Source organism: Bradyrhizobium manausense (genome assembly GCF_018129685.1).
Classification (GTDB): domain Bacteria; phylum Pseudomonadota; class Alphaproteobacteria; order Rhizobiales; family Xanthobacteraceae; genus Bradyrhizobium; species Bradyrhizobium manausense_D.
Genome location: NZ_JAFCLG010000001.1, coordinates 224,989 through 336,245, shown reverse-complemented (window position 1 = coordinate 336,245; position 111,257 = coordinate 224,989). Strand labels below are relative to the sequence as shown.

At 64.1% G+C, this 111,257-nt stretch carries 109 protein-coding genes and 4 pseudogenes (2 of these 113 only partly in view); 43 read left to right on the top strand and 70 right to left on the bottom strand.

Annotated features, from left to right (window positions below; genetic code table 11):
• Positions 1–834: the 5' portion of a cysteine synthase A gene (gene cysK / locus JQ621_RS01660; protein ID WP_212232680.1), read on the bottom strand. 132 nt of this gene lie to the left of the window's left edge; 834 of the gene's 966 nt are visible here — the first part of the coding sequence; it begins with the start codon at positions 832–834; its stop codon lies off the left edge, out of view.
• 115 nt (positions 835–949) lie between these two features.
• Between cysK and JQ621_RS01655 the strand changes: the two genes are divergently transcribed.
• From JQ621_RS01655 to JQ621_RS01640, 4 genes are all read left to right on the top strand, one after another.
• The gene (locus tag JQ621_RS01655; protein ID WP_212232679.1) at positions 950–1,126 is read left to right on the top strand and encodes a hypothetical protein; all 177 of its coding nucleotides are present in this window, start codon (positions 950–952) and stop codon (positions 1,124–1,126) included.
• A 52-nt stretch (positions 1,127–1,178) separates the two neighbouring features.
• Positions 1,179–1,592 carry a DUF305 domain-containing protein gene (locus JQ621_RS01650; RefSeq protein ID WP_212232678.1) on the top strand — a complete coding sequence of 138 codons (414 nt, stop codon included), beginning with the start codon at positions 1,179–1,181 and terminating at the stop codon, positions 1,590–1,592.
• A 13-nt stretch (positions 1,593–1,605) separates the two neighbouring features.
• Positions 1,606–3,114, top strand: coding sequence for a YncE family protein (locus tag JQ621_RS01645; protein WP_212232677.1), 1,509 nt, complete (start codon positions 1,606–1,608; stop codon positions 3,112–3,114).
• 206 nt (positions 3,115–3,320) lie between these two features.
• Entirely contained in the window at positions 3,321–3,539 is a 219-nt protein-coding gene (locus JQ621_RS01640; RefSeq protein ID WP_212232676.1) for a hypothetical protein, read from the top strand.
• Between the two features lie 66 nt (positions 3,540–3,605).
• Here the strand turns inward: JQ621_RS01640 and tgt are convergent, their stop codons facing one another.
• Entirely contained in the window at positions 3,606–4,748 is a 1,143-nt protein-coding gene (gene tgt, locus JQ621_RS01635) for a tRNA guanosine(34) transglycosylase Tgt (RefSeq protein WP_212232675.1), read from the bottom strand.
• A 222-nt stretch (positions 4,749–4,970) separates the two neighbouring features.
• Here tgt and JQ621_RS01630 point away from each other — a divergent pair, with 222 nt between their 5' ends.
• The 4 genes from JQ621_RS01630 (at position 4,971) to JQ621_RS01615 (ending at position 9,132) form a co-directional block, all read left to right on the top strand.
• On the top strand, positions 4,971–6,113 hold the full coding sequence (locus JQ621_RS01630; RefSeq protein ID WP_212233764.1) for a patatin-like phospholipase family protein: 1,143 nt from the start codon (positions 4,971–4,973) through the stop codon (positions 6,111–6,113).
• Positions 6,114–6,270: 157 nt separating this feature from the next.
• Positions 6,271–7,017, top strand: a complete 747-nt coding sequence (locus tag JQ621_RS01625; RefSeq protein ID WP_212232674.1) for a TetR/AcrR family transcriptional regulator — start codon at positions 6,271–6,273, stop codon at positions 7,015–7,017.
• A 254-nt stretch (positions 7,018–7,271) separates the two neighbouring features.
• Complete coding sequence (locus JQ621_RS01620) at positions 7,272–7,877, top strand: PepSY domain-containing protein (protein ID WP_212232673.1); 606 nt, start codon at positions 7,272–7,274, stop codon at positions 7,875–7,877.
• 217 nt (positions 7,878–8,094) lie between these two features.
• Positions 8,095–9,132 carry an aspartate-semialdehyde dehydrogenase gene (locus JQ621_RS01615; RefSeq protein ID WP_212232672.1) on the top strand — a complete coding sequence of 346 codons (1,038 nt, stop codon included), beginning with the start codon at positions 8,095–8,097 and terminating at the stop codon, positions 9,130–9,132.
• A gap of 73 nt (positions 9,133–9,205) precedes the next feature.
• Here the strand turns inward: JQ621_RS01615 and JQ621_RS01610 are convergent, their stop codons facing one another.
• From JQ621_RS01610 to coaD, 6 genes are all read right to left on the bottom strand, one after another.
• A complete protein-coding gene (locus JQ621_RS01610; protein ID WP_212232671.1) occupies positions 9,206–9,442 on the bottom strand; it encodes a hypothetical protein in 237 nt (78 codons plus the stop codon).
• Positions 9,443–9,553: 111 nt separating this feature from the next.
• Positions 9,554–10,624 (bottom strand): tRNA preQ1(34) S-adenosylmethionine ribosyltransferase-isomerase QueA, encoded by a 1,071-nt coding sequence (gene queA, locus JQ621_RS01605; RefSeq protein WP_212232670.1) that lies wholly within the window; start codon positions 10,622–10,624, stop codon positions 9,554–9,556.
• Between the two features lie 116 nt (positions 10,625–10,740).
• Positions 10,741–11,205 carry a peptidylprolyl isomerase gene (locus JQ621_RS01600; protein WP_212232669.1) on the bottom strand — a complete coding sequence of 155 codons (465 nt, stop codon included), beginning with the start codon at positions 11,203–11,205 and terminating at the stop codon, positions 10,741–10,743.
• The gene (locus tag JQ621_RS01595) at positions 11,202–11,627 is read right to left on the bottom strand and encodes a hypothetical protein (RefSeq protein ID WP_212232668.1); all 426 of its coding nucleotides are present in this window, start codon (positions 11,625–11,627) and stop codon (positions 11,202–11,204) included. Before JQ621_RS01595 ends, JQ621_RS01600 begins: the two co-directional genes overlap by 4 nt.
• Before the next feature lie 7 nt (positions 11,628–11,634).
• Positions 11,635–12,210 carry a peptidylprolyl isomerase gene (locus JQ621_RS01590; protein WP_212232667.1) on the bottom strand — a complete coding sequence of 192 codons (576 nt, stop codon included), beginning with the start codon at positions 12,208–12,210 and terminating at the stop codon, positions 11,635–11,637.
• 37 nt (positions 12,211–12,247) lie between these two features.
• On the bottom strand, positions 12,248–12,745 hold the full coding sequence (gene coaD / locus JQ621_RS01585) for a pantetheine-phosphate adenylyltransferase (RefSeq protein ID WP_212232666.1): 498 nt from the start codon (positions 12,743–12,745) through the stop codon (positions 12,248–12,250).
• Here coaD and JQ621_RS01580 point away from each other — a divergent pair.
• The 3 genes from JQ621_RS01580 (at position 12,744) to JQ621_RS01570 (ending at position 15,315) form a co-directional block, all read left to right on the top strand.
• Complete coding sequence (locus JQ621_RS01580; protein WP_212232665.1) at positions 12,744–12,980, top strand: hypothetical protein; 237 nt, start codon at positions 12,744–12,746, stop codon at positions 12,978–12,980. The genes coaD and JQ621_RS01580 overlap by 2 nt on opposite strands.
• Positions 12,981–13,004: 24 nt before the next feature.
• Positions 13,005–13,262, top strand: coding sequence for a hypothetical protein (locus JQ621_RS01575; RefSeq protein ID WP_212232664.1), 258 nt, complete (start codon positions 13,005–13,007; stop codon positions 13,260–13,262).
• 199 nt (positions 13,263–13,461) lie between these two features.
• Positions 13,462–15,315: a potassium transporter Kup gene (locus tag JQ621_RS01570; RefSeq protein ID WP_212233763.1), complete on the top strand. Its 1,854-nt coding sequence runs from the start codon at positions 13,462–13,464 to the stop codon at positions 15,313–15,315.
• Between the two features lie 104 nt (positions 15,316–15,419).
• Here JQ621_RS01570 and gyrA read toward each other — a convergent pair whose 3' ends face one another.
• Positions 15,420–18,164, bottom strand: a complete 2,745-nt coding sequence (gyrA, locus tag JQ621_RS01565; protein WP_212232663.1) for a DNA gyrase subunit A — start codon at positions 18,162–18,164, stop codon at positions 15,420–15,422.
• A 168-nt stretch (positions 18,165–18,332) separates the two neighbouring features.
• Entirely contained in the window at positions 18,333–18,731 is a 399-nt protein-coding gene (locus tag JQ621_RS01560) for a DUF2306 domain-containing protein (RefSeq protein ID WP_212232662.1), read from the bottom strand.
• Between the two features lie 258 nt (positions 18,732–18,989).
• Between JQ621_RS01560 and JQ621_RS01555 the strand changes: the two genes are divergently transcribed.
• Positions 18,990–19,340: a low molecular weight protein tyrosine phosphatase family protein gene (locus JQ621_RS01555; RefSeq protein WP_212232661.1), complete on the top strand. Its 351-nt coding sequence runs from the start codon at positions 18,990–18,992 to the stop codon at positions 19,338–19,340.
• Positions 19,341–19,351: 11 nt separating this feature from the next.
• Here the strand turns inward: JQ621_RS01555 and JQ621_RS01550 are convergent, their stop codons facing one another.
• Complete coding sequence (locus JQ621_RS01550; protein ID WP_092234768.1) at positions 19,352–19,849, bottom strand: single-stranded DNA-binding protein; 498 nt, start codon at positions 19,847–19,849, stop codon at positions 19,352–19,354.
• Between the two features lie 386 nt (positions 19,850–20,235).
• On the opposite strand from JQ621_RS01550, the gene JQ621_RS01545 reads away from it, so the two are divergent.
• The 6 genes and pseudogenes from JQ621_RS01545 to JQ621_RS01520 all read left to right on the top strand — a co-directional run bounded on the left by JQ621_RS01545 (position 20,236) and on the right by JQ621_RS01520 (position 28,412).
• Positions 20,236–20,991 carry an outer membrane protein gene (locus JQ621_RS01545; protein WP_212232660.1) on the top strand — a complete coding sequence of 252 codons (756 nt, stop codon included), beginning with the start codon at positions 20,236–20,238 and terminating at the stop codon, positions 20,989–20,991.
• A 263-nt stretch (positions 20,992–21,254) separates the two neighbouring features.
• Complete coding sequence (gene uvrA, locus JQ621_RS01540; RefSeq protein ID WP_212232659.1) at positions 21,255–24,230, top strand: excinuclease ABC subunit UvrA; 2,976 nt, start codon at positions 21,255–21,257, stop codon at positions 24,228–24,230.
• Between the two features lie 82 nt (positions 24,231–24,312).
• Positions 24,313–24,588 (top strand): annotated as a pseudogene (locus JQ621_RS01535) (DinB family protein); the annotation flags it as partial.
• Between the two features lie 138 nt (positions 24,589–24,726).
• Positions 24,727–25,326 carry a YcxB family protein gene (locus tag JQ621_RS01530; protein ID WP_212232658.1) on the top strand — a complete coding sequence of 200 codons (600 nt, stop codon included), beginning with the start codon at positions 24,727–24,729 and terminating at the stop codon, positions 25,324–25,326.
• An 11-nt stretch (positions 25,327–25,337) separates the two neighbouring features.
• Positions 25,338–25,988: an HAD-IA family hydrolase gene (locus JQ621_RS01525; protein ID WP_212232657.1), complete on the top strand. Its 651-nt coding sequence runs from the start codon at positions 25,338–25,340 to the stop codon at positions 25,986–25,988.
• A 354-nt stretch (positions 25,989–26,342) separates the two neighbouring features.
• A complete protein-coding gene (locus JQ621_RS01520) occupies positions 26,343–28,412 on the top strand; it encodes a DUF1217 domain-containing protein (protein ID WP_212232656.1) in 2,070 nt (689 codons plus the stop codon).
• 33 nt (positions 28,413–28,445) lie between these two features.
• Here the strand turns inward: JQ621_RS01520 and JQ621_RS01515 are convergent, their stop codons facing one another.
• Entirely contained in the window at positions 28,446–29,306 is an 861-nt protein-coding gene (locus JQ621_RS01515; RefSeq protein WP_212232655.1) for a PCC domain-containing protein, read from the bottom strand.
• Positions 29,307–29,315: 9 nt separating this feature from the next.
• Entirely contained in the window at positions 29,316–30,923 is a 1,608-nt protein-coding gene (locus JQ621_RS01510; protein ID WP_212232654.1) for an acyl-CoA synthetase, read from the bottom strand.
• Between the two features lie 171 nt (positions 30,924–31,094).
• Between JQ621_RS01510 and JQ621_RS01505 the strand changes: the two genes are divergently transcribed.
• The 3 genes from JQ621_RS01505 (at position 31,095) to JQ621_RS01495 (ending at position 32,298) form a co-directional block, all read left to right on the top strand.
• Complete coding sequence (locus tag JQ621_RS01505; protein ID WP_212232653.1) at positions 31,095–31,400, top strand: hypothetical protein; 306 nt, start codon at positions 31,095–31,097, stop codon at positions 31,398–31,400.
• A gap of 95 nt (positions 31,401–31,495) precedes the next feature.
• Entirely contained in the window at positions 31,496–32,011 is a 516-nt protein-coding gene (locus tag JQ621_RS01500) for a DUF3828 domain-containing protein (protein WP_212232652.1), read from the top strand.
• Between the two features lie 11 nt (positions 32,012–32,022).
• On the top strand, positions 32,023–32,298 hold the full coding sequence (locus JQ621_RS01495; RefSeq protein ID WP_212232651.1) for a GNAT family N-acetyltransferase: 276 nt from the start codon (positions 32,023–32,025) through the stop codon (positions 32,296–32,298).
• 14 nt (positions 32,299–32,312) lie between these two features.
• On the opposite strand, the gene JQ621_RS01490 is transcribed toward JQ621_RS01495, so the two are convergent.
• Entirely contained in the window at positions 32,313–33,248 is a 936-nt protein-coding gene (locus JQ621_RS01490) for a tetratricopeptide repeat protein (RefSeq protein ID WP_212232650.1), read from the bottom strand.
• Positions 33,249–33,354: 106 nt separating this feature from the next.
• On the opposite strand from JQ621_RS01490, the gene JQ621_RS01485 reads away from it, so the two are divergent.
• Positions 33,355–33,630: a GNAT family N-acetyltransferase gene (locus JQ621_RS01485; RefSeq protein ID WP_212232649.1), complete on the top strand. Its 276-nt coding sequence runs from the start codon at positions 33,355–33,357 to the stop codon at positions 33,628–33,630.
• A 67-nt stretch (positions 33,631–33,697) separates the two neighbouring features.
• Here JQ621_RS01485 and JQ621_RS01480 read toward each other — a convergent pair whose 3' ends face one another.
• Positions 33,698–34,108 carry a DUF3597 domain-containing protein gene (locus JQ621_RS01480; RefSeq protein ID WP_212232648.1) on the bottom strand — a complete coding sequence of 137 codons (411 nt, stop codon included), beginning with the start codon at positions 34,106–34,108 and terminating at the stop codon, positions 33,698–33,700.
• 333 nt (positions 34,109–34,441) lie between these two features.
• On the opposite strand from JQ621_RS01480, the gene JQ621_RS01475 reads away from it, so the two are divergent.
• Positions 34,442–35,344 (top strand): DUF2189 domain-containing protein, encoded by a 903-nt coding sequence (locus tag JQ621_RS01475; protein WP_212232647.1) that lies wholly within the window; start codon positions 34,442–34,444, stop codon positions 35,342–35,344.
• A 144-nt stretch (positions 35,345–35,488) separates the two neighbouring features.
• On the top strand, positions 35,489–36,313 hold the full coding sequence (locus tag JQ621_RS01470; protein WP_212232646.1) for a lytic murein transglycosylase: 825 nt from the start codon (positions 35,489–35,491) through the stop codon (positions 36,311–36,313).
• A gap of 196 nt (positions 36,314–36,509) precedes the next feature.
• On the opposite strand, the gene JQ621_RS01465 is transcribed toward JQ621_RS01470, so the two are convergent.
• On the bottom strand, positions 36,510–36,683 hold the full coding sequence (locus JQ621_RS01465; protein WP_212233839.1) for a hypothetical protein: 174 nt from the start codon (positions 36,681–36,683) through the stop codon (positions 36,510–36,512).
• A gap of 446 nt (positions 36,684–37,129) precedes the next feature.
• Here JQ621_RS01465 and JQ621_RS01460 point away from each other — a divergent pair, with 446 nt between their 5' ends.
• The 5 genes from JQ621_RS01460 (at position 37,130) to JQ621_RS01440 (ending at position 41,862) form a co-directional block, all read left to right on the top strand.
• Positions 37,130–37,282, top strand: coding sequence for a DUF1127 domain-containing protein (locus tag JQ621_RS01460; protein ID WP_007590701.1), 153 nt, complete (start codon positions 37,130–37,132; stop codon positions 37,280–37,282).
• 126 nt (positions 37,283–37,408) lie between these two features.
• Positions 37,409–38,836 carry a methylenetetrahydrofolate--tRNA-(uracil(54)-C(5))-methyltransferase (FADH(2)-oxidizing) TrmFO gene (gene trmFO / locus JQ621_RS01455; protein ID WP_212232645.1) on the top strand — a complete coding sequence of 476 codons (1,428 nt, stop codon included), beginning with the start codon at positions 37,409–37,411 and terminating at the stop codon, positions 38,834–38,836.
• A 7-nt stretch (positions 38,837–38,843) separates the two neighbouring features.
• Positions 38,844–39,938, top strand: coding sequence for an AMP-binding enzyme (locus JQ621_RS01450; RefSeq protein ID WP_212232644.1), 1,095 nt, complete (start codon positions 38,844–38,846; stop codon positions 39,936–39,938).
• A gap of 94 nt (positions 39,939–40,032) precedes the next feature.
• Positions 40,033–40,596 (top strand): CAP domain-containing protein, encoded by a 564-nt coding sequence (locus JQ621_RS01445; RefSeq protein WP_249124583.1) that lies wholly within the window; start codon positions 40,033–40,035, stop codon positions 40,594–40,596.
• Between the two features lie 87 nt (positions 40,597–40,683).
• Positions 40,684–41,862 (top strand): aminotransferase class V-fold PLP-dependent enzyme, encoded by a 1,179-nt coding sequence (locus tag JQ621_RS01440; protein ID WP_212232642.1) that lies wholly within the window; start codon positions 40,684–40,686, stop codon positions 41,860–41,862.
• Between the two features lie 13 nt (positions 41,863–41,875).
• On the opposite strand, the gene JQ621_RS01435 is transcribed toward JQ621_RS01440, so the two are convergent.
• The 6 genes from JQ621_RS01435 to yajC are packed head-to-tail and all read right to left on the bottom strand — an operon-like array spanning position 41,876 to position 47,526.
• On the bottom strand, positions 41,876–43,120 hold the full coding sequence (locus JQ621_RS01435; protein WP_212232641.1) for a threonine ammonia-lyase: 1,245 nt from the start codon (positions 43,118–43,120) through the stop codon (positions 41,876–41,878).
• A gap of 45 nt (positions 43,121–43,165) precedes the next feature.
• On the bottom strand, positions 43,166–44,029 hold the full coding sequence (locus JQ621_RS01430) for a phytoene/squalene synthase family protein (protein WP_212232640.1): 864 nt from the start codon (positions 44,027–44,029) through the stop codon (positions 43,166–43,168).
• The gene (locus tag JQ621_RS01425) at positions 44,026–44,409 is read right to left on the bottom strand and encodes an Mth938-like domain-containing protein (RefSeq protein ID WP_148753782.1); all 384 of its coding nucleotides are present in this window, start codon (positions 44,407–44,409) and stop codon (positions 44,026–44,028) included. The genes JQ621_RS01430 and JQ621_RS01425 overlap by 4 nt, the downstream gene beginning before the upstream one ends.
• Positions 44,410–44,469: 60 nt before the next feature.
• On the bottom strand, positions 44,470–45,495 hold the full coding sequence (gene secF / locus JQ621_RS01420) for a protein translocase subunit SecF (RefSeq protein ID WP_212232639.1): 1,026 nt from the start codon (positions 45,493–45,495) through the stop codon (positions 44,470–44,472).
• Positions 45,496–45,511: 16 nt separating this feature from the next.
• A complete protein-coding gene (secD, locus tag JQ621_RS01415; RefSeq protein ID WP_212232638.1) occupies positions 45,512–47,110 on the bottom strand; it encodes a protein translocase subunit SecD in 1,599 nt (532 codons plus the stop codon).
• Positions 47,111–47,157: 47 nt separating this feature from the next.
• A complete protein-coding gene (gene yajC / locus JQ621_RS01410) occupies positions 47,158–47,526 on the bottom strand; it encodes a preprotein translocase subunit YajC (RefSeq protein ID WP_212232637.1) in 369 nt (122 codons plus the stop codon).
• A 179-nt stretch (positions 47,527–47,705) separates the two neighbouring features.
• Here yajC and JQ621_RS01405 point away from each other — a divergent pair, with 179 nt between their 5' ends.
• Positions 47,706–48,710, top strand: coding sequence for an ATP-binding protein (locus JQ621_RS01405; RefSeq protein ID WP_212232636.1), 1,005 nt, complete (start codon positions 47,706–47,708; stop codon positions 48,708–48,710).
• A gap of 178 nt (positions 48,711–48,888) precedes the next feature.
• On the opposite strand, the gene JQ621_RS01400 is transcribed toward JQ621_RS01405, so the two are convergent.
• Positions 48,889–50,289 carry a LysM peptidoglycan-binding domain-containing M23 family metallopeptidase gene (locus JQ621_RS01400; protein WP_212232635.1) on the bottom strand — a complete coding sequence of 467 codons (1,401 nt, stop codon included), beginning with the start codon at positions 50,287–50,289 and terminating at the stop codon, positions 48,889–48,891.
• Between the two features lie 109 nt (positions 50,290–50,398).
• The gene (locus tag JQ621_RS01395; RefSeq protein ID WP_212232634.1) at positions 50,399–51,049 is read right to left on the bottom strand and encodes a protein-L-isoaspartate(D-aspartate) O-methyltransferase; all 651 of its coding nucleotides are present in this window, start codon (positions 51,047–51,049) and stop codon (positions 50,399–50,401) included.
• A 238-nt stretch (positions 51,050–51,287) separates the two neighbouring features.
• On the opposite strand from JQ621_RS01395, the gene JQ621_RS01390 reads away from it, so the two are divergent.
• Positions 51,288–51,659: a response regulator gene (locus JQ621_RS01390; protein WP_212232633.1), complete on the top strand. Its 372-nt coding sequence runs from the start codon at positions 51,288–51,290 to the stop codon at positions 51,657–51,659.
• Between the two features lie 20 nt (positions 51,660–51,679).
• Here the strand turns inward: JQ621_RS01390 and surE are convergent, their stop codons facing one another.
• Positions 51,680–52,447, bottom strand: coding sequence for a 5'/3'-nucleotidase SurE (gene surE / locus JQ621_RS01385; protein ID WP_212232632.1), 768 nt, complete (start codon positions 52,445–52,447; stop codon positions 51,680–51,682).
• 183 nt (positions 52,448–52,630) lie between these two features.
• Here surE and JQ621_RS01380 point away from each other — a divergent pair, with 183 nt between their 5' ends.
• Positions 52,631–53,386 (top strand): hypothetical protein, encoded by a 756-nt coding sequence (locus tag JQ621_RS01380; RefSeq protein ID WP_212232631.1) that lies wholly within the window; start codon positions 52,631–52,633, stop codon positions 53,384–53,386.
• Positions 53,387–53,401: 15 nt separating this feature from the next.
• Here JQ621_RS01380 and JQ621_RS01375 read toward each other — a convergent pair whose 3' ends face one another.
• The 11 genes and pseudogenes from JQ621_RS01375 to JQ621_RS01325 all read right to left on the bottom strand — a co-directional run bounded on the left by JQ621_RS01375 (position 53,402) and on the right by JQ621_RS01325 (position 63,961).
• Positions 53,402–53,767: a hypothetical protein gene (locus JQ621_RS01375; protein ID WP_212232630.1), complete on the bottom strand. Its 366-nt coding sequence runs from the start codon at positions 53,765–53,767 to the stop codon at positions 53,402–53,404.
• A 108-nt stretch (positions 53,768–53,875) separates the two neighbouring features.
• The gene (gene serS, locus JQ621_RS01370) at positions 53,876–55,207 is read right to left on the bottom strand and encodes a serine--tRNA ligase (RefSeq protein WP_212232629.1); all 1,332 of its coding nucleotides are present in this window, start codon (positions 55,205–55,207) and stop codon (positions 53,876–53,878) included.
• 137 nt (positions 55,208–55,344) lie between these two features.
• Positions 55,345–56,157 (bottom strand): twin-arginine translocase subunit TatC, encoded by an 813-nt coding sequence (gene tatC / locus JQ621_RS01365; protein ID WP_212232628.1) that lies wholly within the window; start codon positions 56,155–56,157, stop codon positions 55,345–55,347.
• Positions 56,154–56,672, bottom strand: coding sequence for a Sec-independent protein translocase protein TatB (gene tatB / locus JQ621_RS01360; protein ID WP_212232627.1), 519 nt, complete (start codon positions 56,670–56,672; stop codon positions 56,154–56,156). Before tatB ends, tatC begins: the two co-directional genes overlap by 4 nt.
• Before the next feature lie 89 nt (positions 56,673–56,761).
• A complete protein-coding gene (locus tag JQ621_RS01355) occupies positions 56,762–56,995 on the bottom strand; it encodes a twin-arginine translocase TatA/TatE family subunit (RefSeq protein WP_027529733.1) in 234 nt (77 codons plus the stop codon).
• A gap of 166 nt (positions 56,996–57,161) precedes the next feature.
• The gene (scpB, locus tag JQ621_RS01350; protein ID WP_212232626.1) at positions 57,162–57,905 is read right to left on the bottom strand and encodes an SMC-Scp complex subunit ScpB; all 744 of its coding nucleotides are present in this window, start codon (positions 57,903–57,905) and stop codon (positions 57,162–57,164) included.
• A gap of 21 nt (positions 57,906–57,926) precedes the next feature.
• Positions 57,927–58,766, bottom strand: coding sequence for a segregation and condensation protein A (locus JQ621_RS01345; protein ID WP_212232625.1), 840 nt, complete (start codon positions 58,764–58,766; stop codon positions 57,927–57,929).
• 71 nt (positions 58,767–58,837) lie between these two features.
• Positions 58,838–59,011, bottom strand: a pseudogene (locus JQ621_RS01340) (beta-hexosaminidase); the annotation flags it as partial.
• Positions 59,012–59,258: 247 nt separating this feature from the next.
• Positions 59,259–60,812 (bottom strand): SPOR domain-containing protein, encoded by a 1,554-nt coding sequence (locus JQ621_RS01335; protein WP_212232624.1) that lies wholly within the window; start codon positions 60,810–60,812, stop codon positions 59,259–59,261.
• A gap of 140 nt (positions 60,813–60,952) precedes the next feature.
• On the bottom strand, positions 60,953–62,743 hold the full coding sequence (gene argS, locus JQ621_RS01330; protein WP_212232623.1) for an arginine--tRNA ligase: 1,791 nt from the start codon (positions 62,741–62,743) through the stop codon (positions 60,953–60,955).
• Between the two features lie 9 nt (positions 62,744–62,752).
• Positions 62,753–63,961: a deoxyguanosinetriphosphate triphosphohydrolase gene (locus JQ621_RS01325; RefSeq protein ID WP_212232622.1), complete on the bottom strand. Its 1,209-nt coding sequence runs from the start codon at positions 63,959–63,961 to the stop codon at positions 62,753–62,755.
• A 123-nt stretch (positions 63,962–64,084) separates the two neighbouring features.
• On the opposite strand from JQ621_RS01325, the gene erpA reads away from it, so the two are divergent.
• The gene (gene erpA / locus JQ621_RS01320) at positions 64,085–64,414 is read left to right on the top strand and encodes an iron-sulfur cluster insertion protein ErpA (protein WP_027529739.1); all 330 of its coding nucleotides are present in this window, start codon (positions 64,085–64,087) and stop codon (positions 64,412–64,414) included.
• A 250-nt stretch (positions 64,415–64,664) separates the two neighbouring features.
• On the opposite strand, the gene JQ621_RS01315 is transcribed toward erpA, so the two are convergent.
• Positions 64,665–64,985, bottom strand: a complete 321-nt coding sequence (locus tag JQ621_RS01315; RefSeq protein WP_212232621.1) for a hypothetical protein — start codon at positions 64,983–64,985, stop codon at positions 64,665–64,667.
• 226 nt (positions 64,986–65,211) lie between these two features.
• Between JQ621_RS01315 and JQ621_RS01310 the strand changes: the two genes are divergently transcribed.
• Complete coding sequence (locus JQ621_RS01310) at positions 65,212–66,114, top strand: hypothetical protein (protein WP_212232620.1); 903 nt, start codon at positions 65,212–65,214, stop codon at positions 66,112–66,114.
• 16 nt (positions 66,115–66,130) lie between these two features.
• Here the strand turns inward: JQ621_RS01310 and JQ621_RS35845 are convergent, their stop codons facing one another.
• Both JQ621_RS35845 and JQ621_RS01305 read right to left on the bottom strand, forming a co-directional pair.
• Entirely contained in the window at positions 66,131–66,256 is a 126-nt protein-coding gene (locus JQ621_RS35845) for a hypothetical protein (RefSeq protein WP_312015383.1), read from the bottom strand.
• A gap of 759 nt (positions 66,257–67,015) precedes the next feature.
• Positions 67,016–67,255 carry a hypothetical protein gene (locus JQ621_RS01305; RefSeq protein WP_212232619.1) on the bottom strand — a complete coding sequence of 80 codons (240 nt, stop codon included), beginning with the start codon at positions 67,253–67,255 and terminating at the stop codon, positions 67,016–67,018.
• 630 nt (positions 67,256–67,885) lie between these two features.
• Here JQ621_RS01305 and JQ621_RS01300 point away from each other — a divergent pair.
• Positions 67,886–70,135 (top strand): AraC family transcriptional regulator, encoded by a 2,250-nt coding sequence (locus JQ621_RS01300; RefSeq protein WP_212232618.1) that lies wholly within the window; start codon positions 67,886–67,888, stop codon positions 70,133–70,135.
• Here the strand turns inward: JQ621_RS01300 and JQ621_RS01295 are convergent.
• Positions 70,121–70,483 (bottom strand): annotated as a pseudogene (locus JQ621_RS01295) (response regulator); the annotation flags it as partial. The gene JQ621_RS01300 and the pseudogene JQ621_RS01295 overlap by 15 nt on opposite strands.
• 111 nt (positions 70,484–70,594) lie before the next feature.
• Between JQ621_RS01295 and JQ621_RS01290 the strand changes: the two are divergent.
• Positions 70,595–71,368: an outer membrane protein gene (locus JQ621_RS01290; protein WP_212232617.1), complete on the top strand. Its 774-nt coding sequence runs from the start codon at positions 70,595–70,597 to the stop codon at positions 71,366–71,368.
• A 28-nt stretch (positions 71,369–71,396) separates the two neighbouring features.
• Here the strand turns inward: JQ621_RS01290 and JQ621_RS01285 are convergent, their stop codons facing one another.
• A complete protein-coding gene (locus tag JQ621_RS01285) occupies positions 71,397–73,727 on the bottom strand; it encodes an ATP-binding protein (RefSeq protein WP_212232616.1) in 2,331 nt (776 codons plus the stop codon).
• Positions 73,728–73,864: 137 nt separating this feature from the next.
• Here JQ621_RS01285 and xth point away from each other — a divergent pair, with 137 nt between their 5' ends.
• Complete coding sequence (gene xth / locus JQ621_RS01280) at positions 73,865–74,662, top strand: exodeoxyribonuclease III (RefSeq protein ID WP_212232615.1); 798 nt, start codon at positions 73,865–73,867, stop codon at positions 74,660–74,662.
• A gap of 152 nt (positions 74,663–74,814) precedes the next feature.
• Here the strand turns inward: xth and JQ621_RS01275 are convergent, their stop codons facing one another.
• Together JQ621_RS01275 and ilvD are read right to left on the bottom strand one after the other, a co-directional pair.
• Entirely contained in the window at positions 74,815–75,639 is an 825-nt protein-coding gene (locus JQ621_RS01275) for a tetratricopeptide repeat protein (RefSeq protein ID WP_212232614.1), read from the bottom strand.
• Positions 75,626–77,350, bottom strand: a complete 1,725-nt coding sequence (gene ilvD, locus JQ621_RS01270; protein ID WP_212233762.1) for a dihydroxy-acid dehydratase — start codon at positions 77,348–77,350, stop codon at positions 75,626–75,628. Before ilvD ends, JQ621_RS01275 begins: the two co-directional genes overlap by 14 nt.
• A 476-nt stretch (positions 77,351–77,826) precedes the next feature.
• Here ilvD and JQ621_RS01265 point away from each other — a divergent pair, with 476 nt between their 5' ends.
• From JQ621_RS01265 to JQ621_RS01255, 3 genes are all read left to right on the top strand, one after another.
• Positions 77,827–78,105, top strand: coding sequence for a metal/formaldehyde-sensitive transcriptional repressor (locus JQ621_RS01265; protein ID WP_063706516.1), 279 nt, complete (start codon positions 77,827–77,829; stop codon positions 78,103–78,105).
• 5 nt (positions 78,106–78,110) lie between these two features.
• A complete protein-coding gene (locus JQ621_RS01260; protein WP_212232613.1) occupies positions 78,111–79,175 on the top strand; it encodes a nickel/cobalt efflux transporter in 1,065 nt (354 codons plus the stop codon).
• A gap of 120 nt (positions 79,176–79,295) precedes the next feature.
• The gene (locus JQ621_RS01255; RefSeq protein WP_212232612.1) at positions 79,296–80,354 is read left to right on the top strand and encodes a Cj0069 family protein; all 1,059 of its coding nucleotides are present in this window, start codon (positions 79,296–79,298) and stop codon (positions 80,352–80,354) included.
• Here JQ621_RS01255 and JQ621_RS01250 read toward each other — a convergent pair.
• The 8 genes from JQ621_RS01250 to JQ621_RS01215 form a co-directional block, all read right to left on the bottom strand.
• Positions 80,351–81,145, bottom strand: coding sequence for a CbtA family protein (locus tag JQ621_RS01250; protein WP_212232611.1), 795 nt, complete (start codon positions 81,143–81,145; stop codon positions 80,351–80,353). The genes JQ621_RS01255 and JQ621_RS01250 overlap by 4 nt on opposite strands.
• 10 nt (positions 81,146–81,155) lie before the next feature.
• Positions 81,156–81,350, bottom strand: a complete 195-nt coding sequence (locus JQ621_RS01245; RefSeq protein ID WP_212232610.1) for a CbtB domain-containing protein — start codon at positions 81,348–81,350, stop codon at positions 81,156–81,158.
• A 3-nt stretch (positions 81,351–81,353) separates the two neighbouring features.
• Positions 81,354–81,644 (bottom strand): hypothetical protein, encoded by a 291-nt coding sequence (locus JQ621_RS01240; RefSeq protein ID WP_212232609.1) that lies wholly within the window; start codon positions 81,642–81,644, stop codon positions 81,354–81,356.
• Between the two features lie 67 nt (positions 81,645–81,711).
• Positions 81,712–82,272, bottom strand: a complete 561-nt coding sequence (locus JQ621_RS01235) for a cytochrome b (protein ID WP_212232608.1) — start codon at positions 82,270–82,272, stop codon at positions 81,712–81,714.
• Positions 82,272–83,108, bottom strand: a complete 837-nt coding sequence (locus JQ621_RS01230) for a fumarylacetoacetate hydrolase family protein (RefSeq protein ID WP_212232607.1) — start codon at positions 83,106–83,108, stop codon at positions 82,272–82,274. Before JQ621_RS01230 ends, JQ621_RS01235 begins: the two co-directional genes overlap by 1 nt.
• A gap of 28 nt (positions 83,109–83,136) precedes the next feature.
• Entirely contained in the window at positions 83,137–84,465 is a 1,329-nt protein-coding gene (locus JQ621_RS01225) for an MFS transporter (protein ID WP_212232606.1), read from the bottom strand.
• A gap of 31 nt (positions 84,466–84,496) precedes the next feature.
• Positions 84,497–86,071, bottom strand: coding sequence for a bifunctional 3-(3-hydroxy-phenyl)propionate/3-hydroxycinnamic acid hydroxylase MhpA (gene mhpA / locus JQ621_RS01220; RefSeq protein WP_249124580.1), 1,575 nt, complete (start codon positions 86,069–86,071; stop codon positions 84,497–84,499).
• Positions 86,072–86,109: 38 nt separating this feature from the next.
• A complete protein-coding gene (locus JQ621_RS01215) occupies positions 86,110–87,006 on the bottom strand; it encodes a VOC family protein (RefSeq protein ID WP_212232604.1) in 897 nt (298 codons plus the stop codon).
• A gap of 198 nt (positions 87,007–87,204) precedes the next feature.
• On the opposite strand from JQ621_RS01215, the gene JQ621_RS01210 reads away from it, so the two are divergent.
• Positions 87,205–87,924 carry a GntR family transcriptional regulator gene (locus tag JQ621_RS01210; protein ID WP_312015382.1) on the top strand — a complete coding sequence of 240 codons (720 nt, stop codon included), beginning with the start codon at positions 87,205–87,207 and terminating at the stop codon, positions 87,922–87,924.
• A gap of 24 nt (positions 87,925–87,948) precedes the next feature.
• Here the strand turns inward: JQ621_RS01210 and JQ621_RS01205 are convergent, their stop codons facing one another.
• The 3 genes from JQ621_RS01205 to JQ621_RS01195 all read right to left on the bottom strand — a co-directional run bounded on the left by JQ621_RS01205 (position 87,949) and on the right by JQ621_RS01195 (position 90,399).
• Positions 87,949–88,161, bottom strand: a complete 213-nt coding sequence (locus tag JQ621_RS01205; protein ID WP_212232602.1) for a hypothetical protein — start codon at positions 88,159–88,161, stop codon at positions 87,949–87,951.
• 218 nt (positions 88,162–88,379) lie between these two features.
• Positions 88,380–88,556, bottom strand: coding sequence for a hypothetical protein (locus tag JQ621_RS01200; protein WP_212232601.1), 177 nt, complete (start codon positions 88,554–88,556; stop codon positions 88,380–88,382).
• A gap of 106 nt (positions 88,557–88,662) precedes the next feature.
• A complete protein-coding gene (locus tag JQ621_RS01195; protein WP_212232600.1) occupies positions 88,663–90,399 on the bottom strand; it encodes an adenylate/guanylate cyclase domain-containing protein in 1,737 nt (578 codons plus the stop codon).
• Between the two features lie 331 nt (positions 90,400–90,730).
• Here JQ621_RS01195 and JQ621_RS01190 point away from each other — a divergent pair, with 331 nt between their 5' ends.
• On the top strand, positions 90,731–92,935 hold the full coding sequence (locus JQ621_RS01190; RefSeq protein ID WP_212232599.1) for a lytic transglycosylase domain-containing protein: 2,205 nt from the start codon (positions 90,731–90,733) through the stop codon (positions 92,933–92,935).
• Between the two features lie 13 nt (positions 92,936–92,948).
• On the opposite strand, the gene JQ621_RS01185 is transcribed toward JQ621_RS01190, so the two are convergent.
• The 13 genes from JQ621_RS01185 to eno form a co-directional block, all read right to left on the bottom strand.
• Positions 92,949–93,920, bottom strand: a complete 972-nt coding sequence (locus JQ621_RS01185) for a tripartite tricarboxylate transporter substrate binding protein BugD (protein WP_212232598.1) — start codon at positions 93,918–93,920, stop codon at positions 92,949–92,951.
• Positions 93,921–94,007: 87 nt separating this feature from the next.
• Positions 94,008–95,249: a threonine synthase gene (locus JQ621_RS01180; RefSeq protein ID WP_212232597.1), complete on the bottom strand. Its 1,242-nt coding sequence runs from the start codon at positions 95,247–95,249 to the stop codon at positions 94,008–94,010.
• A 335-nt stretch (positions 95,250–95,584) separates the two neighbouring features.
• Positions 95,585–97,006 (bottom strand): dihydrolipoyl dehydrogenase, encoded by a 1,422-nt coding sequence (gene lpdA / locus JQ621_RS01175; protein WP_212232596.1) that lies wholly within the window; start codon positions 97,004–97,006, stop codon positions 95,585–95,587.
• A gap of 128 nt (positions 97,007–97,134) precedes the next feature.
• Entirely contained in the window at positions 97,135–98,484 is a 1,350-nt protein-coding gene (locus JQ621_RS01170) for a pyruvate dehydrogenase complex dihydrolipoamide acetyltransferase (RefSeq protein WP_212232595.1), read from the bottom strand.
• A gap of 62 nt (positions 98,485–98,546) precedes the next feature.
• Positions 98,547–98,999: a nucleoside deaminase gene (locus JQ621_RS01165; RefSeq protein WP_212232594.1), complete on the bottom strand. Its 453-nt coding sequence runs from the start codon at positions 98,997–98,999 to the stop codon at positions 98,547–98,549.
• A gap of 2 nt (positions 99,000–99,001) precedes the next feature.
• Positions 99,002–99,304 carry a DUF5076 domain-containing protein gene (locus tag JQ621_RS01160; protein WP_018320291.1) on the bottom strand — a complete coding sequence of 101 codons (303 nt, stop codon included), beginning with the start codon at positions 99,302–99,304 and terminating at the stop codon, positions 99,002–99,004.
• A gap of 3 nt (positions 99,305–99,307) precedes the next feature.
• The gene (locus JQ621_RS01155) at positions 99,308–100,690 is read right to left on the bottom strand and encodes a pyruvate dehydrogenase complex E1 component subunit beta (RefSeq protein WP_212232593.1); all 1,383 of its coding nucleotides are present in this window, start codon (positions 100,688–100,690) and stop codon (positions 99,308–99,310) included.
• Positions 100,691–100,719: 29 nt separating this feature from the next.
• Complete coding sequence (gene pdhA, locus JQ621_RS01150) at positions 100,720–101,742, bottom strand: pyruvate dehydrogenase (acetyl-transferring) E1 component subunit alpha (protein ID WP_212232592.1); 1,023 nt, start codon at positions 101,740–101,742, stop codon at positions 100,720–100,722.
• Positions 101,743–101,996: 254 nt separating this feature from the next.
• Positions 101,997–103,379, bottom strand: a complete 1,383-nt coding sequence (locus tag JQ621_RS01145; protein ID WP_249124578.1) for a glycerophosphodiester phosphodiesterase family protein — start codon at positions 103,377–103,379, stop codon at positions 101,997–101,999.
• Between the two features lie 195 nt (positions 103,380–103,574).
• Positions 103,575–103,892 (bottom strand): FtsB family cell division protein, encoded by a 318-nt coding sequence (locus tag JQ621_RS01140; protein ID WP_212232591.1) that lies wholly within the window; start codon positions 103,890–103,892, stop codon positions 103,575–103,577.
• Between the two features lie 196 nt (positions 103,893–104,088).
• Positions 104,089–104,640 (bottom strand): NADPH-dependent FMN reductase, encoded by a 552-nt coding sequence (locus JQ621_RS01135; RefSeq protein ID WP_212232590.1) that lies wholly within the window; start codon positions 104,638–104,640, stop codon positions 104,089–104,091.
• Between the two features lie 174 nt (positions 104,641–104,814).
• Positions 104,815–105,948, bottom strand: coding sequence for a zinc-binding dehydrogenase (locus tag JQ621_RS01130; protein WP_212232589.1), 1,134 nt, complete (start codon positions 105,946–105,948; stop codon positions 104,815–104,817).
• A gap of 51 nt (positions 105,949–105,999) precedes the next feature.
• On the bottom strand, positions 106,000–107,283 hold the full coding sequence (gene eno, locus JQ621_RS01125) for a phosphopyruvate hydratase (RefSeq protein WP_212232588.1): 1,284 nt from the start codon (positions 107,281–107,283) through the stop codon (positions 106,000–106,002).
• Between the two features lie 112 nt (positions 107,284–107,395).
• Here eno and queF point away from each other — a divergent pair, with 112 nt between their 5' ends.
• Positions 107,396–107,872, top strand: coding sequence for a preQ(1) synthase (queF, locus tag JQ621_RS01120; protein ID WP_212232587.1), 477 nt, complete (start codon positions 107,396–107,398; stop codon positions 107,870–107,872).
• Between the two features lie 334 nt (positions 107,873–108,206).
• Here queF and JQ621_RS35840 read toward each other — a convergent pair whose 3' ends face one another.
• From JQ621_RS35840 to kdsA, 3 genes and pseudogenes are all read right to left on the bottom strand, one after another.
• Positions 108,207–110,261, bottom strand: a complete 2,055-nt coding sequence (locus JQ621_RS35840) for a methyl-accepting chemotaxis protein (protein ID WP_312015391.1) — start codon at positions 110,259–110,261, stop codon at positions 108,207–108,209.
• A pseudogene (locus JQ621_RS01110) lies at positions 110,234–110,769 on the bottom strand (MFS transporter); the annotation flags it as partial. The gene JQ621_RS35840 and the pseudogene JQ621_RS01110, both read right to left, overlap by 28 nt.
• Positions 110,769–111,257 carry the 3' portion of a 3-deoxy-8-phosphooctulonate synthase gene (gene kdsA / locus JQ621_RS01105; RefSeq protein ID WP_212232585.1) on the bottom strand. The gene runs 363 nt beyond the window's last position, so 489 of the gene's 852 nt are visible here — the last part of the coding sequence; its start codon lies beyond the right edge, outside the window; its stop codon occupies positions 110,769–110,771. The pseudogene JQ621_RS01110 and the gene kdsA, both read right to left, overlap by 1 nt.

Here is a 111,257-nt window from a genome sequence, read left to right as displayed (position 1 = left end):
GATGCCGCCGGAAATACCCTCATGCCGCGCCAGCGCCCGCGACGTCTCGATCGCGGTGGTCGAGTTGATCTTCACGATCTCGTCGATCACGGAGCGGTCGAGAATATCGGGCACGAAGCCCGCGCCGATGCCCTGGATCTTGTGCGGCGTATGGGTCCCCCCCGACAGCACCGGGCTCTCCTCGGGCTCGACCGCAACCACCCGCAAGGACGCCTTGCGCGGCTTCAGGACCTGACCGACACCCGTGATCGTGCCGCCGGTGCCGACGCCGGCGACGAAGAAGTCGATGTTGCCGGCCGTATCGTTCCAGATTTCCTCCGCCGTGGTGCGACGATGCACTTCGGGATTGGCGAGGTTCTTGAATTGCTGCGGCATCACCGAGTTCGGCGTCGTCTTCAGCAGTTCTTCGGCCGTTGCGATCGCGCCCTTCATGCCTTGCGCGGCCGGCGTCAGCACCAGCTCGGCGCCGAGAAAGGCGAGCATCTTGCGCCGTTCGATCGACATCGATTCCGGCATCACCAGCTTCAGCCGATAGCCGCGCGAGGCGGCAACGAAGGCGAGCGCGATGCCGGTATTGCCTGATGTCGGCTCGATCAGCACCGTGTCCGGCTTGACGATGCCAGCCTTTTCCATGGCGACGATCATCGCCGCGCCGATACGGTCCTTCACACTCGCGGCGGGATTGAAATATTCAAGCTTTGCCAAGATCGTCGCGCTGACGCCGTGCATGCCCGGCAGTCGGCGCAGGCGTACGATCGGCGTGTCGCCGAACGCGTCGACGATCGAGTCATAGATCCGGCCGCGGCCGGGTTGGTGCTTGGACGATGCGTCCATGATCAACTCCCTGTTACGACGATTCCTGGCGTTTCCCGCGTGCTGATGGATCGCACGACTGTCAATATCCGCGCAATCACAATAGCGACGCCTGCGACCGACTTCCAACATTTGAATGGATTTCGCATTCGCACGGATACTCAACGGCTTGCAGACATTTTCAGGTGTATCCCGGCGACCTCGAAGGCAGTATGCGCGGCGCAAGGGCGAAACAATCGACTTCATCGCGACCGATATCGACCGGATGGCCAACGGCCGCATCGCCGAATTCCGGCATTCGAAGACAATCTGACGCTGCTCTACCAACCTGGCCGGTTGCAAAGTGAACCTCTGAGGAGCCTCTCATGTTGAAAACCGTGATGGTCGCCCTGCCCCTCGCCGCCGCCGTATTCGTCGGCGGCGCGAAGTACGGTAGCCAACCCATGCATATGGCGTCGCAGATGATGATGTCCGAGCTATGCGGCGACGAAGCGCCGTTCATGGCTGAGAACCGAAGCGCGATGCACCGGATGATGAGCGACATGGATATCGCGCCATCGGGGGATGTCGATCGTGATTTCTCGGCGATGATGATCCCGCATCATCGCGGTGCGATCGCGATGGCGCAGGCCGAAGTGCGTTACGGCCGCAACGAAACCCTGCGCCGCATCGCACAGGAAATCATCGTCGACCAGCAGCAGGAGATCGCGGTCATGCGCCTCGCGCTCGATCAACCGCCGCCGCCCCCGACCACCACGGCCGCCCTGCTCCGCAAATAAGAGGAGATTTGTAATGAAGCGAATTCTCGCGCTAACAGCCGCGCTTTGCTTGTCAGGTCTTTCGACGATGCCGGCCGAGAGCGGACAGGCGCCAGGTTCCTCGACCGTAGCCGACATTCCCGTCAGCCACCACGACCGGGTGTACGCGGCCGAGCAATTCTCCAATACGGTCTCGGTCACCGATCCCGCCGACAACAAGCTGCTTGGCGTCATCAGACTGGGCGCGACCTCGCCGGCAAACTTCAGCCCGCTCTACCGGGGACAGCTGCTCGTGCATGGCATGGGTTTTTCGCCCGACCATCGCACGCTGGCCGTGGTGTCGGTCGGATCCAACTCGGTGACGTTCATCGACACCGCGACCAACATGGTCAAGCACACGACCTATGTCGGCCGCTCGCCGCATGAAGCCTTCTTCACGCCTGACGGCAAGGAGGTCTGGGTGACCGTGCGCGGCGAGAATTACGTCGCGGTTCTCGATCCCGCCAGCTATGAGGAGAAGACGCGGATCGTGGTGGCGAACGGACCGGGGATGCAAATCTTCTCACCCGACGGCAAATACGGCTATGTCTGCTCGTCGTTCAATCCGGAGATCGCCGTCATCTCCGTGGCCGATCACGCCATCGTCGGCAAGGTCTCTCAGGCGAGCCCGTTCTGCCCTGATCTGGCGGCTACGCCTGACGGGGCGCAGGTATGGTTCACGTTGAAGGATACCGGCAAGGCGCAGGTGTTCGATGCCCGCCCTCCCTTCAACCTGATCAAGACGCTTGAGACCGGCCCGATCACCAATCACGTCAACATCGTCCGCAACGCCAATGGACAATTCGCCTACATCACCGTCGGTGGCCTGAACGAGATCCAAGTGTACCGCACCGACGATTTCTCCAAGGTTGCGACGATCCCGGTCGGCAAGCTGCCGCATGGCATCTGGCCGTCGGGCGACGGTTCGCGGGTCTATGTCGGATTGGAGAATGACGACCAGCTGACCGCTATCGACACGCTCACGAACCGTGTCATCGCGAACATCCCGATCGGCCAGGCGCCCCAGGCCGTCGCCTACGTCCCGGACGCAGTACCGACGGTACGCGAGTCCGGAAACGCCGCCATGAGCGTCATGGACGAGACAACGAGTCCGGAAGCGACGAATTTGCAGCAGCTCGGCATTGCCGGCCAGGTCGCGCATGTCGCCATGGCTCCGGTCGGTCCGGTTTCGGAAAGAACGAAGGCCCTGACCAGCGTCAGCCTGTTCGACCAGGGCCTGTTACAGGTCCTGCAGGCCGCAGCGACGGGGCTCGAGCCGAAACACAATTACGTGCTGGCGCTTGCCATGCATCCCGACGGCAGCGGGACGCTCGAGCCTCTGGCCGCCTTCATGACCAATCCCGCCGGATCGGCGATCGTGAATGCGGTGGGTCCGATCCGACAAATTGTGCAGAGCGACACGCCGGACTCTCGCCGCTATCTCGTCATCGCGCCCGGCTCGATGACCGAAATTGGGAAACCAGTGCAGCTGCAGGCACCCTGAGCAGCTTCGCGCGACACCGGATCAACACAACGTCATCCGCTCTATCGCAACGCACACTGTTGTTTGCGTTGCGATAGAGCCCCAACCAACGCAGAGGGGGTACCGGAGCAGAGACGATTACGAAAAATCAACACATTCGTGTTGCAGCCTCGTCAACTGATTCTGCTTATGTTAGATTGGGGTTCCAAAGCAGGGAGGTCACCACGATGTCAGCATTTGCTGAAGTGTTGCCGACCATCGCGCACCACCGCGATCCGCGTTGCAGCGAGTTGCCCACCTGTCCCGTCTGCGCCGACTCCATGGTCGCTGCCGAAGCGTCTGCGTATGTGTCAGACCACGTGATCAGCTATCTCTGGACCTGCGACAATTGCGGCTACGGCTTCGTCACCAAGCACGCGGTCAAGCAGCGGATCGTGTGCAACTAGCGATGCTCCAAAGCGCGATGAGATCGGGTTGAATCGTCAACGCGCTTTACTTTCCCCGATCATGCTCTAGCACGGGGCGATGTCGCCCTTCGCCCAGTCCTCGCGCGTACGCCGATAGAACTCGTCGAATGTTCCGCGTGCGATCGCGTCCCTGATGCCCTGCATCAGGAACTGGTAGTAGGCGATATTGATCTCAGACAGCAGCATCGCCCCTAGCGTCTCGCCCGCCTTGACGAGATGGTGAAGGTAAGCGCGCGCGTAGTTGCGCGCCGACGGCCATGTGCTCTCCTCATCGAGGGGACGTGGATCGTCGGCGTGGCGGGCGTTGCGCAAATTGACCTGGCCGAAACGTGTGAAGGCAACACCGTGCCGGCCATTGCGCGTCGGCATCACGCAATCGAACATGTCGACGCCGCGCTTGACCGCTTCGAGAATGTCGTCGGGCGTGCCAACGCCCATCAGATAGCGCGGCCGATCGGCCGGCAGCGCCGGCGCGGTCTCGTCGATCATCGCCAGCATGACCGCCTGCGGCTCGCCAACGGCGAGGCCGCCGATCGCATAGCCGTGGAAGCCGATCTCGACCAAGCCTTGCGCGCTCGCATGACGCAGCTGCGGGATGTCGCCACCCTGCACGATGCCGAACAGCATGTAGCCGTCGGGCGCGCTCTCGAAGGCACGCTTGCTGCGCTCGGCCCAGCGCAGCGACAGGCGCATCGCGCGGTCGATGTCATCGCGCTCGGCCGGCAGACGCACGCATTCGTCCATCTGCATCGCGATGTCGGAGCCGAGCAGGCGCTGCACCTCGATCGAGCGCTCCGGCGACAGCTCGATCTTGGCGCCGTCGATATGCGAGCGGAAAGTCACGGCGTGCTCGCTGATCTTGCGCAGGTCCGACAGCGACATCACCTGGAACCCGCCGGAATCCGTCAGCATCGGCCCGTTCCAGCCGGTGAACCGCTGCAATCCGCCGAGGGCGTTGATGCGCTCCGCGCCGGGACGCAACATCAGGTGATAAGTGTTGCCGAGCACGATGTCGGCGCCGGCATCGCGCACCTCGCGCCAGTGCATGCCCTTCATGGCGCCTGCCGTTCCGACCGGCATGAAGGCCGGCGTCCGCACCACGCCGTGCGGCGTGGTCAGGCGGCCGGCGCGAGCGGCACCGTCAGTGGCGAGCAGTTCGAATTGATTGGGCAGGGCGGTATCAGTCATGGCGGTGCTTATTGCGTGTCGGGCCAGCCCGATCAACCCGCTCGATGCCCCAGATCGGGACAGCGTTGACGTTGACGTGATGCGCCGGCCGCTTGATAAACAAAACGATACAGTATAGTTTTTCCGTCGGGGGCTGGACGAGACGCCGCGGCTGATCGCCGGCGGCCGTAATGCGTGATCGCCAGCCACCGACCAATGCCCCTCCCGACATGTCCGACCGAGATGTCCACCGTGTTCGACGGCTGGACGAGGCGCCTGATCCGGGCGCTGGTCCTCGCCTGCAGCCTGGCGCTCGCCGCCTGCACCTCGATCCCCCGCACCCCCTATACGGCGGCCGATGCGAGCAGCTCGCGCGTGCTCGATATCGACGGCCTGCGGCGCTATGCCGACGAGCCCGTCACGAAGTTCAGCTTCGAGCAGGACAAGGCGACTGGCAGCAGAACCTATCTGGCGCTCTCCGGCGGCGGGGCCGACGGCGCCTTTGGCGTCGGCGTGCTGAACGGCTGGAGCGCGGCGCGCAACCGCCCGACCTTCTCCGTCGTATCAGGCGTGAGCACCGGCGGCCTGATCGCACCCTTTGCGTTCCTCGGATCGCAATATGACGACACGCTTCGCGAGCTCTACACCAGCGGCCTTGCGGAGAGCCTGCTGAGCGATCCCAGCATCATGCGCGTGCTGTTCAGCTCCGGCCTGTTCGGCAATACCCGGCTGCGTGAGCTGGTGGCGCGCTATGTCGGGCCCGAGATCCTGGCGCAAGTCGCGCGCGAGAACGCAAAGGGCCGACGGCTGCTGATCGTGACCACGGATCTCGACACCCAGCGCACCGCGATCTGGGACATGGGCAAGATCGCCGCGGTCGGCACGCCCGAAGCGCTCAAGCTGTTTCGCGACGTGATGGCGGCCTCAGCCAGCATTCCCCTCGTATTTCCGCCGATCCTGATCGAGGCCGAGGGCCAGGGACGCAGGTTTCAGGAGATGCATGTCGACGGCGGGGTGACGGCGCCGGTGCTGACGCTGCCCGAAGCCCTGCTGCTGCAGGGACGCCTGCCCGGCAATGCGAAGATGGACATCTACATCCTGGTCAACAAGAAGATCGAACGCAACTTCGAGCTCGTCGCCAACAGCACGATCGATGTCGCCTCACGCAGCCTGTCCGCGATCACGCAATCGCAGACGCGATCGATCATCTTCTCGACCTATGATTTCGCCCAGCGCAACCATCTCGGCTTCCATCTCTCCTACATCGAGCGTGATTATCCGGCCCCGCCGTCCGAAGGGTTCGACACCGGCTATATGCGGGCGCTTTATCAGTACGGTTACGAGAAGGCGGCGGGCGGTCAGGCCTGGACCTCGCGGATGCCGTGAAATCCGCATTGCGGAACGGCTTTGGTCGGGGACCGTTGACGATACGGCCAAGCCGGCCAGATTCGCGATGACGCCCCGGTTGCTGCACGTTATACAGCAATGAACGCCGGCACGATCGCGCAAGAATCATTGGCGAATCATTGGCAGATCATCGGGCATGGGATTGGCCGCGACCAAGACAAGAACGCCAGCACCACGCCGCGAGACCTCGAAGTCGCGCGGCGGCCGGCCGACCAAGAGCGCTGCGATCGAACGCGATCAGCGCCTGATCGAGGTCGCGACCCGCCTGTTCCTCGACCGTGGTTTTGACGCGACCTCGCTCGATGCGGTGGCGGAAGCGGCCCGCGTCAGCAAGCCCACGGTCTATTCGCGCTACGGCGACAAGCGCGGGCTTTTTGCCGCCGTGCTTCGCCGCGAGATCGCGCGCTGGCTTGCGCCGCTGTCGGCTGCGGCAGAAACGCAGCTCAGCAGCGCCGCCGATATCTCGGTCGAAGCGCGACTGATCGAGATCGGTCGCGAGATGCTCAATTTTACCTGCGGACCCGACGCCGTAGCCTTCAGCCGCATGATGACGTCGCAGGCCATCAACTTCCCTGACGTCGCCAAGCTCGGCAAGGAAGAAGGCTGGCTGAAGGCCGTCGCGACCACGGCCCGCTTCTTCGACCATCTCGTCGCGCAAGGCGCGCTCGACGTCGACGACACCACGATCGCGGCGGAAGTGTTCCTCGATGTCGTCGTCGGCCACACGCACCGCATGGCGACGTTCGGCACGCCGATGGAGTTCAAGGCCGCCGAGAAGCGGATGCGCGCGGCGATCAAGCTGTTCCTGGCCGGCGCGATCGGTCCGGCGGACCGCACCCGCAGTGCGCCGAAAGCCGCCCAGCGGCGGCGCCCCTCCCGCTGACATTTCCGTGAGACCGGCGATTTGTCCGCTGCGGACGATGCCCGCTTCGTTGACCAAAATAAAACGATACGGTATGGTTTTGTTTATAGGGCGGTGCGGGCCACTTTTATTCACCAGCCCCAAAAGAGGTCCGGACCGCTTGATCGCCGCGACGGGTACAGCCCGCCACGACGCTCCGCGGCCGGCCGACGCCCAAGGTCGGCCGCGAATTCTTTACGAACATCCGGCACACTCGCTGGCCGAGGGTTTGCACCATGAGCGCGACAAGACCAGGCGTGTACGGGTTGTTGGTGATCGCCCTGTCGGGGGTGCTCATCGCAGCGCCCGCGCGCGCGACCGTCTCGGCGGGTTCGACGCCCACCGCCCTTCACAGCGAGACAGAGGGGGACGCCGCGGCGGACCGCCAGGCCGTCAGCCGCGAGATCGAGCGATTCCGCAGCTCATCGATCTCGATCGGCCAGGCCATGGCGATCGCTGAAGCCCGTCATGCCGGCGCGACCACCGCGGACATCAGCTTTGACGGCGGTTCCGGAATACCGGTGTACCGCGTCAAGACCCTGCACAACGACCGGATCTGGCGCTACACCATCAACGCAGCGACCGGCGAAGTGATGGGCGGCGAAGCCGCCCTACCCCTGGCGCAACTCGGCCTCGAGGATCGCAGCAACCTCGCCGTGCTCGGCAGCATCAGGCATCGCCTCGCCGATGCGGTTCGCGTCGCCGAACAGGCCGCCTCCGGCAAGGCCATCAGCGGCGGGCTGGTCCGCGAGCGCGGCCGGCTAAACTTTGCGATCGTCGTCATCAGCGGCGACGACCTCAAGGAAGTCCTGCTCGAGCCGCCGGGCGCGCGGGGCAAATAAGGTCGGCCACAATCCCGCCCGAAAGCCATTGACGGACGCCAAACTCTCCCGCATAAGTCGCCGCCATGTTCACGACCACCAAACGCACGACCAAAACCACCACGGCCTTCGGGGCCCGGGGAGGCGTGCGCGCATAGTCGTCGACTAAACGCATCAAGCTCTACCGAAGCCCCGCCCAAGATGGTCCGGGGCTTTTTTGTTGTCTCAATCGATCTCAATGGAGGACACAGTGAGTAACGATCCCGTCGTCGCGATTGTCGGCGTCACCGGTGCGGTGGGCGCCGAATTCATCGCCACCATGGACAAGCGCGGATTTCGCGTCGGCAAGCTCAAGGCACTCGCCAGCGCCCGCTCCGCCGGCAAGACGGTGTCGTTCCGCGGCCAGGATGTCGTCATCGAGGAACTGACCGAGCGCGCCTTCGAAGGTGTCGACATCGCGCTGTTCTCCGCAGGCAGCGGCATCTCCAAGAAGTTCGCGCCAATCGCGGTCAAGGCCGGTGCCGTCGTCGTCGACAACTCCTCCGCGTTCCGGATGGATCCGAACGTTCCGCTCGTCATCCCCGAGGTCAACGGCAACCGCATCCGCGACCACAAGGGCATCATTGCCAACCCGAACTGCGCCGCGATTACCGCGCTGGTGCCGCTCTGGCCGATCCATCGGAGGAACCGCATCAAGCGTGTCATCATCTCGACCTATCAGGCGGCCTCCGGCGCCGGCGCGGCCGCGATGGACGAACTCGTCGAGTCCACCCGCGCCAATCTCAACGGGCAGATCTACACGCCGAAGGTGATGCCGCATCCCTACGCGTTCAACCTCTTCAACCACAACACCGCCGTTGATCCCGAGACCGGCTACAACGACGAAGAGACGAAGGTCATCAAGGAAACCCGCAAGATCTTCGAGGACGAAAAGATCGCGATCGGCGTCACCTGCGTCCGCGTGCCGGTGCTGCGCGCCCATTGCGAGGCCATCACCTTCGAATGCGAGAATCCGATCAACGAGGACCAGGTCCGCGCCATCATGGCGCAGGCGCCGGGTGTGAAGATCGTCGATGACCGCGTGAAGAACTACTTCCCGATGCCGATCGACGCTTCGGGCCAGGATGACGTCCTGGTCGGCCGCATCCGCAAGGATCTCAGCGATCCCTCGGGCCATTCGATCTCGATGTTCGTGGCGGCGGATCAGCTGCTCAAGGGCGCGGCGCTGAATGCGGTGCAGATCGCGGAGCTGTTGCCGCAGCCGGCGATGGCGTAATCGGCAAAAGAAGACAGGCGCGGCGCAAGCCGGCCTGTCTTTTATTTACGGTCACCCGACCTGACTATGACGCTTATCTGACGGGCTGCTCGTCCTTGCGGTCCCAGGGACGCTTGCCGTCGGCATCCTTGTCCCAGGGACGGGACTGCGAACTGGTGCTCGCCTCGGCCTTCCTGTCCCGCTCTCGATCCGCCTTGATTTGCTCGCGAACTGAAAGATCGGCTGTCGGGAGCGCCTTCCCTGCAACGGTCTGGGCCATGCAAGGAGAGACGACGACGATGAAAAGCGCGACCAGATACAATTTCTTCATTGCCCCTTGTAGCACAACCAAAAGCTTTCCCCCGCATGGTTTGTGACTCGGTTACCGGGCAAAACGACGCACAGCTTTGCGCTCACGACAACGTGACATCGTGGAACTTCCCTATGGCCCGCGAAACAGCAGGCACGCATCTCCATAGGAATAAAACCGGTAGCCGCCCGCGATCGCGTGCGCATAGGCGCGCTGCATCGTCTCGAGCCCGGAGAACGCCGACACCAGCATGAACAATGTCGACTTCGGCAGGTGGAAATTCGTCATCAAGACATCGACGGCGCGGAAGCGATAGCCCGGCGTGATGAAGATCGAGGTCTCGGCCGCGAACGGCTGAATGGTGCCGTCCTCGCTCGCTGCACTCTCGAGCAATCGCAATGACGTGGTCCCGACGGCAATGATGCGGCCGCCGCTTTTCCGCGCGGCGTTGAGCCGTTCCGCGGTCTCGGCGGAGATCGTGCCCCACTCGGCATGCATCTTGTGGCCGTCGGTGTCGTCGACCTTCACGGGAAGGAAGGTCCCTGCCCCGACATGCAGCGTGATGCGGTTTATGACGACGCCGCGCGCGCTCAGCGCCTGCTCCAGGGCCGGCGTGAAATGCAGGCCCGCGGTGGGCGCCGCGACCGCGCCTTCATGGGCCGCGAACATGGTCTGGTAGTCGGCGAGATCCTGATCGTCAGGGGTGCGCTTTGAGGCGATGTAGGGCGGCAGCGGCGGGCTGCCAAGATCGGCGATGGCCTGATCGAGCGCCGGGCCGTGAAACGAGAAGCCAAGCGTCACCTCGCCTTCCGCGCCCTTGGCCTCGACCTCGGCATCGAGATGGCCGAGCAGGCAGACCTTGCCCTCATTGCCGAAGCGGATGCGGTCGCCGGCGACGAGCTTCTTGGCGGGCTTCACCAGCGCCTGCCAGCGCGAACCGTCGAGCCGCTTGATCAGCGTCGCCTCGATCTTCGGCTCGGTCTCGCGTCCGATGCGACGGCCCTTCAATTGGGCGGCGATGACCTTGGTATCGTTGACGACGAGTTGGTCGCAAGGCCTCAGCCATTGCGGCAGATCGGCAATGGTCTGGTCGCGCAGTGCGCCGTTCTCGACCACCAGCATCTTCGCGGAGTCGCGCGGGCTCGCCGGGCGCAACGCAATGCGCTCGGGCGGCAGGTCGAAATCGAAGAGGTCGGTGCGCATGTCTCACCAGCGCCGTCATTCCGGAGGCTGCGCCCTTACGCGCGGCGATCCGGAATCCCGAGATTGTGGCACGAGATTCCGGGTTCGCGCTACGCGCGCCCCGGAATGACGGATAGTTACTCCTGATCCGCCGCCATGCGCGCCTTGACGATCTTGTCCGGGTTCTGCACCGGCTCGCCGCGCTTGATCTTGTCGACGTTCTCCATGCCCTCGGTGACCTTGCCCCACACCGTGTACTGGTTGTCGAGGAAGCGGGCGTCGTCGAAGCAGATGAAGAACTGGCTGTCGCCGGAATCCGGGCTCGCGGCGCGGGCCATCGAGGTGGTGCCGCGCACATGCGGCTCCTTGTTGAACTCGGCCTTCAGCTTCTTGCCGGAGCCGCCGGTGCCGGTGCCATGCGGACAGCCGGTCTGCGCCATGAAGCCCTCGATCACGCGATGGAACACGATGCCGTCGTAGAAGCCCTCGCGGACCAGTTCCTTGATGCGCGCGACATGGCCGGGCGCGAGGTCGGGGCGCATCTCGATGGTGACGGGGCCCTGCGTGGTCTCGAGGATCAATGTGTTTTCGGTGACGCTCATGCTCGTCTCTCTTGCGTTGGAGGTGAAGTCTTGTCGGGTGACGTTTTGCGGCCACGGAACTGAATTGCGAATGGACGTCCCGCGGCGGCGCCCGCCATTGCATCGGTAAATGGCAACGGCGTGCAGCGCTGCAACGCCTCCATCACCGCGATCCGGTATTGCAGCCGGTCATTGTCGGAGGCCTCGGCGGATTCATAAGTAATCCTCGGATGACCCAGAATGTTTCCGGACCGGTTAAAGCTCACAACGACGGTGATGTCGAGTGGGCGTGCCTTCGCCGGCGGCGGCGGTTTCCAGCAGCTCCGCAAGTGCTGGTAAACGTCCTGAATGGTGTTCACAGGCGTGTCCTCCGCGGCCGCGCCTGTGATGCCGAGCAACAGCGCTGCCGCAGCGAACAGGAGCCTGTCGCCGCGGCGCGCCATGGTCTGTCTACTTGATGTCGGAGGCGACCTGCACCTTCACCATCTTGTCGGGATCGGTGACGGTACCGCCCGGCGAGCCGGCCGGCGCCTTCTTCAGCTTGTCGACCACATCCATGCCCTGCACGACCTCGCCGACCACCGTGTACTGGCCGTCGAGGCTGCCGCCGTCGGCGAACATGATGAAGAACTGGGAGTTGGCGGTATCGACGCTGTCGCCGCGCCGGGCCATGCCGACGATGCCGCGGGCGAAATGGACCTTGGAGAATTCCTGCTTCAGGTTCGGATATTTCGAACCGCCGGTGCCGTTGCCGTTCTGGCCGTCGCCGGTCTGGGCCATGAAGCCGTCCATCACGCGGTGGAACGGCACGTTGTTGTAGAAGCCCTCACGCGCCAGCTGCTTGAGGCGCTCTGCGTGCTGCGGCGCAAGGTCGGTCCTGAGCTTGATGACGATACGGCCCTTGGTGGTGTCGATGACGAGCGCATTGGCCTTGTCGAGATTGGCCGGCAGCTGCTGCGCCATCGCCGGCACTGCGCCGACAAGCGCGACGAACATCGTGGCAAGAATTGCGAGACGACGGATCATGGAAACTCCGGATCAGGTGAGATGAAACAACGCGCCGTTATGGGGCGAATTTGGCCTTGAGAAGGGACGCGACGAGCGGCGGGACGAAGGTCGAAACATCGCCACCCATACCCGCGATCTGTCGCACCAGTGTGGCGGTGATCGGGCGGACCATCGGAGACGCCGGCAAGAAAACGGTGTGTACCTCCGGCGCCATGGCCTCATTCATGCCGGCGAGCTGCATTTCGTAATCGAGATCGGTGCCGTCGCGCAGGCCTCGGATCATGATGGTCGCGCCGTGCTTGCGCGCGGCCGTCACGGAGAGGTCATCAAAGGTCACCGCCTCAAGGGCGCAGCCGGCCTGGGCCGCAATCGGCCCGCAGACGTCACGGAGCATTTTCAGCCGCTCCTCGGTCGAGAACAGCGGCTTCTTGCCCGGATGAACGCCAATCGCGACCACAAGCCTGTCGCAGAGCGGCACCGCGTGCCGGACCACGTCCAGATGGCCGTTTGTGATGGGGTCGAAGGAACCTGGATAAAAGGCAATACGCGGCATGGCCACGTCCTACCGCGCCGGGCGCGGCGCGGCAAGCCGGACGGGTTCCAAGTCGGTTTATTGCCGGTTTTCCAGCCAAGCCCTGTCGGACGGCGCCGGATTGTTTCGTCCTCAGGGCGCCCGCGAAACAAAACCGGGCGCGCACGAAACCATTTCCCGTATCGGCGAAGACGTCCGGAAACTGGTCATGGTTACTAATCCGGCCAACGAACGACGGGCCGCAAACTGGGCGTAGCGGCCGCATCACAGGGGACCGTCAATGATCAAGGCTTTTTCAGCGATCACTGTTGCCGCGTGTGTTGCTGCCACCCTCACCCTGCTGCCGGGTTTTGCACCGACGGTCGAAGCCAGCGTGCCGCAGCCGCTCGCCAAGAGCGATCGGCTCGACATCAAGACGATCGGACGGGATTGCTCGCAGCAGGCCTGGCCGAACTTCGAGGCCTCCTGCCTGCGCCGCGCCGGCAGCAAGGCCGAAGTCCGCGTCGCTCGCCTCGTGACCGCAGACCGCACCCCATAGGCGGTCTGTCAGCTCAGCGTCATAAACCTCTATCAACCCCAAGATAAATCTCGTGGATATTTGCGACGTCTCGTCGCAGACTATCTGACGCTCGCGCCCCTCGGAATGGCCCGACGGGCGCGGTCGCATTGAGGGGTCGCCATTGTCCAGTACGCCCGCTGTTGCCTCCGGCCATCATCCCAGTCCGCTTCCGATTGCCATGACCATGGGCGCCCTCGGGGTGGTCTATGGAGATATCGGCACCAGCCCGCTCTATGCGCTGAAGGAAGCCGCCAAGGCGGCCGCCCATGGCGGCACCGTGACGCAAGACGCTGTCCTGGGCGTTGCCTCGCTGATCCTGTGGGCGCTGCTTCTGATCATTTCGCTGAAATATGCGCTGCTGATCCTGCGCGCGGACAACCGCGGCGAAGGCGGCATCGTTGCACTGCTGGCGCTGCTGCACGCCCGCCACGCTCAACCAGGCACCTGGCGCGCCCATCTGCTGGTGGTCGGACTGATCGGCGCGGCATTGCTCTATGGCGACGGCGCAATCACGCCAGCCATCTCGGTGCTGTCGGCCATCGAAGGCCTCAAGGTCGACGCCCCCTCACTCTCGCCGGTCGTGGTGCCGCTGACCGTCGCCATCCTGGTCGGCCTGTTCTTCATGCAAAAGCAAGGCACCGGATTCATCGGCCGTATCTTCGGACCGGTGATGCTGGCCTGGTTCGTTGTGCTGGCCGCGCTCGGCATCCACGGCATCGTCAAGGCGCCGGCGGTGTTGGCGGCACTCAGCCCGTTCTACGCCCTGGATTTCCTGGTCCATCAAGATTTTGGAGTTTCCTTCGCGATCCTCGGCGCCGCCTTCCTCGCGGTCACCGGCGGCGAGGCCATGTATGCCGACATGGGGCATTTCGGCCGCCTGCCGATCCGGCTCGCCTGGTTCGCGATCTGCCTTCCCGCACTGGTGCTGAACTATTTCGGCCAGGCCGCGCTGCTCATCTCCGATCCCAGCATGATCGAGAATCCGTTCTTTCAGCTTTGCCCCGATTTCCTGCACTACGGTCTGGTCGCGTTTTCGGCCGTGGCGACCGTGATCGCCTCGCAGGCCATCATCTCAGGCGTATTCTCGCTGACCCAGCAGTCGATCCAGCTCGGCTTCCTGCCGCGCATGCAGATCCGACATACCCAGAGCGACGCGATCGGCCAGATCTACGTGCCGCTGGTGAACTGGCTGCTCGCCGCCGCAACGCTCGGCGCAGTGCTGAGCTTCGGCACCTCGGACGCGCTCGCCGGCGCCTACGGCATCGCGGTGTCGCTCTTGATGGCGATCACCACGCTGCTTGCGGCGCTCGTGGCGATCCAGTGGGGCTTTTCGCCCTGGCTGGTCGTGGCCGTGAACGGCTTCTTCTTCGTGATCGACGTGATCTTCTTCTCCGCCAACTCGATCAAGCTGTTCGAGGGCGGCTGGTTTCCGCTGCTACTCGCCGCCCTCGTCGCCTTCCTGATGCTCACCTGGCGCGCCGGCGTGAAGCTCGTCGAAGCCGCGCGCGCAAAGCTGCGCCAGCCCGAGGAGGACCTGATCGAGACGGCGGTCAACAAATGCAGCGCGCGCCTGCCGGGCACCGCCGTGTTCCTCGCTTCGGCGCCGAAAGGCGTGCCGCTGGCGCTGACGCAGTTCGTCAAGCACAACCACGTGCTGCATGAGCGCATCATCCTCGTCACCGTGCTGATCGAGGAGGTCCCTCACGTCGCCGAGCAGGACCGCACCGAGGTGATCGAGATCATCCCCGGAATCACCCGCGTGATTCTGCATTACGGCTTCATGCAGAACCCGACGATCTACGAAGGACTGACGCTCGCCTGCCGCCAGGGCAAGCTGCCCGGCATCGACCTCTCCGACATCACCTATTACGTCGGCCGCGAGACCATCATCCCGCGCGAGGACGTTCCGGGCATGTGGGTCTGGCGCGAAGGCCTGTTCGCATTCCTGCAGCGCAACGCCGAACGCTCGGCCGCGTTCTTCGGCGTACCGACCAAGCAGGTGGTGGAGTTCGGCACGGAGCTGGAGATCTAGCGCAGTTCGTAGCCCGGATGGAGCGCAAGCGTAATCCGGGACTTTGTGCGCTTGGCAAAAACCCCGGATTGCGCTTCGCTCCATCCGGGCTACGGGGCTACTCGTTACTCCCCGTTCGCCTCTCCGTTCGCGCCATTCCCGTTCTCGGCCTCTTCCGTGATGTGCTCGACCGAGACGACGTGCTCGTCCTCGGCGGTGTCGAACACGATCACGCCTTGCGTCGAGCGGCCGGCGATGCGGATGCCTTCGACCGGGCAGCGGATCAGCTGGCCCTTGTCGGTGACCAGCATGATTTGGTCCGCATCCTCGACGGGGAAGGACGCGACCAGATTGCCGTTGCGGTTGTTGACGCTCATGGCAACGATGCCTTTGCCGCCGCGGCCCGTGGTCCGGTATTCGTAAGACGAGGTCCGCTTGCCGTAGCCGTTGACGGAGACGGTCAGCACGACCTGCTCGGCCGCCGACATCTCCGCATAGCGTTCCTGCGCGAGCTGGAAGCTGCCGGAAGTCTCCTCGGCCTCAGCGTCAGCCGGCGCCTCGTCGCTCGCGGCTTCGCCGGCGACCGCGCGGCGCATCTTCAAATAGGCCGAGCGCTCGTCCGAGGTGGTCTCGACATGCCGCAGGATCGCCAGCGAGATCACCTTGTCACCCTCGCCGAGCGCGATGCCGCGCACGCCCATCGAGGTGCGCCCGGTAAAGACGCGCACATCGGGGACCGGGAAACGGATGCACTGGCCGCCCGCAGCGGTCAGCAGCACGTCGTCGCGCTCGGTGCAGATCTGCACATCGACGATCGCCTCGCCGTCGTCGAGCTTCATCGCGATGATGCCGGAGCGGCGGACGTCGACGAAGTCGGACAGCTTGTTGCGCCGTACGTTGCCGCCAGTGGTCGCGAACATCACGTCGAGATTGCCCCAGGTCGATTCATCCTCGGGCAGCGGCATGATGGTGGTGATGCGCTCGCCCTGCTCCAGCGGCAGGATGTTGATCAGCGCCTTGCCGCGCGCGTTCGGCGCGGCCATCGGCAGCCGCCAGACCTTTTCCTTGTAGACCTGTCCGCGGGACGAGAAGAACAACACCGGTGTATGGGTCGACGCGACAAAGAGCCGGCTGACGAAATCCTCGTCGCGGGTCTGCATGCCGGCGCGGCCCTTGCCGCCGCGACGCTGGGCGCGATAGGCCGACAGCGGCACGCGCTTGACGTAGCCGGCGTGCGAGACGGTGACAACCATGTCCTCGCGCTGGATCAGGTCCTCGTCCTCGACCTCGCCTTCCTGCTCCATGATCACGGTCTTGCGGGGCGTGGCGAACTCGGCCTTCACTTCGGCGAGCTCGGTCTTGATGATCTCCAATACGCGCTCGCGCGAGCGCAGGATATCGAGATAATCGGCGATCTCGCCGGCAAGCTTGTCGAGCTCGTCGCGGATCTCGTCGCGGCCGAGTGCCGTGAGGCGCTGAAGGCGCAGATCGAGAATCGCCCTTGCCTGTTCCATCGACAGCCGGATCGTGCCGTCCGGGCTGATGCGGTGGCGCGGATCGTCGATCAGGGTCAGCATGTCCTCGACGTCCCGGGCCGGCCAGTCGCGCGACATCAGGGTGTCGCGCGCGGTGGTCGGATCGGGTGAGCTGCGGATAACGCGGATCATCTCGTCGATATTGGCAACCGCAATGGCGAGACCGACCAGGATATGGGCGCGATCGCGCGCCTTGGCGAGCAGGTACTTGGTGCGTCGTGTGACGACACGCTCGCGGAAGTCGACGAAGATGGCCAGCAGGTCCTTCAGATGCATGATCCGGGGACGGCCGCTGTCGAGCGCCACCATGTTGACGCCGAAGCTCGTCTGCAGCGGTGTGAACCGGTAGAGCTGATTGAGCACCACATCCGGCACGGCGTCGCGCTTCAATTCGATGACGACGCGGTAGCCGTCGCGGTCGGATTCATCGCGCAGGTCGCCGATGCCTTCGATCTTCTTTTCCTTGACGAGTTCGGCGATGCGCTCGACCATCGTCGCCTTGTTCACCTGGTAGGGAATCTCGGTGATGACGATCGCCTCGCGCTCCTTGCGGATGGTCTCGATCGCGACCTTGCCGCGCATCACGATCGAGCCGCGGCCGAGGTGATAGGCGGCGCGGATGCCCTGCCGTCCGAGAATGACGCCGCCGGTCGGGAAGTCCGGTCCCGGCACGATATTGATCAGCTCGTCGATGGTGAGCGCGGGGTTGTCGATCAAGGCGACGCAGGCATCGATGACCTCGCCGAGATTGTGCGGCGGGATGTTGGTGGCCATGCCGACCGCGATGCCGCCGGCGCCGTTGACGAGAAGATTCGGGAACTTGGCCGGAAGAACCGACGGTTCGGTCTCGTTGTTGTCGTAGTTCGGCTGGAAGTCGACGGTGTCCTTGTCGATATCGGCCAGGAGGGCCAGCGCTGCCTTGGTCAGGCGGGCTTCGGTGTAACGATAGGCGGCCGGCGGATCGCCGTCGACCGAGCCGAAATTGCCCTGGCCGTCGATCAGCGGCACGCGCATCGAGAAGTCCTGCGCCATGCGAACCATGGCGTCATAGATCGACTGGTCGCCGTGCGGGTGATACTTACCGATGACGTCGCCGACCACGCGGGCGGATTTGACGTACTTCTTGTCCGGCGTATGCCCCTGCTCGTTCATCGAGTACAGGATGCGGCGATGCACCGGCTTCAAGCCGTCACGGGCATCAGGCAGCGCGCGCGCCACAATCACGCTCATGGCGTAATCGAGATAAGACTTCTTCATCTCCTCGAAGATGGAGACGGGGCGAATGTCCGAGGGTTGCGCCGGCTGGTCGCCGGGCTTGTTGTCGTCGTCAGCCAAGGGGGAATCCGATGAAGTTTTATCTGGGAATCATATAGCGCATCGCCCCCCTGATAACCACCCTTGCAAGGGTCAGGACAGCGCTTTTTCCGACTGTTTTTCCAGAGACTTACGCCCTTCCCGGCACCATCTTGGGGAGGCCCCGAACGGGCCGGGCAAAACCGCCCGTCACGCCCCGAAAAACACGCTGTGCATGATGCGCCCGGGCAGCAGCGTGAACAGGCCTGCCACCACCAGCGCGCCGGTGAACAACAGGATCATGATCCGCCGGTGATCGGTGACGCGATGGGTGTGCGCCCGCCACACTGCGAGCGGCAGCATGGCCAGCGTGAATATCGACAGCAGGTGGATCGGGCTGAACGGCCCGACCAGGCGGATCTGGTGGATCCAGAACGACGAGACCGCCACCGCAGCCATCAGCGCCACCCAGATCCAGCCGAGCGTCCGATGCGGCAGCGTACCCTTTGGGGCGGCGAACTGGACCAGGCCGAGCCCGAAGGCCGCCATTGCCGCGAAGGCATGCAGCGGGATCGCGGGAGCTGCCTCAAGCAGTGGCGCGAAGCTCATGCGGCGCGTCCTCCAGCCAGGGAATCGGCCATGTGAATAGGATTAACATCGAGTTAATACCGTTCACATCGCGCTTCGTCAAAGACTTGAGGCCGCACATGAGGCCAGCCCGGAAAACCGAGCCTGACCCGTCAATTGGCAAGAAACCCTGCCGCCGTACGCGAGCCGACTACTGGTTTTGAAGATTCCGCCGGCTGCCAAAAGGTGTTTACCTAAAGCCAGCCGGATTGCTCCGGTCCCCTCCCTGGAGCGGTCAAAGTGACCAACGTCCTCTTCATCTGCAGCGCCAATCGCCTGCGCAGCCCGACCGCCGAACAGATCTTTTCGACCTGGCCGGGCATCGAGACCGACTCGGCCGGCATCTCGAACGACGCCGACGTGGTGTTGTCGACCGAACAGGTCGAATGGGCCGATGTCATCTTCGTGATGGAGAAGACCCACCGGAACAAGCTGAACCGGAAATTCCGCGCCAGCCTCAACGGCAAGCGGGTCATCTGCCTCGACATTCCGGATGACTATGAATTCATGGATCCCGTCTTGGTTCGGTTGCTCGAAAACCGCGCGGGCCGCTTCCTGTCACGGCCAGCGCCGACCAGTCCTGCGCCTTAGAAGGCCTCGCCTCAGAACGGGATGTCGTCGTCCATGTCGTTGTTGCGGCCGCCGCCGCCGGCGGCCACGGGGCGGCGCGGCGCGCTGCTGACGGGACCGGACGAACCGAAATCGCCGCCCGGCTCGTCGCCGAAGCTGCCGCCTCCTCCGCCACCACCGCGGCCGTCGAGCATCGTCAGGGTCGAGTTGAAGCCCTGCAGCACGACCTCGGTGGAGTACTTCTCCACGCCGCTCTGATCAGTCCATTTGCGGGTCTGGAGCGCGCCCTCGATGTAAACCTTGGCGCCCTTCTTCAGGTATTGCTCGGCGACCTTGCACAGCCCTTCGTTGAAGATCACGACACGATGCCACTCGGTCTTTTCCTTGCGTTCGCCGCTGTTCTTGTCGCGCCAGGTCTCGGAGGTAGCGATGCTCAGATTCGCGATCGGCCGCCCGTCCTGGGTGCGGCGGATTTCCGGATCCTTGCCGAGATTTCCAACCAGAATGACCTTGTTGACGCTTCCCGCCATCGCCGCTCTCCACTCCAATCCCACTGAATTTCGAAAGGCGCGCCCGCGCTGCCGCCTGTCGGGCCGACCCTATACGCCTGCGGGCGCTGATCGGCCCGCCACGCCCTCGGTTATCCCCATATATAGCACCGGCCGAACATTTGTTCCAGATTTGTTCCACTCGAAAGTTGATCTGAATGTGGGCGGAGGCCCGGGCCATCGGCATCCCTTCGGAGGCCCGGTGGTCGCGAAGTCCTGATCTTTGCTTCCAACGCCATTGCGTAACGAAAGGCCGGCCTCGCGCCGGCCTTTTTGTTTTCGCGCGGCATCAGGCCCAACCGTCATGGAATCGAGAGTGCGGTGCGCTTGCGCATCGTCGATCGGCTTCGGTCCGTTGGGGAATTGAAATGAAGACGTTGATTCTGGCCTCCGCCAGCTTGCTTGCACTCGGCGCGGCCGCGCCGGCCGATGCCGCGGATCTGCCGCTGTATGGCAAGGCGCCGGTGGCGCCCGTGCCCGCGCTCGAATGGACCGGCGTCTATGGCGGCCTCAATGGCGGCGGCGGCCTTGGCCATGCCTGCTGGAGCATTGTCGGCATCGGCGGCGTTGCGATCGACCCGGCTGTCGGCGAAGGCTGCCACGATGCCAGCGGCGGGACGGTCGGTGCCCAGCTCGGCTATCGCTGGCAAAAGGCGCACTGGGTTCTCGGTGTCGAAGGCCAGGGCAACTGGGCCGACTTCAAGGGCAACAATCTCAGCCAGGCGCTGGCGCCGCTGAACAACCGCACTAGGATCGACAGCTTCGGTCTGTTCACCGGCCAGCTCGGCTACACCGTGAACAGCGTGCTGTTCTATGGCAAGGCGGGCGCTGCCGTCACGCACGACAAATACGATGAGTTCATTCCCGGCGTCGGCGTGGTGTCCAACACGCTCAGCCAGACCCGTTGGGGCTACAGCATCGGCTTCGGCGTCGAATACGCCTTTGCGGAGAACTGGTCGGTCGGCGGCGAGTACGACCATCTGTTCCTCGGTCATCACGGCGGCGATCTCACCAACACCGTCGTCGCTCCGTTGGCCCGTACCGAGCGAATTGGCCAGGACGTCGATATCGGGGTGATCCGCGTCAACTACCGCTGGGGTGGGCCCGTCGTCGCCAAATACTGAGATGAGCGCCAAGCTCCGTAGCGTCTGAGGCCGGCCTCGCGCCGGCCTTTTGCTGTTCCAGTCAGGGCGATCGCCAGCGGCTGCTGCCAGGTCCCGCCAGTGCGCCAACAATCCGTTGACGATTCGCAAAGGCCACTGGAAATCCGTCCCCGTTCTTCCTACGTTCGCTGGCAACCCCATCGGCGCCGATCCCGGTTCCGGGCGAAGCGCGCCTTTCCGTTGGCGCGGGCGCGCACCCATGGGATTCCTTGAGGGCAACGCGGATGGATGAAGTGATCAAGGCGAAGCGCCAACAACAGAACGCGGGCTCACACCTGCGCGCAATTACGATCCGTGGCGCGCGCGAGCACAACCTCAAGAACGTCGACGTCGAGATTCCCCGCGACAAGCTTGTGGTGTTCACCGGCCTCTCAGGCTCCGGCAAATCCTCGCTCGCTTTCGACACCATCTACGCGGAAGGCCAGCGCCGCTATGTCGAATCGCTCTCGGCCTATGCCCGCCAGTTCCTGGAGATGATGCAGAAGCCTGACGTCGACCAGATCGACGGCCTGTCGCCGGCCATCTCGATCGAGCAGAAGACGACGTCGAAGAATCCGCGCTCGACCGTCGGCACGGTGACCGAGATCTACGACTACATGCGCCTGCTCTGGGCACGGGTCGGCGTGCCCTATTCGCCGGCCACGGGCCTGCCGATCGAAAGCCAGACCGTCTCGCAGATGGTCGACCGCGTGCTGACGCTGCCTGAGGGCACCCGCCTCTATCTGCTGGCGCCGGTCGTGCGCGGCCGCAAGGGCGAATACAAGAAGGAGCTCGCCGAATGGCTCAAGAAGGGCTTTCAGCGCGTCAAGATCGACGGCACCTTCTACGAGCTCGCCGAAGCGCCCGTTCTCGACAAGAAATTCCCGCATGACATCGACGTCGTCGTCGATCGCATCGTGGTGCGCGCCGATATCGGCCAGCGCCTCGCCGAAAGTTTCGAGACTGCGCTGAAGCTTGCCGAAGGTCTCGCCGTCGTCGAGTATGCCGATGCGCCGGCTGCTGCACCTGCCGAAGAGAAAAAGAAGACCGCGAAGATCCACGACAAGAGCGGGCCCGAGCGCATCCTGTTCTCGGAAAAATTCGCCTGTCCGGTGTCCGGCTTCACCATCCCCGAGATCGAGCCCAGACTTTTTTCCTTCAACAACCCCTATGGCGCGTGTCCTGCCTGCGGCGGCCTCGGCGTGGAGCAGCATGTCGACGAGGACCTCGTCATCCCCGACAAGGAGCTCGCGATCGGCAGGGGTGCGATCGCACCCTGGGCCAAATCGTCGTCGCCCTATTACACGCAGACGCTGACCGCGCTCGGCAAGCATTACAAGTTCACGCTGACCACCAAGTGGAAGGATCTGCCCAAGAAGACGCAGAACGCGATCCTTCATGGCTCCGGCGAGGACGAGATCAAGTTCTCCTACGAGGACGGCGTTCGCTCCTACGACACCAAGAAGCCGTTCGAAGGCGTCGTCACCAACATCAACCGCCGCTATCGCGAGACCGAGAGCGAATGGGCGCGCGAGGAGCTCGCAAAGTATTTCCACGACGTGCCCTGCGGCGCCTGCAACGGATTCCGGCTCAAGCCCGAGGCGCTCTGCGTCAAGGTCGGGGCTAAGCATATCGGCGAGATCTCCGAGCTGTCGGTGAAGGCCGCCGGCGCGTGGTTCGAGACCGTACCGGATACGCTGAATGCGCAGCAGAACGAGATCGCCGGGCGCATCCTCAAGGAAATCCGCGAGCGCCTCACCTTCCTGCTCGACGTCGGCCTCAACTACCTCACCCTCTCCCGCTCCTCCGGCACGCTGTCCGGCGGCGAAAGCCAGCGCATCCGCCTGGCCTCGCAGATCGGATCGGGGCTGACGGGCGTGTTGTATGTGCTGGACGAGCCCTCGATCGGCCTGCATCAGCGCGACAACGCGCGCCTGCTCGACACCCTCAAGAGACTTCGCGACCTCGGCAACACCGTGATCGTGGTCGAGCATGACGAGGATGCCATCCTGCTCGCCGACCACGTCCTCGACATCGGCCCCGGCGCCGGCATGCATGGCGGCCACATCGTCGCCGAGGGCACACCCGCCGAGATCATGCGCAACCCGAAATCACTCACCGGCAAATATCTCACCGGCGAGCTCGAGGTCGAGGTGCCGGAGCGGCGTCCGCCGAACCATCGCCGCACCATCAAGGTGGTGAACGCGCGCGGCAATAACCTCAAGAACGTCACGGCCGAGATTCCGCTCGGCCTGTTCACAGCCGTCACCGGTGTCTCCGGCGGCGGCAAGTCGACGCTCCTGATCGACACGCTCTACAAGGCCATCGCGCGCAAGCTGAACAACGCCAGCGAGGGCGCCGCGCCGCATGATCGGATCGAGGGCCTCGAGCATATCGACAAGATCATCGACATCGACCAGTCGCCGATCGGCCGCACCCCGCGCTCGAATCCGGCGACCTATACCGGCGCCTTTACGCCGATCCGCGAGTGGTTCGCAGGGCTCCCAGAAGCGAAGGCGCGTGGCTACGAGCCCGGGCGCTTCTCGTTCAACGTCAAGGGCGGCCGCTGCGAGGCCTGCCAGGGCGACGGCGTCATCAAGATCGAGATGCACTTCCTGCCCGACGTCTACGTCACCTGCGACGTCTGCAAGGGCAAGCGCTACAACCGCGAGACGCTGGAAGTCCTGTTCAAGGGCAAGAGCATCGCCGACGTGCTCGACATGACCGTCGAGGAAGCCGCCGACTTCTTCAAGGCGGTCCCGCGCGTGCGCGAGACGTTCCAGACCCTGCATCGTGTCGGCCTCGACTACATCCATGTCGGCCAGCAGGCGACAACGCTGTCCGGCGGCGAAGCCCAGCGCGTCAAGCTGGCAAAAGAGCTATCCAAGCGAGCCACCGGCCGCACGCTCTACATCCTGGACGAGCCGACCACCGGTCTGCACTTCCACGACGTCAAGAAGCTGCTGGAAGTGCTGCACGAGCTGGTCGCACAGGGCAACACGGTCGTCGTCATCGAGCACAATCTCGAAGTCATCAAGACCGCAGATTGGGTCATCGACCTCGGCCCCGAAGGCGGCGACGGCGGCGGCGAAATCGTCGCCTGGGGCCCGCCGGAGGATATCGTGAAGGCACCGCGGAGCTACACCGGCAAGTTCCTGGAGCCGGTGCTGAAGAAGGCGAGGAAGCCGAAGCGAAGGAGCACGAGCGAGGCGGCGGAGTAGCTGCTTTGAGGCCGTAGGGCGGATTGGCGCAGCGTAATCCGCCACTGGTCTTCTCGAGATACCGGATCCGGAAAAGACCTCCATGTCCGCTGGCCTCGTGCAAACCTATCGCGCCTTCGCCCACAACAATGCCTGGGCGAACCATCGCCTGCTCTCCGCCTGCGCCGGTCTGAGCCAGGCCGAGCTCGAAGCCCGGCGGACCGGCTTCTTCCCGAGCATTCAACGCACGCTGAACCACATCTACGTCATCGATCTCTTCTACATCGATGCGCTGGAGGGTGGCTGGCTCGGACCACGCGCTTGGGCGAACGAGGTGCCTTACCCCTCGCTTTCCGAGCTGAAGCCTGCCCAGGCCGCCTGGAAATCCTAGCACCCTAATCTCCCGCCATCTTCTGAGCATCGTTCGCGGCGCAATACTTGGTCGGCCTACCAGCAACCTCTGGTTAGTCGCTGATCCTTGCTATACCTTTCTGACTTCGTCGTCGGGAGGTCAGATTTGAGCAACGCAACCGAAGCAAGCGGCTTTCATTTCGAATTTCAAGTCACCAGAGCCGAGGACAGAGTTTTTAGAAATCTTGCTGGTAAAAACCTCAAGGCTTTCATTGACCGGCGTATCAGTGTTGGTGCTCCACTCGTCGCGAACTTCCTGATCATCGTTTGGGCCTGCACAGCCGTGGATCGAGGTTGGTTGACACCGGGCGGAGCATTCGGATCGTTAATGTGGTTCATCCTGGGGTACTACTTCGCGTTCTTCGTGATCGGCTGGAGTAGTCGCCGGATGTTGGACAGATTGTTCGAGCTGCGCGGAGCCGCGCGGATTAGGTGGCAGGTTGCCTTTGATGATGTCTCGATAGTCATTAGGACTCCGGGCAACGAAAGCCGGATGTCTTGGTCTGCGATCGCAGCGGTGAAGGACACTGATACGCTGGTCGCGCTCTGGTACAACGCACGGATTGGTTTTTTCATTCCAGCCACGGTTTTCGCTGACTCGGCCTCGCGTATTGCATTTGCAGAGTGGGCCAGTGAGCATGTGCGACGCACAGCATTATTGAGCTCCGACACCTCGGCCAAATCACCAGTAAGCCCGGCTAGCTAGTAGCCCTCCCCATGCCCTACGCTCTCGCCATCTTCGATCTCGACGGCACGCTCGTCGACAGCTTTCCCTGGTTCCTGCGCACCATCAACGACGTCGCCGACCGCTTCGGCTTTCGGCGCGTCGCCGATGAGGATGTCGAGGAGCTGCGGCATGCGTCGACGCGGGAGATCCTCTCCCGGCTCGAGGTGCCCTTGTGGAAGCTGCCGGCGATCGCGCGCTATGCGCGGCGACTGAAGGGAGAAGCCGCTGGCGAGATTCCGCTGTTTGCGGGCGCCGAAGCGATGCTGCGGACGCTGGCCGGGAACGGCGTGCAGCTTGCGCTGGTGACGTCGGACAGCGAGGCCAATGCGCGCGAGAAGCTTGGCGAGGCCGCCGCACTATTTTCACATTTTGACTGCGCGGCATCGATCTTCGGCAAGCCCGCGAAATTTCGCCGCGTCGTCCGGCGGGCTGGCGTGGAGCCGGGCAAGGTCATCGCGATCGGCGACGAGGTTCGCGACATCGAGGCGGCGCGCGCCGTGGGCGTGACTTGCGGCGCGGTGTGCTGGGGTTATGCGGCGCCGGCGGCGTTGCGGGCTCGCGCGCCGGACCAAATGTTTGAGCGAATGGATGAGATCGCCTCGGTCTTGCTGACCAGCGTCGGACAGCCGGCGCCATCTTAGCCGCCGTGCGGCAAAGACCGCTTCGCGGGCTCGCGTGGCAGCCGCGCCGCTCGCGACCCACAAAGCTCGGGCACGATGTGCCGCGAGAACGTGACGACATGCCGCGATTGCAGATGCCAGGGGACGATGAAGCCTGTTCACGTCTTGCTTGCGGGAGGCTTGCCGCAGCGATCCCTATCGATGCGGCACTTGGACGCAAAATCTGACCCAAGGCTGTCGTCCAGAATCGCTGTAATACTCAGAAACAATGTTTCTGCCTGCTGGCATGAGGCCAGTCTTCCGCCTTGCGACCCGGCAATGATTGACGGACGTCCAGGCCGCGCCGACTAGCCCCGCCGAGCCGTCAGGAAGCCCATGGTATCCACCAATTTCAGCTACAGCTACATCGCGCGGAATCTCGCGCAGTCCCTGACGCGGGTGGCGCAGCAATCGGACGTCTCGCGGGAAGCTGCCTATTACAAAGCCAACATCGGCAAGGTGCACACCGTTGACGATTTGATGAATGACTATCGCCTGTATCACTACGTCACGAAAGCCTATGGCCTGGAAGATATGGCCTACGCCAAGGCGTTCATGAAGAAGGTGCTGCAGAGCGACCTTTCGGACCCGAAGAGTTTCGCCAACACGCTGATCGACAAACGCTACCGGGAGTTCGCCGCGGCATTTTCCTTCGGCGGCGGCGACACCAGGGTTGCGCAGTCGGAAAACCAGACCGACGACATGATCGGGCTCTACACGGCGGCGATGAAGAGCAATGTCGATTCCGTGGCTGCCGACACGCGTTACTACAATGCCAAGATCGACACCGTGACCAGTGTCGACCAGCTTCTGGACGACGATCGCCTGCGCAACTATGTCGCCTCGGCATTCGGGATCGACCAAAGCAAATGGTCCCGTGACACGATCAAACAGGTCCTGTCCAGCGATCCCTCCGATCCGAACAGCTACGTCAATGTCACCTTCAAGTCCCAGCTGGACGACCTGAACGCCCAGCTGGCTCAGGCAAAGTCGGACGCGTCGGACGCCCGTTCGAAGATCGCTGATTACACGGCGCAACTGTCGCAGCCCGGCGCTGACGTCAATCAGTTGAATGTCCAGATCCTGGTCGAAAAACATCGCCTGCAATTGGCAACGAGCAGCATATCCAGCAGCAACGACGCCATCGCAACGACCGGGCGATTCATCGATCTGGCCGGGGCGTTCGCGTTTTCGTCCGACGGGTCGCTGCCGCCGGGGACGCCTGCGCAGACCGCAGCAAACATCGCCGCCACGACCAAGAGCTTCGACGACAGCAAGTCAGCGGTCTATGCGGCGGCCAGTCCGTTGCAGGAAGCCTTGCAGGTCGGTCAGTTCCGAAAGTTCATCCCCCACGTGACGTCGATCCAGACGCTCCTGTCGACATCAGGCGCGTATGATTTTGCACTTTCGGCCGTCGGCCTCGATCCCACGCAGGTCTCGCAGTCCACCGTGAAGGCGATTCTCGAAAGCGACCTCAACGACCCCAAGAGCTACGTCTACACGCTCAAGGACGATCGATATGTCAAGCTCGCACGCGCGTTCAACTTCGACGCCAAGGGCAATCTGACGACACCCCTGGCCGCGCAGGATTCGGCCGAAATCCTCGATACCGCGAAGAACTACGTCATTGCGAAGCTGAAGTTTGCCAGCACGCAGGACCAAGCCAGGATCAAAACTCAGGCGCAGAAGGATGCGTCGGACTATCAGCAATCGATCGGCGGCATCAAGAGCGTTTCTGATCTGCTCGCGAGCACGAAGCTCGTCGACTTTGTTCTTGTCGCCAAGGGTCTGGACCCTTCGAAAGTGAGCACCGCCTATCTGAAGAAAATCTTCGCCTCTGATCTGAATGATCCAAAAAGCTTCGCAAACACGGAGAGCGACCCACGTTTTGCGGAGATCGCAGCGTCGTTCAACTTTGACAAGAACGGCAACGTCGCGCGTCTGCCGATGACGGGACCGCAAAAGCGCGACCAGTACCTCGCGACGCAAAAGAACTATCTCGAGCAAAGCCTGGAGCAGCAGCAGGGCGACACCAATCCCGGGGTGCGTCTGGCGCTGTACTTCCAGCGCATGGCCGGACACATCACGTCCGCCTACGACATCCTCGCCGACAAGGCTCTCTCGGAGGTGTTCCGGACCACTTTCGACTTGCCCGATCAGATGGCATCGATGCAGATCGATCAGCAGGCCAAGATCGTGGAGAAATATCTCAACCTCAAAGATCTCGGCGATCCGACCAAGGTTGCGAAACTGCTCAGCCGCTTTTCCGCCATGTACGACGCGAAAAACGCCAGCCATACCTATTCGCCCGTGCTGGATCTGTTTCAGGGATCGGGCTCGGGGACGTCAGGCATCAGCGACTCGACTTACCTGGCGATGGCGAAGATGCGCGCCAGCCCGTGGTGATCGAGCGGCACCGCGGGCTTGAGGTTGCCGGGGCTAGTCCAACGCCTCCACCACCAGCTCCATCGTCATCAGCACGGGATTGTCGCCGCGGACCAGACGGCCCTCTCCGATGCCGCCGGTGTAGTCGATCAGGGCGACGTCGAGCACAGCTTCGAGCGCGCCGGACGCGCCAGGCGCGACCGTCCCGGCTGATATCGCGAGCTCGGTGGCAAACGGCTCGGTCACGCCGCCATGGGTGAAGCGCGCACCGATGGTCGAGCCGACGCCGCCGTGGATCTTCGCCCGCGCGATGCCGCGTGCGCGGCAGAACGCCTCGAGACAACAGGCAAGATCCTGGTTGGGACGCAGTCGCAGGGCAAAGGCGCGGCTGGCCGTTCGCGCGCCGGTATTCGCGGAGGCGACCGGCCCGAACAGCTTGAAATTCGTCTCCGGGTCAGGCTCCGCGGTGAACGTCGCACCGTCGATGCCGAACGCGCGAACCTCGAAGGGCTCGGCGACATCTGTCTCGTCCGGCAGCATGTGGCCGCCGCCCGCCTTGCCGTCCGCCTCGGTCCACAGCCCGTGACAATGAAAGAACGGCGCACCGTCGCGCATGCCCAGCGTCATGCAGCCGAGCCTGGTGCGCGTCACACCCGCGGGCCGATAGGTGTCGCTGTAGAACGCCGCGTTCTCGCCGGTCTTCGACAGCGCCGGCATCACGTAACCGAACGGCCCGAGCGCGCCGCTCGTGAAATTCAACACGCCACCGGCAAACCCTTCGGCGGCAAAACCGCGGCGCGCGGCTTCGAGCAGCGGCAGACCTGCTTGAAGCGTGAATGAGAATGCGCGCCCCCTCGCCTCCACCCATTGAAGGCGCTCGGGGACCGGCGCGCCTGGCTGCCTGATGCTCCGCATGCCCCGCGCTCAGCTGGCCTTGGTCTTGTCGAGATCGAGCAGGCCGCGCGCCTCGAGCTCGTCGCGCACCATGCGTTTCGGCACCTTGCCATAGCCGGATTTGGGCAGCGCCTCCCAGAAGAAGAACCGCTTCGGCATCTTGTAGCGTGGTACCTTCGGAGACAGAAACGCTGCCATCTCGGCTTCGCTGACCGGCTTAGCGCCCTCGCGCGCAACGCAGACGGCGACACCGACCTCGCCCCAGGTCGCATCGGGCACGCCGAGCACGGCGACCTCGCCAACCGAAGGATGCGTCAGGATCTTTTCCTCGATCTCGCGCGGATAGATGTTGGAGCCGCCGGAGATGTACATGTCGGAGGCGCGGCCGGTGATGTAGAGGAAGCCCTCCTCGTCCATATGGCCGAGATCGCCGGTGCGAAACCAGCCGTTGCGGAATGCCTTCGCATTGGCTTCGGGATTGTCGTAATAGCCGGCGAGCACCGCGGGCCCGATCACGCAGATCTCGCCGCTCTGGTTCGCCTGGAGCTCGCGGCCCTCGTCGTCCTGGATCGAGACCTGCATGCCGGTGCGTTCGAAGCCGCAGGTGCCGATCTTCGCGTGCGGACCGTCCTCGGGATCGTGCAGCGCCGCCGGCAGCACGGTGATGTTGCCGGTGACCTCACCCAGGCCGAAATATTGCACGATGACCTTGCCGAGCTTTTTCAGCGCAGCCTTCTGGTCCTCGCGATACATCGGCGCCCCCGCATAGATGACGTGGCGCAGCGAGGAATGATCGTATTTTTCGGCGGCAGGGTGCTCGACCATCATCTTCAGGATCGTCGGCACCGTGAAGAGATTGGCGACGCGGTGCTTTTCGATCAGGCGGAATGCCTCGTCGATGTCGAATTTTTCGGTCGGCAGCAGCACGGTACAGACGCCGCGCGCAGTCTGCACCAGCTGATGCACGCCCGCGCCGTGCGAGAGCGGTGCCACCACCAGCGATGCATCCGCCTCGGTCACACCTGGGGTGAGATCAGCAAGATGGTTGGTGACGACAAACCCCATCTGGCCGTGCGTCAGCACCGCGGCTTTTGAGCGGCCGGTGGTGCCTGATGTGAAGAAGAACCAGCAGGGATCGTCATGCTCGACCGCGACGTTCTCGACCACGCTGCCCGCCTGCGATGCGATGGCGTCGGCCACCGAGCGCTCGCCGAACGAGGCCCTGCCGTCGACGCTCCAGGTGAATTCCAACGCGCCACCCTTCACGCTCGCCGCGTGCTCGGGGAAATCGACATGGCAAAGAAAGGCCTTCGCGCCCGATGCCTGCGCGAGATAGGCGACCTCGTCCGGCATCAGGCGGAAATTGGTGGGCACCCAGACCGCGCCAAGGCGGAACGCGGCGAACATCGAGACGAACATCTCGTCGCCATTCTTGGAATGGACGAGGACGCGATCGCCTTTGGCGATGCCGCGCGCGGCGAGCGCAGCCGCGAGCGCCGAGACCTGCGCGTCGATCTCGCGCCAGGTCCAGGATTTGTCGCCCCAGACGAAGCCGGGGCGCGATCCATGCCGCCGCGCGTTCTGGGTCAGCATATGAGCGAGATTCATGACGCGGCGGGACATGCGGAGCGGCTGCATGGGGCTTCCTCTTGGGCGGCGAACGGCACGCTGGCCGCCCGCTCATTGCAGCCCATTTATCGCGATCGAGAACGGCCTCGCAAGGCCGGGCACCATCCATGCACGAGTTCAGGGAATTTTAAACATGATCGGGGCAACCTCGCTCCGTATCCGCGTACAGAGTGTCGCATCATGGTCAAAGCGCCCGCCGTTCTGCTGTTGTCGCTGGCGCTTGCCGGCTGCGCGATGGCCCCGCAAGCGAGCCTTGCCCCAGATCCTGCCTTCAGGCCCGCGCGCTATGCCTGGGATGGCGCGGGTGAAAACCCCAACCAGCCGCGTTCCCCAGCGCGAACAGCGCGCACTGCCGCCCGACCCGCGAGCGACGGCACCGATGCCGACCAGGACGCCAGGGTGAACCGTTCGCTGGTCATCTGCCAGGGCTGCCTCCCCGCAAAACCTCAGCCGGACGATTCCAGGCTCGCCAGAGCGGCCGATTGAACCGAATGGCTGATGCGCCTGTCTACTGAGATACCGCGCTGAATTCGGCTATTCCGGCCTCTCCTCTTCGCGCGCCATCATTCCAGGGACGATCCATGCTCACCCGCCGCAGCCTCATTGCCGCCTCTCTCTTCGCCGCCACCACGCCCGCCTTCGCTCAGGCGCCCGCCGCCGGCGATCCCGCTTCCATCCTGACGGCGATCTATACCCGTGCCGCCAAGGGCAAGGGCGATGGCGGCGCCGCCTTCGTCACCGAGAACAAGGCGGCTAAAGCAAAGTATCTCTCCAGGGCTCTGGTCGCGCTGTGGGCCAAGGCGGATGCGCATACGCCCAAGGGCGACGTCGGGCCGGTCGATTTCGATCCCGTGACGAATTCGCAGGAGCCGGACGTGAAATCGTTCAAGGTTGACGCGGAGAAGACGGAGGCAGACAAGGCGACGCTCGCGGTGACCATCACCGGCCATCGCAACGACCGCAAACCCGCCGACCAGATCGTGCGTTACGACTTCGTTCGCGAAGCCGGCAGCTGGAAGATCGACGACATCAGGGGCTCCTCCGACGGCGAGACCTGGTCGATCCGCAAGATGCTGACGGACTCGCTGAAGAGCTGACCGGAGACATCATGAGCGACGTGATCAACAGCAGGGCTCATCACCGCTATGAACTCGAGGTGGAGGGCCATCTTGCGACCGAGCACTACGAGCTCGACGGCAATGTCATCACCTTCGTGCACACCGACGTGCCGAAGGAACTCGGCGGCAAGGGCGTCGGCTCACGACTGGTGCAAGGCGCGCTCGATCAGGTTCGCGCGAGCGGCCTGAAGCTGATCCCGCAATGCCCGTTCGTGAAGGCGTGGATCGAGAAGCACCCGGACTATCAGGATCTGGTGAAGGTCTAGCCCTACCGGGGGCGTCACAGCGCGCCGAGCTTCCGCAGCGACTCCTGCGCCGTTTGCAAGCCCGGCTTCAATTCCAGCGCCTTCCGAAAGTCGGCAATCGCCCCCTGCTTATCTCCAAGCCGCATTTTGGCTTGGCCGCGATTGTTCCAGGAGAACACGTCGGCGGGATCGTATTGCAGCGCCTTGTCGTAGTCGGACAGCCCGCCTTTGTTGTCCCCGAGGTAAAGCCGGATCATGCCGCGATTGCGCCAGCCGCGCGCATCGGTTGGCGCGACGCGGATGGCCTCGCCATAGTCGGCGGCAGCGCGGTCGAGCTGCTCGCTGTCGCGATAGACGTTGCCACGGTCGATATAGGCAAGCAGATCCGGCGCCAGCTTGATCCGCATCGTATAGTCGGCGAGCGCATGCGCCGTGTCGCGCTTGCGGGCATAGATATAGCCGCGATTGGCATAGGCCATCGCATAGGTGGGATCGTGCTTGATCGCCGCGTCGAAATCGGCAAAGGCGCCGTCGATATCGCCCTTGTTGTAACGGGACTCGCCGCGATTGCTGTAGGCCATCGCCAGCGACGGATCGAGCTTGATGGCCTGGTCGTACTCGGCAATGGCGCGGTCATAGTCGCGCTTGAAACTGTAGACACGGCCGCGATTGTTGTAGGCGCAGGCATAGGTCGGATCGAGCTTGACCGCCTCGTCGAGATCAGACAAGGCCGCATCGAGCTCGCGCGTCTCGGTGAGGCCATGCCCACGGTTGCAGTAGGCCCCGGCAAGCCTGCGGCCCGTCTCGCTCTTGCTCTCGATCACCGTCGAGCAGGCCTTGACCCGCTGGTCGGGCGTGCTGGTGAGCCCGACGCAGGCCTCCCACGCCGGACCACCCTCGGCAGCGGCCGGCACCGGCGCAGTCGCAGCGAACGCGCCGAGCAAGGCCATCAGACTGAGCCGGACACGCATTTTGCAGATATCTCCCCTGCAGCAACCTTCCTTGGTCGCGCCTTGGCAAGGGCGGGTTCAGGCGCCTAGATCAGGGGAAATGCGCATCGCATCGGAAGGATCTTGCATGGCGGCATTGGTACGCGACAACAAGGACAGGAGCCGCTTCGAGCTCGATGTCGACAGCGAGCTCGCCTTCGCCAGCTACCGGCTGACGCCGTCTGCCGTGATCATTACCCACACCGAGACGCCGCGTGCACTGCGCGGCCGCGGCATCGCGTCCGAGCTGATCAAGGGCGCATTGGAGCTGATCCGGCACGACGGCAAGAAGGTGATCGCAGGCTGCGGCTTCGTCGTCGACTATCTCGACAAGCATCCCGAAGATGCCGACCTGGTTGGCTGAAAGAAAAAAGGCCCGCGGTCTCGCGGGCCCTCATTGTCAAGGTCAAGCGTCGCTCGATGCGCGTCGGTCAGTGCTTGATTTCCGGCGGCAGCTTGCCGCCATTGGCGGCCAGCTTGGACATCACCTGCTTGTGCAGCCAGACGTTCATGCTGGCGGAGTCGTTCATGTCGCCGGTATAGCCGAGCTCCTTGGCGAGATCCTTGCGGGCAGCAAGGCTCGAATCGACGTCGAGGGCCTTCATCAGGTCGACGATCGAGGTACGCCACTCCAGCTTTTCGCCCTTGTGGGCTGCTGCGGCTGCGTCGACGATCGCGGCAACGTCCACCGTTGCCGCAGGCGCGGCCGCGGGTGCAGACGATGGCGCCGATCCGCCCGATCCGCCCGGCACCGCCCCGCTGGTGGGTGCGCTGCCGGCGGGCGCAGCGGAAGCCGCGTGGCTGCCGAAAATTGCGCCCATGATTTTCCCAAAAATGCTCATGTCTGCTCCCCGAAAAAGGATCCATTGGTGGCCCAGAGTGGGCACTTATAGCCGAAGTTACGTCGTAGCGCCCGCGAAGTTCCGCGACCCCGCAGTCAGCATCAGCTTATCTGCGGCGAAATGACGACCGGATGACGCAATCGAGGTTGCACTGCGGCGACGAATCTCACCCAAGCGTGAGGGACAGGACTCGGAAATCGGCGTACGCTTCTGGCGCAGCTCGCGATGCCATCCGGAATTCGCGTCTGGTTGGACTCGCGAAACTCGAAAAAGCGGCCGCTTGCGCCGTTGTCGGCGCCGAATCCGGCTGCATGACAAGGGAGCGAGCCGACCATGGCCACATTCTATCAGGGCAATGTCCCGACGATGGGCCAGACCGCTGACGCGGCTGGACCGGTGATCCGAACCATCCAACTGTCCGATCTGCACGACGCACTCAAACGCGGCTGGGAAGATTTCAAGGCGGTTCCGAGCCACGCCATCATCCTCTGCGTGATCTATCCGGTGCTCGGCCTGGTGATCGCGCGCGTCGCCATGGGCTATTCGGTGATACCGCTGCTATTTCCGCTGGCCGCAGGCTTCGCCCTGATCGGCCCGTTCGCGGCGCTAGGCCTTTACGAACTCTCGAGCCGTCGTGAACGCTTTGAGGAGGCAAGCGCGTGGGATGCCATGGACGTTCTGCGCTCACCCTCGTTTGGCGCCATGCTCGGCCTCGGCGCGCTGCTGCTGGCGTTGTTCGTGACCTGGGTCGCGACCGCACAGGCGATCTATGTGGCGGCGTTCGGTTACGAAGGCGTGACCGGAGTCTCGGATTTCGTGACGCGCGTGCTGACGACATCGCAGGGCTGGTGGCTGATCCTGATCGGCTGCGGCACGGGCTTCCTGTTCGCGCTTGCCGCGCTCTGCATCAGCGCGGTGTCATTCCCGCTGATGCTCGACCGCCACGCCGGCGCGCTGGAGGCAATGGTCACGTCGCTTCGCGTCGTCGCCAAGAACCCGGTGCCGATGGCAGCCTGGGGCCTGATCGTGGCGGTGCTGCTGGCGCTCGGCACGATCCCCGCGTTCCTCGGGCTCGCGGTGGTCATTCCCGTGCTCGGCCACGCCACCTGGCATCTCTACCGCAAGGTGATCGTCTCCGAACCCGGTGCCCGGCCGGTGCCGCCTCCGCCGCAGCGTCTACGCAAGCCGGCGGCCGATTTCCCTGCCAACCTTTTCCCGTGGCGAAACAGGGAATAGGACTTAAGCTCGACGATCTCGTTACAGCCGCTCCCGCCGGTGTGATCCGGCGGGAGCGGTGCTGTCATACGCCTTGCTTTGGCCGCTGTTACATCAGAGATTACCGGCGCCGGACATGCCACTTCACGGAATCAATTTACTCTGATGACCCTGACGATTTCTCGTCTCGCCCTCGCAGCCCTCGCCCTTTCAGCGTCAATCGTCTCCGCCGAACCTGCCTTTGCCGCGGTTGCTTGCGGATCAGGCAATTTCGACGCTTGGCTCGCTGACTTCAAAACCGAGGCTGCTGCCAAGGGCATCTCGCAACAGGCCATCAACGCCGGACTTGCCGGCGTGACTCTCGACCAGAGCGTGCTCAACCGCGACAAGTCACAAAAGGTTTTCACCCAGACCTTCGAGGAGTTTTCCGGGCGCATGGTGCCGCCGCGGATGACGCGCGGCTCCAACATGATGAAGCAATACGGATCGGTGCTGTCGCGCATCGAGCAGACCTATGGCGTGCCCGGCGAGGTGCTGGTCGCGATCTGGGGTCTGGAGACCGATTTCGGCGTCAACACCGGCAAGTTCGCGACGATCCGCTCGCTGGCGACGCTGGCCTATGATTGCCGCCGCGCCGAGCAGTTTCGCGGCGAGCTGATGGATGCACTGCGCATCGTCCAGCGCGGCGATCTTGCGCCGGCCGACATGAAGGGCGCCTGGGCCGGCGAGCTCGGCCAGACCCAGTTCATGCCGTCGTCCTGGATGAAATATGCCGTCGATTTCGATGGCAACGGCAAGCGCGACCTGCTGCACAACGCGCCTGATGTCCTCGCTTCCACAGCGAACTATCTCGCCGGCTATGGCTGGCAGAAGGGCAAGGATTGGCAGCCGGGCAGCCCGAACTTCGCGGTGCTGCAGCAGTGGAACAAGAGCGAGGTCTATTCCAGGACGGTCGCCTATTTCGCCACCCAGCTCGCGCATGCTCCCTAGGGCATGATCCGGAAAAGTGTGCAGCGGTTTTCCCTCGCGACAAAACGCGGAATGCGATTGCGCGGAGATCACGCTCAAGCAACAACCTGAAGGGCGAGGACGATTCAACCCAATCTCATCGCGCTTTAGGCTCGCACAGCAACAAAAAACGGAGGGCCGATCGCCCGGCGACCTTGGATTGCGTCGACTAACTCGTTCACTTGCCCATGGTGGTTTGCATCGCCTTGTTCAGGTGGATACCGCACACACCCATCTTGCCGGAGAGCAGCGCGTCCTGAGCCGCCGTGATCTCTTTCTCCGCGACAAACTTGCTGTCGCCGTCGGGCATGCCCTCGATCGCGGGCGAGACGGGCGGCCGGAGCAGCATCACGAGGCGGCTCGGACCTCTCCGAATTTCATCGAAGCGAATCGGCCCTCCCTTTGACGGGAGCGCGAAGCCCGCCGCCCCTCTCAAAATATGAACTAATATTCATTTTAAATGGCTCAAACTCATGCGAATCGCGCATGCTGGACTTGGGCCTACAAGCTAGCCAAACCGCTTGAAGGTCGCGGAAACATCCTCCATTTCAATAACGCGTGGAACCACGCACAAGTTGTCAAATCCGTGATTTAACCGGGATTTACTGTGCTCCTCTGATGATCTCGCCCAGCGATTGGGCGGCACTGCCGAGAGGTTAATCATCCCTTACCGATGCTATGCATTCCTCGCTTAGCTGCATCGCAACATCGGAACTTTCGCACTGCACCACTCTCACCTATATTCATTTCAACGATGACGCCCAGGTCAAGGGCTGAATCGAACTACAGGAGACTACAATGCTGCTCTCGCTCATCCGCATGATCCAGGCTTTCCGGGACTATCAGCGCAATGTTGCCGAGCTGTCCCAGCTCAGCGATCGCGAATTGGCCGATATCGGCCTCGATCGCTCGGACATCCCGCGCGTTGCCGCCGGTCAGTATCAGGGCTGATATCGTTCAGCCCTTTACCGGACGAACCGATAACGCCCGCCTCGTGCGGGCGCTGTCGTTTCAGATGGCAGAAAACTCGATCTCGGCGATTCCACTGACCGCCGAAAAGCGCTACCTGTCCGCCCCATGACAGGATCTCTATCCAACACTGTGCACGTCATTGGTGCCGGCCTTGCCGGTTCCGAAGCCGCCTGGCAGGTGGCGAAATCAGGCGTGCCCGTCGTGCTGCACGAAATGCGGCCGGACCGCATGACCGAGGCGCATCGCACGGACGGGCTCGCCGAGCTCGTCTGCTCCAATTCATTCCGCTCGGACGATGCCGCCAACAATGCCGTCGGCTTGCTGCACGCCGAGATGCGCCGCCTCGACTCGCTGATCATGCGCGCGGCCGATGCCAACCAGGTGCCCGCCGGCGGCGCGCTCGCGGTCGACCGTGACGGCTTCTCAGTTGCAGTCACCAAGGCGCTTCACGACCATCCGCTGATCGAGATCGCCCGCGGCGAGATCAAGGGCCTGCCGCCGGCCGACTGGAACAACGTCATCGTTGCGACCGGTCCCCTCACCTCGCCAGCCTTGGCTGACGCCATCCGCGAGCTGACTGACGAGAACGCGCTCGCCTTCTTCGACGCGATCGCGCCGATCGTGCATCGCGAATCCATCGACATGTCGGTGGCCTGGTTCCAGTCGCGCTACGACAAGGTCGGTCCTGGAGGTAACGGCGCCGACTACATCAACTGCCCAATGACCAAGGAGCAGTATGACGGCTTCGTTGCCGCGCTGATTTCAGGCGAGAAGACCGAATTCAAGGAATGGGAGACCAACACGCCCTATTTCGACGGCTGCCTGCCGATCGAAGTGATGGCGGAACGCGGCCCCGAAACGCTGCGCCACGGCCCGATGAAGCCGGTCGGCCTCACCAATCCGCACGATCCGACCACCAAGTCCTACGCTGTCGTGCAGCTGCGCCAGGACAACAAGCTCGGCACGCTCTACAACATCGTCGGCTTCCAGACGAAACTGAAATACGGCGAGCAGCAGCGCATCTTCCGCACCATTCCGGGGCTCGAAAAAGCGGAATTCGCCCGCCTCGGCGGCCTTCATCGCAACACCTTCCTCAACTCGCCGAAGCTGCTCGACAGCCAGCTGCGCCTGCGCGCACAGCCACGCTTGCGTTTTGCCGGGCAGATGACGGGTTGCGAGGGCTATGTGGAGTCCGCCAGCGTCGGCCTGATCGCGGGGCTCTATGCCGCCGCCGATGCGCGTGGCGAGACGCTTGCCGGCCCGCCGGCGACGACGGCGCTCGGATCCCTGCTCGGCCACATCACCGGCGGCCATATCGAGACCGTCGAGCCGGGTACGCGCTCGTTCCAGCCGATGAACATCAACTTTGGCCTGTTTCCCCCGCTTGCCAGCGCGCCGACCAAGAAGCCCGACGGCACGCGCCTGCGCGGTAACGAGAAGACGGTGGCCAAGAAGCAGGCGATGAGCGCATTGGCGCTCGCTGATCTCGATCGCTGGATCGCCGATCATTTACGTATCGCCGCAGCCGCGTGAGTTTTCGATGAGTCTCCCGCAAGACGACGCCGCGGTGCTCTCGGCGCGCTGGACCGAAGGCGTGCTGCTCAAGCGCGACGTGTTCTCGACCGTCGAGCGCGGCCGCTTCCGTGGCGACGACGGCGAGGTTGACGCTGTGCTGCGACGGCTCGATGAAGTGCCATGGTGGTCATTCCTGCTGGCGCGCCACCTGTTCGCACGTGAAAAGCACGCGCTCACGCTGACTAAAGGCCTCGACGTGGGCCCCGAGTTGCTGTGGGCCGGCCGCCGCGCGCTGGTGCGCGGCTTCGTCGACGGCGTCGCACTGCATCTGGCAAAACCTCATGGCGATCTTGCCTATTTCCGCTCGGCCAAGGCGGCACTGCGCCGGCTGCGCCGCGCCGGCATCTGCCACAACGATCTCGCCAAGGAACAGAATTGGCTGGTCGGCCGCGACGGCCGCGCCTATGTTACCGACTTCCAGCTCGCCGCCTGCTTCATCAGGCGCGGCCGGCTCTATCGTATCCTCGCCTACGAAGACCTCAGGCATCTGCTCAAGCACAAGCGCACCTACGCGCCCGAGGCGCTGACGCCGCGCGAGCGAAAGATGCTGGCCAAGAAATCCTTCGCCGCGAGCCTCTGGCTCGCGACCGGCAAGAAGGTCTATCGCGCGATTACCCGCGGCCTGTTCAACTTCACCGACCGCGAGGGCGGCGGTCGCCGGCTCGTCAACGATGCGCCTGTACTCGTCGACCTGATACGCAGGAATCCGGCCGTGCGCGACACCGCCATCGTCGCCTTTGCCGACCGCCGTTCGGGCGTCGGGCTCTATGCCTTTGTCGAAGCCGATCAGACCGCGCTGGAAGGCCAGCTCCGCGACGCGCTCACGGCGGCCAGGGGTCCGAAGCCACCGGAGCACATCCAGGTCGTCCACGCACTGCCGCGCGACGCCAGCGGCAAGCCGCGCACCGAGATCCTGCAGCTGGTCGCGATGAACCAGCTCGACCTGATCGAGCCGATGATGAAGAACGACCAGGACCGCGCGTTCCTGAAGGACATCCTGGAGCAGCGCAAGAACCTGCGCGATCGCTTCAACTTCGAGGCAGACCTGCCAGCCGGTTAGGCTATCGGCTCCGCCACGCCTTGAAGCGTCCACAATGCCGGGGGAGAAGCCGGGGACTTCACTGACTTGGGGACCAATGAGGAACTGGGGGACCATGAGGCGCCGCGCGGCCCTGCTGATCGCAGGTCTGGTGCTGCTGGCAGCCGCGCCTGTGACGGCGGCGGAATCCCCGGCCGACCAGATCTCCAGCTTCCGCCTGAAGCATGGCGAGGGCCGCGTCGTTCGCGATGCCACGCTCGACCGCATTGCCCTGGACCAGGCCCGCGCGATGGCGGCCAAGGACGATCTCAGCCACGACGCCCTTGGCCCGTTCACCAAGCGCGTCGCGCCGTCAGGCGCCGGCCGCGCCGCCGAGAACATCGCCTACGGCTACGACGTCTTCGAGAAGACGCTGGGCCAGTGGATCGACTCCTCCGGGCACCGCAAGAACCTGCTGCTGCACAACGCCTCCCGCGTCGGGATCGCGAGCGCGAAGAACGCCAGCGGCAAGCGCACTTATTGGGCCATGGTGATCGCCGGCGACTACGAGCAGAAGCCCGGCAAGGGCAAGAAGGACAAGGACAGCGAGCCGCGGGTGGCCGTGAGACGCGAGGCCGCGCCCGCCAGCAAGTCCAAACCCAGCGATTGCCACGTCAAGCTGCTCGGCCTCTGCATCTGATCTGGAACCAGGTCGCTGCCCTCGTGTTGCTCGCCATGCCCAGCGGATTTAGTCAATGCAGCTGGACCGCGACTGGGAGAGATACGCTTGATCGACATCGACCAAATCCGTGCCGACACGCCGGCCACATCCCGCATCACTTATCTCCACAATGCAGGCGCAGCGCTGATGCCCACGCCCGTTGTCGCGGCGATGAAGCAGCATATCGATCTCGAGAGCGAGATCGGCGGCTATGCCGCCGCCGACCGCGAGTCCGACCGGCTCGAGGCGGTCTACGGCTCGGTCGCACGCTTGCTCAATGGCGCGCCTGACGAGATCGCGCTCGTCGAGAACGCGACTGTCGCCTGGCAGATGGCATTCTACGCGCTGCCGTTTCGCGCCGGCGACCGGATCCTGACCGCCGAGGCCGAATACGCCGCCAACTATGTCGCGTTCCTTCAGGTCGCCAAACGGACGGGCGCGGTCATCGACATCGTACCCAGCGATGCCAGCGGTGAGCTCGACACCGACGCGCTCGAATACATGATGGACGAGCGCGTCAAGCTGATCGCGATCACCTGGGTCCCAACCAATGGCGGGCTCATAAATCCCGCCGCTTCTGTCGGCCGGATCGCGCGGGCGCACGGCATTCCATATTTGCTCGATGCCTGCCAGGCGATCGGCCAGATGCAGGTCGACGTCGAGGCGATCGGCTGTGACATGCTGTCGGCCACGGGGCGCAAATTCCTGCGCGGCCCGCGCGGCACCGGCTTTCTCTACGTCCGCCGCGAGTTGCTGAAGACGCTTGAGCCACCTATGATCGATCACTTCGCGGCGCCCTGGGTCTCACGCGATGAATATCGGCTTCGCGACGATGCCCGTCGGTTCGAGACCTGGGAAAACAACTACGCGGCACGGCTTGGCCTTGGCGCGGCTGTCGATTACGCCCTGGAGATCGGCATCGCCCCGATCGAACAACGTTGCCGCGTGCTTGCCGGCCGTCTTCGCGGCGGCCTCGCGGCCCTTCCTGGCATCAACATTCGCGACCTCGGACGCGCACCGGGCGCCATCGTCAGCTTTACGCTGGACGGATACGAGGCGGACGCTGTCGTCGCCAGTGCCGCGGCAGCCGGCATCACCATCGGTGCTTCAGACCCGTCGAGCACGCGCATCGATGCCGAACTGCGCGCGTTGCCGCATGTCGTGCGGGCATCACCGCATTATTACAACACGGAAGCGGAGATCGACCGGCTGATCGGCCACGTCGCGAGCCTGGCGCCGCGATAGAAAAGCACCCCGGTCAGGTGCAGCGCGCGCTGAGTCCTGATGCGCCGAGCCTGGCCATGACCTCGTCGAGATGGGCGCTGTCGCGGGTCTCGATGACGAGCTGGAGCAGCGTCGCCTTGGCCGGCAGGTCCGAGAAGGTCCGCTGATGCGAAACCTCAATGATGTTTGCGCCGGCCTCGGCCAGCAACGAAGCAACGGCAGCGAGTTGCCCGGGCCTGTCGGGAATATCGAGCGATAGCTGCGTCAGCCGCCCCTCGCGCGCCAGCTCGCGCGTCAGCACCGAGGCGATCAGCCGCGTGTCGATGTTGCCGCCGCTCAGGACCAGGCCAACCTTCTCGCCCGCAAAGCGGGTCGGATCGGACATGATCGCGGCAAGGCCGGCAGCGCCGGCGCCCTCGACGACCGTCTTCTCGATCGAGATCAGGGTTGCGACCGCGCGCTCGAGTTCGGCTTCGTTCACGAGCGCGATGTCGTCGACGAGGCTGCGGACGATTTCGGTGGTGATCTTGCCCGGCGATTTGACCGCAATCCCCTCGGCGAGCGTATCGCCGCGCGCTGGCAGATTGCCGCCATGGACGGCGTTGTACATCGAGGGATAAAGCCAGGCTTCAACGCCGAGGATCCGCAACGAGGGCTTGATCGACTTCGCCGCAATGGCAATGCCGCTGATCAGGCCGCCACCGCCGATCGGAACGACCAGCGTATCGAGCTCCGGAACCGCCTTGAGGATTTCCAGACCGACCGTGCCCTGCCCGGCGATGACGAGCGGATCATCGTACGGATGGACGAAGATCATGCCGCGGGCTTCGCCATGGCTGCGCGCAAACGCAGCCGCCTCCTCCAGCGTCGCGCCTATTACCACCACTTCGGCGCCGTGGTGCCGGGTGTTTTCCACCTTCACCATCGGCGTGCCTACGGGCATGACGATCGTGGCGGGAATGCCGAGCCGCTTGGCATGATAGGCGACGCCCTGCGCGTGGTTGCCCGCGGACATCGCGACGACGCCGCGCGCACGCTCGTCCCGCGTCAGCGCGGTAAGCCTGTTCAGCGCACCACGCTCCTTGAACGAGGAGGTGAACTGGAGGTTTTCGAATTTGAGCCAGAGGTCGCAGCCGCAGATCCTGCTCAGCGTCCGGCTGTAACTGCAGGGCGTCTCGACGACGGCGCCCCGGATGGTCTCGGCGGCAGCGCTGATATCGCTGGGTGCGACCGGAAAGCCGCTCAGATTGGGGGATGCGGTTTGGGACGTCTCGGCCATGGGACAGCATAGAGCATTTGGCAGACCGCCGCGATAAGCCAACCGCTATTTGGTAAATTCCCGGGATCGTGAGGCCCGCCATAGCGTCCATAGCGTGCGTAGCCGCGAGCCCGGCTGGACTGCGAAGGGATTGCGCCCCGGCCGGGACAGGCGATCGAGATCGGCCCGCGCCTGGCACAGTGGCAGGAAAGCGGCCCGAGCCGGTCGCGGCACCTGCGCCAGCAGCGACGAGGCCGTCACCAGATGCTGGCGCGCGTCGCCGATCAGCTGGTCCAGCACGGCATGGAGACCGGGCGTCGCCTTGCCTGCGAACACGTCCTCCATGGCGCAGCCATGGCTGGTCAGGAATTGCTGCGGCAGAAACAATTGCCGATGCGACGCATCCCGCGGCAGGTTCGCGATCATCTGCGCGATTCCTGACGCCAGCCCAGCATGCCGCGCCAGATGCTCGGCCGTGTGCGACGCTTCGCCCATGATGCGCGCCGCGAGCGCGAACAGGGCCGAAGAGGTCGCGGCAAGATAGCCTTCCAGCGCCGTCATGGTCGGCATCGGGTCGTTGTAGAGATCGAACTGATGCTCGTCGACGAGCAGCGACAACGGCTCGACGGGCAGGTCAAAATCGCGGATCGCGCGCAACAGCTCTGCTGCCACCGGATTGCCCTCGGCGCTGCCGTGGACGAGGCCCGAGAACAGATCGGTCCACCATTGGAAGCGGATCTCGCCGGGCAAGGGCTGGCTCACCTGATCGCGAACGCGGACGATCTCGACATTGAACGCGTAGAGCGCCAGCAGCGCACGGCGCTCGGCGGCGGGCGCAAACAATGTCGCGGCGTAGCGCGGAAAGTCGTGGCTGCGCACGAGATCGGCGCAGAATGTCACGGTGTCGGGCGGCGTCGCAGCGCTGCTCATGGCACGGCGATCAGCGCAGCCGCGACGCGGCGCCGTTCGCCGATCATGATGTTGTAGGTGCGCACGGCCGGGCCGGTCTGCATCGTGTCCAGCACCACCCTCACCGCCTTCAAGGCCTGGCGCAGCTCCGGCGGCGGCAGCCATACGCCGGTTCCGGTACCGACCAGCAGCGTGTCGATGCTGTTGGCAGCCGCAAAAACCCGGTCCAGCGAATAACGGTCGATCCTGGCGGGATCAGTCACGTCCCAGGCCCAGATCGCGTCGGGCAGACACAGCAGCGAGCCGCGGTGCGACATGCCGGCGAAAGCAAAGCCTCCCTTGCCATAGGCCTCGATCGGCGCCGAGCGCGGGAAATGGGGAGCGTTGGGATCGCCGGCCATGAGCTTCGCCCGAATGAGATACCTACCCCCGCAAACGCATGCGAGGGCACGCGGTTCGGATCATGCCTTGCTTTTCTTTGCCGGCGCAGCCTCTTCCTTCGCATCTTCACGATGCTCGCCGACGCCGAGATAGATCAGGATCGGGGCTGCGATGAAGATCGAGGTATAGGTGCCGACCAGCACCACGCCGAACATCATGACGGCCGTGAAGCTGTGGATCGCATGGCCGCCGAACAGCAGCAGCGCGAGCAGCGCCAGCGTCACCGTAAAGTGCGTGATGATCGAGCGCGACAGCGTCGAGTTGATGGACTCGTTGAGCAGCTGCGGCATCGGCATCTTCTTGTAGCGCCGCAGCATTTCCCGGATGCGGTCGTAGATGACGACGGTGTCGTTGAGCGAATAGCCCAGAATGGTCAGAAGCGCCGCGATGCTGGTCAGGTCGAAATCGACCTGGCTGATCGACATGAAGCCGATGGTCAGCACGATGTCGTGCACGTTGGCGATCATGGCGCCGAGCGCGAACTGCCATTCGAACCGGAACCAGAGATAGATCAGGATCGCGCCGATCGCCAGCATCAGGCCGGCCATGCCCCAACCCAGCAACTCGCCGGAGACGCGCGGGCCCACTACCTCGACGCGGCGATACTCCACGGACTCGCCGAGGGCGCCGCGAACCTTGTCCACTGCTGCCTGCTGCGCCTTGTCGCCGCCCGGCTGCTCGGCCACCCGAAGCAGCACGTCGGCAGGGCCGCCGAATTGCTGAAGCTGGACTTCACCAAGGCCGAGGGTGCCGAGGGTCGTGCGCATCTGCGCGAGGTCCGCCGTGCCGGACTTGGCCCGCACCTCCATCAGGGTGCCGCCCTTGAAGTCGATGCCGAAATTCAGGCCGTGGGTGAAGAACAACGTGATGGCAACGATCGACAGCGCCGCCGAGATCGGGAAGCTGATGCGGCGGAAGCGCGTGAAGTCGAAATGCGTGTCGTCGGGCACGATGCGCAGCGACGGCACGAGGCCGAGCACGCTGACCACGGTCAGCACGGCAATGAGGACGCCGAGAGAGATGAGAACGAGTTGAGTAGTGGTCACAGCCGGCCTCGAATTGTCAAATCGGCACGGTCTTCGGCCGCTTCCACTGCACCCACCACGCCACGATCAGACGCGTCATGGTGAAGGCGGTGAACACCGTGGTGATGATGCCGATACCGAGCGTTACAGCGAAACCGCGCACCGGTCCGGTGCCGATCATGAACAGCACGGCAGCGGCAATGAAGGTCGTGATATTGGAATCGAGAATGGTCGCAAGCGCGCGCTTGAAGCCTGCGTCGATCGCCGAGATCGGGGTTCTCCCGCCGCGCAATTCCTCGCGGATGCGCTCATAGATCAGCACGTTGGAGTCGACCGCGATGCCGACCGTGAGCACGATGCCGGCGATGCCGGGCAGGGTCAGCGTGGCGCTGAGCAGCGACAACAGGCCGAAGATCATGGCGACGTTGATGCAGACGGCGATGTTGGCGAACACGCCGAACAGCCGGTAGGTCAACAGCATGAACACGACGACCAGGATCGAGCCGACATAGGCCGCAAGCTCGCCCTTCTCGATCGAATCCTGACCGAGGCCCGGGCCGACGGTACGTTCCTCGACCACCGTGAGCGGTGCCGGCAGCGCACCGGCACGCATCAGGATCGCAAGATCGTTAGCGGACTGAACCGTGAAGCTGCCCGAGATCTGCCCCTGCCCGCCCGTGATCGGCTCGTTGATGCGGGGCGCAGAGATCACCTTGTTGTCGAGCACGATCGCGAAGGGCAGTCCGACATTCTCTTGCGTGGCCTGCGCGAACTTGCGCGCGCCCGACGTATTGAACTTGAAGCTGACGACCGGCTCACTCGTGCGCTGGTCGAAAGTCGTCTGAGCATCGACCAAATCGCCGCCGGCGACCAAGACCTGCTTTTTGACCACATAAGGCGTCGGAGGCGGCGACGCGCTCATCAGCAGCTCGGCATCCGGCGGTAACCTGCCCTGCTGCGCCTGGTCCGGCGACACGGTCGTGTCGACCATGCGGAATTCCATCTTTGCGGTCTGGCCGAGCAGCTCTTTCAGATGCGTCGGGTCTTGAAGGCCGGGCACCTGCACGAGGATGCGGTCGTTACCCTGTCGCTGGATGATAGGCTCGACGGTCCCGAGTTCGTTGACGCGCTTCTCGACGATCTGGATCGATTGCTCGATGGTCTTGCGCATGCGCTCGATCATCGCCGGCTCCGACAGCGTCAGGCGGATCAATCCGCCACCGGCATCGGTGACCTCGAGGTCGCGCTGGCCGCTGGACCCTAAAAGGCCGCCAATCGGCTGCGCAAGCTCGCGCAACTTGGCAAGCGTCGACTGGACGTCCGCGTCCTTGACGCGCACCTCGACGGCATCGCCCTTCGTGACGAGACCCGTGTAAACGATCTTGGCCTCGCGCAGCACGCGACGAACGTCGTCGCGGGTCTGGTCGAGCTTTTCCTTCTTCACATAGTTGGAATCGACCTCGAGCTGCAGGGAGGAGCCGCCCTGAAGGTCGAGGCCGAGCACGAGCCGGCGCTGCGCCCAGGCGGGCCAGGTCTTCACCTGGGCCTCGGGGAAGAAGTTCGGGACCGCGCAGAGGCACACGATCAGCGCCGTCAGGATGATCCCGAGCGCCTTCCACCGCGTGAAATACAACATCGACTGGACCTGTCAGATCAGGAGATTTGGGATGCTCGCGGAAGCGCTCACTTCGCCGCGGCGTCGTCCTTGGCGTTATCTTTCGCGCTGTCCTTGGCCGGCTCGCCCTTGGCACGAACGCCCGAGATCATCGAGCGCATCTGGCGCACGCGGACGCCGTCGGAAATTTCGAACTCGATCTGGTCGTCGTCGACCACCTTGGTCACCTTGCCGACGAGGCCGCCCGAGGTCACGACGGTGTCGCCGCGGCGAATGTTCTTCACGAGCTCGGCGTGGTCCTTCACCTTTTTCTGCTGCGGACGCAGAATCAGGAAGTACATGATCACGAAGATCAGGGCGAACGGCAGCAGCGACATCAACATACTGTTGGTGTCGCCGGCGCCCGCGGCCTGGGCATACGCAGGGGTAATCAGCATTCGGACGATCCTCGTGGAAACGGGGGAAGCCGGTCAGGCCATGGCGGCGACCGGCTCGGTCAAATTCGCGCGGACTATAGCGACCACCGCCCCAATTGCAACGCTGCCAGACCGCCCTTTTGGCCACCTTGCGGCGCGCCGTCAGGCCCGATAAGGCTGCATTCTCAGGAACTTCGGACATGCCCAAAAAACCAACCAAAAGCCCGGCCGGCAAAGGCCCCCGTACCCCTGCTTTGAAGCCCGCCGAGGTCGCGGCAAAACGCCCCAAGGCGGTCCAAAAGGCGGCCCCGAGGGTCGCTTCCAGCGCCGCCCCGGACCTGTCGCAGGAGCGCATCGTCCGCGCGCTGGAGACCATCGCGGCGCACCTGGCAGCCCAGGGCAAGCCGACGGCCGAGCGCGAGTCGTTCGACCGTGCGGACGCCTATGTCTGGCACCCCGACGGTCGCCTGGCGGCAGTGCCACGGGTCAGCCGCGTCGAGTTGTTCTTGCTCAAAGGCGTCGACCGGATGCGCGACATCCTGATGGAGAACACCGAGCGCTTTGCCAACGGATTACCCGCCAACAACGCCCTGCTCTGGGGCGCGCGCGGCATGGGCAAGTCGTCGCTGGTAAAGGCCGCGCATGCCAGCATCAATGCGGACCGCAAGCCGGCCGACAAGCTCAAGCTGATCGAGATCCACCGCGAGGACATCGAAACGCTGCCGATGCTGATGGAGAAGCTCCGCGACGCCGACTTCCGCTTCATCGTCTTCATCGACGACCTCTCCTTCGACGGCAATGACGCATCTTACAAATCGCTCAAGGCCGTGCTCGAAGGCGGCATCGAGGGACGCCCCGAGAACGTCATCCTCTACGCCACATCCAACCGCCGCCATCTGCTCGCGCGCGACATGATCGAGAACGAACGTTCGACTGCGATCAATCCGGGCGAAGCGGTCGAGGAAAAGGTCTCGCTGTCGGATCGCTTCGGCCTCTGGCTCGGCTTCCATCGCTGCAGCCAGGACGAATATCTCGCCATGGTGCGCGGCTATTGCAGCCATTTCGGCATCAAGGTCGACGATGAGGCGCTCGAGCACGAAGCGCTGGAATGGTCGACCACGCGCGGCTCGCGCTCGGGCCGCGTCGCCTGGCAATTCGTGCAGGAGCTGGCGGGCCGGCTCGGCGTGAAGCTAACGACGAAATAGCGGAAGCTGAAGCCGTCGCCCCATCCACAACTCTCATCGCCCGCGATGGCGGGCGATCCAGTATTCCAGAGACGGCTGTGATCGATCGAGAGGCCGCCGCGTACTGGATCGCCCGGTCAAGCCGGGCGATGACGGTTGTGCTTGTGGCGATAGGGTTCGATGTCGGGGCCCCCGCGCCTCACGCCCCGTTCAGGAATTGAAGCGGGTCAACCGGGCTCGATCCCTTACGGATCTCGAAGTGGAGCTGCGGCGACGCCACCTCCCCGGATTGACCCGACTTGGCAATGACCTGACCGCGCTTGATGGTATCGCCGCGCTTCACCAACAGCTCACTCGCATGGGCATATGCGGTGACGTAGCCGTTGGAGTGCCGAACCAGGACCAGATTGCCGTAACCCTTCAGCTCGTTGCCGGAATAGGCAACGACGCCATCTTCAGCCGCCTTGACCGGCGTTCCCTCGGGCACCGCGACGTTGATGCCGTCATTGGATTTGCCATTGGTCTTGGCGCCGTAGCTCGTGATCACCTTGCCACGCACCGGCCAGCGGAAGGTCGGCAGCGAACTGGTGGTCTCGGCCGCTTTCGCCGGCGCCTCGGCGGCGGGCTTCTCTTCGATATTGGTGGTGGCCTGGGCCAGACGGGCGCTCTGCGCCGGCTGGCCCATCGCGGCCATCTTCGTCGCGGGGGCCGGAGCGGCCGCGACGGGCTGCAGCGCAGCCGCTACCGGAGCCGCGCCGACAGGCGCCGGAGCCAGCGGCGCAGCAACTGCTGCGGTCCTGGCGCCCGGCACGGTCAGCTTGGTACCGAGCTTGAGCTTTGCCGACGGCTCGAGGCCGTTGGCATGGGCAAGCTCCGCCGCCGAGATATGGTTCTTGCGTGCAATGCTGGCGAGCGTGTCGCCGTGATTGACGAAGTGGATGGTCGGCGGCGCGGCCACGGCAGCAACCGGCTTCGGCGCCATCGCGGGAGCGGCGGCAACCGGAGCAGCCATGACCGGCGCAGGCGCGGCAGCCACGGCACCCGGATGCGGAATGATCAATTGCTGGCCGGGCGAAAGCGCACGCGGTCCCTTGTAGCCGTTGGCGGCGAGGATTGCCTGCGGCGTGACGTGATAGCGCTTGGCGAGCACGTCGAGCGTGTCGCTGGTGCCGACGATGATCTTGGTCCCGCCGACAGGCTGGGCGGCTGCGACTGAGCGCGGCGGCACGGTGCCAGTGGTTTCCAGACGCGGCTGAGCGGGCGGTGCGTAGGAGCCGAGCCCGCGGCCGCCTCCGGAGACACCTCCGCCGGCTGCAACCGGATAGGACTGCGGCGCGGCAACTGCCGGCGGCGGCAGTGCCTGGGACTGGTAGTAGCCGGACTGGGTCTGCGGCCGCGCATATTGCGGCAGCTCGCGCTGCTGCGGCGGAGCCTGCTGGACCGAGCCGGTCTGCTCGGAGGAGAAGGGATTTGAGAAATTCGACTGGGACAAGCGCGACGACATGTCGGCGCTGCACCCTGCGAAACCGAAGGAAATCAGCGCCAGCACCGCGACCTGCGGTACGCGGCGCGAGTAAAGCAACTCGGCGACAACAGACATGGTTACTCACTCGTACGCAACAGAACTGGTCTTTTAAGTAAACACGCGCCGAGTAAATAACGGCTTAACCCTCCCAATAAGATGTTGGACGGACAGCCGATCCGGGGTTCTACAGCTCCCGCGCCACGCCGGGCAGCGCAGGCACGAAACGCACCTCGACGAGTTCCCGGCGCTCGATCCCGGCGTCGCTGCGGCTGAGCCGTGTCAGCGTCTGCACGCCCTGATGCGGGCCAACAGGCGCGATCAGGATGCCTCCGACCTCGAGCCGCTCGATCAGGTTCTCCGGAATCCGCTCCACTGCGGCGGTCACGATGATGCGGTCGAACGGCCCGATATTGGGCGGCAGGTTGAGCCCGTCGCCAAGCATCACCTCGACATTGTGACAGTCCAGCATTTCGAGCCTGACGCGGGCGGCATCGGCAAGCTTGCGGTAGCGCTCGACGGTCAGCACCTCGCGCGCCAGCTTCGAGAGCACGGCGGCCTGATAACCGGAGCCTGTGCCGATTTCGAGCACGCGGTGCTGCTTCTGGAGCTGCAGCTGCTCGGTCATGTAAGCGACGACGAAGGGCTGGCTGATGGTCTGCCCGCAGGCGATCGGCAGCGCGCTGTCACGGTAGGCGCCGTCGCGATCGGAGGCCTCGACGAACTTCTCGCGTGGCACCTCCTCCATGGTCCGCAGCACGGCCTGGTCACTGATGCCGCGACGCCTCAGCGTGAGCTGAAACATCATCTTTTCCGGCGGCGGCTGATTGGAGGTCATCACTGCTTATGTCGTCCCATCCGGTCCGGATCGATGGTTCCTGGCCAATGTCCAGAGCCAGAATCTTGTTCCAGCTCAGGAACCCATGATAGCCTCTGGCCTTGGGATTTGACCATAAATCGGCGTGCAACCGATCGGCCACCGCGGCCATTTTCAAGTGCCAGCTGGCCGAAACGCGCATTGCGTCGATTCGTGTTATCTGCGAACGTTTTCGGCAATGGGCAAGGACTCGACGACAATGACCGCGACAGGGCTTTCCGGCCGCTCTGTATTCCTCGTCGAGGACGAGGTGATGATCCGAATGATGGTCGCGGATATGCTGGAGGAGCTCGGCTGCAGGGTCGCGGCTGAAGCGGGTGACATCGCCGAGGCGATGCGGCTGGCCCAAGCCACCGAGTTCGACATCGCCATCCTCGACGTCAACGTCAACGGCAAGGTCATCTCGCCGGTCGCCGACGTCATCAAGGCAAAGGGCCGCCCCTTCGTCTTCGCCACCGGCTACGGCTCCTCCGGTCTGCCCGAGCAATACCGCGACCGGCCCTCGCTGCAGAAGCCGTTTCAGCTTGACGCGCTCGGCAAGACCCTCGAAGCCGCGCTGCGCGGGGGCTAGACGCTGCTTCCAAACCACCGTTACTTCAACGTCGCGCTCAGCTCTTCCGAAAACGCTTCGTTGGTACGGTCGAGCCGGAGCGGCGTGACCGAGACGTAACGCTCGCGCAATGCTGCGAGATCGGTGCCTTCCGCCGGCGTGTCCATCATCGCGGCGCGCTCGAAGCCGATCCAGAAATAGGGATTGTTGCGGCCGTCCCTGCGCTCGTCGATCCGCAGGAATCCGAGATTGCGCTTGCCCTGCCGGGTGACGCGAATACCGAGCACCTCCTCCGGTGTGCAGGACGGAAAGTTGACGTTGATGACGGTGTCCTTCGGAATGCCGGCCTTGATCACCTTGCGCAGAATGTCCGGACCGAACTTGCGCGCCGTGTCCCACTGCGGCCGATCGCGCGTCTCGACGCTGAATTCCTGCGACAGCGCGAATGACGGGATGCCCAGGATGGTGCCTTCGAGCGCGCCGGCGATGGTGCCGGAATAGACCACGTCCTCGGCAACGTTGCGCCCCTTGTTCACGCCGGAGAGCACGACATCGGGCAGCTTGGCGCCGAGGATGTGGCGTGCGCCCATGATGACACAGTCGGTCGGCGTGCCGCGCACCGCAAAGTGCCGCGGCCCGACTTCGCGCAGGCGCAAGGGATCGTTCAGCGACAGCGAATGCGACACGCCGGACTGATCGAGCTCGGGCGCCACCACCCAGACGTCGTCGGACAGCGCGCGTGCGATCTCCTCCACGACCGCGAGGCCGGGAGCGTGGATACCGTCGTCATTGGTGCAGAGAATGCGCATGCCGGGGGTCGATTCCTGAAGCTGGGGTCAGGCCGTCTTATCCGCCTACGGCCGATCAGGCAAACCGGCGGCCCGCGTGAATTCGGCCGATAGACCGCAGGTCTCCTCTGTGATCTAGCTCATTGCAGTGCCGCAACGCCGCATCTTATTTTTCCTGCGCATTTTCAGGCGAATGGGCATGGAATGACCCGCTTTTCAGCCGCGATCCTGTTCGGGCTCTGTCTTGGCCTCTGCGGGCCAGGGACGGGATGGGCACAGGATTCGGAACGCTGCTTTCCCTGGCAAGAGTTCCGCGGCGGCATCTGCGTCGCCAAGTCAGCTCCGATCGCACCCGTGCAAGTCCCGGCAGCGCCTGATGTGGGCCCACCTCCCGCTCCGGCCGAGACCAACGCGGCACCGCCGCCGCTGGTGTGCCCGCCCAACTCTCATATCGAGGGCGGCGCCTGCATCACCGACGTGGCACCACCTCCTGCCGCGCCGCGCGCGCTGATCACCATCACCTGCAATGGCGGCGCGGCGAGCGATGGGCGATGCACCTGTCCGGCCGGCTTCCAGTTGATGCCGGCTGACACGGACCTTGGCGGCACCTGCGTGCGGAGCAATGCGGAGAATTGCCTCGGCGGCCAGACGACGGTTGCGGGTGAGTGTCTCTGCATCGGCCAGGTGACGATGTCCGGCCAAGTCTATGATCTCGAATTCGTACGCGGCAAATGCGTGCCAAAGCGCTGTCCGCGCGACGGCGCCTGCGTCACCGCGGCAACTCCTCCTGCTACCGATGCCTCGTCCAAATCGCCATCGGGGGAGCGGCCGCGCGACTGCGGGAGCGGCATGGTCGCGACACGCCAGGGCTGCGTGCCAGCGCGGCATCGCTCGCAACCCGCTGCCCCGAACACTTACCTCCGGATCCGGCCGAACTATCCAGGCCCCATGCACTACTGAAGCGCGTGATGCGCTCTATCGGCGGACGCGCCATTGCGGCAGGAAGCGCGCGAGCTTGCCTTCGGCTCGTAATCGCATTTCCGGCATGACGCAACTCGCAGCAGGCGATGCCTCGATCGCGCCGAGCGCCTTCAGTTGCGCAATCAGCAGTTCCGCTGCCGGCATCTGCGGAAAGCGATCCCGCGCGACTGTCACCGCCTTGTCAAAATCCTCGACATTGACCCCGGCCTTCGCTCTGCGGTCATGAATGAGACCGTCGTCCCAAAGCCGCGCGGTGTCGATGTCCAGCGCACCCCGCAAGCGCTGATCGACGGCCTGGATGCCGGCACCTGTCACCGCCCATTGTCGGCCGATCCAGAAGATGTCGCGGTGCAGGGCCATGGACGGTGGGTTCGCATTCGCTGGTCACCGGCAGGATAGCCGGCGACCCGAACTTCGCAACCAAACGTTTCTGCGTTTCAGGCCCGCACCGCGCTTGATTTTGGCTTGTTACTCGCGCGCCACCACTTTCAACCCGCCCATATAGGGCTGGAGCACGGTGGGGACGGCAATCGACCCGTCCTCCTGCTGGTAAGTCTCCATCACAGCGATCAGCGCGCGGCCGACGGCGGTGCCGGAGCCATTCAGCGTGTGCACGAAGCGCGGCTTGCCGTCCGGACCGCGCGAGCGCGCATCCATGCGCCGGGCCTGGAAATCACCGCACACCGAGCAGCTCGAGATCTCGCGGAACATGCCGCCCTCGCCCTGACCGGGCATCCACACTTCGATGTCATAGGTTTTTTGCGACGAAAAACCCATATCTCCTGCGCAGAGCGTCATCACGCGATAATGCAGGTCGAGCTTCTGTAGCACCTGCTCGGCGCAGGACAGCATCCGCTCCAGCTCGTCGCGGCTCGCCTCCGGCGTCGTGATCGAGACCAGCTCGACCTTGGTGAACTGATGCTGGCGAATCATGCCGCGGGTGTCGCGTCCCGCCGCGCCCGCCTCGGCGCGGAAGCACGGCGTCAGCGCGGTGAGGCGCATCGGCAGTTGCTTCTCGTCGAGGATGGATTCGCGCGCGAGATTGGTGAGCGACACTTCCGCGGTTGGGATGAGGCCGAGACGCTCGGTCTTCAGCCGCTCATGATCGGGCGACGCGAGCAGCTCGCCCTTGATCGCCCAGAACTGATCGTCCTCGAATTTCGGCAACTGTCCTGTGCCGAACATCACCTCGTTGCGGACCAACAGCGGCGGATTGATCTCGGTGTAACCGTGCTCAATGGTGTGCAGGTCGAGCATGAATTGGCCGATCGCGCGTTCAAGCCGCGCCAGCCCCTTTTTCAGCACGACGAAGCGCGCGCCGGAGAGTTTTGCAGCCGCCTCGAAATCCATGTAGCCGAGCGCGGTGCCGAGATCGTCGTGCAGCTTCGGCGCAAAGCTGTAGTTGCGCTTATTGCCGAACACGTGGTGCTGGACGTTGCCGTGCTCGTCGACACCATCGGGCACTTCGTCGAACGGAATATTCGGAATGGCGGACAGCTCTTTGGTCAGCTCCTCGTCAGCCGCCTTCGCGGCCGCTTCGAGCTCCGGCATCGTGGTCTTGAGCTCGGCAACTTCGGCCATCAACTTCGCTGCACGCGCCTCGTCCTTCGCCTTCTTGGCGTCGCCGATTTCCTTGGACGCCGCATTGCGGCGTGCCTGGGCCTGCTCGGACGCCAGGATTGCGGCACGCCGACGCTCATCGATCGCGAGCAGCGACGCCGACAACGGCTTCAGTCCTCGCCGGGCGAGGCCTGCGTCGAAGGCTTGCGGGTTGTCGCGGATCGATTTGATGTCGTGCATGGCTGTTTTCCCGTCATGGCCGGGTTCATCCCGGCCATCCACGTATCTGCCGCCTTAGATCAAGTCGTGGATGCCCGGGTCAAGCCCGGGCATGACGAATCATCGGCATTACGCGGCTATGATAGAGCGAAAGTGCCCTACTCTGCCGGATTGGCCGGCGTCGAGACATCCGTCCCGGTGGCCGCCTTCGACGCCGCCGCCTTCTTCTCCACCATCGACACCGAGATGATCGAGCCCTCGTACAGCGCCAGCAGAGGAATCGCGAGCGAGCACTGGCTCAGGATATCAGGCGGCGTCAGGACGGCCGCAATGATGAACGCGAGCACGATGAAATAGCGGCGCTTCTCGCGCAGCATCTTTGAGGTGACGATGCCGATCCGCCCGAGCAAAGTGAGGATCACCGGAAGCTGGAAGGCGATGCCAAAGGCGAAGATCAGCGACATCATCAACGACAGATATTCGCCGACCTTGGGCAACAACTGGATCTGCGCCGTTTCCTCGCCGCCCACCTGTTGCATGCCGAGCGAGAAGCGCACCAGCATCGGCAGCACGACGAAATAGACCAGTGCCGCGCCCAGCACGAAGAAGAACGGTGTCGCGATCAGATACGGCAGGAAGGCCTGCTTCTCGTGCTTGTACAGGCCGGGCGCGACGAACTTGTAGATCTGCGTCGCGACAATCGGGAACGAGATGAAGCCGGCACCAAACAGCGCGAGCTTGAGCTGGGTGATGAAATACTCCAGCAGCGCGGTGTAGATGAATTTCGAGTTTTCGGCGCCTGCGACCCACACGAACGGCCAGACCAGCACGTTGTAGATCTGCTTGGCGAAGAAGAAGCAGAAGATGAAGGCCACGCCGAATCCGAGCAGCGCCTTGATCAGCCGCGAGCGCAGCTCGATCAAATGGTCCATCAGCGGGGCCTTGCTGGCCTCGATATCGTCGTCGCTCATGACGCTTTGGCGTCCTTGATCGCCTCGGATGGCGCGGCGTCCTGTGCGACGGTCTCTTGGGCGACCGGAGCTGGTTCGATCTCACGCGTGATGGCGAGAGGCTCATTCACCGCCGCATGTGCCTCAGCTTCCACGAAGGTATCGGGCGTCGGAGCTTCCGGTGTCGTTGGCGTTGCCGGCGGCTCGATGGCAGCAGTCGCCGCGGTCTCGGGCGGTTTGTCGAGTGCATCGACGCGGAGCGCGTCGCTGACGTCCTTCTGCAACGAGGTCATCAGGCCGCCGCTGGTGAAGCCGGAGGCGGCTTCCTTGACCTCGTCGAAGCTCTTCTTGAGGTCGGCCATTTCGGCCTCGCGCATGGCCTCCTGGAACTGGCCCTGGAATTCGGCGGCCATCTTGCGGGCCTTGCCCATCCACTGGCCGACCATGCGCAGCACGCCCGGCAGCTCTTTCGGGCCAATGGCGACCAGGGCCACGACCCCGATCAGAACCAGCTCACTCCAGCCGATGTCGAACATGACGTCTTCCGTTCACGCGAAGCCACGCTCGGCCCAATCCCTCACGCGCAGGATCGGGTCCGTTTCCCGCGTCTCGCGTGCTTCCTGGCTCAGACGGCCTTGCTGCCGACGTCGGATCGCGCCGCGGTCGGCGCGGCATTGTGCTCGATCGACTTCGACGGCTCCTGCTTCTCGGCGGGCTTGTCGTCGTCCTGCATGCCCTTCTTGAAGGCCTTGATGCCCTGCGCGACGTCGCCCATCAGATCCGAAATCTTGCCGCGGCCGAACAGCAGCAGGACCACTGCGATCACCAAGATCCAGTGCCAAATGCTAAGCGAACCCATCCTGCAACCCTCCAAAACGCGCATGGCCGGGATCCGGCCGATCTTGACCGGAACGTAGGCTTGGCAGGCTTCAAAAACAAGGACCAAGGCAGCGCCAATTCGCTGTTGGCGCTACGTAATCTTGCTAGTGTTAACCGGTCGCAGGGGCCGGTAAGAGGCCGAAATATCAACCTTCTTCGCCGCCCTCGTTGCTGCCTTCCGGCGGCGTCTCGGGCTCGACCGCAGGCGCCAGCGCCAGATCAAGCTCCTCGCCCGGTTCCAGCGGATCTTCGTCCTCACGCAGCGCCGGATCATCCGACGGCGTCGGCACGCTGAATCCGGTCGGCAGGCGTGAATCCAGCAAGCCTGTGCCCTTCAGCTCCTCCAGGCCCGGCAGGTCGCCGAGCTGTTCCAGGGTGAACTGCGACAGGAAGTCCTCGGTGGTTCCGAACGTCAGCGGACGGCCGGGCGTCTTGCGGCGGCCGCGCGGCTTGATCCAGCCGGTCTCCAAGAGCACGTCGAGCGTGCCTTTCGAGGTGACCACGCCGCGAATCTCCTCGATCTCGGCACGCGTCACCGGCTGGTGGTAGGCGATGATCGCCAGCACCTCGATCGCCGCACGGGACAGGCGCTTGGTCTCGGTGCTCTCACGCGTCATCAGCCAGGCGAGATCGCCGGCGGTACGGAACGTCCATTTGTTGGCGACCCGCACGAGGTTCACACCGCGCAGCGCATAGTCGGCCTGGAGCTGCTCCAACGCCGCCTTCACGTCGACGCCCTCGGGCATGCGTTTGGCCAGCGTCGCGGTATCCAGCGGCTCGCTCGAGGCAAACAGCAGCGCTTCCAGCAGCCGCAGTTCTTCGGGACGTGCCTGGGATTCGTTTTCCATCGGCTCGGCCTCTTCTACCCGCACTTCAGCCAGGCTTGCCATGGCAGCTTCTCCTTCTTGCACTTAACCGACCGGCGCATCGGGCGCAGGGGCTGCGTCCACGACCGGTTTCGGACGCCCTTTGCGGAAATAGATGGGCGCAAACGCTTCTTTCTGGTTCAGCTCGAGCTGACCTTCACGCACGAGTTCGAGTGCGGCCGCAAAGCTCGATGCGAACACGGTCGCACGCTGCGTCGGATCGGCGACGTGGCGGATCAGGAAGTCGTCGAGCACGCCCCAATCGTCCTGCTCGGTGATGCTGCCGACCAGCCGCTCCAGCGTGGCGCGCGCTTCGGCCAGCGACCACACCGTGCGCTTGGCCAGATGCACGCTCGCCAGCACGCGCGACTGGCGCTGCGAGGCATAGGCCGTGAGCAAATCGTACAGTGTCGCGGTGTATTTCGGATGCTTGATCTCGGCGATCCGCTCGGGCTCGCCGCGCGGGAAAACATCGCGCAGCAATTGCGCCCGGTTCATCAGCCGGTTGGCGGCTTCGCGAATGGCTTCGAGGCGGCGCAGACGGTTGGCGAGCGCAGTCGCCATCTGCTCGGCGCTCGGACCTTCCGCGCTCGGCGGCTCGGGCAGCAGCAGGCGCGACTTCAGGAAGGCGAGCCAGGCCGCCATCACGAGGTAGTCGGCGGCGAGTTCGAGCCGGATCTTTCGCGCAGCTTCGATGAAGTGGAGATACTGGTCGGCGAGCGCCAGGATCGAGATCTTGGCGAGGTCGACCTTCTGCTGCCGCGCCAATGCGAGCAGCAGGTCGAGCGGGCCTTCATAGCCCTCGACGTCCACCACCAGCGCCGGCTCACCCTCGGCAAGCTCTGCGGGCCGGCCGGTTTCAAACGATAGAATTTCTGCGGTCATGCGGATGCCGTGTTTGCCCGTGCGATCAACGGGCCCAATGTCGCGATGTCGTTGCTGCGAAGCGTCGTGCCGCCGCCTGCGAACAGGGGCGGAACCCGCTCGGCAATGCTCCCCGAAAGCGCGCTCCTCGTCGACACGTCATCACTCATTAACAAATCCTGGAACCCGACTGCGCCACGAATCACCTGAGCAATCATTGTCGCAGAAGTCGTCCCTGGATGGGCGGGCCCGGCGGCGCCATCCACGGGAATGCTGACGGTGGCGCGACTGGGCGCAAGCAGACCCGCCGCCGCCAATTCTCTTGCCGGAACCATAGCTTGGGCCGAAATCTCGAAGCGCAACCTGAAGGGATTGAAGTCCCATGAGCGTTCGACACGGCCGAACGCCCGCTCAGCGGCGGTCAGTTCGGTTCCGGATACGCCGGTAGTGAAGGCCCGCGTGCTCATAGGGGCCGATTAACCCTGCCCCTCAAGGGGGTCAAGGAAACGGCCGCTAATTCCTCTGGACGAAGCAGGTCGGCAGACCGGCGGACTTCAGATTGTTGCAGGCTTGCGTCGCTTCCTCGACCGAACCGTAGGGACCCGCGAAGGCACGGTAGACGATGCCTTTGCCCTTGTCGGTCAGATCGACCCGCTTGATCACAGGTGAGCGGGAGCCGAGCACGCTGCCATATTTGCTCTGAAGCACGCGGTACGACGCGGCGGCGCTATCCTCGCTCTGCTGCGAGGATACCTGGACGACAAAACCGCCGCCGCCGCTGGGCGCGGGCGCGATCTGGGCCGGATTGGTCGCTGCCATCCGCTGCGGTGGCTCGGCCGGCGTGGCCTGCGGCGCCAGCGAGAGCGGCTGGTTGGCGCTGGCATTGGCGGAGGTCGGCGGATTGCGCGGCGCGGCCGGTGCGGCCACCGGCTTCGGCGGCGCAGCCGGCTTGGCTGAAGGCGCGGCAGCTTGTGGGACGGCGCTGTCGGTCTGGTCGCCCTTCACAGCGACAGTCTTGATCGAGCGCGGCGCGCTGTTCGGCATCGTCCCGTTGCTCGGGATCGGACCTGAGTTCGGCGGCGGAACGTTGGACGGCGACACGCTCGCGACGGGCGGCGGGTTTGCATTCTGGTTCAGCGCCGGAAACACCACGCGCGGACCGGCCGCCTTGGCATTCACGTCGACGGGCGCCTCTTCGCGCGGCACGATCTTCTCGCTTCCGTCGCCGCTCACCATGCGGTCCGGCACCTTCGCCGACGAGTCGGACGGCGCGGTAACGATCTTGGTCGGCGTATTGTCGGCCTTGATGATGGGCGGCTCGCCGCTACGGGGCGAGCCGATATAGGTCTTGTAGGCGAAGGCCGCGCCCGTTCCGACAACAGCCAGCGCGAGGATCGCAGCGACTGTCATCATGCCGCCGCGCGATTTCCGGGGCTCTTGCTCGTCCAGATCGGCTTCGGGATAGTCGCTCTGGAACGCGTAAGGATCGTCCGGATAGGCCGGATCGCGCTGAAAATCCTGCTCGCCTGATTCAAGCCGCCCGTACAGCGCATCATCGTAGCGTGCCGGGTCGGGCTGCTCGTACGGCGCCTCGTAAGCCTGCTCCGGCTGATAGGCTTGCTCCTGGTAAGCCTGATCCTGATAGGCGCGATCCTGATACGCCTGCGGCTGTTGATACTGAGGCCCCGGCGCTGCCGGCTGCGCCGCATAGCGATGCAGCGGATGAACCGGATTGACGGCGGCGGGATAATCGGGCTCCGGCGCGGGCTGCGGCTGCACATTGGCGCGGCGCATCCATGACGGCGGCCCCGGCTGAGGCGGAGAGGCCTGCTCGGCATAATCCTGCTGATAGTCGTCCTGCGCGTAATCGTCGTCCTGATAGGTCTGCGTGGGCGCAGGCGCCGCGGCCGGTCGCGCAGCTGCGCGCCCCTGGGCTGCGAACGGATCGGTCTGTCCAATCAGGCGGGCGAGTTCGGCCAATGGATCGCTGTCCGCCTTCCCATGCTGGTCGGCACCGCGACCATAGTCATCGGAAGGGAACGGTCTGTCGTGATATCGATCGGCCATCGTGATGATGCGTCCCTTCGGGAAAGCTGCGCGCCCCTCGACCAAGGCGCAGCTTTCGACCCACAAGGCATTCAACCAAGTCTAAGCGATCCGGCTTCTGCCGGTATCCCCAAAATTCCCCTTAAGTAGTTCGCCCCAAACTACCGCATCTCGTCCGGAGCATGGACGCCGAGGATGGCGAGGCCCGATGCCAGGACAGAGACGACGCCCTGGACCATGGCCAGTCGCGCCTTTGTAAGATCTGCATCATTATTGATAATGAAGCGTAAATAGGGCAAATCGCGCCCCTTCGTCCAAAGTGCGTGAAATTCGCTCGCTAAGTCATAGAGATAAAAGGCAATACGGTGCGGCTCGTGGGCCGCGGCGGCGGCTTCCAGCATCCGCGGATAAATTGCGAGGCGCTTGAGAAGATCAAGTTCAACCGGGTCCGACAGCCGTTCCACGGCCGACTCAGCGAGCCAGGCGATGCGCTCGCCGGCATCCTCCGGCAGATTCGGGAACATTTCGGCCCGCGCATTGCGGAAGATCGAGTGGCCCCGGGCGTGGCCGTACTGGACGTAGAACACGGGGTTGTCGCGCGACTGTTCCATGACCTTGGCGAGGTCGAAGTCGAGCACCGCGTCGTTCTTGCGGTAGAGCATCATGAAGCGGACGGCGTCCTGGCCGACCTCATCCACGACCTCACGCAAGGTCACGAAGTCCCCGCTCCGCTTCGACATTTTCACCGGCTCGCCGTTGCGCAAGAGCTTCACGAGCTGGACGATCTTGACGTCGAGCGCACCCTTGCCCGACGTCGTCGCTTTCACCGCCGCCTGCATCCGCTTGATGTAGCCGCCATGATCGGCGCCCCAGACGTCGATCATGTCCGCAAAGCCACGGTCGAACTTGTTCTTGTGGTAGGCGATGTCGGAGGCAAAGTAGGTGTAGGAGCCGTCCGACTTGATCAGCGGACGATCGACGTCGTCGCCATAGGCGGTCGCCCTGAACAGCAGCTGCACGCGGTCTTCCCAGTCCTCGATCGGCGCGCCCTTCGGCGGCGGCAGGCGGCCTTCGTAGATGTCGCCCTTCGCCTTGAGGAAATCGATGGTCTCGGCAACCTTGTTGTTGCCGGTCTCGATCAGCGAGCGCTCGGAGAAGAACACGTCGTGGCGGATGTTGAGGGCGGCCAGATCGTCTTTGATCATGTCCATCATCATCGCGATCGCCTTGGCGCGCACCGTGGGCAGCCATTGCGCCTCGCTCATCGCGCGCAGCGCCTCGCCATGCTCCTGCGCCAGCGCCTGCCCGACCGGCTTGAGATAGTCGCCGGGATAGAGCCCGTCCGGGATCGCGCCGATGTCCTCGCCGAGCGCCTCGCGGTACCGCAGGAAGGCCGAGCGCGCGAGCACGTCGACCTGGGCGCCGGCGTCATTGATGTAATATTCGCGGGTGACGTCGTGGCCAGCGAACTGCAGCAGGCTCGCCAGCGCATCGCCGAACACGGCGCCGCGGCAATGGCCGACATGCATCGGCCCGGTCGGATTGGCCGAGACGTACTCGACATTGACCCTGGAGCCGCCACGGACGCGGCCATAGTCGGCGCCCTCGCGCAGCACGGTCCGCAGCGCCTCCGCCCAGGCGGCGGGCTGCAGCGTCAAATTGATGAAGCCCGGACCTGCCACGTCGACCTTGGCGATCAGCGCGTCGGCGCGGAGCCGCTCGGCGATCTGCTCGGCAAGGTCGCGGGGTTTCGCCTTTGCCTCTTTTGCAAGCACCATCGCGGCGTTGGTCGCCATGTCGCCGTGGGTGGTGTCGCGCGGGGGCTCGACCACCACGCGCGAAAAATCGATGCCCTCGGGCCAGTTGGCTTCCGCCGCGAGCGCGCGGCAGGCGGCGTGCACGCGTGCGAGCACGTCGGCAAACAGATGCGGTGCAGATGATGTGTCGGGCATGGCCGCCGCCTAACGCAAATCCGGGGTCGAGTCAAAGAGCCGCTGGTGCTCGGTCAGGGCGAAACGGTCGGTCATTCCGGCAATGAAATTGCCGATCCGGCGGGCCCGATCGCCCTCGTCATCCGCATCTGCCCCGGCCAGCCATTCCGGCGGCAGCTCATCCGGCGATGTCAGGTACTTTGCGAACAGGTCGAACAGGATCTGTTCCGCCTCCCCCATCACCCGCATCACCCGCTTGTGCCGGTACATGTGCTGATACAGGAAGCGCTTGATGGCGGCCTCCTCCCCGGCCACCGCGGCCGGAAAGGTGATTAGTGCCCGGCTCTGCTGGCGCACGTCCTGGGCCGATTGCGGCCTGGTCGCAGCAAGGTTCTTCTGCGCCTCCGCGAACACCGCGCCGATCAGGTGCGAGATCAACTCGCGCACGAGCTCGGCGCCGCGCCTGACGTCTTCGAGGCCGGGGTAATGTGCCGAGGTCTCGGCGATGATCTCGGCCGTGAGCGGCATGACCTTGAGATCGTCGAGGTGGAACAGGCCGGCCCGGAGGCCGTCGTCGATGTCGTGGGCGTCATAGGCGATGTCGTCGGCAATCGCGGCGACCTGCGCCTCCAGCGAGGCGAAGCTCCAGAGCTCCAGATCGTAGCTCTTGATGTAATCGGCGATGCCGACGGGAATGCCGTGCTCGCGATAGCGGCCCACCGGCGCGCCGCTGCGATCGGTCAGCGGCCCATTGTGCTTGACGATGCCCTCGAGCGACTCCCAGGTCAGGTTCAGCCCGTCGAATTCAGGATAGCGGTGCTCGAGCGAGCCGACGACGCGGAGCGTTTGGGCGTTGTGGTCGAAACCGCCGAACTCCTTCAGGCAGGCGTCCAGCGCCCGCTCCCCGGCATGGCCGAAGGGGGGGTGGCCGAGGTCATGAGCCAGCGCCAGCGTCTCGGTGAGGTCCTCGTCCAGCCCAAGCTGCCGGGCCAGCGCGCGGGCGATCTGGGCGACCTCCAGCGAATGGGTCAGCCGGGTCCGGTAGTGATCGCCCTCGTGGAACACGAAGACCTGGGTCTTGTACTTCAGGCGGCGGAACGCGGTGGAATGGATCACCCGGTCGCAATCCCTGCGGAACGGGCTCCGGGTCCGGCTCGGGGGCTCGGCGACCAGCCGGCCGCGGCTGCGATCGGGATCGCAGGCATAGGGCGAGCGGGGGGCTGCCATTCCGACGGACACGGCGAATTTAGTCCCTATCCATTTGATTCTGCGTATCCTTGCACTTAACTATGCCGGACGCGCGATACCAAATGAATTGGGCAAATGAACTTGGTATGACCGCGGGCCTATCGGAGACGAACCATGACGACTGCCGTGACCATCAGTGACCGCGCCGCACGCCGGATCGGGGAGATCCTCAAGGGCGAAGGCACAGGCGCGATGCTGCGCATCTCGGTCGAGGGCGGCGGCTGCTCCGGCTTCCAGTACAAGTTCGACATCGACCGCGACCGCACCGACGACGACCTCGTCATCGAGCAGGAGAACGCGGTGGTGCTGGTCGATTCCGCCTCGCAGCCGTTCCTGGCGGGATCGCAGGTCGATTTCGTCGACGACCTGATCGGCGCCTCGTTCCGCGTCAACAATCCCAACGCGACGGCCTCCTGCGGCTGCGGCACCAGCTTCTCGATCTGATCGGACTCAAAGCCCGAAAAACAACCCCATGCACAGTAGCCGGTGACAGCGGATTCAAAGGCTTGCCGGCGCCTCTGGTGCAGATGCGGATTTTACGAAATTCATTTGACGCGTCGGGCAAAACAGGGGTAAGATGTAATCATCACGAGGTCCCCAAAGGAAGAGCTCGACGTGACGCGCGCTCTGCGGGTCCGACAGAATCTGACGCCGCAGCGGCCCTGCCGCTCGCGTCTCATTCGAGACCTCTCGCTTACGAGAATTCCTCCCCCATTTCGGATACAATGCGGGCGCCGAGCTTGTTGGAGAAATTCCGAAGCTTGTTGAGGATCGTCTCATCGATCCCCTTTACTTCGATGATACCCTCACACAGTCCAAACCAAGCCGGATGGCCGCCGGGATAATCGTTCCATACGGCGTAGACCGTTTCGGTGGTCCGTAACCCGTCCGGCGGATCGGCGATCGAAAGATCGGGATCATTCGCGACCAATTCGGCCCATTCCTTGGCCGAGATGTCCGGCCCTTCCCCTACAAGGGGGTCTGATTTTCTAGTGACGTAGACATAGATGCTCATCAGTCGCCCGCGCTGCTTCACGTCAAACGACCGCAAATGGGTAGGATGTCGGTCGCTTGGTATTCCAGCCCCGCCGCTACAGTTTTTTCAACCGCCCGCCTGATCGATACCGCCGCCATCGGCGGGTAGCCGAACCAAACTTGCATCATAGCGCCACGACGAAACGATAACGATATTACCCATCTTCATCGGTTGCGGCGCGCCAATAGCGGAAGTCAATTATCAAATGCGCATGATCAATCGTCTGTTTTCTTGCCTCACCCTCTTCCTTGCCATCGCAGCCCTCCCGGTGCTTCCCGTGCACGCCGCCCAAACCTGTCCGTTCATCAGCGCCCAGGAGCTCGCCGGCGCGATGCCGGCGCTGAAATGGTCGCTGATTTCAAATCAGGACGGCCGCGGCTGCATCTATCAGGGCGGGCGCGGCGACACGATGATGCTGACCGTGTTCCGCAATCCCGACAAGGACCGCGCCAGGGAATTGTATGCGACCTTCGTCAAGACGCTCGGTGAGCGCATGCCGCTGAACCCAATGGCTGACATCGGCGAGGAAGGCCAGCGCGGGACGACCGCCGCCGAGGCGCAGCGCCAGGAGGCTTCGGTGCTCGCGCTATCGGGCGATTACATTCTGCAAGTCAGCGTGTATCCGATCGGCCGGCGCGCCGACGATGCGCTGCTCGGCCCCCTCACCCAGGTCGCTCGCGTCGCCATCGGCAATGTGACCAGGACCAGCGAGCGGTTCGGCGACTGCGAATGGCTCAGCGCGGCGGATGCCGACGGCTTTCTCGACAAGAGCACGCTGCAGGTGCAGCGGACCGGCGCCGGCAGCTGCATGATGTTCGATCGCGAGGCCAACACCATGGTCGTCGCTGTCATCGCGACCTCGCGCGACACCGCCGTCAGCATGATGAAACGCGCAGGTTCCTGCCAGCACGTGGCGATCCCCGAGCTCGGCAGTGAAGCGTACGGCGAGCATTCCTGCTCCAAGGGCAACGGCAATGCCGTCAACATCTTCGTCTGGAAGAACGGCCGGCAGGCCTCGATCCTGTTCGCGCCGGTCAAGCCGCATCCGGAGTCAGGCTCGGTCGAGCGCCTGAAGGCGGTCGCCGCGCGGGTCTATGGAAAACTGTGACGGCCTGACCAACCTTTCAAGCCCCCGTCATCTGCCTTTCGTCGTCCGCCCACTCGACCTCTTCAAGCATCACCTTTGGATGGAGCGGCGCGTCGTCGTTCGTCCCTTGGTCGCCAAGCGTCATGCGCAGGAGTGCGGCCATCAGGGCCGGCCTCCCTAGTCAGACATGCCGGCCTCGCGGCATCTCTTGACGTCTGGGAAGGCACTTGCGGTCAGAGCCATGATGAACAATGCATCGAAACGCTCGCCTTCTGCACGGATCGCGTGGGTTTGGGCGATAATGGGCGGCCGGTCATCTGACGAATTTGGGGCGGGGTGTGGCCTTTAATGCAGCCTGACCAGACGCCCTGGGTGTTCGTTCCGGATTCCGTATCGCAGGTGCATGATGAAGTTCGCCTCCTCAGTGTTCGCAGTCCTGTCGCTCTCCTCGCAAGCGAGGCCTCGGCAGCGGATCTCGCGGCAAGGCCTCATACAAAGGCACATCCCGCAGTTGTCGCGGCAGGCGTGGTTTGATCAAGACCATCCTGCTGAGGCTCGACACCTAGGGCACGCTTACCGGTGGCAACGGTTGGGTCGGCAGCGGCACGAAACCTGTTTGATTGCGCCCTTCTGCGGCCAGCACGAGCGAAATTGCCAGGACGAGTATCAAAAGCCACCGCATAGCACGCCATCAAACTCAGGGCATCACCAACATAACCGCGAGGGCGTCACCGTCGTTTCCCGGGCCGCCGGACGCAAGATATAGAGCGGCAAGTAGGATTGAGCTCAGGACGACGTAACCGGAAATGATCCACAAATCGTAGTCCTGTGTCCCCCGCAATGACGACGTGTTACGAGCATAGTCTGTGGTTGCCATGATCCAAGTCCTTTGCATTTGGCGGCCGGTGAGATGTGTCCGATGCTAATGGCGAGCTGGAATCTTGATGCTCGCGTTGGCAAGTTGTTCTGTGCCGACTGGCGTCGTGACGCGCCAGTGAAGGCCGATCGCAATGGCCCCCAACAAGAACAGGCAGCTATAAAAAGCGAATACGGCTTTTGCCCAACGCTTATGAGTTACCCTGTTTTCCGGAATGCTCGCCTGAAATCGGGTTTGCGAAAGGCGGCTTGTAAAATTGGCAGAATTCTCTCGGAAATAATCCAATGCAATGCTCCTGGAAGGTCGCTCTTAGTCATTATCAATCCGGCAAATACTAGGCCTGGTGCATTTACGTTTCGCACACCGGACTCGAACCTCGCCACGCAAGACCTTTTCTTGCCGCGGAGTTGAGACGAGCCCATTCATGACGCCAAGATTCGTGCGCCGGCCAAGTATGCGCTGGCTGCTGTCTTCCTCGTTCAAAAGAAGCCTGGGCTGAGGTCGAGACCATACGAGGCACACATCATCTTAACGGTCGCGCCTACGCCGCAGAACATGATGATCGTCTTGAGCGTCTCGACCTCAATTCCTAGGGCGTCGGACACCGCTTCCGCAATTAGATCCATATGTGTGGTCCTGCTTACAATTTTGACGGAAACAAGTGACGGTTGCTAACCGCGACGCAATCAATGTGCGAGTTGTCTTGGGAGACCGTTTCCAACGATTGTCTCGCGCGCGACAGGAAAATGGCCCGCTCGAAGGAGAGAGTATGCTGCATCAGCGACATCATGTTTCTGCTCAATGATTGACCTTTGAAAATAGCGATTGAGATCCTTTGACTTGCTGGCGGCGTTTCCCGATTGAAGTTGCTGCACTGTTCAAGAGACCTACCCAGGCGAGTCGCCGCACGTCCACATGAAGCCGCGGAATATCGCTGCCGTCCTTGACTGCGAGCGCACAACTCCATATTTTTTTGAGTTCGTTTTTAGTAAGAAATTGTCGATCTCGATCGAAACCGAGTTCATGACATCGCGTGCACCGCAGGCTCCAAGACGGCTTTTACCTAGCGCGGATGCCGTCGATTTGCGATTTCAGCCATCAAGCCACTCGTCCCGTGCCGGCGTTAAGTCCCTTCTGGCCCGCGAGGATCTGCACGTTATTCGTTGTGACCTGAGTGCAGGCACTGTCATTTGTCGGCCGGATGGCGATCAATCCGACCGGCGATATGCGTTGGTCATATCGCATGGAGGAGGCCTGTCTATCGCGCGGGTAGACACAGTACAAAAGCTCAACTCAGGGGACGCGGTCTTTCTCTGCGAGAGGGAAACGTGGCGGATCGAGAGCCAAGCGGCATTTCGTATTTCGATATTGTCGTTACCAGTCGAAAGCCTCAATACAGCTGCAATGGACTTCGATCGCCTCTTCGCCCAGGTCATTAGTCGGCATACCGAGGGGCTAGTGCTTTTGCGCCGCTATCTTCAAGTCATCGAAAAAGATGACAGCGCGAAGCGCTCTGGAGAAGCTTCAGCGCTTATTTCGCGCCATATTCGGGACCTGCTGTCGCTTGCGCTGGCGCGCCGGCCTGGTGACTTCGATAGAAACGTCAGACTCACGCTTTTGGAAACGCGGCTCGATGCCGTGACAGCCTATCTTGAATCCGGTTTTCGAAACCCATCGATGTCGGCATCTGAAGCGGCCGCAGCGCTTGCAATTTCGCCCCGTTACGTAGAACGTCTCCTGCAAAGCACTGGTACAACATTCAACGAACGTTTGATCGAACTGCGGCTTGATGAAGCCTATCGCCAGTTGCGGGATGCGCAGCTCTTGAATCGCAGCATTGAGACGATTGCGCTGTCGTCAGGCTTTACCAATGCATCTCATTTCACGCGACGGTTTCGTGCTCGCTTTGGCTATCCACCCAGTGAGGTTCGGAGGCGGACGACACACTCCGAAGGCGAGGCGGCGCAGCAATCGGCTGAGCCACGCGCGCGCCGCAAGTCGGATCAACCTTTGGCAGTCGGACGGTCGCATCTCGATCACGAGCTGTCCGACGAAGTTAGGAAGGCCTCAACCGCGGGACAACGGGCACTGGCTGCCTCCGCGCTGAAGGAGGCCGTATTCCAGTTCCGCATGGCGCTGGACAATCTGCGGCGAATTCCGCCGGACAGTGAGCGCGACGAACTCGAACTCGACTGCCAGCTTGGCATCGTCAGCGCACTGGTCGCGCAAAGAGGCTATACCGACCCCCATACAGCCGCCGCTTACCGGCGTGCCGAGGCGCTCTGTCGAGTGCTCAACCTTGAGCAGCGTCTGGCAAACGTCGAAGATGCGCTCTTTCGAGAACATCTCGTCCGTGCCGATTACAAAGAGGCGCTCAAGATTTGCGAAAAGGCGCAGAAAGGCGGCCGTGACTCGTGGTTGATCGGTGCGGCGATTGTTCGGATGCATCAAGGTAAGCTGGACATTGCGGGCGGCCTGCTTGATCGGGCAATTCCCCGCAGAGTCGGCCACGCTGGTAGCTTAGCGGCTCTCACGCCAACAAATTACTTCGATATCCTGGGGCAGCTCGTCTATGAAGCCTTGTACGAAGTTCTGCGCGCCGAGCGGGAGACCTCTCGCGCCCTGGTGCAGAAGGCTATCGGCATTGCGCGCAAATCAGCGAGCCCCGCATCGTTGGGTTTCGTTTTGAGTTCCTGCGTTCGCATTTCCTGGCTTGATGGAGACGGTGAGCGGAATCGTCTTATTGCTCAGGAACTGGCGGAACTTTGTCGCAATCAATCGTTCGCGTATTGGGGCACGGTGGCCGACTGCCACCTCGCATGGCACGCCGGAAAGGCAGGACAGATCGATGCCGCCATCATGATCGAAAACGCAATCGAGCGCTATCGACGGACAGGCGCTCGTTGGTTGCTTCCCTATCTCATCGCGCTGCAGGCTGAGATTGATCAAATGGCTGGGCAACACGAAAGAGCCATGCAGCGAGTCTTCGAAGCACGAACCCTTGCCGATCAACTGGAGGAGCGGTGGTACGACGCCGCTTTGCTCGGCCTCGAAAGCGACATTCTTATGTCAGTCGGACGTACGGAAGAGGCGCAGCGCGCTCGACATGAATCGCGTTCGCTGGCTCGGAAGCAAGGCGCTCACCTGTTTCTAAGGGAAAAATAGCAGGGCAACAGACCGATTTTTGCCCCGCAAGTCCGCACCGAACGACTGTCGGCGGTGAAATTTCGATCTGACCACCGACCTAAGCCCCGTCATCTGCCTCGTCCACTCCACCTCGTCAGGCATGAGCTCCGGCTGAAGCGGTGCATCAGTGGTCATCACGCGGCCATCCAGTGCACGCAGCAGTGCAGCCGCGAGTGCAGGCTTGCGCAGCGGCTTGGCCAAAAAGTCCGACATACCTGCCTGGCGGCAGATCTTCATGTCTTCCGGGAAAGCATTGGCGGTCAGCGCGATGATCGGCAGGGCCCCGAAGCGCCCGCCTTCCCCGCGGATCGCGGGTTGGGCGAGAATGGGCGGCCGGTAAAGAATTTGGGTCCGGGTGTGGCCTTGGCGACACAGCCTGAAGAGACGCTCAAGTGTATCGTTCCCGGGTCGCAAATCGCAGGTGCATATCGCAGGTGCATGATGAAGCTCGCATTGTCGGTGTTGGCAGCCATATCCGCTCTCATGGCAAGTGAGGCTTCGGCCGCAGATCTCGCGGCAAGGCCTTATACAAAGGCACCTCCCGCAGTTGTCGCGGTCTACAACTGGACCGGCTTCTATGTCGGTTTGAATGGCGGCGGCGGCTCCTCGCACAAATGTTGGGACCTGACCAATTTCCTTGGGCCGGTTGTGCCCTCGCAGGCGGAGGGATGTCACGACGCCACCGGCGGCACAGTTGGTGGCCAGGTCGGCTATCGCTGGCAGGCGAACGACTGGGTCTTGGGCGTCGAAGCGCAAGGCAACTGGGCAAATTTCCGAGGCAGCAATCCGAACCTTTCGGCCCTTGCCGGGGGAGTCAGCGACGTCACCAAGATCGATTCGTTTGGCCTGTTCACTGGCCAAGTCGGTTACGCCTTCAATTCGGTTCTTCTGTATTTGAAGGGAGGCGCTGCGGTCGTGCGCGACAAATACAACCTCCAGGCCCCCGCGACCGGAGTGAACCTGTGGGAAGGCACCGAAACGCGGTGGGGCGGCGCCATTGGCGCAGGGGTTGAGTTCGGGTTTGCGCCGAACTGGTCTATCGCTGCCGAGTACGACCACCTTTTTATGGGGCGTAACGACGTCACCCTGAACACCCTTCCGGCGTTTGGCGGCCCCACGCTGACCTCAGTTCACAGCATCCGGCAGGACGTTGATCTGGGCACTGTCCGCGTCAACTACCGCTTTGGCGGTCCGGTCGTTGCCAAGTACTGACGTTGTCGCAGGCAAAGCTTTTAGCTTTTTACATCCCCGTCATCTGCCTTTCCTCGTCCGTCCACTCCACCTCGTCAGGCATGAGCTCCGGCTGAAGCGGTGCATCAGTGGTCATCACATGCCCATCCAGCGCGCGCAGCAACGCTGCGGCCAGCGCGGGTTTGCGCAGCGGCTTGGCCAAAAAGTCCGACATGCCGGCCTCGCGGCAGATCTTCATGTCTTCCGGAAAAGCATTGGCGGTCAGCGCGATGATCGGCAGGGCCCCGAAGCGCCCGCCTTCGGCGCGGATGGCGCGGGTCGCGGCAAGGCCGTCCATCTCAGGCATGCGCACGTCCATCAGCACGATGTCGTAGTCGCCTTCGGACACGGCCGCGACGGCCTCGGCACCGTCGGTGACGACGCGCAGCTCGACGTCGAAGGCGCCCAGCATCTTGCTCACGACCATGCGGTTGACGGCATCGTCCTCGGCGACCAGCACCTTCAGCGGTCGGTCGAGCTCGGCGATGCGTGCCTTGAGATCGTCGATTTCGTCGCGGCCTTCGTCCTGATCGGAAGTCCGCGCCTGGCTCCACGGCAGCACCAGCGTGAAGCGGAAGGTCGAGCCCTCGCCCGGCGTCGAAGTCACGCCGATGGTGCCGCCCATCTGCTCGATGATGCGCCTTGAGATCGCAAGGCCAAGGCCCGTGCCGCCGAAGCGGCGGCTGATCGAGGCGTCGGCCTGGGCAAAATCCGAGAACAGCTGGCCGAGCTTCTCGGGCGCAATGCCGATGCCGCTGTCGGTGACCGTCCATTCGACGGTCGCGAGCAGGTCGCGGCGCGCCTGGCAGACGGCCTTGATCGTCACCTCGCCCTCGTCGGTGAACTTCACCGCGTTGGAGGCGAGATTGAGCAGCACCTGGCGGATGCGCGCGACGTCGCCGCGCAGCGTCGGCGGCAGGTTCGGATCGAGCTCGACCTTGACTGCGAGCCCCTTGCTCTTGGCGCTGGCGCGCACGACGGTCGCCACCGTCTCGGCCAGCGTCTGCGGGGCGAAGTCGATCGCCTCGAACTGGAAGCGTCCAGCCTCGAGCTTGGAGAGGTCGAGGATGTCGTTGAGGATGCGCTGGAGATTGTCTCCGGACTCGCGGATCGTGGCGACGGCCTCACGCTGCTCCGGATCGAGATTTGTTTCCAGCAGCATGCTGGCAAGCCCGAGCACGCCGTTCATGGGCGTGCGGATCTCGTGGCTCATCACCGCCAGGAAGTCGGACTTGGCGCGGCTCTCGGCCTCGGCCTTCTCCGCGCGCCAGCGCTCGGTGACGTCGCGGCCGAAGCCGCGATAGCCGAGGAACTGGCCGTCGCGGTCGTAGGCCGGCTTCGCGGTCAGCGACCACAGCCGCGCCTCGCCGCCGGCGACGACCCTGAGGTTCATCTCGTGCAGCGGCTCGGCATGCTCCATCAGGCCAATGATGTTGTAGGCGGCCGCCTTGTCCTCGGGGCAGAGCATGTCGAGCACGTCGGCGAAGAGCGATCCCTTCAGGAGCGGAAGCGGCAATTGCGCGACGTCGGCGAAGCGTTGCGGCACGTCGGTCAGATGCCCTTCGGCATCGGTCTGCCACAGCCAGTCGCTGGCATTCTCCTGAAAGTCCTTCAGCAGCAGCGAGATGATCTCGGTCTGCCGTTCGAGCTCGAGCTGGGCCTTGAGATTGCCGAGGAACAAATTGCCCTGCGAGACGATGTTGCGTGCCATGAAGAACGCGAACAGCAGCAGGAACAGCGAGGTCACGAGATAGGGCCCGGTGCCGCACTGGAGCAGCGCACCGGCGCAGCCGACCGTCATCGTGGCGAGATAGACGAGGCCCGCCCGCGGGAACGTCGACAGCGTGAAGGCGCCGCCGGACATCATGCCGACCATCAGGCAGGCCAGGATCAACTGGCTGGTCGGATCCACGCGGGCGAACAGCGCGAGCGGCAGCGCGCCCCAGATCGCGGCAAGGAAGAAGGCCTGGCGCAGCATGTGCCGCGTCGCGCGCGGCGAAGCCTCCTGCGGCGGGTTCATGTGCGACCGGCGCCACGCGCGCACCGCGAGCAAGGCGCCGGCTGCAAGCGTCAGGCCCCAGATCGCGAGGAAATCGTTCCACCCCTTGCCCCAGAACAGGACCAGCACGATGGAGACGTTGAGCAGGGTGACACCCATCGTCACCGGGATCAGCCGCGTCACCGCGTCGATCTGCTTGGCGCGGATGCGGCGCAGCTCGCGCTCGCTGAGGTCAGCGGTGAGACCGTCCTCGATCTCGAAGCCGCCGAGCCAGTACAGGAACGCGCCGATCAGGCCGTCGCGCGGTTCAGTCTGTTGCAACGATTTGTCCCGCCAACCCATTCCCAAGGAGCCTTTTGCGTATCAATGACCTGGGGCCGGCTTAAGCCGGGTTAATTTTGTGGGAGATTTTGCGGCGTCCTTGACGGAGACGTTAGCGGTTTGTTCTAACCGTGGCCCCTGGTCCGGAGCCTCAGCCCATGCCCATCAGAGTTGCCACCTGGAACGTGAACTCGGTCCGGCAGCGGATCGATCTGCTGCTGACCTGGCTTAGGGAATGTCAGCCGGACATCGTCTGCCTGCAGGAGATCAAATGCGTCGACGAGGCGTTTCCGCGGCTCGAGATCGAGGCGCTTGGCTACAACGTGGTGACGCACGGGCAGAAGACGTTCAACGGCGTCGCCCTGCTCTCCAAGCTCAAATTCGACGAGACCAAGTCGGGGCTATCAGGCGACGACGAGGATGCGCATGCCCGTTTCCTCGAGGGCGTGGTGACGCTCAAGAACGGCGTGCTGCGCATCGCCTGTCTTTATCTGCCCAATGGCAATCCGGTCGGATCAGACAAATATCCTTACAAACTCAAATGGATGTCGCGGCTTCTTGAGTATTCGAAAGAGCGCCTCAAGACCGAGGAGCCGCTCATCCTCGCAGGCGACTTCAACGTCATCCCGCATGCCCGCGACGTCCACAATCCCGCCGCCTGGACCGAGGACGCCCTGTTCAAGCCGGAGACGCGGGAGAGCTTTCAGTCGCTGCTTGGCCTCGGCCTGACCGATGCCCTGCGCGCCGTCACCGACGAGGGCGGGCTCTACACCTTCTGGGACTACCAGGCCGGGGCCTGGCAGAAGAACCACGGCCTTCGCATCGACCATCTGCTGCTCTCGCCGCAGGCGAGCGACAGGCTCGCCAATGTCGGCATCGACAGTTATGTGCGGGCCTGGGAGAAGCCGTCGGACCACGTGCCGGTGTGGGCGGACCTGGATCTCGAGGCGGCGTAGGTCTTGCGCGGAGTTGGTGGGAGCGAGCGGCAGTTGCGACTGCCGTAGGGTGGGCAAAGCGAAGCGTGCCCACCACTCGTAAGTTGCGGAGAGAGATCGTGGGCACGGCGCCAAGGCGCCTTTGCCCACCCTACGGCACCGACGTTGCCGTTCTACTCGCGGCGGCCCTGCACCCACTGTTCCAGCATTTGCAGGCACATGGCGCGGTCGTCATCCGACGCCTTGGCGAAGGCGCGGTTGTAGTTTTCCTTGATCCAGGTCTCGTCGGTACCGGCGCTGTCACGCGCAAGCGTCAGCCACATCAGGCCGCGCGCGGCCTGCCGCGGCAGGCGGTCGCCGTTGAACAGCATCTGCCCGAGCAGCGCCTGGGCCTCGTGCTGGCCCTTCTGGGCGGCGAGGCCGAGCCAGCGCGCGCCATAGCGGAAATCCTCGCGCGAGGCATCCGGCGTCTTCAGATAAAGCCGGGCGAGATCGTATTGGGCGTCCGCATTGCCGAAATAGGAGGCGGCATAGGAGAACATCTCCCGCGCCCTGTCAGGGTCGGCCTTGATTTTCGAGTTCGGGATACCGTTGAGGTAGTAGCGGCCGAGCGCGACGAAGGCGTTGGCCACGACCTGCGCCTGCGGCGCCGACGGGCTGTCCTCGGCATGCGCATTCGCGATCCGGGTGAAATAGTCGAAGGCGCGCACATCGTCCTGGGCGACGCCCTCGCCGCTGGCGTACATGCGGCCAAGCTTCCACTGCGCGATGGGATGACCGCCCTCGGCGGCATATTGCAGCGCGCTGAGCGAGGTTTCCTGGGTCGCGACCGGCGGCACCGACTTGCGCACCGCGCCCGCAGCACCGGGCATGGTGGTCACGACGGAGATGGTCGCATCCTTGGGGTTGACCGGCGCACCGTCGAAGGCGAGCGCGGGCGTGGCCAGCGCGGTAGCCCCCAACACAAACGCAACAATGGCACGCCTAGATGTCCGCATAGCACTGCTTCTCGTGCGCGCCGCCTGGATGGGTGACTGCCCCATCGACCGCCGGTCCAACCTGCTGAGCATATTTCCAGAGCGCACCCGACGTATGGTTAGTCGCGCGGGGGCGCCATCTGGTCTTGCGCTGAGCCAGCTCAGCGTCACTCAATTTTACGTTAAGGCTGCCGGCGACCGCGTCGATCTCGATGATGTCGCCGTCCTCGAGCAGCGCGATCGGACCGCCGATGGCGGCTTCAGGCCCGACATGGCCGATGCAGAAGCCGCGCGTGGCGCCGGAAAAGCGACCGTCGGTGATGAGCGCGATCTTGCCGCCCATGCCCTGGCCGGTCAGCGCCGCAGTGGTCTGGAGCATTTCCCGCATGCCGGGGCCGCCCTTGGGGCCCTCATAGCGGATTACGATGACTTCGCCTTCGCGGTAGGTGCGGTTCTGGACGGCCTCGAAGGCGTCCTCTTCCCGGTCGAAGCAGCGCGCCGGACCGGTGAACCTCAGATTGGACATGCCCGCGACTTTCACGATCGCACCTTCTGGCGCCAAATTGCCCTTCAGACCGACCACACCGCCGGTGACGGTGATGGGCTTGTCTGCCGGGTGCACCACGTCCTGGTGCGGATTCCATTTCACGCTTTTGAGGTTTTCGGCGATCGTTCGACCGGTGACCGTCATGCAGTCGCCGTGGAGAAATCCGTTGTCGAGCAGCGTTTTCATCAGAAGCGGTATGCCACCTACTTCAAACATGTCTTTGGCGACATAACGGCCACCCGGCTTCAAATCCGCGACATAAGGTGTCTTTTTGAAGATTTCGGCGACGTCGAACAGGTCGAACTTGATGCCGCACTCATGCGCGATCGCCGGCAGGTGCAGCGCAGCATTGGTCGAGCCACCGGAGGCGGCGACAACGGCCGCCGCGTTCTCGAGCGCCTTGCGGGTGACGATGTCGCGCGGCCGCAGATTGGATGCGATCAGGTCCATGACCTTCTCGCCCGCGGTCATGCAAAACGCGTCGCGGATCTCATACGGTGCCGGAGCACCGGCGGAGTAAGGCAGCGCAAGGCCAATGGCTTCGGAGACAGTCGCCATGGTGTTGGCCGTGAACTGCGCACCGCAGGCGCCCGCCGAGGGGCACGCCACACGCTCGATCTCGTCGAGGTCCTCGTCCGACATGGCGCCGACCGAGTGCTTGCCGACGGCCTCGAACATGTCCTGCACGGTGACCTGCTGCCCGCGGAAATTACCCGGCAGGATCGAGCCGCCATAGATGAAAATCGAGGGCACGTTGAGGCGGACCATCGCCATCATCATGCCCGGCAGCGACTTGTCGCAGCCGGCAATGCCGACCAGCGCGTCATAGGCGTGGCCGCGGACCGTCAGCTCGACCGAATCGGCGATGCATTCGCGCGACGGCAGCGAGGAGCGCATGCCGTCATGGCCCATGGCGATGCCGTCGGTGACGGTGATGGTGCAGAATTCGCGCGGCGTGCCGCCGGCGGACGCGACGCCCTTCTTCACCGCCTGCGCCTGACGCATCAAGGCGATGTTGCAGGGCGCGGCCTCGTTCCAGCACGAGGCGACGCCGACGAAGGGCTGGTGGATCTGCTCGGTGGTCAGACCCATGGCGTAGAAGTAGGAGCGATGGGGCGCGCGCGAAGGGCCCTCCGTCACGTGACGGCTCGGCAGCCTCTGCTTGATGTTGGTCTTGGCGTCCATCGCGACCAGTTTCCCGGACAAGTTTCCTTGCGGCAGTTTCCTTGGGGCAGTTTCCTTGGCTAACCGTTGTCAGTTCAGGAACATCAGGCCCAAGATTTGAATCGACCTTGGCGTTTCCTGCAGCCTGCGATCGGGCCAGCCAGCCCCTCAAACATTTGAGCGATTTTATTCATGTTCAGGTGTGGCCAAAAAGCGGCGCCGATGCGAACGGACCGCGATAACTGTTAAATCGCACAGGAATGTTGCCGGGAAAGCACGATCGTTACCGGGAAGCCACGGGTTTGCCTACTTAGGTACCCTCGCGAATGTGACAGTTTGCAACCTTTGATTTTACTTTGGACGGCGCGCGCCCGTTGGCGCGCGATCATGCTGGGATCGCGCAGCGACCACGACCCGAGTCGGCGTGTGCTGGAAGCCGCATCGCGATTCGTCGCGCGCGTCTTGACCCATATAGGGTACCCCCCTATCTTATAAAGATGTCGCACACCATCAAGCACAAGTCGAAGCTCATCGGACGCGTTCGCCGCATCAAGGGGCAGCTCGAGGCCGTCGAGCGCGCGCTGGAGTCGGAGATCGGCTGCGCCGACGTGCTGATGCTGGTGGCTTCGGTGAAGGGCGCGATCAGCGGCCTCACGACCGAGCTCCTGGAAGACCATATCCGCCATCATGTCGTGGATCCCGCGCATGAAAAGGATCCCGAGAAGGCCAAGGGCGCCGCCGACCTCATCGACGTCGTCCGAACCTATTTGAAATGAACGCCATGACCGACCTGTCTCATCTGCTCCAGCAGAGCAGCGCACACGCATGGCTGTTCGTGCCGAGCGCCATCCTGCTCGGCGCGCTGCATGGTCTCGAGCCCGGCCATTCCAAGACGATGATGGCCGCCTTCATCGTCGCCGTCAGAGGCACCGTGCTCCAGGCCGTGCTGCTCGGCCTGTCGGCCACCATCTCCCATACCGCGATCGTCTGGGCGATCGCGCTTGCGGGGCTGTATTTCGGCCGGGAATTGTCGGGCGAACGCAGCGAGGCGTGGCTGCAGCTGGTCTCCGCCGGGATCATCATCGGCATCGCCGGCTGGATGGTCTGGCGCACGTGGCGGGACCAGAACCACGAACATGACCATCATCACCATCATGACGAGTCGCAATCCGTCTCGCTTGCCGGCTCGCAATTCCTGCTGGACGTGTTCGAGGACGGCGTGCCGCCGCGCTGGCGGATCCGAAGTGAGAATGGCGCGCTTCCTGCTGCCGAAAACATTGAGGTGACCACGATCCGCCAGGACGGCTCGGAGCAGACCTTTGCGTTCGCCGCCCGCGACGGATATCTCGAAAGCATCGCGGAGATCCCCGAGCCGCACGCGTTCAAGGCACGCGTCGCGCTGGCAGGCTGCTCCGCCGAACTCCTGTTTAGGGAGCACGATCACGACCACATGGATCTCGGCGACGAGGACGACGCGCATGCGCGCGCGCATGCCGCCGACATCCGCAAGCGCTTCGCGGGGCGCAGCGTGACGACGGCACAGATCGTGCTGTTCGGCCTCACCGGCGGACTGATCCCCTGCCCCGCCGCAATCACCGTGCTGCTGCTCTGCATCCAGCTGAAGCAGTTCAGCCTCGGCTTCGTCCTGGTGCTGTCCTTCGGCATCGGTCTTGCGATCACGATGGTGTCTGCCGGCGTGCTGGCGGCGCTCAGCCTGCGGCATGTCGAGCGCCACTGGAGCGGCTTCAGCCGCTACGCCCACCGCGCGCCCTATGTCTCGGCGGTCCTGATCGTCCTTGTTGGCCTGTATACGGGATGGACGGGCGTGCACGAATTGATGTTGTGAGCACGGCGCGCCTTGCGGTCTCCCGTCGATCCCACATAGAATGCCGCGGTGGGGACAAAGCAGACTCCCCGTGAGACTTCGGTCCAAGTCTGCGCAGCACGCAATTCGTGGAGCTTGCGCATGGACACCCAATCCCCTCATCGATATTCCGTAGCCATTGTCTCGCGGGGCGACGCCGAAGCGCGCGGCAACACCACCCCGCAGACCAGTCGTTTCGTTCGCGTCTTCGAGGCCCTCGCCGCCGCCGGCATCGACGCGCAGCCGGCGATCTACGACGAAAGCTTCGCCGATGCCGTCCGGGAACAATTACTCGCGGTCGACGGCGTGCTGGTCTGGGTCGATCCGATCCATCAGGGCAAGACGCGCGCCGGGCTGGATGCGCTGCTGCGCGACATCGCCGCGCACGGCCCGTGGGTGAGCGCGCACCCTGATGTCATCCTGAAGATGGGCGTCAAAGAGGTGCTCTACCGGACCCGGCATCTTGGCTGGGGGGCCGACACCCATCGTTACGACACCGCGGCCGCGTTTCGGGCGGAATTTCCTCAGCGCCTCTCCGCAGGCGGCCCGCGCGTGCTCAAGCAGAATCGCGGCAATGGCGGCCAGGGCGTCTGGAAGGTCGAGATGCTGCCGAACGCGATGGCGACGGTTCGCGTCCTCCATGCGCTACGCGGCAGCCTTCCCGAAGAGATGCCGCTCGATGCCTTCATCGCGCGATGCGAGCCGTATTTTGGCTGGGGCGGCTGCATCATCGATCAGCCGTTTCAACCGCGCCTGCCCGACGGCATGATCCGTTGCTACATGAGCGGCGCCAGGGTCGCAGGCTTCGGCCATCAACTGATCAGGGCCTTGATCCCGCCGCCGCCGCAAGGACCGGACTCGCCTGAGGCGCAGCCGGGGCCACGCATCATGCACGGCCCCGATGCACCGCAATTCCAGGCACTGCGGCGGCTGATGGAGCGCGAATGGACGCCGCAGATGATGGAGCTGCTGGCCATCGACGAGGCGACGCTGCCGGTCATCTGGGACGCGGATTTCCTTTACGGACCATGCGATGCGCGCGGTGCCGACACCTACGTTCTCTGCGAGATCAACGCGAGCTCGTGCTTTGCAATCCCCGATGCGGCGCCGCAGGCGATCGCACGGACCGTCCGCGGGCGACTTGTGGGGGCGGACCGCTAGAGGGTCGCGCCGCGATCGAAGCGGGCAAACACTGCGCTGGTGAGACCGCCGAGCAAAGTCCAGAACACCAGGCTCGTCACCGTCACCGCGGTGACGAACTGATGCGTTAGCGATGACGGCACGTTGGTCTCGATGTTGGCGAGCTCAGGCGCGCCGATCAGATGCGGCAGGGTCAGCAGGATCACGCCTGATATCGCGGCCGGCACCGTGCGGCGGAAGGCGATCAAAGCCAGCCCTCCTGATGTCGCCAGCACGGCGGCCAGCCACCAGATCTGGCGCGACAAAAGCGGCGCGGCCGGCACGCCCGGCAGCTCGGGTGGCAGGCCGAGGCCAGGCGCGAGGGTGAAGACGGCAAAGCCCGCCAGGCCCCACAGCAGGCCTTCGTGCCAGGAGACGCCCGCGCCAGTCGCGCCGCTGCGCACGGCGAAGAAGCCGGCGAGAAGCAAGGCGAAGCCGATCGCGGTCAGGACGTTGGCGGCGGCCGTATAGGCGTTGCGCTCAAGACCGTCGCGGGGTTCCCATGCGCCTGCGCCATGGTCGTGGTCGGCCGCGCCATGATCATGGTCGCCGTGATCGTGTGCAGCTGCAGGGTCATGGTCTGCATGGTCATGGCCGGCGGCCGGCTGCGCCGCGACGGGCGCATCATGCTGATGCGTCTGCGCCGCCTTCTCGAAGACTTCCGCCTTCAGGATCAGGGGAACGGTGCCGAACTGCTGGACGACAGTGACGATGAGACCGACGACAAAACCTGAAATGACCGACGCGAAGACGATCGCGCGAAACGTGCTCATGCCTTCGAGGTCAGTGGCAGGGGAACGCGTTGGAGTGGCGCACGTCGTGCGCCGCGTTGTGGACGACGTCGATGTGGGAGAAACCGACCATGCCGACGACGAAGATGCCGAGCACCATGGCCATCACAGCCTGCGACAACCGTCCCACCTGCCCGGCGGCGACCGGAAGCGTGATCTGAGCGTTGGCGAGCTGGGACTGGCTCATGGTCTATTCTCCATTGGCGGTTTGGGCGTCTTCTAGCAGCTTCCGGGCGATGTCGCGACTGGTAAGATGCAGGCTTGTCCCGGGCAAAATGCCCTTGCGGGCGATCTTGGCGGCGGCCGCAGCGCGAAAGGCGGCTTCAAACGTCCGGAAATGGCCAAGGCACGCCTCCGGCGTGGGCTCGGCGCCAAGCAGCGTCCGGAATGCGCCCCTGTGCACAGCGCAGATCGCGCCGTGCCCGGCAACGGGAAAGACGAGCGACGCGATGTCGCCGCGCCATTGGGGCTCGGTGCTCAAGCTGGGGGACTCCGCCTCGTCCTTTCCATGATCATGGCACGGAATTCGTTCCAGTGCGCCGGCACCGTCAGTCCGCCTCGTTCCCCGATCGCGGCCACATCCGCGCCAGCGTTCCGTCGCGCATCACCATGGCGTGCCAGAGCGTCGCCGCGACGTGGAGCGCCACGGCGGCATAGACGACATAGGCCAGCGTGTCATGCGCGACCTCGCCGGCACGGGCGATCTGCGGACTGTCGGTCACGAGGCGCGGCCAGCTGAACGTCCAGAAGTACTTGAGCGAATAGCCGCCGGCGGCCGAGAACGCGTAGCCGGTGAGCGGCATCGCGAACAGGATGAGATAGAGCGCGACATGATTGATGCCCGCAGCGAACCGCACCAGCGCGCCGAACGACGATGGCTCCGGCGGCGCCTTCGTCGCCGCGCGCACCATCAGCCGCAGCACCGACAGAAACAGCAGCGTCATGCCGAGCGATTTGTGCACCTCCAGCAGCTCGCGGCGCGGCGAGGTGCCCGGCGGCTGAAGCCCGCAATAAAATCCGATCAGCATCGCGATGATGAAGAGCGCCGCTGTTGCCCAGTGAATCCTGCGCAGCAGCGGCGCGTAGGCCGTCGTCGCGTCCCAGGACATCAGGCTTCGTCGGCAATCCCGTTGCGCAGGAGACCGATCTTGTCGATCTCGACCTCAACGACATCGCCGGCCTTCATCCAGAGCGGCGGGGTGCGCCGCGAGCCGACGCCGCCCGGCGTCCCCGTTGCGATGACGTCGCCGGGCTCCAGCCGGGTGAACTGCGAGCAATATTCGATCTGACGCGGGATGTCGAAGATCATCTGGTCGATCGTGGTGTCCTGCACCACCTCGCCGTTGAGCCGGGTCTGCAGCCGCAGCGGGCCGACATCGCCGACCTCGTCCGGCGTCACCAGATACGGACCGAAGCCGCCAGTCGCCGGAAAATTCTTGCCAGGCGTGAACTGGTGGGTGTGGCGCTGATAGTCCCGCACGCTGCCCTCGTTGTAGCAGGCATAGCCAGCGATATGGCCCCAGGCTTCGCTGCGCGCAATGTATCGGCCGGGCTTGCCGATGATGACAGCGAGCTCGCCCTCGAAGTCGAGCTGGGTCGAGACCTTCGGACGGATGATATCGGTGAGATGGCCGGTCTGGCTGTTGGCGAAGCGGCCGAACACGGTGGGATTCTCGACCTCGGTGCGGCCGGTCTCCTTGCGATGGTTCTCGTAGTTTAACCCGATGCAGAGGATCTTGTCCGGGTTCGGAATGACCGGCAGGAACTTGATCTTCGCCAGCGGATGGCGCTTGGCGCCGGCGGCGGACTTGGCGAGTTCAGCCAGCGCGCCGGCGGCGATCGCCGATTTCAGATCGGGGTAGCGGCTCCCGAGATCGGCCACGCTGTCGCCCTCGACCAGGCCCCAGGAGGCGGCGTTGTCGATTTCAAAGCTAACGAATTTCATGCGGTGTCCTTGACGTTGAGATGGCCGATCAGGCCGACGTGGCGGGGAGAATGGTAGCTGAAGATGACCGCGAGGAGGTCTTCGCAAAACGCGCGATGGTCCTCTCCGGGAAGATGAGTGCGAATGCGGCAACCGCGCCGACAATGAGAATGCCGGCGGTGAAAGTCATGGCGTGGGCGTAGCCGAGCGCGGTGTCGCTGCCCGCCTCGCCGACGATCCAGCCGGTCAGCGCGTTCGAAAACAGCGCGGAGGCTGCATTGCCGGAATAGATCACGACGATCAGCCGGCCGCGCTGGGCCGCCGGCGCCACGGCGCCAAGCGCCACCGGGCCGAAGATCGTGGTCAGGCTCGGCGCCGCAAAGGCGATCGCCACGCAGACGAGCTGGAGTGCGCCCGAGGTCACGATGCTGAGCAGCAGCGCGCAGCCCGCGATCAGCAACGCAAAACCCGAGGCGTTGCCAAGGCACGCACGCAGGCTCCAGCCCCGCCGCTGCAGGAGCTGCGTGATCCAGGAGCCGCTGAGCAACAGCGGCGACTGGAACATGTAGATGGCCGAAATGATCCAGCCGACATCGGTTGGCTTGTAGCCGAGCCCGAGCTGCAGGAACGGCGGCAACCACGTCGCGGAGATGCCGACGATCCAGTACGACATGGTCGACATGATGATGACGCCGATCACCGTCGGATCCAACCATAACAGCCGCGCCGGCACGTTCGGGGAAGCGGCGGGCGCATCGGCGACGGTATTCGCTGCTGCGTAAGGTCCCTCCCCGCCGATCAGGCTCCACGCCATCATCCAGGCGATGCCGAGCAGGCCACAGACCAGAAAGCCCGTGCGCCAGCCGTGATTGATGATCACATAGGTCAGCAGCGGCCCGCCGGCCAAAAGTCCGACGCTGATGCCCTGCAGAACCACCGCGCTCGGGACGCTGCGCTTGTCGGCGGGAAACCAGTTGTAGCAGGCATGCAGCGCCGTCGGCAGGCCCGGCCCCTCACCCGCGCCGAGCAGGATGCGGCACACGACCAGCACCATGACGGAGCTCGAGAAGAACACCGGCAGCTGCGTCGCCGACCAGATGGCCGCAAGCAGCATCAGGATCCACTTCACGGGAAAGCGGCCGACGACGAACAGCCCGACGGCCATGCCCGAAAGCGAGAACAGCAGGAAGAAGCTGCTGCCGATCAGGCCGAATTCCTTCGGGCTGAGCGACAGCTCCTTCATCATCGGCACCGCGGACAAGCCGAAGACCAGCTTGTCGAAGAAATTGATGGTCTGAAACAGAAACAGCATGATGAGAACCGCGTAGGCGCGCGCAGGTGTCGCAGGTCCACTCGTCAAGCTCTCCGATGATGGCATCTTTTCCCCCTGTTGGATTTTGTCGTTGTTCTCATTGAAGCCTTGCCGCAAGGCCGGACAGCATCGCCGCGAGGCCGGCCTCGTCTGCGGCCACGCCGTAGACGTAATGATCGGGGCGCACGATCGCGGCCGCGCAGGCGTGCCGTGCGAACCAATCCGTGACCACGCCGCTCTCTTCCCGCAGGACGTCCGGCCCCCGATCGTGATCCGCCTTCGCGATGGCGATCAGGCGCAAGCCCATCTCCGCCGCGCGTGCCGCGATTGCGCGCGAGCGAGCCAGGCCGCTATCGCCCTTCAGCACGAGCCGCCACCCACCGCCGCACATCGTGTCGAGCAATTGCCAGCCGCCCGCCGTGACGATCCACGGTTGGGGAAACAGCGTGCCGTTGGCGGCATGCGGCACCTCGGCGCGCAGGCCGCAGCTGAGCGGCGGCACGATCTCCTGGCGGGTGATGGTGCGCGGCACGCCGCCGCCCTCTGCAAGAATACGAGCATCGCGGGCGGCAGCGGCTTGCGGATCGCGCTCGCAGATGACGTGACCGATCGCCTTGATGCGCGTCGTCAGTTCACGAACATGAGCACTGCGCTCATCCTGGTAGGTGTCGAGCAATGCTTGGCCGGAGTCTCCGCGCAAGACGCGCGCAAGCTTCCAGACCAGGTTTGCGACATCGCGGACGCCCTGGCACATGCCCTGACCGATGAACGGCGGCTGCTGGTGGGCGGCATCTCCGGCGAGGAACACGCGCCCTTCGCGCCATTTATCGGCGACGAGGGCATGAAAGCGATAGCTCGCCGCCCGCCACAGCGTGGCATCCTCCGGCGTGAGCCAGCGCGCCAGCAGCCGCCAGACCTGCTCGGGCTGTTCCATCGCGCGCGGATCTTCGCCCGGCAGCAGCATGATCTCGAAACGCCGGTGCGAGCCGGGCCCGACGATATAGGTGGTCGGCCGCGATGGATCGCAGAACTGCGCCGCCGTGCGTGGCAGCCTGGCAAGTCCCGATACGTTGACCCTGAGGTCCACCACCAGCCAGGGCTCGTCGAAGACCAGATCGTCAAAGCCGATCCCGAGCTGGCGGCGAACGGTGCTCGATGCGCCGTCGCAGGCGATGACATAGTCTGCCGTGACGCTCTTCGTGCCCTGATCGCCACAAAGCTCGAGCGTCACGCCGTTCGGCGCCTGACTGAGCTGGCGGAGTTCGGTGCCAAGCTCCACGTTCACCGACGGATAGGATCGCGCATGCGCGCGCAGGATGTCCTCGACCGGCGGTTGGGTGAACACCATGGTCGGCGTGTAGCCGAGCGGATAAGGCTCGCTCACCATGTCGATGCGGCGGATCAACTGGCCGCGCGCGCCGAAATGTTCCGATGCCGGAAACGGCGCAATATGCGGACGCAGCTGTTCGGCAACACCGAGATTATCAAACAGGCGCAGGATCTCGTGGTCGAGCGCGATCGCGCGCGGCTTGTCGTAGACGGCCCGATCGCGGTCGACAGCCAGCGTCCGGATCCCCTCCGCGCCTAGCAGGCTGGCTGCGACAGCGCCTGACGGACCGAAGCCGACAACAGCAACCTGGAATTCGTTCGTGCTGTTTGAACCGGACGCCAACTTTGACACCTCGTTTGCGGGTTGATGAACTGATGTGCTCACGGCGCGGCGTAGCGAACGGACAGTTGCGCGGCCTTGACGTGGTCGGCCTTGGGCGGCGCGATGCCCCATTGATCGGTGCGCCCCGGCGGCCAGACCCAATGATCCGGACCGCGCACGACGTAGCTGTCGTCGACCTGAAGCACCTCGGCGGTGTATTCGATCACCGTCCCCACGGGATCGATGAAGTAGGAGAACACGTTGTCACCGGGGCCGTGGCGGCCGACGCCCCAGGCGATCGGGAAGCCCGCATCGATCATGCGCCCGGAGCCGCGCATCACCGCCTCCAGGCTCGGCATCAGAAAGGCGACGTGATTGAGGCCGTTGACCCTGGCGTCGGCGATCACGACCGCATGGTGGTCGCTGTTGCAGCGAACGAACGCCATCGCCTTCGAACGGTCCGTCAGCCGAAAGCCGAGCGCCCGCTCGTAGAAGGCGGCGGAGCGATCGACATCCGTGCTGTTGAGGTTGACGTGAGCCAGCCGCTCGGGCCGATCGCCGCGCGATGGCTCCGGCGCGTGACTGATATCGCCGTGAACAAAGCGCAGGATGCCGCCTTCCGGCCCACGAACCGCCAACACCACACCGCCATCGGGCGCGTCATTGGGAGCCGGACCGTGGATCAGCTGCGCGCCTTCCGCAACCGCGCCGGCGGCAAGGGAGGCGAGATCGTCAGCACTTGCCACGCGAAACGTGACGGCGCCGAGCTCTGGCCGCTCACTCTCATAAAGCGCGACGACGTGATGGTCGCTGCCGGTCGCGCGCAGGTAGACGATCCCGGCCGCCCGCGTGACGAGCGTCAGGCCCCAGACGTCGCAATAGAACCTCACGGAGCCGTCGACGTCCGGCGTGCCGAGATCGACGCTACGCAGCGCTGTCACCGGAAACCGGGCCACGAACGCACTCCTCCGTCAGGCCACTGGCTGGGCAGACCAGACGTGGCTCTCTTGATAACGGCCGCAGCTTCACGGCCGACACCTCCTTTTATTACACAAAATCTATATAGCAACAAAAATTTATAGATTTTCTGGAATCATCATCGGATGTATATGATGGCGGGGATCCAAACTGACCGAACATTGGAGGCTCAAGCGGTGGAATTGACTGTGGCGCCCCCCTTGCCCGCGCCGTCGACGCAGGCGAGCCATGTCTATGACCGGCTGCGCGAGGATCTGTTGTCCGGACGCCTCGCCCCGTCGCGCAAGCTGCAGATGCGATTTCTCACGGAGACCTATCAAACGGGCCAAACGCCACTGCGCGAGGCGCTCAATCGCCTGACCGCTGACGGACTGGTCGAGGTCCGCGAGCAGCGCGGCTTCTACGTCAAGGATGTCAGCCGTGCGGAGCTTGCCGAGCTGACCAAGACCCGCTGCTGGGTCGAGGCGCTTGCGCTGCGCGAGTCCATGGCGGCGTCCACGCCGGCCTGGGAGGAGCAAGTCGTCCTGGCACAGCATCGCTTGAGCCGCGTGCCGCGGTCGCTGAGCGCCACCGCGTTCGAGGACAATCCGGAATGGGAGAAGCTGCACCGCATCTACCACCGTGCCCTGATCGGCCAGTGCGGCTCGCAATCCCTGATCGCCTTCTGCGGCCAGCTTGCCGATCAGCTCTACCGATACCGGCGGCTGTCGATCAGCAAGGCTTTCCCCTCGCGGCACGTCGGTGACGAGCATGCCGCAATCACGGAGGCGGTCCTGAGTGGCGATTCCGATCTGGCGGTGAAGCGGCTCACGGCGCATTATCAGCGAACGGCTGATGTCATCCTTCAGGATGAGACGATCTTCCCGGAATTGCGGCGCGAGCCTGCGCGCAGCTGATCGGGCGCGCTGTGCCCTTCGTCGTCAGTGCGCACCCCTGAGCGTGCAGGCGGTGGTGCAGGTAACGGTACTGCCGTGATCGCACGACTTGCAGGCGGCAACGCACTGGTTCATGTCGCGGGGATTGAAGGAGCTGTAGCTGCGCATCGGGCAGACCGGGGTCGAGCCCGTGACATCCTGCTCCTGGTTGCAGGCGGCCGTCAGAAGCGCAAACAAGATCACCGCAAACAGACGCATGGGATGACAATCATCGGACGAGTGGCGTTCGCGGGCAATGTTGCACAGCAACCTTGCCCCTGGCATTCCCATTGCCGCGAACCACAACACGCGATTCGCCAGCTCGCAGTCGATGATGCGTCTCAATTGTTAAGAACGGATTGCGGCCGCACGAGGCCTCTCAAAGACACCGATGCCGAACATCGTGCCTTGTCTTTATCCCCGCCTCCGGTCCGTCGTCAGGCAGCCGCCCTGGTCGCAATCGCCTGGCGCATGTCCACCGCGAGCTGGCGGTACTGCTCGCCGAGCTTCAGGTAGAATTCGCGCTTGGTGCTGTCGGTGGCGAGCTTGGCAATCAGTTCGCATTCGGCGGTGAGCGTCTCGAACCGTTCCAGCCTGTCCTCAAGTTCCGTCATCGGCGTGTCCCCATCAAACGCCTCAAGGACAACAAACCTAAGCCCGGAAAATAAGTCACGGCGAACATCGTTATGAACTAGAATCAATTATTCTCCGCGCCGGCAGCTATTTGCCGTCCAGCCGCCAGGCACCGTCCCAATCAGCCGCCGGCGGACTCGCCTCGAACTGCGCGACGCGGGCAAGCATCGCGCGCGAAGGACCGTCGCCGGGTAGGTTATCGAGCGCCGCGTTGAACGCGGCGCGTGCGTCACCGAAGCGGCACGCGCGATAGGCGGCGAGGCCTGCCGCATAGTGCGCACGCAGGCTCTCCTGCTGCGGGGCAAGCGCACCTGCCCGCCCCATCACCTCGAACACCGGCTGAGGCGTGCCCTGGCCGACGACCGCCACACGGTCGATCTCCCGCAGTTCGAGCCGCGATCCAATCGCCTCGGCGGTCGCCTGCGAAATCAGGATTCGGGTACCGTAGACCTTGTTCGCCGCCTCCAGGCGCGAGGCGAGATTCACGGCGTCGCCCATCACCGTAAAGCTCATCATCAGCTCGGAGCCGATGCTGCCGGTCAGCACCTCGCCGGTGGCAATGCCGATCCTGAGATCGCAGGGCACGGGCATGGCGCGGATACCGAGCAGATCAGGCAGTTGTTTCTGCAGCGCCGGCACCTGGTCGGCCATCTCGATGGCGGAGAGGCCGGCGAGCAGCGCCTGCTCGTCTTCCTCGATGAAGGGCGGTCCCCAATAGGACATGACGGCGTCGCCGATATATTTGTCGATGACGCCGCGGTTGTTGCGGATCGGGACGGACATCACCGTGAAATAGTGGTTCATCACCTTGACGAGGCCGCGCGGGGTCATGCCCTCGCTCATCGCCGTGAAGCCGCTCATGTCGCAGAACATGATGGTCATGACCCGCCGCTGGCCGTCCATGGCGACCTCGGGGCGGTCGATCAGGCCCTGAACGATCTTGGGATCGATGTAGCGGCCGAAGGTCTCGCGAATGCGCTCGTTGTGGCGCAGCTGCTCGACCATGCGGTTGAAGGCAGCGGCGAGCTCGCCGATCTCGTCCTGGGTGGAGACGGTGATGCTCTTGTCGAAACGCCCGGCCTCGACCTCGCGGGCACCGGCAAGCAGCAGCCGCACGGGCCGCGTGATGCCGCTCGAGACCAGCAGCGCAAAGGCAAATCCGACCACCGCGGCGAGCAGCGTCACGATGCCCGAGATGATGATCGCCTGCCGCTGGTGGCCGATCACGGTCGACGTGCTCGCGAACACCTGCTTGAGCATGTCGGCGCGGATCGCATCGATCCTGCGATTGAAAAGATCCCTGGTCGTGTCGATATGCTCCAGCGTCGCGCGCGCATCGGCCATCTGCTTCCCGTCGACCTGCTTGAGCAGCCTGGCGTGATCCTCGCTCATGTCGCGGCGCAGCTCGGTGACCGCGGTCTCGATGCGGGTGTCGATCCGGGCCAGCGTGGCGTTGTCCGAGGGCGTCCTGGGGTCCTCGATGATCGCGTTGATGAGCTTTTGCGCGCGCGACGTCTCTTCCTCGATCTTGCGGTCGGCCTCCTCGAACTCCTTCAGGCGCGCCGCATAGGCCTCCTCGTCCGAGGAGTCCTGCATCTTCATCATCACCATCCGCCGCAGCGCCACCGACCGCTCCAGCGAGCGGATGTTGGCCCGCGCCAGATCGCCATAGGCCGGGATGTAGCGGTTGGTCAGCTCGTCCAGGAGGACGCCGACCTGGCTCGACATCACCATCGACAGGATCGAGGTGATCAGCATCAGGACGATCAATCCGAGGGCGATGCCGACGATCTTGCGCCGGATCGACTGGTTGAAAAGCGGCATGCGGTGCGGGCAAAGGTGAAAGGGAGATCCGGGGAACCCAATATACCGGATTTCGGCCTGGGAACACGTGCAATCGGGCGTCCGCGACGCGGAGAGCTGGCCACATCCGTCGCGCAAGCCCCACTCGTTAACAAAGGTTAAAAACCCCGTACTATCCCTCGTTGAACAGGTTCCAACGCTCCATCCGTATTTTGCCGCATTGTTGCGACAGCGTGGCAAATGTGAGCAATGCCGTGCCATCATCTCTGGCATCGATTCTCGCATCGATTGAGACTGAAGCCGCTGAGATCGCGGACCTTGGTTTGTAGTGGTTTCGCAGGGGGACCATCGAATGAACCAGTGCCTACGCTCGCTCGCGTGTGTCGTTGCCATGGCCGCATTGGCGCTCCTTCCGACGGAGCTGGCAGCGAAGGGCAAGTCGTCAGCGCCCAAGAAGACGCATGAAGCCAAATCCGGCGGCAAGTCCGCTGACAAGTCCGCCGGCAAGCAGCGGCATGCCGCTGCCGGCAAGCACAGCAAACATGCCGAGGCCAAGCGCAAGTCGAAGAAGCAGGACGACGAGCCCGCGGACAAGCCCGCACCGCCACCACTGACCGGCGACCTCGCCGCGCTGAAGGACGCGATCGATCTCGCGCGCAAGGGCAAGACCGACGAGGCCACCGCGGCCCGCGACCGCATTGCCGATCCCGCCGGCCAGAAGCTCGCCGACTGGTTCCTGCTGCGCCATTCCGAGAGCACCGCACCCTTCAAGCGCTATGCCGCCTTCCTCGCCGCCAATCCGGACTGGCCGAGCGCCGCACTGCTGCGCAAGCGCGCCGAGGCGCGGCTCTGGCAGGAGAAGAGCGACGCGGCCACCGTGCACGCCTTCACGATGGATCGGCCGATCAGCGCCAAGGGCAGTTTCGCGCTCGCGCGCGTGCTGATCGCCGAGGGCGACGGCGACCGCGCCACGCGCCTCGTGCGGGAGGCCTGGCGCACGGACGAATTATCCGAGCGCAGCGAGGACGATTCATACGAAGCGTTCCGCGATCTCTTGACGGCCGACGATCATCGCGCCCGCATGGACAAGCGCCTGGGCGCCAAGGACTATGCCGGCGCAAGGCGCGCCGCCAAACGCCTCGGCGATGATGCGCTCGCGATCGTCAAGGCCTGCGCTGCGGTCAACGGCAAGGAGAACAAGGCCAAGGACTATCTCGACGACGTCTCTCAAGACGCGCGCCGCGACCTCGGCTATGTCCTCTGCCGCGCGCAATGGCACCTGCAGAAGGACCGCATCGACGACGCGGCCGAAGTCATCCTTGCTGCCGCGCCCGAGACCATGGGGGCGCAGGATACCGATGCCTGGTGGCGCGAGCGCCGCCTGCTGGCGCGCAAACTGCTCGACCAGGGCAAGTTCAAAACCGCCTACGACGTGGTGCGCGCGGCCGCGATCCCGGAGATGGAGGTCTACCGGGTCGACTACCATTTCATGTGCGGCTGGATTGCGCTGCGCTATCTCGACGATCCCAAGACCGCGTTGATGCACTTCGCGGCCATCGACGAAGGTTCGGCCAATCCGCTCGCGCTGTCGCGCGGGCATTACTGGCGCGGCCGCGCGGCCGAGGCCATGGGGGCAACCGCCGATGCGCAGCAGAGCTACAAGGCCGCCGCGCGCTATCCGACCGCATATTACGGCCAACTGGCCCGTGCACGGCTTGGCCTCGACGGCATCGAACTGCGCGCACCCTCGCCCGTGCCGGCCTCGATCGACACGCCTGCGGCGGATGAGCGTGTCCGCGCCGCCGACATGCTCTACGGCATCGGCGAGCGTGACACGGTCTACTCCTATGCCGAGGATTTCGCCAAGCAGAGCAACGACGTCGCGGCGCTCGCGGCGCTCGGCGAACTCGCCGGGCAGCGCAACGACGCGCGCGTCATGCTCGAGGTCGGCAAGTCGGCGCTGGCGCGCGGACTCGCGCTCGACCATTACGCCTTCCCGACCATCGGCATCCCCGAACACAAGCAGGTCGCGCCCGCGATCGAAACCAGCGTGATCTATTCGGTGGCGCGCACCGAGAGCTCGTTCAACCAGCGCGACAAATCGGCGGCCAACGCGGTCGGCCTGATGCAGGTGACGCCGGAAGCCGGCCGTGACACGGCCAAGCGCTTCGGCGTGACCTACGACTGGGACAGAATGGTCTCCGACCCCGTCTACAACACGCAGATGGGCGCGGCCGAACTCAGCGCGCTCTTGTCGGAATATCGCGGCAACCAGATCATGACCTTCGCCGGCTACAATGCCGGCCGCGGCCGCGTGCGCGAATGGGTGCAGGCCCACGGCGATCCCAGAGATGCCAAGGTCGACCCGGTCGACTGGGTCGAGCGCATCCCGCTGTCGGAGACGCGCAACTACGTCCAGCGCGTGATGGAGAACGTGCTGGTGTATCGCGCGCGGTTCGAGGGCAGCGGTGCGGTCGCCGGCAAGAGCGACCAGCGCGTGGTGACGCAGGATGCCAGCGCCAAGGCGACGCCGGTGGGGTTTGTGGGGCCGCAGTAGACGCGAGCCAACCTCACTCCACCGAAATGTTCGCCGCCTTGATGATCGGCCACCACTTCGCGATCTCGGCCTTCTGCCTGATGCCGAGCGCTTCCGGCGTGAGCTGGTCCTGCGGCGTCATTTCCAGGCCCTGGCTTTCGAGCTGCTTCCTCACGGCGGGATCGTTCAGCGCTTCCACCGCTGCGGCGTTCAGCCTGGTGACGATCTCCTTCGGCGTGCCCTTGGGCACCCACAGGCCCGACCACAGCGTCATGTTGAAGCCCTTCAGCCCCGCTTCATCCGCAGTCGGGACGTCAGGCGCCGAGGCGAGACGCTTGTCGTCGGTGATGGCGTAGGCGCGGATGGTGCCGGCACGGACCTGGTTGATGGAGTTGGAGGTCTGGTCAACGATGATGTCGATCTGGCCGGCGATGAGATCGTTGAGCGCGGGGGCGGTGCCGCGATACGGCACGTATTGCAGCTTGATGCCGGAGACGCTCTCGAGATAGACGCCGGCGATATGGCTGCCGGAGCCGGCACCGGCGGTGCCTGCGGTCGGCGGCGTCGGCCGCGATTTCAGCCAGTCCAGCAGCTCCTTCAGCGAGGTCGCGGGCACCGCGTTCTTGCTGACCACGATCATCGGGTTGCTCGGCAGCAGCACCACCGGCTCGAGGTCCGTGACGAGATCGTAATTGAGCTTGTAGACGGCGCCGTTGGCGACATGGGTGCCGAGATGGCCGAACGAGATGGTGTAGCCATCAGGCGGCGAGTGCACGGCGCGCCCCACCCCGATCGAGCCGCCGGCGCCGGTAACGTTCTCGATCACCAGGGCCTGGCCCAGCGACTGGCGCATGCGCTCGGCCAGCACGCGCGCCATCGCATCCGACGGGCCTCCGGCCGCGAAGGGAACGATGATGGTGATGGGATGCGACGGATAATCGCCAGCGCGCGCTGCGCTCGCGAGCGCGAGAAGTCCGATCAGCCCGGCCCAGGCGGCCTTCTTCATTTTACTCCCTCCAACGATGTCTTTTTTGTTTTTCTCTCCTCCCGCGTACGGGAAGAGAGTCCGTTCGTGAAGAGACGAAATGACGCGCTAGAACTGCGTGTAGTCGATCGGCTTGTGACGATCGAGCGCGCGGGTGACCGGCGGCAGCGGGTATTTCAGGCCGGTGGCGCAGTTGAACAGCATCACGCGGTCAGTCTTGGAGACGCGGCCGTCGGCGAGGCTGTCCTTGTAGGCGGCGTAGGTCGCGGCGCCCTCGGGGCACAGCAGCAGCCCCTCCTCGCGCGCCACTTCATTGAGCGCCGCCGAAATCTTGTCGTCGTCCACCGCAATGGCAAATCCCTTGCTCTGCCGCACCGCGCGCAAAATCAGGAAGTCGCCGATCGCCTGCGGCACGCGGATTCCTGACGCAATGGTGTGGGCATCCTCCCAGCGCGCGGCGTGCTCCGTGCCGGCGTCATAGGCCCGCACCATCGGCGCGCAGCCGGAGGCCTGCACCGCGACCATGCGCGGACGCTTCGAGCCGATGAAGCCGATCTTCTCCAGCTCGTCGAACGCCTTCCACATGCCGATCAGGCCGGTGCCACCGCCGGTCGGGTAAAAGATCACGTCGGGCACGTCCCAGCCGAGCTGCTCGGCGAGCTCCAGGCCCATCGTCTTCTTGCCTTCGATGCGGTACGGCTCCTTCAAGGTCGAGGTGTCGAACCAGCCGACCTTGGCCTTGCCCTCGCCGACGATCTTGCCGCAATCGTCGATATAGCCGTTGACGCGGTAGACGGTCGCGCCCTGAATCTCGATCTCGCTGACGTTCACCTCCGGCGTGTCGGCCGGGCAGAAGATCGTGGTCTTGATGCCGCACGACGTCGCATAGGCCGCGAGCGCCGCGCCGGCATTGCCGTTGGTCGGCATCGCCATGTGCTTGATGCCGAGCGCCTTGCCCATCGACACCGCCATCACGAGGCCGCGCGCCTTGAACGAGCCGGTCGGCAGCCGCCCTTCGTCCTTGACGATGATTTCGCCGCCGCCGAGTTTCTTGCCGAGCTTGGGCAGCCGGATCAGCGGTGTCGTGACCTCGCCGAGCGAGACGATATCCCGGCATTTGCGCACCGGCAGCAGCTCGCGGTAGCGCCACATGTCGGCGGGGCGCTGTGCCAGCGCATCCTTGGTCAGCGCCTTCTTCACGCCCGAGAGGTCGTAGCGCACCAGCAGCGGCTTGCCAGCCTTGGAGAGGTTGTGGACCTGGTCGGCGGCGTAATGATCGCCCTCCATCGCGCATTCCAGATGGGTGACGAAGGTCGGGCGTTCGATGGTGAGGTTGTCGTTGTCTTTCACGGATTGATCTCTCTCGTTTATGCAGAACTCTGCCCATGCTTCAGTGAAATTGGCGCTTGAGCCACGGGACGCGTTGTCTGGCCTCGGTTTCCGCTGTATCTGCGGAATCGTAGATTCCGCAATCGGGACCCGGTGGCCCCCATCCGTCCTCGGTACCTCCTGCCAAATCGGGCATCGGACTGTCTGGGTCCGGCAGCGCCGATCCTTCCCTCACAACTTGCAAGGCAGCGGAACGCCATTGCCTTCGGTAGGTATACAAGCGTCCGATCGCTGCGAAATCAGCACCCGCTCGTCACCATCAGGGCTTTCGAGAGTTTTTGTGTGCACGGCTCGTTCTAAATGTTCAACACCCGTCCATACGCATCCAGCACGGCTTCCTTCATCATCTCCGACAAGGTCGGATGCGGGAACACCGTATGCATCAGCTCTTCCTCCGTCGTCTCGAGATTCATCGCGACGACGTAGCCCTGGATCAGCTCGGTCACTTCGGCGCCAACCATGTGGGCGCCGAGCAGCTGGCCGGTCTTCTTGTCGAAGATCACCTTGACGAGGCCCTGGTCCTCGCCGAGCGCGATCGCCTTGCCGTTGCCGACGAAGGGGAAGCGGCCGACTCGGATCTCGCGGCCGTTCTCCTTGGCCTTCGCCTCGGTGAGGCCCACCGAGGCGACCTGCGGATTGCAATAGGTGCAGCCCGGAATCAGCAGCTTGTCCATGGGGTGCGGATGCAGCCCCTTGATCGCCTCGATGCAGACCACGCCCTCATGCTCGGCCTTGTGCGCGAGCATCGGGGGCCCGGCGACGTCGCCGATGGCGTAGATGCCGGGAATGTTGGTCTTGCCGTAGCCGTCGATCACGATGCAGCCGCGATCGGTCTTGACGCCGAGCTTTTTGAGCCCGAGATTCTCGATGTTGCCGACGACGCCGACGGCCGAGATCACGCGCTCGAACTCCGATGTGACGGGCTTGCCCTTGCCGTCATCGATGGTGGCAACAACGCTGTCGGCCTTCTTCTCCAGCTTGGTCACCTTGGTCGAGGACATGATCTTGATGCCCTGCTTCTCCAGCCGCTTGCGGGCAAGGCCAGCGATCTCGGCGTCCTCGACGGGCAGGATCTGCGGCAGCACCTCGACCACGGTGACGTCGGAGCCCATGGTGCGGAAGAACGAGGCGAACTCGATGCCGATCGCGCCGGAGCCGACCACCAGCAGCGACTTCGGCATCCGTTCCGGCACCATCGCTTCAAAGTAGGTCCAGATCAGCTTCTTGTCGGGCTCGAGTCCCGGCAGCACGCGCGGCCGCGCGCCGGTGGCGACGATGATGTGCTTGGCCTGATAAGCCCCCTCGCCCAGCGAGCCCTTGGGTCCCTCGACGTCGGACTTCTTCACGGTGACCTTGCCGGGCGCATCGATCGAGGCGGCGCCCCAGATCACGCTGACCTTGTTCTTCTTCATCAGGAAGCCGACGCCGTCGTTCAGCCGCTTGGAAACGCCGCGCGAGCGCTGCACCACGGCCTTCGGATCGAACGAGACTTTCTCCGCCGACAGGCCGTAATCCCCGGCGTGCTGCATGTAGTGGTAGATCTCGGCGGAGCGCAGCAGTGCCTTGGTCGGGATGCAGCCCCAGTTCAGGCAGATGCCGCCGAGATAGGATTTCTCGACGATCGCGGTCTTGAAGCCGAGCTGGGCGGCGCGGATCGCGGTGACGTAGCCGCCGGGGCCGGAGCCGATGATGATGACGTCGAAGGATGTGTCGGCCATTGCGGCTCCCATTCAACTGGACTTCGTAGGGTGGGCAAAGCGAAGCGTGCCCACGGCCTTCCAACGCTATGAAAGGTGGGCACGGCGCGTTGCGCCTTTGCCCACCCTACGTATTCACCGGTCGCGGCTCACACCATCATCATGACGGGGTTTTCGATCAGCTGCTTGAAGGCGCCGATCAGCTCGGCGCCAAGCGCGCCGTCGATGGCGCGGTGATCGCAGGACAGGGTCACGCTCATCATGTGGGCGATCTCGATCTTGCCGCCGCGCACGACGGGGCGCTCCTCGCTGGTGCCGACCGCGAGGATGGTCGCATGCGGCGGGTTGATCACCGCGGTGAAGTGGCTGATGCCGTACATGCCGAGGTTGGAGACGGCGGTGGTGCCGCCTTGGTATTCCTCCGGCTTCAGTTTGCGCGAACGCGCGCGCGCGGCAAAGTCCTTCATCTCGTTCGAGATGGTCGAGAGCGTCTTGGTCTCCGCCTTGCGGATGATCGGCGTAATCAGGCCGCCCGGCATCGCCACGGCGACGCCGACGTCGGAATGGTGGTGCTTGACCATGCCGCTTTCGGTCCAGCTGACGTTGCAGTTCGGGATCTTCTGCAGCGCCACCGCCATTGCCTTGATGACGAAGTCGTTGACCGAGATCTTGTAGAGCGGCTTCTTCTCCTTGTCCTTGGGAGCAGCCGCATTGATCTCCTCGCGCGAAGCGAGCAGCTTGCCGATGTCGCAGTCGATGGTGAGATAAAAGTGCGGGACGTTCTGGATGGATGCGGTCAAACGTTGGGCAATCGTGCGGCGCATGCCGTCATGCGGGACGATGTCGTAGGTACCAGGCTCGAACAGCGACAGGATCTGCTTGTCCGACATGGTCGGCGCGATCGAGGGTGCGCCGGCGGACGGCGTGGCGGCAGGCGCCTTGAGGCCCTTGCCCGACTTGGCCTGCTCGACGTCGCGGGCAACCACGCGACCGTGCGGGCCGGTGCCTGTCACCATCGAGACATCGATGCCGGCTTCCTTGGCAAGACGCCGCGCCAGCGGCGACGAGAACACGCGGCCGGCATGACCGTTGCTCTGCGCGGCCGGAGCGGCGGCCTGCGGCGCAGGTGCGGCAGCGGGTGCCGGTGCAGCCTTGGGTGCGGCGGGAGCCGGTGCGGGAGCAGCGGCAGCCTCAGCGGCCTTGGGCGGCGCGGCCGAAGCGCTGGGTTTGGCCGCACCCGCGGCCTTCACGTCCTCACCCTCGCCGGCGAGCACCGCGATCACGTCGTTGACGGGCACGTCCTGCGTGCCCTCGGGCACCAGGATCTTGGCGATCGTGCCCTCGTCGATGGCCTCGACCTCCATGGTGGCCTTGTCGGTCTCGATCTCGGCGATAACATCGCCTGACTTGACCTTGTCGCCTTCCTTCTTCAGCCACTTGGCGAGGTTGCCCTTCTCCATCGTCGGCGAAAGAGCAGGCATCAGGATGTTGATGGGCATGCTGACCTCACGAAGAATTTCTCAAAACGCCGCCTTCGAAAGTGAAGACGAACAGACCAGGTTTAGTTGCCGATATCGCCTTGCCACAGGCGTTCATTGGCAGGGACGGAACGCCAATTCTTCATCATGGTGATGGAGCGGTCGTCGGCAAGATCGATCCAGGGAATCCCGAACTTGTCGAGGATGTCCTTGGAGCCCTCGAAGGTGACGGATTCTCCGATCACCACGAGCTTGACCTTGAACAAAGCGAGCGCGCCGGCACACATCGAGCATGGCGACAGCGTGGTGTACATCACCGTGTCGTGGAACGAGATCGCGCCGGCCGCGCGCAGACAGCTCATCTCGCCGTGCAGGATCACGTTGTTCTCCTGGACGCGGTTGTTGTGGCCGCGGGCAATGATCTTGTTGTCGCGCGTCAGTACGGCGCCGATCGGCAGGCCGCCTTGCGCGATCGAGTCCTGCGCCTCGCGGATCGCTTCCAGCATGAAGTCGAAATGGTAGGCTTCGATGGCCATGCTCAGTGCCCCTTCCCGCGCGGCGTCGTGGTGCCGGTGTCCGTGGGACGCTCGATCTCGGCCTGGAACATCTCGAGGATCCGGTTCAGCGCGTCCTCCTCGGTGTATTCGCTCTCGCGCGCATAAGCGCGCGCGGCGTGGCGGGCGAGATCGACCAGCAGCAGGCCCCACATGTCGGGCTCCTCGAAAGCCCGCTGGAACGCCATCGACAGCCCGCCATCCAGCACGAACACGCGCAGGATCTCGACCGCATCATCGCGGGTCATGACGTCGGGCGGCAGTGGCTGCTCCTTCGGGCCCGCCATGGCCTACCTGTAGCAGACGGCTTTGGCGGCCTCGACGACCTCAGCCGCCGAGGGCAGCGCGAGCTTCTCCAGGTTCGCCGCATAGGGCATCGGAACGTCCTTGCCCGAGACGCGCGCAACCGGCGCATCCAGATAGTCGAAGGCGTTCTCCATGATGCGCGCGGCGATCTCGGCGCCGACACCGCTCTGGGCCCAGCCCTCTTCCACCGTGACGGCACGGCCGGTCTTCTTGACCGAGTTGATGATGGTCTCGGTGTCCATCGGACGCAGCGTGCGCAGGTCGATCACCTCGGCCTCGATGCCCTCCTTGGCGAGTTCGTCGGCAGCCTTCAACGCGTAGGTCATGCCGTTCGACCAGGAGATGATGCTGACGTGGCTGCCGGAGCGCGCGATGCGCGCCTTGCCGATCGGAATCACGAAATCGTCGAGCTTCGGCACTTCGCCGGTGTGGCCGTAGAGCACCTCGTTCTCGAGGAAGATCACCGGATTGGGATCGCGGATCGCAGCCTTGAGCAGGCCCTTGTAGTCGGCGGCCGAGAACGGCGCGACGACCTTGAGGCCCGGGACGTTCGAGTACCAGGCCGAGTAATCCTGGCTGTGCTGGGCGGCCACGCGCGCAGCCGCGCCGTTCGGGCCGCGGAACACGATCGAGCAGCCCATCTGGCCGCCGGACATGTAGAGCGTCTTGGCCGCGGAATTGATGATCTGGTCGATCGCCTGCATGGCGAAGTTGAAGGTCATGAACTCGACGATCGGCTTGAGCCCGGTCATGGCCGCGCCGACGCCGACGCCGGCAAAGCCGTGCTCGGTGATCGGGGTGTCGATGACGCGCCTGGCGCCGAACTCCTGGAGCAACCCTTGAGTCACCTTGTAGGCGCCCTGATATTCGGCAACCTCCTCGCCCATCACGAAGACGTCGGGGTCGCGGCGCATCTCCTCGGCCATGGCGTCGCGCAACGCTTCGCGGATGGTCTGGGTGATCATCTCGGTGCCGGCGGGCACTTCGGGATCGGGCTCGGCGACGGCATGCGGCGCAGGCGCGGCCTTCGGTGCGGGCGCTTCGGCCTTGGCAGCAGTGGCCGGCGCGGACTCTGCAGCCTTCGCGACCGGCGCAGGCGCCTTCGCAAGATCGGCCGCGCTCTCGCCATCGGCGAGAATGGTCGCGATCGGCGTGTTGACGGCAACGTCGGCGGTCCCTTCCGGAATCAGGATCTTGCCGAGCGTGCCCTCATCGGTCGCCTCGACCTCCATGGTGGCCTTGTCGGTCTCGATCTCGGCGATGACGTCGCCGGACTTGATCGTCTCACCTTCTTTTTTCAGCCATTTGGCGAGGTTGCCCTTTTCCATCGTGGGCGACAACGCGGGCATCAGCACTTGAATTGGCATATCGACTCCAAGGAAAGCTTGCGCGCGTTTCAGCGGTAGACGTCGGTCCAGAGCTCGGCGGCATCCGGCTCGGGATCATGCTGGGCAAAGTCGGCGGAGGCGTTGACGATGTCGCGCACCTCGGCGTCGATCGCCTTGAGGTCGGCCTCACTCACCTTCGCGGCCAACAGGCGGTTACGCACCTGTTCGATCGGGTCCTGGTCGTGACGAACCTTCTCGACCTCCTCGCGCGTGCGGTATTTGGCCGGGTCGGACATCGAATGGCCGCGATAGCGGTAGGTCTGCATCTCCAGGATGAAGGGGCCCTTGCCGGCGCGGCACCAGGCGGCAGCCTCATCGCCGGCGGCCTTGACGGCGCGGACATCCATGCCGTCGACCTGCTTGCCGGGGATGTTGAACGACACGCCGCGCTTGGAGAAATCCTGCTGCGCCGAAGCGCGCGAGACAGAGGTGCCCATGGCGTAGCGATTGTTCTCGATGACGTAGATCACCGGCAGCTTCCAGAGCTCCGCCATGTTGAAGCTCTCATAGACCTGGCCCTGGTTGGCCGCGCCGTCGCCGAAATAGGTGACGCTGACATTGCCATTGCTGCGGTAATTGTTGGCGAAGGCAAGACCGGTGCCGAGCGAGACCTGCGCGCCGACGATGCCGTGGCCGCCGTAGAAGTGCTTCTCCTTGCTGAACATGTGCATGGAGCCGCCCTTGCCCTTGGAATAGCCGCCGCGGCGTCCCGTGAGCTCGGCCATCACGCCGTTGGCCTCCATGCCGGTTGCGAGCATGTGACCGTGATCGCGATAGCCCGTGATGACCTGATCGCCCTCCTTCAGGGCCATCTGCATGCCGACCACCACGGCCTCCTGGCCGATATAGAGATGGCAGAAGCCGCCGATCGCACCCATGCCGTAGAGCTGGCCGGCCTTTTCCTCGAACCGCCGGATCAGGAGCATGTCGCGAAGCGCCTTCAGCTCCTGCTCCCTCGTGAATTCCGGGGGCGAACCGCCGTTGGTCTTGTCCTGCTCAGCGCTTGCGGCGGCTTTCTTGGGTGCGGCCATAGGAATTCCGGGTCAGAGAAATCTAGGTCCTCTCTAACCCAACTCAATCGCCCTTGGAAAGCACCGCAGCGACATCGCACGATTTTCATTATGCCGCACTGCAACGAGGCCGAAATTTTGCAAAACCTTTGGCGCGGATCAGGCAACATTAGCTCCGCGCCATTGAGAGCTCTGCACGCAGACGAGGCAGAGATATCGGACACGCATATCTCGGGGGCTGAATTGCGATGCGTGTCCGATTCGAAGCGCTGGGCTTACCAACCGAGCTCGCGCAGATACGCCGCACGGGCGGCAACGCCAGTGTGCGTGAAGTCGGTGAAGACCCCATCGACGCCGAGGCGGAAGAATTTGAGATATTCCTGGGCGGGATCGGTGTGATAGTCGGCTGCGAGATATTTCTTCTCGTTCCGGAACGTGAAGACGTGCACGAACAGGCCGAGCTTGTGCGCGTCGGCGATCAGGCTGGTCGCCTCCTGCGTCGAAGCGTCCGGCGCCGATCCCTTGTAGGGCGTGCCGTCGGCGTTGGCGGTCCTCCACAGCACGACCTTGAGTGGCACGATATAGGCCTTCCACGGGCCGATGCCGTCGGCATAGGTCTTGATCTCGGCTAGGCCCTCAGGGGTCAGCATCGAGTCATAGAGGCGCGCATCGCCCGCAACCGTCCAGTCGAACGGACGGGAATTGGTGATGTTGTTGAGCAGCACCTTGCCGGTCTTGAAGTCGATGCCGTTGCCGTCGATGAGCTGGACCTGCCGCGTCTGAAGGCCATGGCTGCGCATATATTTCAGGCTGCCCGGCTCGAAGCTCTGAACCAGGATGGGCGCGTCCCTGGTGTTGAGGTCGTTGTCCTTGATGATCTTGATCAGGGCATCTTCGAGCGGATGGCTGCCCGGCGCGCCGCAGCCGTTTGCGATCGCCTGGGCATTGTTCCAGGTCGGGTTCTTGGTTTCCGGATAGACCAGGATGAGACGGCCCGTCTCCTTGCTCTTCGCCTTGGCGATGTCGAGGATGTCCTGGAAGCTGATCACGGGGAATTTGCCGTTGAAGCTCTTGGGCCGCTCGTTGGCCGCGTCGTAGGTGGTCCCGCCGATCCATTGCTTCAGCTCGGCCATGGTGAAATCGGTGATCGACCAGTCGTTGGTGTGATCTTCACCGTCGACGATCAATGATTTCAGCACCGATTTGGGATCGGCCGGATCTGTGAGGTCGACGAGGTAGTCAGCGGGCGTGCCTGCGGCGGCCGGTGCCTTGACGCGCACGCCGGGCACGGTGCGTTTACGCGCCGCAACCGCCGGATTGGTCTTTGCGACGTCGGCAATGTTGGTGTTGTCGGCCAGCCAGGGATTGTGACGCGCAACCAGAACGCAATCCTTGGTGAGGTGCAGATCCTCTTCCAGCGCGTCGGTTCCGAGCGCCGCGGCAAGCTCATAGGATGCCTCGGTCTCTTCGGGCACCAGGCCCGGCACGCCGCGATGTCCGAGGATCAGCGGCGCCTTGCCGTCGAGGGTGAGGAACGGCTTGGCACGGGATGGTACACCTTGCGCGAAGGCAATAGACGGCGCGAGCAAGCCGAGGCCAGCGACGCCGAGCAGCATCGCTCCGATACGCATCTTCCGCAGTGAACGATTGTCCGTCATGGTCGGCCTCCATCTCTCGCGCAACATCGCTTCGCACCGACAGCCGAACAAACGCGGCCCAGGGCGCCCGTGTTTGTCTCAATTCTCTGACAGGCCGATGACGTCGGGCGCGTCGAAAACGAGCTCTTGCGAAAATGCGCGGGGAAACGCGCCGACCATCCGGTCGGCGTCATCGTCACGCTGAAGTCGCGGCGATCAGTTCTGCGGGATCATCCGAACGAGATCGTGCGGATTGACATAGTCGAGCTGGAATCGGGCCCGCTCGTCCAGCATGTCGGGGTCGATCTTCTCGGTGCGGAGCAGCGAGACGCGTTGCTCGCTGCGGAGGCGCTCACGCTTGAGCTGCGCCAGCTCGCTGGTCAGCGCGATGATCTCCTGGTCGAGCTCCTGGCGCGCGTTGAGGCCGTATTTGCCGGTGTAAGCATTGACGCCGAAATAGCCGACGATCGCGGCCGCCATCGCATAGAGGGCAAGACCGGTCAGGATCGATTTGAGGCGGGCGCGGGAGACCATGATTGCAAGATGGGCCAGCTTGGTTAAGGGAGTGCTAAAGTCCCTTCGCCCGACCTCGCTCTGATGCCTGCCCCGTCGTCATGCCCGGCCTTGTGCCGGGCATCCACGTTCTTCATCGCCGTAAGCAAAGACGTGGATGGCCGGGACAAGCCCGGCCATGACGGAGAGCGCGTCATCTTCTCGGAAGCCGACGATCTCAGCCGTGGTGCTTCGCAACGTGCGCGGCGAAGGCGTCGATATAGGCCTGGAGCACGGGCTTGAGCGACTCCTTCGTCAGATTACCCTCCGCATCGAAGGCGTCGCCAACGGCGTTCAGATAGGCCTCGGGCTGCTGCATGATCGGGCCGGAGATGCCGGGCAGGATGTTCTGCAGCGTCTTGGCGGCGCTGACCCCACCGAGCGGGCCCGGCGAGTTCGAGATGATGCCGACCGGCTTGCCGTTGAACGAGCTCTTGCCATAGGGGCGCGAGGCGACGTCGATGGCGTTCTTGAGCACACCCGGGATGGCGCGGTTGTACTCGGGGGTGACGAAGATGACGCCGTCGGACTTCTGCAGCTTCTCGCGGAAGGCCAGCCAGTCGGCGGGCGGCGCACCCTCGAGGTCCTGGTTGAAGAAGGAGATGCCCGCGGGCGTGATGACCTCGAGCTTGAGAGAGGCAGGCGCGAGCTTTGCGAGCGCGCCTGCGATCTTCAGCGAGAAGCTGTCCTTGCGCAGGCTGCCGGCGATCACGACGATGTTGTAGGCCATGGTTTGTCCTTGAAACCTTGAGGGAAGTGCCGGCGGCACTTAAGCGATCCGGACCGATGGATGCAAGTGCATGAACCGGTCCGGTTTGGAAACGCTGAGTTTCGCGAAAGCAGATGGTCGCCCGAAACATCGGGCCGCCAAACGGCGGCCCGATGTTTCGCGCGCAGATCACGATCATTTATTCGGATTGATGAGGAATTTTTCGCCGGTGGCGCGTTTGGCGTACACCGCGATGTTGGCGGGATCGAGCGCCTCCTGCAGCGACACCACCTTGGTGTAGTGGCTGGCGAAGGTCGTCTTCAATTCGTTCACGACGCGCTGACGCAACCGTCCGATGTCGGCCGGTCCGATCTTCTGCAAGAACGGGGTCAGCAGCCAGCCGCCGACACCCCAGGCCATGCCGAAGCCGCGCGGCAGCTCGATCGGACGGATATCGAGCGCGCCGTAGACGTAGACCTGCTTGTGCACGCTGGAGCCGTAGCGGCTGTATTCCTTCGCGGTCTTGTTGATCGCGATTTCCATGCAGTTGAGAATGTCGCCCGCGAGCTTGCCACCGCCGATCGCGTCGAAGGCGATGGTGGCGCCGGTCTCGACCAGCGCATTGGTGAGATCGTCGAGGAAGCTCGGCTTGCTGGAATCGACGATATGCCTGGCGCCGATCTTCTTGAGGATGTCGGCCTGCTCCTGGCTACGCACGATGTTGACGAGCGGGATGCCGTCCTTGATGCAGATCTTGTTCAGCATCTGGCCGAGATTGGAGGCGGCCGCCGTATGCACCAGCGCCTTGTGGCCTTCGCGCCGCATCGTCTCGGTCATGCCGAGCGCCGTGAGCGGATTGACGAACCAGGACGCGCCCTCCGCCGCTGTCGTGCCCTCGGGCAGCGGCTGGCAGTCCCGCGCCTTCAAGGTGCGGTACTGCGCGTACATGGCGCCGCCGATCATCGCGACCGTCTTGCCCATCAGCGCCTTCGCAGCATCCGACGAACCGGTCTTGATCACGACGCCTGCGCCCTCATTGCCAACCGGCAGGGACTGATCGAGCCGCGCGCCCATCGCGCGCATCGCACCGTCAGGAACCTTCGCGGTGATGATTGGCGCCTCTTTCGTGCCTGATGCCTTGGCCGTGCTCATGTCGGCCGCGCCGACCAGAAGCCCGAGGTCGGACGGGTTGATCGGTGCCGCCTCGATGCGGACGACGACCTCGTCGTCCGCGGGCTCGGGGGTCGGAACGTCGACCAGCGAGATTTCCAGCTCACCGCTCGCCTTGATCAGCGAACGCAGTTGCAGTCCGGTCTTGCCGTCGCTCATGTCGATCCTCCCCTGTGCTAGTTGTTCGCGCCTTCGCGCGATGACGCCAGGTTATGCCAGCGCTTTCAGTGCCGCCTTGCCGCCGTACAGCGCCTGCTTGCCGAGCTGCTGCTCGATGCGGAGCAGCTGGTTGTATTTGGCGGTGCGATCGGAACGTGCAAGAGAGCCGGTCTTGATTTGACCGCAGTTCGTGGCGACCGCCAGGTCGGCGATGGTGGAATCCTCGGTCTCGCCGGAGCGGTGCGACATGACGGAGGTGTAGCCGGCCTTGTGCGCCATCTCGACGGCGGCGAGCGTCTCGGTCAGCGTGCCGATCTGGTTGACCTTGATCAGGATCGAGTTGGCACGGCCGGCCTTGATGCCCTCGGCAAGGCGCTTGACGTTGGTGACGAAGAGATCGTCGCCGACCAGCTGGCACTTGTTGCCGATCAGGTCGGTCAGCTCCTTCCAGCCGTCCATGTCGTCTTCCGACATGCCGTCCTCGATGGTGACGATCGGATAGCGGCCGACAAGATCGGCAAGGTACTTGGCCTGCTCGGAGATCGAGCGGGTCTTGCCCTCGCCTTCATAGACGTACTTGCCGTCCTTGAAGAACTCGGTCGAAGCGCAGTCGAGGCCGATCACGATATCGGAGCCCGCCTTGTAGCCGGCCTTGCCGATCGCGTTCATGACGAATTCGAGCGCAGCGTCCGCCGATGGCAGGTTCGGCGCGAAGCCGCCTTCATCGCCGACATTGGTGTTGTGGCCGGCCTTCTTCAGCTCCGACTTCAGCGTGTGGAACACTTCCGCACCATAGCGCAGGCCTTCGGCGAACGAGGATGCGCCGACCGGGAGAATCATGAACTCCTGGAAGTCGATCGGATTGTCGGCATGCACGCCGCCATTGATGATGTTCATCATCGGCACCGGCAGGAGGCGCGCCGAGGTGCCGCCGACGTAACGATAGAGCGGCATGTCGAGCGAGTTCGCGGCCGCCTTGGCGCAGGCCAGCGAAACGCCGAGGATGGCGTTGGCCCCCAACCGGCTCTTGTTCGGCGTGCCGTCGAGATCGATCATGATCTGGTCGATCTGGGCCTGCTGTTCGACATCGAGACCGCTGAGCGCCTCGAAGATCTCGCCGTTGACGGCGCCGACCGCCTTGGTCACGCCCTTGCCGAGATAGCGGGCCTTGTCGCCATCGCGCAGCTCGACCGCCTCATGAGCGCCGGTGGAGGCGCCTGACGGCACCGCAGCGCGTCCGAGCGCGCCATCCTCCAGCACGACGTCGACCTCGACGGTGGGATTACCGCGGCTATCGAGGATTTCGCGTCCGATGATGTCGATGATGGCGGTCATGAGGGCCTCTTTTCGGGGAACAAAGGGGGCGGTTCGCGGGTGCTTCTACCGCAATGCATCGAAGCGGAAAAGGCCGGGTGACGGCCGCGCTGCGATTGGCTAAGAGGGCCGCATGTCGAAAAAGCCCAGCCAATCGAAGACCTCACCCAGCCTTCAGCTCGGCCGTGCCGTGGAATGGCCCGATGCGCCGGAGAAGGCAAAGCTCGATCGCGTCCCGAATCCGCAAGCCGGAACCGATTATCTGGTCCGTTTCACCGTACCCGAGTTTACCTCGCTCTGCCCGGTGACCGGCCAGCCCGACTTTGCCCATCTGATGATCGATTACGCACCCGGCCGGTGGCTGCTGGAATCGAAATCGCTCAAACTCTACATCGCGAGCTTCCGTAACCACGGCGCCTTCCACGAGGATTGCACCGTGATGATCGGCAAGCGCATCGCCGCCGAGATCAAGCCGAAATGGCTGCGCATCGGCGGCTACTGGTATCCGCGCGGCGGCATCCCGATCGACGTGTTCTGGCAGACCGGCCGCGTGCCGAGGGGCCTGTGGGTCCCCGAGCAGGGCGTCGCGCCGTATCGCGGGCGGGGATAGCTGTCGAGTTGTGACGACGGTTCGGTGGACGCGGTCAACCGCGCTCAGCGGTTCGCGCGTACCGTTGACGTCTGCGGCGCGAGATCGAGTCGCGAATTCCGAAGCCGGCGCCGAAGCCAAAGGCGAAAGTTGCAAGCAGTATCAGCAATCCAGCCATTGTATCCCCCAGCGCGAACGGTAGGTCGAACTGGGAGACATCCGCAAGATCAGTAGGACTACGAAGAGAGTCGGACTGGGCTTAACGTTATCGGCAAATCCTCGATTTTTCTCCCGCTCGGGAAGCACGCAAATCTCGGTGCAACCGCAGCGGCTCCGGACGCGGCGTGAGGCTCGGCTACGCCACTTCCCTCACCCGGATGATGAAGCTGTCCACCTCGCCCGTCAGCGAAGTCGACTGGCTCGACAGGTCGGCGGCGGCTTTCAACACGCCGGTGGCGGCGCGGCCGGTCTCGTTGGCCGCCGACGAGACGGTTGCGATGTTGCGGGTCACGGTCGAGGTCGCTTCCGCCGTGTGCTGCACGGTGTTGGCGATCTCGGCCGTTGCCTTGTTCTGCTCTTCGATCGCGGCGGCGATGACGCGGTTGATGCTCGAGACTTCCTCGATGGTCTTGACGATGCCGTCGATGGCGGAGACCGCCTTTTGTGTCGCCCCCTGGATCTCGGTGATCTGGGCGCTGATCTCCTCGGTCGCCTTCGCCGTCTGCGACGCCAGGTTCTTGACCTCGCTGGCCACGACCGCAAAGCCGCGTCCGGATTCGCCGGCGCGCGCGGCCTCGATGGTCGCGTTCAGGGCCAAGAGATTGGTCTGGCCCGCGATCGAGGTGATGAGGCCGATGACCTCGCCGATGCGGTCGGCGCCGTCGGCGAGCGCGCGCATGGTGCTGTCGGTCTCCTTGACGGTGACGACAGCATGCTCGGTGGCGCGGCTCGCCTGCTCGACCTGGCGATTTATCTCGCGGATCGAGGCATTGAGCTCCTCGGCCGCGGCCGCGACGGTCTGCACACCGCCGCCGACCTGGTCGGCCAGCGTCGAGGCCGAGCCGGCCTGGGCCTGGGCTTCCGCTGCCGTGCTCGACATCGATCGCGCCGTTGTCTCCAGCTCGCCCGAGGCGCTCGACAATGTCTGCACCATCTGGCCGATCCGGCTTTCGAACTGGCGCACGAGACCGGCGAGCTCGCTCGCGCGCTTCTCCTTCTCGGCGCGCTCGGCGGCCTGGTCGCCCGAGAGACGCTCGGCCTTGATCATGGCGTCCTTGAACACCTGCAGCGCCGACGCCATGCGGCCGATTTCGTCGTTGCGGTCGAGGCCCGGCACGTCGCTGGCGAAATCATGATCGGCAAAGCGCGTCATCACGCCGGTGATCGCGGTCAGCGGACGGGTGACGCGGTTGCGCATCAGCAGCAGCCCGCCGATCATCAGTGCCAGCGAGGCCGGCATCAGGAGGCCGAACAGGATCAGGCTGAAACGGGCGCGCGAAGCGCCCTCCTCGGCCCGCGCAATCATGTCGGCGAGCGCGGTCTGCGTGACGATGACAACGTTGTTGGCGCCGACCAGCTGGCGATCGCGGTAGTCGATGCCGACGACGCCGGCGGGCTCACCCGCAAGCAGCTTGGTCGCAATCGCATTGCGCTCGTCGCTGAGTGCGCCGGAGATTTCGGGCTCGGCGGTCCGGATCGCCTGCAACAGCTGGGGCGAAGCCACGCTCGGGCTGAGGTCGCGCACCACCAGCCAGGCCTGCTGGATGCGGCCGCGCAGATCGGCGAAGGCGACGCCGTCGGCAGCGGTCCAGGTCTTGTTGGCCAGGATCGAGGAGAACTGGACGAGGATGGTCTGGCCGACATTGGCACGGGCCTGCCAGGAAGCCTGCTTGGCAATCAGGAGGCGATCGACCACGGGATCGATCAACGTCATCGAATTGTCGACATGGGCGGTGACGTCGCCGATCGCATCCATGAAGGCATCGCTGACCTTGGCCCAGGCCGGGGTCAGACTGGGGTCGCGTGCGGCCTTGTCCTGCTTCAGGGCAGTGATCGCACGCGGCCGCAGCTCCTCGAGCTGGGCCCAGATGCCGCGGAGCTTGTCGAGCTTCTCGGCAAGACCGGACGCATCGACGGAGGCGAGGCTCTGCAAGGCCTGCGCATAGTTCTTCTGCACGGTCACGCGCTGCTCGGCGAGGCTGCTCATGACGCTGTCGGGCGCGGGCGCGGCGGAGGCGAGATAGCTCAGCGTGTCGCCGCGCTCCAGGCGGAAGATCACCAGCGTGTTGGTCAGGTCGCGGCTGGCGATGGTGAGCGAGACGATGCGGTTGCTGTCTGAATAGCGCGTCACCGCGAGCTTCAGGGCATAGGCGCAGATGATGACAAGGATGAGACCGAGAGATCCAACCACCGCCCCGAGAATGCGGGCGACCGAACGCTGTTTTTGCATCGCCGAGCAGATTACCGGTCATGGAACCCGCCAGCGTGCGCCCGATCGCCACCTGTCGCTTCGCCGGCGCCACGAGATCGGCCGTCAAGCCGAGCGCGACCGGGAACACGCCGCCCGAGGCGATGCCGGCGAGCATGCGGCTCGCGAACAGGCCCGAGAAAGAGGTGGAGAGCGCGCCGAGAATGCAGGCAACGCCGAGCAGCGCCAGGCACAGCGTCATCAACCGCGCCTTGCCGAACAGATCGGCTGCCGCGCCGACGATCGGCTGAATCAGCGCGTAGATGAGCGCATAGCCGGCCGCAATGCTCGCGGCCGTCGTGATGCTGATCGAAAACTCCTCGGCGACATGCGGCAGCACCGGATCGAGCGCGCGCGTCGACAACGCGGCGGAGAAGCTGGCGAGCGCGATGATGTTGATCGCCGGCGGAAACTTCTGGTCGTACGGCGGCCTGGCGACGGGCTCGTGCATCAGTGGGCGCGGCCCTTGGTCACCGCGTCGAATGCCATCAACGTGCGGATCAGCCCTTCGAACTCCCGCAGCGGCACCATATTGGGCCCGTCCGAGGGCGCGCGATCAGGATCGGGATGGGTCTCGATGAACACACCTGCGACCCCGACCGCCACGGCCGCGCGGGCCAGCACCGGCACGAATTCGCGCTCGCCGCCGGAGGACGCGCCCTTCCCGCCCGGCTGCTGCACCGAATGCGTGGCGTCGAAAATCACGGGGGCGCCGGTCGTGCGCGCCATGATCGGCAGCGCGCGCATGTCAGACACCAGCGTGTTGTAACCGAAGGAGGCGCCGCGCTCTGTAACGAGCACGTTGGGATTGCCCGCGCTGGTGATCTTGCTCACGACATTGGTCATGTCCCAGGGCGCGAGGAACTGCCCCTTCTTGACGTTGATGACCTTGCCGGTTGCAGCCGCAGCCAGCAGCAGATCGGTCTGCCGGCACAGGAA

What these genes read in the sequence shown, in the direction of transcription:
- JQ621_RS01560 (WP_212232662.1), bottom strand. Translation starts at nt 18,731, where the DNA reads ATGAGCTTCGCGCCACTGCTTGAGGCAGCTCCCGCGATCCCGCTGCAT.
- JQ621_RS01300 (WP_212232618.1), top strand. Translation starts at nt 67,886, where the DNA reads ATGAAGCCGCGGAATATCGCTGCCGTCCTTGACTGCGAGCGCACAACT.
- JQ621_RS01355 (WP_027529733.1), bottom strand. Translation starts at nt 56,995, where the DNA reads ATGGGTTCGCTTAGCATTTGGCACTGGATCTTGGTGATCGCAGTGGTC.
- JQ621_RS01185 (WP_212232598.1), bottom strand. Translation starts at nt 93,920, where the DNA reads ATGAAGAAGGCCGCCTGGGCCGGGCTGATCGGACTTCTCGCGCTCGCG.
- JQ621_RS01495 (WP_212232651.1), top strand. Translation starts at nt 32,023, where the DNA reads ATGAGCGACGTGATCAACAGCAGGGCTCATCACCGCTATGAACTCGAG.
- serS (WP_212232629.1), bottom strand. Translation starts at nt 55,207, where the DNA reads ATGCACGACATCAAATCGATCCGCGACAACCCGCAAGCCTTCGACGCA.
- JQ621_RS01470 (WP_212232646.1), top strand. Translation starts at nt 35,489, where the DNA reads ATGACCCTGACGATTTCTCGTCTCGCCCTCGCAGCCCTCGCCCTTTCA.
- JQ621_RS01430 (WP_212232640.1), bottom strand. Translation starts at nt 44,029, where the DNA reads ATGAGCAGCGCTGCGACGCCGCCCGACACCGTGACATTCTGCGCCGAT.
- JQ621_RS01475 (WP_212232647.1), top strand. Translation starts at nt 34,442, where the DNA reads ATGGCCACATTCTATCAGGGCAATGTCCCGACGATGGGCCAGACCGCT.
- JQ621_RS01275 (WP_212232614.1), bottom strand. Translation starts at nt 75,639, where the DNA reads ATGCGGACATCTAGGCGTGCCATTGTTGCGTTTGTGTTGGGGGCTACC.
- JQ621_RS01260 (WP_212232613.1), top strand. Translation starts at nt 78,111, where the DNA reads ATGACCGACCTGTCTCATCTGCTCCAGCAGAGCAGCGCACACGCATGG.
- JQ621_RS01595 (WP_212232668.1), bottom strand. Translation starts at nt 11,627, where the DNA reads ATGGCGCGCCGCGGCGACAGGCTCCTGTTCGCTGCGGCAGCGCTGTTG.
- JQ621_RS01345 (WP_212232625.1), bottom strand. Translation starts at nt 58,766, where the DNA reads ATGACCGCAGAAATTCTATCGTTTGAAACCGGCCGGCCCGCAGAGCTT.
- JQ621_RS01490 (WP_212232650.1), bottom strand. Translation starts at nt 33,248, where the DNA reads ATGCGTGTCCGGCTCAGTCTGATGGCCTTGCTCGGCGCGTTCGCTGCG.
- JQ621_RS01610 (WP_212232671.1), bottom strand. Translation starts at nt 9,442, where the DNA reads ATGAAGAAATTGTATCTGGTCGCGCTTTTCATCGTCGTCGTCTCTCCT.
- JQ621_RS01245 (WP_212232610.1), bottom strand. Translation starts at nt 81,350, where the DNA reads ATGAGCCAGTCCCAGCTCGCCAACGCTCAGATCACGCTTCCGGTCGCC.
- JQ621_RS01170 (WP_212232595.1), bottom strand. Translation starts at nt 98,484, where the DNA reads ATGCCCATCAACATCCTGATGCCTGCTCTTTCGCCGACGATGGAGAAG.
- JQ621_RS01400 (WP_212232635.1), bottom strand. Translation starts at nt 50,289, where the DNA reads ATGTCTGTTGTCGCCGAGTTGCTTTACTCGCGCCGCGTACCGCAGGTC.
- JQ621_RS01450 (WP_212232644.1), top strand. Translation starts at nt 38,844, where the DNA reads ATGAGTCTCCCGCAAGACGACGCCGCGGTGCTCTCGGCGCGCTGGACC.
- JQ621_RS01395 (WP_212232634.1), bottom strand. Translation starts at nt 51,049, where the DNA reads ATGACCTCCAATCAGCCGCCGCCGGAAAAGATGATGTTTCAGCTCACG.
- JQ621_RS01225 (WP_212232606.1), bottom strand. Translation starts at nt 84,465, where the DNA reads ATGCCATCATCGGAGAGCTTGACGAGTGGACCTGCGACACCTGCGCGC.
- JQ621_RS01480 (WP_212232648.1), bottom strand. Translation starts at nt 34,108, where the DNA reads ATGAGCATTTTTGGGAAAATCATGGGCGCAATTTTCGGCAGCCACGCG.
- JQ621_RS01190 (WP_212232599.1), top strand. Translation starts at nt 90,731, where the DNA reads ATGAACCAGTGCCTACGCTCGCTCGCGTGTGTCGTTGCCATGGCCGCA.
- JQ621_RS01600 (WP_212232669.1), bottom strand. Translation starts at nt 11,205, where the DNA reads ATGAGCGTCACCGAAAACACATTGATCCTCGAGACCACGCAGGGCCCC.
- xth (WP_212232615.1), top strand. Translation starts at nt 73,865, where the DNA reads ATGCCCATCAGAGTTGCCACCTGGAACGTGAACTCGGTCCGGCAGCGG.
- JQ621_RS01505 (WP_212232653.1), top strand. Translation starts at nt 31,095, where the DNA reads ATGGTCAAAGCGCCCGCCGTTCTGCTGTTGTCGCTGGCGCTTGCCGGC.
- JQ621_RS01310 (WP_212232620.1), top strand. Translation starts at nt 65,212, where the DNA reads ATGCGCATGATCAATCGTCTGTTTTCTTGCCTCACCCTCTTCCTTGCC.
- JQ621_RS01485 (WP_212232649.1), top strand. Translation starts at nt 33,355, where the DNA reads ATGGCGGCATTGGTACGCGACAACAAGGACAGGAGCCGCTTCGAGCTC.
- JQ621_RS01590 (WP_212232667.1), bottom strand. Translation starts at nt 12,210, where the DNA reads ATGATCCGTCGTCTCGCAATTCTTGCCACGATGTTCGTCGCGCTTGTC.
- JQ621_RS01425 (WP_148753782.1), bottom strand. Translation starts at nt 44,409, where the DNA reads ATGGCCGGCGATCCCAACGCTCCCCATTTCCCGCGCTCGGCGCCGATC.
- argS (WP_212232623.1), bottom strand. Translation starts at nt 62,743, where the DNA reads ATGCCCGACACATCATCTGCACCGCATCTGTTTGCCGACGTGCTCGCA.
- queA (WP_212232670.1), bottom strand. Translation starts at nt 10,624, where the DNA reads ATGCGCACCGACCTCTTCGATTTCGACCTGCCGCCCGAGCGCATTGCG.
- JQ621_RS01520 (WP_212232656.1), top strand. Translation starts at nt 26,343, where the DNA reads ATGGTATCCACCAATTTCAGCTACAGCTACATCGCGCGGAATCTCGCG.
- JQ621_RS01140 (WP_212232591.1), bottom strand. Translation starts at nt 103,892, where the DNA reads ATGGTCTCCCGCGCCCGCCTCAAATCGATCCTGACCGGTCTTGCCCTC.
- JQ621_RS01165 (WP_212232594.1), bottom strand. Translation starts at nt 98,999, where the DNA reads ATGGCCATCGAAGCCTACCATTTCGACTTCATGCTGGAAGCGATCCGC.
- JQ621_RS01195 (WP_212232600.1), bottom strand. Translation starts at nt 90,399, where the DNA reads ATGCCGCTTTTCAACCAGTCGATCCGGCGCAAGATCGTCGGCATCGCC.
- JQ621_RS35845 (WP_312015383.1), bottom strand. Translation starts at nt 66,256, where the DNA reads ATGGCCGCACTCCTGCGCATGACGCTTGGCGACCAAGGGACGAACGAC.
- lpdA (WP_212232596.1), bottom strand. Translation starts at nt 97,006, where the DNA reads ATGGCCGACACATCCTTCGACGTCATCATCATCGGCTCCGGCCCCGGC.
- JQ621_RS01655 (WP_212232679.1), top strand. Translation starts at nt 950, where the DNA reads ATGGATTTCGCATTCGCACGGATACTCAACGGCTTGCAGACATTTTCA.
- scpB (WP_212232626.1), bottom strand. Translation starts at nt 57,905, where the DNA reads ATGGCAAGCCTGGCTGAAGTGCGGGTAGAAGAGGCCGAGCCGATGGAA.
- secD (WP_212232638.1), bottom strand. Translation starts at nt 47,110, where the DNA reads ATGTTGTATTTCACGCGGTGGAAGGCGCTCGGGATCATCCTGACGGCG.
- JQ621_RS01500 (WP_212232652.1), top strand. Translation starts at nt 31,496, where the DNA reads ATGCTCACCCGCCGCAGCCTCATTGCCGCCTCTCTCTTCGCCGCCACC.
- JQ621_RS01515 (WP_212232655.1), bottom strand. Translation starts at nt 29,306, where the DNA reads ATGCGGAGCATCAGGCAGCCAGGCGCGCCGGTCCCCGAGCGCCTTCAA.
- JQ621_RS01640 (WP_212232676.1), top strand. Translation starts at nt 3,321, where the DNA reads ATGTCAGCATTTGCTGAAGTGTTGCCGACCATCGCGCACCACCGCGAT.
- JQ621_RS01405 (WP_212232636.1), top strand. Translation starts at nt 47,706, where the DNA reads ATGCCCAAAAAACCAACCAAAAGCCCGGCCGGCAAAGGCCCCCGTACC.
- JQ621_RS01390 (WP_212232633.1), top strand. Translation starts at nt 51,288, where the DNA reads ATGACCGCGACAGGGCTTTCCGGCCGCTCTGTATTCCTCGTCGAGGAC.
- JQ621_RS01460 (WP_007590701.1), top strand. Translation starts at nt 37,130, where the DNA reads ATGCTGCTCTCGCTCATCCGCATGATCCAGGCTTTCCGGGACTATCAG.
- JQ621_RS01205 (WP_212232602.1), bottom strand. Translation starts at nt 88,161, where the DNA reads ATGCGTCTGTTTGCGGTGATCTTGTTTGCGCTTCTGACGGCCGCCTGC.
- JQ621_RS01650 (WP_212232678.1), top strand. Translation starts at nt 1,179, where the DNA reads ATGTTGAAAACCGTGATGGTCGCCCTGCCCCTCGCCGCCGCCGTATTC.
- JQ621_RS01250 (WP_212232611.1), bottom strand. Translation starts at nt 81,145, where the DNA reads ATGAGCACGTTTCGCGCGATCGTCTTCGCGTCGGTCATTTCAGGTTTT.
- JQ621_RS01545 (WP_212232660.1), top strand. Translation starts at nt 20,236, where the DNA reads ATGAAGACGTTGATTCTGGCCTCCGCCAGCTTGCTTGCACTCGGCGCG.
- eno (WP_212232588.1), bottom strand. Translation starts at nt 107,283, where the DNA reads ATGACCGCCATCATCGACATCATCGGACGCGAAATCCTCGATAGCCGC.
- JQ621_RS01135 (WP_212232590.1), bottom strand. Translation starts at nt 104,640, where the DNA reads ATGGCCTACAACATCGTCGTGATCGCCGGCAGCCTGCGCAAGGACAGC.
- JQ621_RS01315 (WP_212232621.1), bottom strand. Translation starts at nt 64,985, where the DNA reads ATGAGCATCTATGTCTACGTCACTAGAAAATCAGACCCCCTTGTAGGG.
- JQ621_RS01285 (WP_212232616.1), bottom strand. Translation starts at nt 73,727, where the DNA reads ATGGGTTGGCGGGACAAATCGTTGCAACAGACTGAACCGCGCGACGGC.
- JQ621_RS01620 (WP_212232673.1), top strand. Translation starts at nt 7,272, where the DNA reads ATGAGCGCGACAAGACCAGGCGTGTACGGGTTGTTGGTGATCGCCCTG.
- surE (WP_212232632.1), bottom strand. Translation starts at nt 52,447, where the DNA reads ATGCGCATTCTCTGCACCAATGACGACGGTATCCACGCTCCCGGCCTC.
- JQ621_RS01510 (WP_212232654.1), bottom strand. Translation starts at nt 30,923, where the DNA reads ATGCAGCCGCTCCGCATGTCCCGCCGCGTCATGAATCTCGCTCATATG.
- JQ621_RS01550 (WP_092234768.1), bottom strand. Translation starts at nt 19,849, where the DNA reads ATGGCGGGAAGCGTCAACAAGGTCATTCTGGTTGGAAATCTCGGCAAG.
- JQ621_RS01625 (WP_212232674.1), top strand. Translation starts at nt 6,271, where the DNA reads ATGGGATTGGCCGCGACCAAGACAAGAACGCCAGCACCACGCCGCGAG.
- JQ621_RS01380 (WP_212232631.1), top strand. Translation starts at nt 52,631, where the DNA reads ATGACCCGCTTTTCAGCCGCGATCCTGTTCGGGCTCTGTCTTGGCCTC.
- JQ621_RS01615 (WP_212232672.1), top strand. Translation starts at nt 8,095, where the DNA reads ATGGAGGACACAGTGAGTAACGATCCCGTCGTCGCGATTGTCGGCGTC.
- JQ621_RS01445 (WP_249124583.1), top strand. Translation starts at nt 40,033, where the DNA reads ATGAGGCGCCGCGCGGCCCTGCTGATCGCAGGTCTGGTGCTGCTGGCA.
- tatC (WP_212232628.1), bottom strand. Translation starts at nt 56,157, where the DNA reads ATGAGCGACGACGATATCGAGGCCAGCAAGGCCCCGCTGATGGACCAT.
- JQ621_RS01160 (WP_018320291.1), bottom strand. Translation starts at nt 99,304, where the DNA reads ATGGCGGGCCCGAAGGAGCAGCCACTGCCGCCCGACGTCATGACCCGC.
- ilvD (WP_212233762.1), bottom strand. Translation starts at nt 77,350, where the DNA reads ATGGACGCCAAGACCAACATCAAGCAGAGGCTGCCGAGCCGTCACGTG.
- JQ621_RS01200 (WP_212232601.1), bottom strand. Translation starts at nt 88,556, where the DNA reads ATGACGGAACTTGAGGACAGGCTGGAACGGTTCGAGACGCTCACCGCC.
- queF (WP_212232587.1), top strand. Translation starts at nt 107,396, where the DNA reads ATGTCGAAAAAGCCCAGCCAATCGAAGACCTCACCCAGCCTTCAGCTC.
- JQ621_RS01230 (WP_212232607.1), bottom strand. Translation starts at nt 83,108, where the DNA reads ATGAAATTCGTTAGCTTTGAAATCGACAACGCCGCCTCCTGGGGCCTG.
- JQ621_RS01130 (WP_212232589.1), bottom strand. Translation starts at nt 105,948, where the DNA reads ATGAGCGACGGCAAGACCGGACTGCAACTGCGTTCGCTGATCAAGGCG.
- JQ621_RS01235 (WP_212232608.1), bottom strand. Translation starts at nt 82,272, where the DNA reads ATGTCCTGGGACGCGACGACGGCCTACGCGCCGCTGCTGCGCAGGATT.
- pdhA (WP_212232592.1), bottom strand. Translation starts at nt 101,742, where the DNA reads ATGGCCGCACCCAAGAAAGCCGCCGCAAGCGCTGAGCAGGACAAGACC.
- JQ621_RS01255 (WP_212232612.1), top strand. Translation starts at nt 79,296, where the DNA reads ATGGACACCCAATCCCCTCATCGATATTCCGTAGCCATTGTCTCGCGG.
- JQ621_RS01525 (WP_212232657.1), top strand. Translation starts at nt 25,338, where the DNA reads ATGCCCTACGCTCTCGCCATCTTCGATCTCGACGGCACGCTCGTCGAC.
- JQ621_RS01335 (WP_212232624.1), bottom strand. Translation starts at nt 60,812, where the DNA reads ATGGCCGATCGATATCACGACAGACCGTTCCCTTCCGATGACTATGGT.
- JQ621_RS01645 (WP_212232677.1), top strand. Translation starts at nt 1,606, where the DNA reads ATGAAGCGAATTCTCGCGCTAACAGCCGCGCTTTGCTTGTCAGGTCTT.
- JQ621_RS01265 (WP_063706516.1), top strand. Translation starts at nt 77,827, where the DNA reads ATGTCGCACACCATCAAGCACAAGTCGAAGCTCATCGGACGCGTTCGC.
- JQ621_RS01570 (WP_212233763.1), top strand. Translation starts at nt 13,462, where the DNA reads ATGACCATGGGCGCCCTCGGGGTGGTCTATGGAGATATCGGCACCAGC.
- erpA (WP_027529739.1), top strand. Translation starts at nt 64,085, where the DNA reads ATGACGACTGCCGTGACCATCAGTGACCGCGCCGCACGCCGGATCGGG.
- JQ621_RS01575 (WP_212232664.1), top strand. Translation starts at nt 13,005, where the DNA reads ATGATCAAGGCTTTTTCAGCGATCACTGTTGCCGCGTGTGTTGCTGCC.
- trmFO (WP_212232645.1), top strand. Translation starts at nt 37,409, where the DNA reads ATGACAGGATCTCTATCCAACACTGTGCACGTCATTGGTGCCGGCCTT.
- JQ621_RS01375 (WP_212232630.1), bottom strand. Translation starts at nt 53,767, where the DNA reads ATGGCCCTGCACCGCGACATCTTCTGGATCGGCCGACAATGGGCGGTG.
- JQ621_RS01145 (WP_249124578.1), bottom strand. Translation starts at nt 103,379, where the DNA reads ATGACGGACAATCGTTCACTGCGGAAGATGCGTATCGGAGCGATGCTG.
- tgt (WP_212232675.1), bottom strand. Translation starts at nt 4,748, where the DNA reads ATGACTGATACCGCCCTGCCCAATCAATTCGAACTGCTCGCCACTGAC.
- JQ621_RS01290 (WP_212232617.1), top strand. Translation starts at nt 70,595, where the DNA reads ATGATGAAGCTCGCATTGTCGGTGTTGGCAGCCATATCCGCTCTCATG.
- JQ621_RS01435 (WP_212232641.1), bottom strand. Translation starts at nt 43,120, where the DNA reads ATGGCCGAGACGTCCCAAACCGCATCCCCCAATCTGAGCGGCTTTCCG.
- JQ621_RS01630 (WP_212233764.1), top strand. Translation starts at nt 4,971, where the DNA reads ATGTCCACCGTGTTCGACGGCTGGACGAGGCGCCTGATCCGGGCGCTG.
- yajC (WP_212232637.1), bottom strand. Translation starts at nt 47,526, where the DNA reads ATGCTGATTACCCCTGCGTATGCCCAGGCCGCGGGCGCCGGCGACACC.
- uvrA (WP_212232659.1), top strand. Translation starts at nt 21,255, where the DNA reads ATGGATGAAGTGATCAAGGCGAAGCGCCAACAACAGAACGCGGGCTCA.
- coaD (WP_212232666.1), bottom strand. Translation starts at nt 12,745, where the DNA reads ATGCCGCGTATTGCCTTTTATCCAGGTTCCTTCGACCCCATCACAAAC.
- JQ621_RS01155 (WP_212232593.1), bottom strand. Translation starts at nt 100,690, where the DNA reads ATGCCAATTCAAGTGCTGATGCCCGCGTTGTCGCCCACGATGGAAAAG.
- tatB (WP_212232627.1), bottom strand. Translation starts at nt 56,672, where the DNA reads ATGTTCGACATCGGCTGGAGTGAGCTGGTTCTGATCGGGGTCGTGGCC.
- JQ621_RS01580 (WP_212232665.1), top strand. Translation starts at nt 12,744, where the DNA reads ATGGCCACGTCCTACCGCGCCGGGCGCGGCGCGGCAAGCCGGACGGGT.